The sequence below is a fragment of the Rhodococcus opacus genome (genome assembly GCF_012396235.1).
Lineage (GTDB): Bacteria > Actinomycetota > Actinomycetes > Mycobacteriales > Mycobacteriaceae > Rhodococcus_F > Rhodococcus_F opacus.
On the sequence record NZ_JAAXPA010000003.1, the window covers coordinates 224,907 to 340,249 of the forward strand.

Below are 115,343 nucleotides of genomic sequence, written 5' to 3' on the forward strand. Positions count from 1 at the left end.
TTGGTGAACTGGAAGAACGAACCGAACGCCGGCTTGTTCCCGTCCACTTCGTGCAATGCGCCCCGCACCAGAGCCGCATTGATCAGGTAGCCGACGATGGTCGTGACGATCGTGCCGATGATGCGCCACACCGAGAACGCCGCGCTCATGTCGGACGACGTGCTGAAGCCGCCGAAGACGAGGTTCAGCACGACCTGGATGATGGCGGCGATCAGCAGGATGCCGATCCAGATGAGCGCGTTGTCCTTGAACTTGTTCCAGCCGTAGCCGATCGCGTCGCCCACGGAGAACTGCCCCGGCGTCTGCCCAGGCGTGCCGTAATCCGACATCGGCGGGGGCGGCGGATATCCACCGGGCGGCGGTCCCTGGTGCGGCGGCGGGTAATTGCCCTGCGGCGGCGGGTAATTTCCGCCGGGCGGCGGCGGTGGGTAATTACCGGGCGGTGGATAGTTTCCGCCGGGCGGCGGCGGGTAGTTTCCGCCGGGCGGCGGTGGCGGATATCCGCCGGGCGGCGGTCCCTGCGGCGGCGGAGGGTAATTCCCCGGGGGCGGCGGATAACCACCGGGCGGCGGTGGAGGATTGCCCTGCGGGGGGTATCCGCCCTGGTCACCACCTTCAGGTTTGTCGTTAGGGTCGTATCCACCAGTCGTCATGTGATCCCCTCAGCAAGAGTTGAATGCTCGCGCGTGACAGTGCGAATAAACACTACGTGGACAATCCTTTACTCGCCTCCCTTTGGTCTGCTTCTTCTCCTGCGGTTTTGATGCTTTACGCTGGTTATCGTGACTAATTCTGGGGGATCGGACGATTCGAATCCGTACAACGGGCAAACACCACCCACTTACGGCGAGCCCGGCTTGCCGCGCGACGGATACGGGGTCGACGAATCCGGTTATCCCACCTATTCGGCGCCCACCGAGAAGTATCCCGACTATCAGCAGCCGGGCGCGTACGGGACGTCGCCGAATCCGTATGCCGCGCCGAATCGGAATCAGTACGGCGGCGACCAGTACGGGGCTCCGAACCAGCAGTACGGGACGCCCAACCCGTATGCCGCCCCGAATCAGTACAGCGCCCCCAACCAGTACGGCGGCGCACCCAATCAGTACGGGCCGCCGGGCCAGTACGGCGGTCCCGCCCCGCAGTACGGCGCACCGAACCCGTACGGCGCGCCCTACCCGCAGTCGCTGGGGACGAACGGTCTCGCGATCGCGGCGCTGATCACGTCGATCGTCGGTGGATGCTTCTACGGGGTCGGCTCCGTCGTCGGCATCATCCTCGGCATCATCGCGCTGGGCCAGATCAAGCAGTCCGGGCAGGAGGGCCGTGGGCTCGCGATCGCCGGAATCGCCATCGGCGGCGCCTACGTCGTCGGCTGGATCCTGTTCTTCGTGATCATGGTGATTGCGGCGGCGTCGGGAGCCTGACCACCCACGGTTCGCGGTGCAGGCGGGCCGGGTCGAACCGGTCGAGGAGTATCCCGAGATCCACGACCTCGCCCGGTTCCGCGAGCCCGAGCGACGTCGCCAGCACTCCGAGGACGTCGCTCGGGGTGCGTCCCAACGCTTTCTGGTCGGTGAGCGTGACGGCGCCGTCGCGTTTCGCGAGCCGTTTGCCGTCCTCGTTGAGTGCGAGGGCCACGTGCGCGTAGGTGGGGGTGGTCAACCCGAGCAGCCCGGCGAGGTATGCCTGACGGGGCGCGGACGAGAGCAGGTCGTCGCCGCGTACCACCTGATCGATTCCCTGGGCGGCGTCGTCGACGACCACCGCGAGGTTGTAGGCGGGTGTGCCGTCGCCGCGACGCAGCACGAGGTCGTCCACCATGCCGGAATAGCTGCCGTGCAGGACGTCGTCGATGGTGAACGAGGTGACGCCGGCGCGCAGGCGCAGCGCGGGTGGTCGTCCGCCGGCGAGCCGGTCTGCGCGTTCGTCCGGTGTCAGGTTGCGGCACGTCCCCGGGTAGGCGCCCTGCGGTGCGTGCGGCGCCGACGCCGCTTTCTGGATTTCTCTTCTCGTGCAGAAACACTCGTACGTGAGACCGGCGGCATGGAGTTCGGCGATGGCCGCGTCGTACCGCGACAGTCGGTGTGATTGCGAGACGACGTCGCCGTCCCAATCGAGGCCGAGTTCCGCGAGGTCGGCCAGTTGCCGGTCCCGGGCGCCCTCGCGGACGCGGTCGAGGTCTTCGACGCGCATGAGGAACCGTCGGCCGGTGGACCGGGCGAACAACCACGCCAGCACGGCCGTCCGGAGGTTGCCGAGGTGCAGGTCGCCGGACGGGCTGGGCGCGAACCGACCCGCGCCCGCCGCCCGATGTGACGGCGGTTCACTCTGACGAGACGGATGTGACATCGGCCGAGGGTCAGCTGGCCAGTTCGATCGACGACGACGGCACGACGTCGGCGCCCTGCAGAATCATGCCGAGCTGAATGTCGAGGGCGTGCTCGAGGTACTCGGGCGGGTACAGCGCCGGACTGCCGATCGCATCGAGGGCGAGACCGTCGACGGTGGCGAGGAGAAGCGCCGCACGGGTTTCCGCCTCCGGGGTGCCGATCCCGATGAGCACGGCGGACAGTCCCGTCCGGATGGTGAACAGGGTCTTGCGCCGGATCTCGGCGAGCGACGGGGAGGTGGCGGCCCGGACGGCGAATGCCGCCATGACGTGCGCCTCCCGCGACCGCGCCTCGTCGAGCGGGAGCAACTGGGACATCGCGGCGAACAGGGCCCGGGCGGGATCCCCGCCGCGGTCGACCTCCGACAGTCGGGTGAGTAGTTTGTCGACGAGGGTTCGCAGGGCGAACGCGAACATCTCGTCCTTCGTGGAGAAGTGGTGCTGGACGGCTCCGATGGACACGCCCGCCCTCTTGGCGACCTCGCGCACGCTGGCGCCCTCGAGACCCGACTCGGCCGCGACGTCGAACAGGGCTGCGGCCAGGCGTTCGGGGCTGGTGGACGAGTATCGGCGTTCGCGCATGCCTCGAACATTACTGACGTATTGAATTAATACCTGCGTCAGGTGCGCGTGTTGCCGCGAGTGGCGGGTGTGACTTCGGCTATCGGCGGACGTACGTCAGGAAGATCATCCCGCTCTCGAACGCGCGGGACGCGGCCAGCCGGAACCGCTGCGGGCCGAATTCGCCGTCGAACAGGGGAATGCCGGTGCCGATCGCGACGGGGTTGAGCTTGATCCGGAGCTCGTCGATCTCGGGCTCCACGGCGGCGGCGAGCTTCCCGCCGCCGCACAGCCAGATGTCCTTGCCGTCCTCTCGCTTGAGTTCGCGCACCTTCTCGATCGGATCGCCCGCGACGATCTCGACGTCCGGGTCGGGCGACTCGGTGATCGTGGTCGAGAAGACGTACTGCCGCAGATGCGCGTACGGGCTGGTCACGCCGAGGTCGAGGGCGGGCTGGTAGGTGGCGCGGCCCATGAGCAGTGTGTCGAAATGGTTGTTGGGGGCGTCGATTCCCAGCGGTGCCCGCATGTGAGTGGGGACCGTCTCGGGGTACTCGGCGATCATCACGGGCATGTGATCGCCGTCGATCTCGAAGATGGTGCCGGTGGGGTCCGAGCCGTCGGCGCCGGCGATGAATCCGTCGATGGTGGCGGCGGCGTAGTAGACGAGCTTTCGCATGTGAGTCCTCCCGAAGTCGATAACTACTCCATTTGTAGTACTATGTCCGAAGTGGTTGCAAGTCTTTTGTCGAGGAGTGCCGATGGTGCAGAATCCGGAACGACGTGCGGCTCTCGTGAACGCGGCGATCGAAGTGCTTGCGCGAGAGGGTGCACGCGGTCTCACCTTCCGCGCCGTCGACGTCGAGGCGAGCGTCCCCAAGGGGACGGCCACCAATTACTTCGCCAGCCGCGACGACCTGTTCGACCAGGTCGGCAAGCGGATTCACGAACGCATGGGCCCCGACCCCTCGGTGGTCGAGGAAAGCGGTCGCAAGCCGCAGAATCTCGAGCTCGCGATCGAGTACATGCAGGGGTTGTTCGGCAGGATCACCCGCGATCGGACGGGCTATCTCGCGTTGCAGGAATTGCGACTCGAAGCGGTCCGGCGGCCCGAGTTGCGGACCGCGCTGACGCGCACGATCTCCGAGAACCTGGAGCGCGACATCGGGTTTCACCTCGACTCGGGACTGCCCGGTGATCGCAGCACCGTGCTGATGCTGTACCTCGCGATGAATGCGCTCATCGTCGAGCACCTGACGCTGCCCGGCGTGCTCGACGGGGTCGACACGGAGCGGCTCGTCGCCGATCTCGTGACGCGTGCCGTCGCTACGCCGGACGCCTGAGCGCGTAGTCGTCCACGTACTCCTGGCCCGACAGTGTCATGAGGGCGTGCATCAGCTCGTCCGTCGCGGCCCGGACGACGTGCCGGTTGTCGCGTAGCTCGGCGAATCGGGAGAAGTCGAGTGGTTCGCCGACGGTCACTGATACCGTGCCGAATCGCCACATCCTCGATCCGACGGGGTTGACCTGTCGTGTGCCGTGCATGGCGACGGGCACGACCGGGGCGCCCGTCGCGAGCGCGACCCGGGCGATTCCGGTCTTGCCCTTGTGGAGTCGACCGTCGGGCGACCGGGTGCCCTCGGGGTAGATTCCCCAGACCTTGCCGTCGTCCAGGATCTTCTCCGCGGTGTTCAGTGCGGATTCCGCCGCGGAGGCCCCGGATCGGTCGATCGGCACCTGGCCGGCCGCGGTGAAGAACCAGCGTTTCGCGCGACCCTTCGCGCCGCCCTCGGTGAAGTACTCGCTCTTGGCCACGAACGTGATGCGCCTGCGCACCATCAGGACGAGGAAGAACGAGTCGACGACGGTGAGGTGATTGCTCGCCAGGATCACCGGGCCCGACACCGGGATGTGGTGCGCGCCGTCGATCGTGGGCCGCCCGACGATCCGCAGCACCGGTCCGATCAGCACGTACTTGAAGATCCAGTACCACACGGTGAACTCCTGACTCGGGGGCCAAAGTGAGTAGACATTGTCTACCCCCTGTCATGATAGACACTGGCTACATGAGTGGAGAAGTGCAACCCCTGCGCGCGCGGCTGATCGACTGCGGGCGCGAATTGCTGGACGACGGCGGCATCGACGCCGTCGGGCTACGCGCCGTCGCCCGGCACGCGGGTGTCTCACACGGCGCGCCGCGGCGGTACTTTCCCACCCACAAGGCGCTGCTCGCCGCGATCGCCGCGTCAGGATTCGCCGAGCTGTCCGAACGGCTCCGGTCGGCGATCGTGTCCGAGGCGGACCCCCTCGCACGCGTGCGGCGGACGGCACGGCAGTACCTCTCCTTCGCCGACACCCACCGCACCCTGTTCGAATTGATGTTCCGGCACGACCTGCTCGAGGGTTCGGGAGAGGACCTGCGGCACCACTCGAAACCCCTGTTCGAGACGGTCGTCGCACTCGTCGCGGACGCAGGCGCCGAGACCCCGCACGTGGTCGCGTTGAACCTGTGGACCCAGCTGCACGGGGTGGCGACCCTCCGCGCCACCCGCAGCATCGAGGTGATCGTCGGCGACTTCGACGTGGAGGCGTTCGTCGCGCAGCTGATCGACCTCCATCTCAGGGCGTAGGCAGGACGGCGCGCGGCAGGTCGGCCCGCAGTTCCACATCGGTGACGAAGTCCCCGTCGTCCGGCTGGTAGCGACGCTGCGGATCGAAGTCCTCCACCCGGAAGCTGTCCAGCGTGGGGGAGTGTGTCGTGACGGCGAGGGTTCCGCCGTCGAGATCGAACTGCAGGAGTCGCTGGAACCCGGTCTCGCGGCGGCTGTCGACCGTGAAGTACTGGTAGTCGGCGAGCAACTCCACGACCTTCCGGTCCGTGTCGCCCACCTTCCGGTCGGTGACCGTCGTCTGCCCGTCGACGTGTCCCGCGAGGACCAGGAAGACCGTCTCGAAGGGAACGACGAGCCGATTCCAGATCTGCTGTCCCGCACTGCTACCGATGTCGCCGAACCCGCTCATCCGCAGCGAGCCGTCCTCGTCCAGGTAGTAGTGGCTGCCGATCACCCCGTTGCGGTCCGGGTGGTCGGCGAGCACGTCCTCGGCCCACTGCAGCACGTGTTCGGGTGGGTTGTAGCCGATGTAGAGCATCAGGAATTTCGCGCCGGCGATGTCGAGCAGGTCGTAGTGCGCCGAATTGTCCGTGTCCGTGACGGATTCGCCCCAGTACGGCTGGTCACGGTACCGCCACGGCCCGAAGAACTCGTTGTAGAGGGCGTGGTTCTTCTCGTGCTCGCCGGGAATGAGTCGTCCGCCGACGTTCCACAGGTTGTCGTGGTTGCCGGGCAGGACACCGTAGGGAATGCCGGCCTCTTCGAGCGTCGCCATCGCCTTGTCCGCCACCTCGAACTCGGGCCGGGCGCGGGACTCGGGTGCTCCCGGACGAATCCAACTCTGGACGAGGTCGCCGGTGTGCATGGAATAGGCGATCTTGCGTTCGGCGGCATTCTCGGCGGTCCAGCGGGTCATGTCGAAGTACACCTCCGGCCGGTCCCGGGACACGTACTGGGTGTCGCTGATGTGCTGCAGCGCGAAGTCGTACGCGTTCGGGTCGGCGAACTGCTGATCGGCTGTCGCGTTGGCCTCGCGGAAACTCCGATCCCGTCGAGGGCCGTCGATGACGAGGATCTGAGCGGAGTCCTCGCTCTCGATCCGGGTGGTCAGGGTGACCGGACCGCCCGGACCGGACGGCTGCGCCGTCGCGACCGGCTCACCCCAGCTCTGCCCCTCCTCGTCCCACACGTGCATTGCGAGGTCGTCGAGATTCACCGAACGCCCGTGCCAGGTCACGTCCGTGCCGGCGGACTCCGGGCCGAACCGGACCTCGTACCGCATGTACGGGTACTCGTCGAAGCGGTGGCTGGTGGCCGACCTACCGTCCGACTCCTCACCCGGAACCCGCTGTGAGGGAGCGGCGTCGCCGGTGATCCCGGCGAACATGACCGCGGATGCGAGGGGCGCCGAGGTGACGAGGCCACGCGCCGGCAGACCGGACGCGCCCCGGGGTTCGGGATCGGCCGCCGCGACCACGTCACCGCCGAGCAGCGCCGCGGCGAGTGACACCGCCGTCAGCGCGGCGATCCTGCCCGGCACGCTCATGACCTGAGGTTACAAGCGCGACCGGGCAGGCGCTCGGGTCAGGCCTTGCGGCCGAGGAAGGCCAGGACCCTGGTCTGCTCGTCGGCGTCCGCCGGGACGTCCACGGCGGGGCCGCACACTCCGGCCGTGCGGATGCTTTCGCCCATCTGCTCGGCCACGCCGCCCACCCAGGTCAGGTCGCCTGCGGGGATGGTCTCGTCGAGGCCGGTGGCCCGGGCCAGGTCCCAGCCGTGGACCACCAGGTCGAAGCAGTAGAAGCTGTCGATGGTCTTGCCGAGGTCGGTGCGGCCGAAGTGCCCGTCGTACTCGCGGCTCACGAGAGCCGGGTCGTTCAGGATCTCCTGCATGCCATCGCGCGTGGCCGCCCACGCGGCCACCGGGTCGTCGTCGACGGACGGCGGCTCCGGCAGTTCCAGATCGACGACGGTGACGATGTAGCGCTGCGTGTCGATCACGTGCCGCACGACGTCGCGGGCCGTCCAGCCGTCACACGGGGACGCGTCGTCCCAGCGTGCGGCGGGTACGGATTCGACGCGCTTCGTGAACTTCGCGGCGAGGTCGCGGTAGTGGGCTGCGGGGGTTTCGGTTGTCGAGGTCATGCTGCCGATTCTTCTCCCGTCCCGCGTCCGAGGGCTTGAACATTTCCGACATCGACGACAGATTCCGTTCCGTGCCAGTCGGGGGCCTCACTGGTGAGGAGGTCGGACGGGGTGAGCGAGGAGATCCGCCGGCATTCCCGCGACAGGTGCGCTTGGTCGCTGTAGCCGGCGGTGGCGGCGAGTTCGGCGAGTCCGGTCCGCGTCCCCGATTGCGCCAGCGCCATGAACCGTTGCAGCCGCAGGATTCCGCGGAGGGTCGCGGGCCCGTATCCGAACGCGTCGTTGCATCGCCGCTGCAGTTGCCGCTCGGTGACCGAGGCGGCGTCGGCGAGCGCGCCCACGTTCCACGAATGCCGGGCGAGCGCCTTCCGGACGGTGCCGATCAGAGGGTCGGCTTCCGGTCCGCGGGTTCGCCACGCGCGCACGGCGTTCTCGAACAGGGCGATGCGTTCCGCGTAGCCGGGAGCGTTGTCGAGCCGGTCGGTCAGTTTCCGTTCCCACGTGGACCCGAGCACGTCCCCGAGACCGACCCGGATGTTGCGGACCTCGGCCGCCGACGTCCGCAGCAGATGCGAGGCGGCACCGGGACGGAAACGGACGCCGACGGATTCGGTGCCCGGCGGCAGCGCGAAAGACCAGGCCCTGGTTTCGGGACCGCACACGCGGATTCCCACACCCGGGATCCACAGGATGTCCATGCACGCGTCCGGCACCAGCAGATGCTCGCCCTGTGTCCGCGCGGACCACCCGCACACCAGGGTGCCGGTGAGGTCGGGCGACGGTGCGGTCGGCGTGTACCAGCCCATGCCCAGGAGCCTAATCACGGATACCGACACGTGCGGGCCGGTCACATCGCCCGAAGTGCCCGCACCGGCACGCAACTCGAGGTGAACTGTATGCACGGGTCCGCAGAGGTTCCCCGGAGGCCCGCCACTTCGCCGTCACAGAGAACGAGGACTCCATGAGACGAACATGGGCGCTGGCAGCGATCGCCGCCGTCAGCCTGACCTTCTCGAGTTGCGCCTACGACAGCACCGATTCCGGCGACACGGGCGGCAACGCCCCGGTGTCTCCGACGCCGACGTCCCCGCCCGCCGCGCCCGGCACACCCGTCCTGAAGATGGGACCGACGACGCTCGGCGAGGTGATGGTCGACGACGGTGGTATGACGGTCTACGTGTACGACAACGACGAGGTCGGCTCCGGCGCCAGTTCGTGCCGGGACACGTGCCTGCAGTCGTGGCCGCCGGTCACCACCGTCACCGAGAACCCGACCGTGCAGGGGTTGCAGGAAGTCGTCATCGACACCATCCCGGCGGCGGACGGCACCCATCAGCTGACCGTGAACGGCCGCCCCGTGTACCGCTACAAGGACGACAACGAACCCGGGGACGCATTCGGTCAGGCGGTCGGCAGCGTGTGGTGGACCCTCGACTCCGCAGGCAACCCGGTCACGACAACTGCGGGCGGCGAGTAGCGCGGTCGATCCTCAGGTGGACGGTGACGGTCAGCGCTGCCGACAGGACGGCAGCGAACCACAGGGCGTCCAGCCCGATCCAGTGGTGCGCGAGGGCGCCCGTCACCGCGCCCACCACCAGGCCGGCCCACAGTGCGAAATGTCGTAGCCACGCCCACCGCGGCCCACCGAACAGTGCCCCGGCCAGTCGATGTCCCATCTTCACGAGCGCGCCCGTCATGTAGGTGAGACCGATGGTCACCTCGCCGTCGCGCTGGAAGAAGGAGTTCTCGGCGCCCATCGCGAGCAGCATCGCGCCGACGGCTACCGTGCTCGCCCCGACGGTCGCGGCCACCGCGCCCGCGATCAGCAGTCCCGACACGACCGCGAGCACCGTCGTCCGGACGGGCAGGCGCCGTCGCTCGGACAGGTGCACGACCACGGCACCCAGGGCGCAGCCGAGGACGAACATGCCGATTACCGCGGCAGCAGTCGCCGCGTGCGCCCACTCGGCGTCCGCGAACCCGACACTGAACCGGGTGAGATTGCCGCTCATGAACGCGACGAAGAACCCACCGAGCGTGATGAATCCCAGCGCGTCGACGTAACCGGCCAGCGTGGACAGCACCACCGCCAGCGCGAGCGTCCGTTTGCTGTCGTCGATCGGCACACCCACATCAAACACCGCAGCCGACGACAGTGGCCCCCGATCCGGAGATCGGGGGCCACTGTGGCGTAGGTCAGGCGATCACGACGCCTGGCTCAGGACGTCCCGAGGGCGGGCGCCAGCGTGTTGGCCCAGGACTCGTGCAAGCGGTCCTGCCAGTAGTTCCACGTGTGGAGACCGTCGTCGGTGATGTGGGTCTGCAGCTTGGCGCCTGCGCGCTGCACCGCGGGCACGAAAACCTTGCTGCTCAGACCGGAGGCGGTCTCGAGGGGGACCGTCTGCGAGAACTTCACCGGGTCGAACGAGGCGCTGTCCGGGTCGACGGTCGGATCGCTCGCCGTCGAGCCTGCGCCGGACGAGATGTAGACGGACTTGCCGCGCAGCGCGCCGACGTTGAGCAGCGGGTCGTTGCGAAGCCACGCAGCCGACGGCCAGAAGCCCCACATGTTCAGCGCGTTGCCGCCCATCTGGGCGACCGAGACCTGGATGCCCTGCGCGAAGCCGGGCGAGCTGGCCGTCGGGTATCCGCTGTAGGACGCGACCGCCTTGTAGAAGTCGGGGCGGTGCGTGGCGAGGTTCAACGCGGAGGTGCCGCTCATCGACAGACCCGCGACCGCGTTGTTCACCCCGTCGCTGCCGAATTGGGAAGCCATCACCGGAGGCAGCTCATTGGTCAGGAACGTCTCCCACTTGACGCGGCCGAGCTTCGGGTCGTCGCGCTGCCAGTCGGAGTAGAAGGTGCCGCCGCCGCCGAACGGGATGACCACGTTGACGTGCTTGCCGGCGAAGAAACTCTCCACGTCGGTCTCGATCAGCCAGCCGTTGTTGTCGTCCGGTGCCCGCAGACCGTCGAGCAGGTACAGGGTCGGCGCGGGACCACCGCCCGCGGCCTTGAGCACCTTGACGGGAATGTCCTTGTCCATCGACGGTGAGTACACCGAGATCAGGGCCGAGTCGGCGTGGGCGACGCCCGTTCCGGCCAATACGGACACGAGGCCCGATGCCAACACTGCGACCAGGCCCACGATCAGTGCGCGGGTGCGACGAATCGCCATACGAATGTCCTTTTATCTCGAATCGACACACAGCACAGCGAACGCTGCACCGCCGACGATAACAGGAAGATAACGGGTTGCGCCTGCTGTGGCCAGGACTTTCGGATCCGACAGCCGGTCGGTCGTCGCTCGGAGACAGAAAAAAGAAACCCCTGCGAACCGCTTCTCAGCAGTTCACAGGGGTTCCTGTGGCGGAGGATAGGGGATTTGAACCCCTGAGGGCGTTAACCCAACCCGCGTTCCAGGCGAGCGCCATAGGCCACTAGGCGAATCCTCCGTGGAGGAGCATACCCAACGACGGCGGCTCACCGTTAAACGGCCAGGTAGCCGCCCGTTCTAGGCCCACTTCAGCTGGGTAAGGGCGTGCTCGGCGAGGGGGACGGACCGGTCGCAGGACGTGTCCGGGTTAGCGGTGGCGTCGAGACCGAATTTGGTCTCGATCGACAGGGTGCCCGCATCGGTCGTGATCTCGAGGATGCACTGGTATTTGCTCTCGGCGAGCGCGCGCCCCTCGAGTCCGCCGACGTCGATCGTGCGCAGCGGGTCGACCGGTTCCGGCGCGCTCGTCGTGGTGATCGTCACGGTGTTCAGCGCCTCGGGCTTACCCCACGTGCAGGCGCGACGTTCGGGACTGTCGGTGGCGGTGCCCTCGCCGGCGCCTGCCGTGAGAAGCGGTGCGAGCGTCGCATCGTCCGCGAGCGTGCACGGCTCGGCCGCGTCCCAGCTCACCGCGTCCGACGTGGCTGCGTCGTCGCTGCCTCCGCCGCATGCCGACAGTGCTGCCACGACGGCGGCGAGTGTCACCGCGTGTGCTGTCCTTCTGAGTTTCATCCCGATCCTTTGCCGACGGTGGCCGAATGCGGGGGCGACGGTAACACTGGCCGTGGTCAGAGGTGGCGCGTCGGGCGCGGGCCGGGGTGGATCCCGACCACGGCTCGGGGCCGTCTACACTCTGTGGTGGATCCCGCGCGGCGCGCATCCTGTGAACTCCCCCAGGGCCGGAAGGCAGCAAGGGTCAACGGGCTCTGCCGGGTGCGCGGGGTCCCCTATCTTTCGCATACCCGACCCACGACGTCGGTGAGAGGCCGCTCCTGATGACCAACCAGACCCAGATCGGGTTGATGAGCCATGAGGAACTACTTTCGGAGCACGAGCGCCAGACTGCGAGTTACGCGCAGCTGAAGACGGAGAAGCTCACGCTCGACCTCACTCGCGGCAAGCCCTCGCCCGAGCAGCTGGATCTGTCGGCGGCGCTGCTGACACTGCCCGGTGACGGCGACTTCCGCGACGGCAACGGCACCGACACCCGCAACTACGGCGGGCTCACCGGACTGCCGGAGCTGCGCGCCATCTTCGGTGAACTGCTCGGCATCCCCGTCGAGAACCTGCTCGCCGGCAACAACGCCAGCCTCGAGATCATGCACGACAACGTCGTGTTCGCCCTGCTGCACGGCACCCCCGACTCCCCGCGCCCGTGGTCGCAGGAGGAGAAGGTCAAGTTCCTGTGCCCGGCGCCCGGTTACGACCGCCACTTCGGGATCACCGAGACCTACGGCATCGAGATGATCCCGGTGCCGATGCGCCCGGACGGCCCCGACGTCGGCGTCATCTCCGAGCTGGTGGCGAACGATCCGCAGATCAAGGGTCTGTGGGCCGTTCCCAACTACTCCAACCCGACGGGCGCGGTGTACTCGGAAGAGGTCACGCGGACGCTGACGTCGATGCCGACCGCCGCCCCCGATTTCAGGCTGTTCTGGGACAACGCCTACGCCGTCCACCCGCTCGTCGGCGAGACGGCGCCGTCGCTGGACATCCTCGGGATGGCCGCGGAGGCGGGTAACCCCAACCGGCCGCTCGTGTTCGCGTCGACGTCGAAGATCACGTTCGCCGGTGCGGGCGTCAGCTTCTTCGGTTCCTCGACCGCGAACCTGGCCTGGTACCAGAAGTACCTCGGCAAGAAGAGCATCGGTCCCGACAAGCTGAACCAGCTGCGGCACCTGCGGTTCTTCGGTGACGCCGACGGTGTGCGCGCCCACATGGAGAAGCACCGCGAGATCCTGGCGCCGAAGTTCGCGCTCGTCCTGAAGATCCTCGAGGACCGTCTGGGGGCGTCGAAGGTGGCGTCGTGGACGGAGCCGAAGGGCGGCTACTTCATCAGCCTGGACGTCGTCGAGGGCACCGCGAAGCGCGTCATCGCCCTGGCGAAGGACGCGGGGATCGCGCTCACCGCCGCCGGATCGGCCTTCCCGTACGGCGTCGACCCCGAGGACAAGAACATCCGGCTCGCGCCGAGCTTCCCCTCGATGGAGGATCTGGACAAGTCGATGAACGGTGTCGCGACGTGCGTGCTGCTCGCGGCCACCGAATCGCGCCTGGACCTGCCGAAGTCCTAGCAGACGACGTCTGGCCGCTCACCCTTCCCGGGTGAGCGGCCGGACGTGTCTCTACATCCTGGCGTAGCGCGCCATCACGAAGCTGTACAGCCCGTACGCGGCGATGCCCAGTCCGGCGAGGACCAGGAGGAACTGCCCGAACGGCGCCGAGCCCAGGGTCTTCACCGCGCCGTCGAGGCCGGTGGCCTTGGACGGGTCGGCGTTGACGACCGCCACGATCACCAGCACGCCCGCGCCCGCGATGACGAGGCCCTTGGCCACGTAGCCGACCACTCCGAGGGGTTCGACGAGCTTCGACGGGGTGCCCTTCAGGTCGTCCAGGAAGTTCTTCGACGCCCCCTTGTAGATGTGGTAGCCGCCGATCGCGATGGCGACGAGACCCACCACCACGAGAAGAATCTTGCCTCCCCCGGACTCCATGAGGCGTGCACTCATTCCGGCGTTCTGCTGACCGCTCGACTTCCCGCCGCCGCTCGCGAACTGGTATGCCGAGAAGGCGAACGCGAAGTAGACGACGGCGAGGCCGAACGCCTTCGCGCGGTCCAGCAGGGACGTGTCGTCGCAGTCGCCCCCGGAATTCTCGGTGACGTGGGGGCCGAGGACGGTCTCGGCGAGCCGCCACAGCGCCATCGCGATGAACGCGACCATCGCCACCCACAGCACGAACCGGCCACCGGGTTTGGCGGCCAGGGCGCCGAGGGCCCCGGACTGATCGGCGTTGCCGCCGGTGCCGAACGCCAGCTGAATGATGATGTACGCGATCAGCAGGTGGACGAAACCGCTCATCACGTGGCCGGCGCGCGCGACCCGTTCGAAAGTGTTGCTGTCGGTTGCCCTGTCGACGGCGCGGCTCATCCCGTTGGCTCGATTCGTTTCGTTCTGGGCCATCGGGTGTCCTTCGGGTTGTGCGAACGGACCGGAGTCCCTGTGACGTAGAGGTACCCGATATGGGCCGCGCCGACACGGGATGAGCGTTATCGCACTGTGTTCGTGACCCGGTCGATCAGGTTGGACGCGCTGTAGTAGTCGAGGCGGAAGCTGTCCTTCCCGAGCCCGATCACCTGTTTCTTCTCCACGGACGGCGTCTCCCGCAGCGTCGGATCGGCGAGGAACCTGTCGGCGTCCGCTGCTTCACCGATCACGATGAACGTGGTGTTGCCGGGCACCGCTCGCGGCAGGTTCTCCTGCCCGGCCGGCACGACGTCCTTGCGGCCGGCCATGATGCCCTTGTCGGCGGCGGTGAGGTCGGCGGGCAGCTCGGCGAGCGAGAATCCGAGGCGTTCCAGCAGGATGCCCTGCGCCGATTCGGCGGTGAAGATCCGCGACTCCTCCGGCGAGTTGTACGCGAGCACATTCACCGGGTTCGCCGCAGCGACCTTGTCGCCCAGCGCCGACTTGGCGTCCTCGAGCTGCTGGTCGAACTTCGCGACGAGGGCGTCGGCCTGTGCCTCGGCCCCGATTGCCGCGGCGATCTGTCCGCTGAGGTCCTGCCACGACTGGTCGTCGTATCGCAGCACCACGACGGGCGCGATCTGCCTCAACGTGTCCACCTGATCGAGCGCCGAGTCGCCGCCGGTGGCGGACACGAAGATGAGGTCCGGATCGGCGGCGGTGATCTTCTCGACGTTGGGTTCTCCCTGGTACAGCGTGTCGACGCCGCGCTCGGCGGCGATGTCCGCCCACTGCGTGAACAGACCGTTCTCGTCGGTCACGTCGCTGGCTCTCTGCGCGCCGGTGCCGATCAGGGGAGCGTCGAGGGCGAGCAGTGAGCCGGTGAGGGTGACACTGGTGGACACGATCCGCTCGGGCTGCTGTTCGAGCGTGATGCTGCCGGTCTCGTCGCTGACGGTGCGCGGCCAGCTCTGGTCGGACGCGGCGGTGGTGCCGGTGGTCGCGGCGTCGGAATCGGGATCGGACGAGCACGCGGCAGCGCCGATCCCGACGGCGAGGACAGCGACGGCTGCCAGTGAGCGACGAAGTTTCACGGTAAGACTCTCTTTCGCACGGGTAAGCAACTAATTTAGGCTAGCGTTACCTACATTCGAATGGGGAAGTGGATGCTGCAACGAGTGCCGGGACCCGAGCGTCGCGTCGTACGCGTACGGTCGATCGACGACCTGACGCGTGACGGCGTCCCCGCGTCTGGGACCGTCTCGCCGCCGCGGGCAGTCCCCTGATCGAACCGGACGGGGCAGACCCCGGCTGTGTGATCGCGACGTTCTGCTGGCGGGATCCGGACGGCGAGGAGCGCACGTCGCGCACGCGGCACGTCTACCTCGACGCCAACGGAATCACCGACCGCTCCCGCCTGGAACAGGCCGCGCTGTCGCGGCTACCCGGCACCGACCTCTGGTCCCTGTCGATCGAGGTCCCCGAGAAGTGGCGCGGCGCTTACCGTTTCATCCCCCGCACGGAAACAGCGACGGTTCCCGGCGACACCCCGGGCTGGCAGTGGTGGCGGAGCGTGCTCGCCGACGCGCAGTCCGACCCGTTCAACCCACTGCCGACGCGGGTGGTGCAGATCGGCGACAGCTCCGAGGCCGTGATGCCGGCGGCGCCCGTGCAGCTCTGGTGGACGGACCGGCCGGGCCGCGGCGTGCTCCACGAGACGACGTTCACACTGTCGGGCACGCGCCGGTCGGTGTGGGTCTACGAACCGCCCGGACTCACCGCCCGGAACCGTCCGGTCGTGGTGGTGCTGGACGGCCGGACGTGGGCGGCCGACCTGCCGATCGCGGGCTCCGTCGACGCGCTCGCACGTACGGGGCACCGGGTTCCGCTCGTCGTGATGGTCGACAGTGTCGGACCCGAACTGCGTTCCGAGGAGCTGGGCTGCAGTGCCGCGTTCGCGTCCGGTCTCGCCGGCGAACTGCTTCCGTGGCTGCGGCGGGAATGGGGTGCCACCGACGATTCCGCGTCGACAATCGTGGCCGGCTGCAGCCTGTCCGGATCGTTCTGGTGGCCCGGCTCGGGGCCGGGAGTCCCGTTCCAGCACCGCGTCCGCGTCGCGGCCCCGTCGAACAGCCGGTTCAGCGTGGAGGTCGGGACACTCGAATGGATGCTCGTCGAACCCAACCGCGAGGTGCGCGACCTCTTGGTCGGCACCGGCCACGACGTGCGGTACCGCGAGTTCTGCGGGGGCCACGACGTCCTGCACTGGCGCGACGGTCTGATCGCCGGCGTGGCCTCGATGCTGGAGCGTACCGACCGGTAATGCAGTGATGTGGATAACTCTGTGAATAAACCGCGCGTCGAGGTGAAGGGCGCACCCGCCCGATCGTGGGATGGCAGGATCAGAGCATGGCACGCACGCTGAATCTGGTAGGGGATCCGGACGCCGACGCACTTCTGGCGAGTGATCCGCTGGCGTTGCTCATCGGGATGTTGCTCGATCAGCAGGTTCCGATGGAGACGGCGTTCGCGGGTCCGAAGAAGCTGGACGACCGGATCGGCGGCCTCGAGGTGCACCGCATCGCGGAGATGGATCCGGAAGAGTTCGCGGCCGTCTGCGCACAGACTCCGGCGGTCCACCGGTTTCCCGGATCGATGGCCACCCGCATCCAGTCGCTGTGCGCGTTCCTCGTCGAGAACTACGACGGCAGCGTCGAGGCGTTGTGGACCAGCGGCGATCCCGACGGCAAAGAGGTCCTGAAACGGCTGAAGGCGCTGCCGGGTTACGGCGATCAGAAGGCGCGCATCTTCCTGGCACTGCTCGGCAAACAGATCGGTGTGGAGCCGAAGGGCTGGCGGGAGGCCGCAGGCGACTACGGCACCGAGGGATCCCGGCGGTCGATCGCGGACGTCGTGGACGACAAGAGCCTCCACGAGGTCCGCGACTTCAAGAAGGCCGCGAAGGCCGAGGCGAAGAAGGCTGCGGCAGCGAAGAAGAAGTAGCCGCCGCTACTCGGGATCGGACGGCTTCTGCTTTCGCTCGGCGTCCAGGTGCCGCCGACGTTCGGCCTCGTGCATCCACGGGAAGACGCTGTTGCCCTGACCGCCGCCGCCCGGACCGTGCCCGAGCACACCGTGTTCGTACGCCGATTCGGCGTGCAACGCGAGGTCGATGCCGGACGACTCGTCCTCCGCGCTCACCCGGAACCCGAAGATTCGGTCGATCAGTTTGCCCAGCGCGTACGTCACGCCGAACGCGTACAGGGCGACGACCACCACGGCCAGCAACTGCTTGCCGAGTTGCGCGAACCCGCCCCCGTAGAAGAGGCCTTCCGGTCCGTCGGTCATGACCTCGGTGGCCAGCAGTCCGATCAGGAGGGTGCCGACGATGCCACCCATCAGGTGGACACCCACGACGTCGAGCGAGTCGTCGTACCCGAGGCGGAACTTCCAGCCGACGGCGAACGAGCAGACCACACCGGCGACGGCGCCGACGACCAGCGCCCCGACCATGCTGACGGTGCCGCAGGACGGGGTGATCGCGACCAGACCCGCGACGACGCCGGACGCCGCACCGAAGGTGGTGGGGTGGCCGTCCCGCTTCTGCTCGACGAGGAGCCACCCGAGCAGGCCCGTGCACCCGGCGACGAGGGTGTTGAGGAAGATCGCGGCGGCCGTGCCGTCGGCGGCGAGCGCCGAGCCGGCGTTGAAACCGAACCAGCCGAACCAGAGCAGGCCGACGCCCAGCAGCACCAGCGGAAGGTTGTGGGGGCGCATCGACTCGGACCGGAATCCGAGGCGCGGGCCCAGGACCAGCGCCAGCGCCAGGCCCGACGCGCCGGACACGATCTCGACGACCAGTCCGCCCGCGTAGTCGAGGGCGCCGAACTGCGCGATCCAGCCCTGCGGGTTCCACACCCAGTGTGCGACTGGTGCGTAGACGACGAGGGCCCAGACGGGCACGAAGATCATCCAGGCCGAGAACTTGGCCCGGTCGGCGATCGCGCCGCTGATCAGCGCGGCGGTGATGATCGCGAACGTCAGCTGGAACGTGGCGAACAGGATCTCGGGGACCTGCCCGTGGACGGTGGTCGGGTCGATGCCCACCATCCCCAGGTGCTCCAGCCCGCCGATCAGTCCACCGCCGATGTCGTCGCCGAAGATGAGGGAGTATCCGGCCACCAGCCACGCGACCGTGACCAGGGCGATCGACACGAAGCTCATCATGATCATGTTCAGTACGCCGGTGGAACGGACCATCCCGCCGTAGAACAGGGCGAGGCCCGGCGTCATCAGAAGGACCAGCGCGGTACTGATCAGAAGCCAGGCGGTTGCTCCGGCGTCGATTGCAGGCACGACATTCTCCTCACACACCGGGACGAAACCCGGCGCGGAAAGTCACGATGACCGCGAGCGGTTTCCACTGTGCTGCCGCTGCGTTGCGAACGTGTTACACAATGCGGTCAGGTTCGGACTTTTGCTTGTGAGTAGCGCCCCGAGCGGGTGCTGAGCGGGCGCTTCGACCACCCGGCCCGGACTGTCGGGGACCGCCGGTAGTCTTTCCGCGTGGCCCTGTACCGGAAGTACCGACCCGCATCCTTCGCCGAGGTGGTGGGGCAGGAGCACGTCACCGAACCACTGAGCACCGCTCTCGACGCCGGACGGATCAACCACGCGTATCTGTTCTCCGGTCCCCGCGGCTGTGGCAAGACGTCGTCTGCCCGCATCCTGGCCCGATCGCTGAACTGCGTCGAGGGTCCGACCTCGACGCCGTGCGGCCAGTGCCCCTCGTGCGTGGCGCTCGGCCCCGGCGGATCGGGCAACCTCGACGTCACCGAACTCGACGCGGCCAGCCACGGTGGCGTCGACGACACCCGTGAGCTGCGTGACCGCGCGTTCTACGCGCCCGCCGAGTCGCGGTACCGGGTGTTCATCGTTGACGAGGCCCACATGGTCACCACGGCCGGTTTCAACGCGCTCCTCAAGATCGTCGAGGAGCCGCCGGAGCACCTCATCTTCATCTTCGCCACCACCGAACCCGAGAAGGTGCTGCCGACCATCCGTTCGCGCACCCATCACTACCCGTTCCGGTTGCTCGCGCCGGCGACGATGCGCGGGTTGCTGGAGAAGATCTGCCACCAGGAGAGTGTGCCGGTCGCCGACCCGGTGTATCCGCTGGTCATCCGCGCGGGTGGCGGTTCGCCGCGTGACTCGCTGAGCATCCTCGATCAGCTGCTCGCCGGAGCCGGCGACGAGGGCGTCACCTACCCGCGCGCGCTCGCGCTGCTCGGCGTCACCGACGTCGCGCTCATCGACGACGCCGTGGACGCGCTCGCCACCGGTGACGGTGCAGCGCTGTTCGGGACGGTCGACCGGGTCATGGACGCAGGCCACGATCCGCGCCGGTTCGCCGTCGACCTGCTCGAGCGCCTGCGCGATCTCATCCTGATGCAGGCGGTGCCCGACGCCGCCGAACGTGGCCTGGTCGACGCGCCCGGCGACGTGCTCGAGCACATGCGCGCCCAGGTCCAGCGGATCGGTCCCGCCACGCTCACCCGCTACGCCGAGGTGATGCACGCGGGCCTCGGTGAGATGCGCGGCGCCACCGCCCCCCGCCTGCTGCTCGAAGTGATGTGCGCCCGGATGCTGCTGCCCTCGGCGTCCGATGTGGAGTCCGCGGTGCTGCAGCGACTCGAACGCGTCGAACGCGGACTTCCGCCCGCCGGGTCGGCGCCGGCCGTCGACGCGGCCGAGCGGCCCACGGCGGCTCCTGCGCGTGCGCCGCAACCGCCTGCCGAGCCGGAACCGGAACCGAAGTTCCAGCGACCGTCCCTGCGCCAGGCCGCGGCAGCCACCGTGCCCCCGCCGCCCGAGCCGGAACCCGAACCCATGCCGCGGCCGGTTCCGGAACCCGCGCCGACACCCGTTCCCGAACCGGAGCCGCAGCCCGAGCCGACGCCTGTCCCCGAACCGACGCCCGCGCCCGAACCGGCCCCTGTTCCCGCACCCGAGCCCGAGCCGGCCCCCGCGCCGGCGCCCGCTCCCGTCCCGGAACCCGAACCGACTCCTGCACCGGAACCGACTCCTGCGCCGGAACCGACTCCCGAACCGGAGCCGGAGCCACCGCTCGCCCCCGAAGTGGAGGCGGAGCCCGCCGCATCGACCGGCCCGGATGCCGCCGCGCTGCGCGAGTCCTGGAACTCGCTGCGCGAGAAGGTGAGTCAGCGGAACAAGATTCTGCCCGCCATGTTGTCGGCCGCGACGGTGCACGACGTTCAGGGCAACCGCCTGATCCTGGCGCACCCCGTCCCCAACCTGGGCGCTCGCATCGCGTCACCGCACAACGCCCAGGTGATCACCGAGGTGCTCACCGAGATGTTCGGCGGCACCTGGGAAGTGGAGTATCAGGCCGGTGCTCCGACGGCGCCGCCCCCACCGGTCGCGAAGGCCGCTGCAGCGCCGACGAAGCCGGCAGGCGCACCGCGATTCTCCCGGCCCAGCCAGGAGAAGACTGCGCAGCGTCCGCCGCAGCAGCCGTCCGACACGCAGCGCTCCGACTCGGGTCCGGGTGCGGGTCAGGCACGTCCGTCGTCCGAGCCGGACGACGACATTCCGCCGCCGGAGGCACCCGACTACCCGGACGATCCCGGGCCGATCGACTACGAGGCTTCGGCGACGACGCCGCCCGTCTCCACACCCGAGGACGAGGAAGAGATGTTCGCGGAGGCGGCGGAACCCGCCGACCCCGCGACCCGCCGCGACCCGGAAGACGTGGCGTTCGAACTGCTCAAGGACATGCTCGGGGCCAAGAAGCTCGAGGGCTGACCCGACGGGGCAGTCGTCGCCGTCCCGTCACGTCGGGACATCCGCCCCTGGTGCCCGGGACGCCGGGTGGCCGATTCTCGTCCCATGAGCACAGTGAATGTTCCAGACGGCGTGCAGAACGAGGTCCCGGCGACCGGGCGACCGCGAGGTGGCCGGTGGTGGGCCTACGTCGGGGTCCTCGCCGGCGTGGCCGGAATCGTCGGCATCCAGGCGAGCATGTCGATCGACGCGGTCTACGCGGAGGCGTCGGCCGGTGACCCGGTTGCCATCATGAACGGCCTCGCCGGACAGCGCACGGGGATCCTCGTCATGCACGTGTCGATCATGACCGCGGCGCTGCTGATCCTCGTGTTCGCCGCCGGGCTGTCCCAGCGGCTGCGAGCCGCATTGCCCGCCGAGAGCATCCTGCCGTCGGTCGCGGCGTTCGGTCTGGTCCTGACGTCGGCGGCGTGCCTGCTGGGGACCGGCCTGACCACCGAGCTGGTGTTCGGTCTCGGTGACAACGAACAGCTGGTGCCGGAGTTCGCGGTGGTCGGCGGCCACTGGATGGGCACCATCCCGTGGCTGTGGGCGGGCGCGGGTGTCAGCGCGGTGGCGGTGGCCGTCGCACTGCTGCGCGGACAGGCGGGCCCACGGTGGATCGGCTGGGTCAGCCTGGTCCTGGGCCTGGTGACGGCCGTCATCGGCGTCTCGCCGCTGCAGTACCTCGCCGGGTTCACGGGACCGCTGTGGGTGCTGGTGAGCGCGATCGGTTTCGCTTTCGCCGACACCGTGCGCGAGTAGGGGCGATACTCGTTCGCATCATGGTGAAGCAGAAGGACACTCGAATGACCGAGGGGTCGGCAGGTACGGGCGGTGCGCCCGTACCTGCTGCTGTCATGGCGGTGTCCGCCTGGATTCTGGTCGTCCTGTCGGTGGTGGCGTTCGTCCGGGCCGATCCGGGCATCGATTCGAACCAACTGTTCTTCCTGGTGGACGTCGTCGGGGCGGCGGTCTACGGAACCGTGGCGGGCGTCGTCCTCGCGCGGCGGGTGCACCCCGTGCCGATCATCATGGGGCTCACCGCGATCGGCGTGGGTCTCGCTGCGCTGAGCTACAGCTGTTCGCAACTCGCGGTCGTGCGTCCCGGGCTGCCGTGGGTCGACGTGCTGTCGCCGCTGCAGAACACGGCGTGGATTCCCGGAACGCTCAGCCTGTTCCTGATCGTGCCGTGGCTGATCCGCGACCACCCGCTGGGCGTCGGCGCGAGACTCGGCGTCCTCGCGGGTATCGCCGCGACGGCCTGGTACTTCTGGTCCCGCACGTTCACGGAGATCCCCGCGGTGTGGGTGATCGTGCCCGTTCTCGTCGTCGGCTCCGCGGCGGCAGCGGACTGCGGGTGGCGGTGGCGGCACGGCCCACCCGACGAGCGTGTCGGGCTCGGATGGATGTGCCTCGGCACGGCGCTGATGACCGCCGCGTACATTCCGTTGGCCCTGCCCGCGTCGCTGCCGGGACTGTGGGTGCTCAACCCGTTGGTGCACTTGGCTGTTCAGGCGTTCTATCCGGTCGCGATCCTGGTGTGCATCCTGCGCCAGCGCATGTGGGGGCTGAATCTGGCCGTCAGCCGCGCGACCGTGGCCGGTACGCTCACCGTCCTGCTGCTGGCGCTCTACGTGGTGGTGGCCACGGCCGTGACGGCGCTGCTGCCCGAGGGTGATTCGGTGGGGGCGCAGGTGGTCGCGGCGGGTGTCGTCGCCGTCGCGGTGCAGCCGGTCCGGCTGTGGCTGCAGCGGCGGGTGCACCGCCTCGTCTACGGCGAGGGCGCGGATCCGGCGCGGGCCGTCCGGACCCTGGGCCGGCAGTTCGGCAGTGCCGAGACCCCGGAACAACTCCTGGAGGGTCTCGCTGCCGGCGTGGGTGTCGCGTTGCGGCTCGAATCCGTGTCCGTGCGGCGCACCAGCGGGGTTGCCGCGGTGTGGGGTTCGGCGACGGGGCACGCCGAGTCGGTGGAGCTGGTCCACCGGGGTGCGGCGCTGGGGACGATGGTCGTGACGGCGCCGCCGGGGGAGTCGCTGGGGGCGCGCACCCGCCGGTCGCTCACCGAGCTGTCGGCGGTGGTGACGGCCGGTCTCGTGGTGCTGCAGTCGGCGGAGAACCTGCAGGAGGCGCGACGCCGGCTGGCGTCCGTGCGACTGGAGGAGCGGCAGATGATTCGCCGCGAACTGCACGACGGGCTGGGTCCGTCGCTGGCGGGTATCCGACTCGGCCTGCAGGGCGCCCGGAACCTGCTCGGCTCGGACCCGGCCGCCGCCGCGGAACTCATCGGCGCGTTGCAGGAGCAACTCGACCATCAGGTGGAGGGCGTCCGGCAGCTGTCCCGCAGCATGTTCCCGCCGGTGCTCGACGAGCTCGGACTGGTCCCGGCGCTGCACGAACTGGCAGCCAACCAGTCGCGCAGCGGATTCCAGCTGCGGGTGCAGGCCGATCCGCCGCCGAGGCTGGGTGCGGAGATCGGCGCCGCCGCGTACGGGATCGTCGTCGAGGCCGTCACCAACGCGCGCAGGCACAGCGGCGCCGACGGCTGCCGGGTCGACGCCACGTTCGCACGGGAGATGCTCACGGTCGTCATCCACGACGACGGGTGCGGGTTCGATCCGGCCGGGGGCGGCGGCGTCGGGACCCGGTCGATGCGCGAGCGGGCCCACGAACTCGGCGGCACGCTCCACATCGAATCCGGCCGTCCGACAGGCACGGTGGTCACGGCCCGGTTACCGTTGACCGCATCATGAGCGCAGGCACCACGAATTCCACCACGTCGTCCATCCGGGTCGCCGTCGTCGACGACCACCCGGTGTTCCGGCTGGGGATGGTCGCGTTGCTGTCGACGCTGGATGGCATGGAGGTGGCCGCGCAGGCCAGCTCCGTCGCGGAGGCGCTCGACGTCGTCGACGGCGACGTCGACGTGGTGCTGATGGACCTCGAACTCGGGGACGGTTCGGGGGTGGACGCCACCCGGCGGCTCCTTGAGCGGCACCCCGCACTGCGGGTGCTCGTGGTGACCATGCACGAGGACGACGAGTCGCTGGTCGCGTCGGTGCGTGCCGGGGCTCGCGGCTACCTGGTGAAGGGGGCCGATCCAGGGGAGGTCGAACGGGCGGTCCGGGCGGTCGCCAACGGGGAGGTGATCCTCGGCGCCGCGGTGGCGGCGCGCGCGATGAGCTTCATGGCCGCCTCACGCAGGGTGGGGCCCACGGTGTTTCCCGAGCTGACCGACCGGGAGCGTGAGGTCCTCGACCTCGTTGCCCGCGGCTACGACAACGCGAGCATTTCGCGGCGGCTCGTGCTGAGCCCGAAGACGGTGCGCAACCACGTGTCGAACGTGCTGGCCAAACTCGGTGTGCCCGACCGTCCCACCGCGATCGTCCGGGCGCGGGACGCGGGTCTCGGCCTCGACGCCTGACCGCGCGAGGTCACACTGCCGCGGTCGACGTCGTCGGCACGAACCGGATGCCCGGGCCCGTGTCGTTTGTGTTGGTTGCGGTCGGTCCGGCACCGGGGGCTGCCACCCGCACCTCGGGGATCCGCCGCGGCGACGGACCGATCGGCGGCGTGTCCCGCCACACCGGCTGCGCCTCCTGCAGTTCCAGGACGATGGAGATCAGCGACGCCTCGGACCACGGAACCCCGCCCAGTTGCACCCCGAACGGAATGCCGGTGGCCGCGGACCGGCCCACCGGGGTGCAGACGACCGGTGCTCCCGTGTAGTTGGCCCAGAAGTAGTTTTCCCGCGCACCGGCGAACACGCTCGAATCGGAGAGTGCGTCGCGCCGCACCCCGTTGGTGAGGGCGCCGGGACGCAGAATCGCATCCAGCCGGTGCTCGGCGAACATCCGGTTGTAGTCGTGCTGGAAGCGCAGGCGTGCGCGTTCGAGAGCGAAGTAGTCCGCGACAGGGAGGGCGAGGCTCGCCATCGCCGCGGTCGCGGCGATCGCCGACTCCGGACCGTACGCCGGGAGCCGGTCCGCGAACTGCCGGTGGTACGAGCCGAACTCGGCATAATCTCCGCTCAGCAGCCCCTTCGGGACGTCGGGCACGGTCACGTCGACGATCTCGCCGCCCAGCGCGCGGACGAGGTCGAGGAACGCGGAGAACAGGGACCCGATCGGGCCGGGCAGCTCGTCGGCGACACCTCGCGGCAACCCGAAGCGCGTGCCGGACAGTGGGCGTGACCCGCCCGCGGCGGTCAGCGGGTAACCCTCCGCGGGAACGTCCGGACCCACCGACGTGCTGGGATCGTCGACGTCGACACCCGCCATGTGGCTCAGGAGCAGCGACGCGTCGGCGACACTGCGTCCCATCGGGCCGGTGTGATCGCGCGTCCAGGTCAGCGGAATCACCCCGCTGGTGCTGCACCGGCCGAACGTCGGTTTGATCGACGTGATCCCGCACGCGCTCGCGGGAATGCGCAGCGACCCGCCGGTGTCGGTTCCCACCGCACAAGGCGCGAATCGTGCGGCGAGGGCGGCGGCGCTGCCACCGGACGAACCACCCGGCGAGTACTCGACGTCCCACGGGTTCCCCACCTGCGGTGTGGCGGTTCCGACGGCGAACTCATGGGTGTGCGCGTGGCCCATCAGCACCATGCCCGCGTCGCGCAGTTGCCGCCACACCCCGGAATCGCCGGCGGCGATGTTGCCCTCGAGGACGCCGCTCGACGCCGTCACGGGCAGCCCGACCACCGCGTACAGGTCTTTCAGTGCGATCGGCAATCCGCAGACCGGCGGCGCGGACCCTGCCGCCAGCCGATGCGCGGCCGACTCCGCGGCCTCGTACGCCTGCTCGGGATAGATGCGGATCCACGCCCCGATGCCGCCGTCGTGCGCGGCGCTGCGTGCCAGGCACGCGTCGAGCAGTTCGCGCGGATGCAGCGCCCGGGACTGCAACAGCGACGCGGCCTCGACCGCACTGAGGAGAGCCGGATCGGACGCGGTGATCGCGCCAGGGGACGGCAGTCGGAGAGCCGGGTTCCCGGACGCTGCGGCACGCCCCAGCCCGGCAACGGTCACCGCACCCGCGGTCGCGGCGCCGAACAGTTGCCGACGGGACAGTCGGGTGGTCACAGCGTGTTCTCCTCCGCTCGGATCGGGTCGAGCGCCGCGTCATTACAGCACGAAAGGTCGGGCCGGGCATGGTGGAGACCGGCCGATCGTGATCGCCTGGGTCACGATCCAGGATCGCTTCGGTCCTTCCTTCCGTTTTGCAACACGTTCTAAGGTGAACGTGCCGGGGTATGCCCCGTGCAGAGCGCCGTGTGCACGGTCGGCGTCGACGCAGATAAGGAAGGAACACTCCACAGTGACCACAGAGGCATTCATTTATGAAGCCATCCGCACCCCGCGTGGCCGCGGAAAGAAGACCGGTTCGCTGCACTCGGTCAAGCCGATCTCGCTGGTCACCGGCCTGATCGACGAGCTCCGCGCCCGCTTCCCCGACCTCGACGAGGATCGCATCTCGGACCTGATCCTCGGCGTCGTCACCCCGGTCGGCGACCAGGGCATGGACATCGCGCGCGTCGCGGTCAACGACGCCGGACTGCCCGACACCGTCGGTGGCGTCCAGCTGAACCGGTTCTGCGCATCCGGCCTCGAGGCCGTCAACACCGCCGCGCAGAAGGTGCGCTCCGGCTGGGACGAACTGGTCATCGCCGGTGGCGTCGAGTCGATGTCCCGCGTGCCGATGGGCTCCGACGGTGGACCGTGGGCGCTCGACCCGGCCACCAACTACGACAACTACTTCGTTCCCCAGGGTGTGGGCGCCGACCTGATCGCCACCATCGAGGGCTTCTCCCGCGAGGACGTCGACGCGTACGCCGTCCGCTCGCAGGACCTCGCCGCGAAGGCGTGGACGGGCGGTTACTTTGCCAAGTCCGTCGTCCCGGTCAAGGACATCAACGGCCTCACCGTCCTCGATCAGGACGAGCACATGCGTCCCGGCACCACACTCGAGAACCTCGCGGGCCTCAACCCGTCGTTCGCCGGCGTCGGCGAGATGGGCGGCTTCGATGCCGTGTCGCTGCAGAAGTACCACTGGGTCGAGAAGATCAACCACGTCCACCACGGCGGCAACAGCTCCGGCATCGTCGACGGCGCCGCACTGGTCCTCGTCGGATCCGAGCAGGCGGGCAAGGACATGAGCCTGACCCCGCGCGCCCGCGTCGTCGCGACGGCCACCAGCGGTGCCGACTCCACGATCATGCTCACCGGCCCGACCCCGGCCTCGAAGAAGGTGCTCGCCGCCGCCGGTCTGACCGTCGACGACATCGACCTGTTCGAGATCAACGAGGCATTCGCGTCCGTCGTGCTCAAGTTCCAGAAGGACCTGAACATCCCCGACGAGAAGCTCAACGTCAACGGCGGTGCCATCGCGATGGGTCACCCGCTCGGAGCCACCGGCGCCATGATCACCGGCACCATGATCGACGAGCTCGAACGCCGCAACGCCCGGTACGCCCTCATCACCTTGTGCATCGGCGGCGGTATGGGCGTCGCCACCATCATCGAGCGCGTCTGACCGCCCGGACCATCAGGAGACTTGAAGCAGTGAGCGAGCAGAACATCATCAACTGGGAGCAGGACGCCGACGGCATCGTCGTGCTCACCATCGACGATCCCAACCAGGGCGCGAACACCATGAACGACGCCTACATCTCCTCGATGAAGGCGACCGTCGACCGCCTCGTCGACGAGAAGGACTCCATCACCGGTGTCGTCATCACGTCCGGCAAGAAGACGTTCTTCGCCGGCGGCGACCTGAAGAACATGATCAAGGTCGGCCCGGAGAACGCCGACGAGATCTACAGCCACAGCGTCGCGATCAAGTCGGACCTGCGCCGACTCGAGACGCTCGGCAAGCCCGTCGTCGCCGCCATCAACGGTGCCGCGCTCGGTGGCGGACTCGAGATCGCCCTGGCCACGCATCACCGCGTCGCCGCGGACGTGAAGGGCGTCAAGATCGGCCTGCCCGAGGTCACCCTCGGCCTGCTGCCCGGTGGTGGTGGCGTCGTGCGCACCGTCCGCATGCTCGGCCTGCAGAACGCGCTCATGCAGGTGCTGCTCCAGGGGCAGCAGCGTGGACCGGTGCAGGCCAAGGAGGTCGGACTGATCGACGAGGTCGTGTCCTCGGTCGAGGAGCTGGTGCCCGCCGCGAAGGCGTGGATCCAGGCCAACCCTGAGGGCGGCGTCCAGCCGTGGGACAAGAAGGGCTACCGGATCCCCGGCGGCACCCCGTCCACCCCGGCGTTCGCAGCCAACCTGCCCGCGTTCCCCGCGAACCTGCGCAAGCAGCTCAAGGGTGCTCCCATGCCGGCACCGCGCGCCATCATGGCCGCCGCCGTCGAGGGCTCGCAGGTCGACATCGACAACGCGCTCCTCATCGAGGCCCGCTACTTCACGTCGCTGGTCACCGGCCAGGTTGCGAAGAACATGATCCAGGCGTTCTTCTTCGACCTGCAGGCCATCAACTCCGGCGCCTCCCGCCCCGAGGGCATCGAGAAGACCCCGATCACCAAGGTCGGTGTGCTCGGTGCCGGAATGATGGGCGCGGGCATCGCCTACGTGTCCGCGAAGGCCGGCTTCGACGTCGTCCTCAAGGACGTCACCATCGAGGCCGCCAACAAGGGCAAGGCGTACTCCGAGGGCATCGAGGCCAAGGCCCTCTCGCGTGGCAAGACCACCGAGGAGAAGTCGAAGACGCTGCTCGACCGCATCACCCCGACCGCCGACCCCGCCGACTTCGCCGGTGTCGACTTCGTCATCGAGGCCGTGTTCGAGTCGCAGGACCTGAAGCACAAGGTGTTCCAGGAGATCGAGGACATCGTCGAGCCGACGGCCCTGCTCGGCTCGAACACGTCGACCCTGCCGATCACCGGCCTCGCGACGGGTGTGAAGCGTCAAGAGGACTTCATCGGAATCCACTTCTTCTCCCCCGTCGACAAGATGCCGCTCGTCGAGATCATCCGCGGCGAGAAGACGTCCGACGAAGCCCTCGCGCGCGTCTTCGACTACGTGCAGGCCATCCGCAAGACGCCGATCGTCGTCAACGACTCGCGTGGCTTCTTCACCTCGCGCGTCATCGGCACGTTCATCAACGAGGCCATCGCCATGCTGGCGGAGGGCATCGAGCCCGCCACCATCGAGCAGGCAGGCATGCAGGCCGGCTACCCCGCGGCACCGCTGCAGCTGTCCGACGAGCTGAACCTCACGCTGATGCAGAAGATCCGCAAGGAAACCGCGGAAGCTGCGAAGGCCGAAGGCAAGGAACTGCCCGCCGATCCGGCAGGCGACGTCATCAACACGATGGTCGACAAGTTCGACCGCAAGGGCAAGCTCGGTGGCGCCGGCTTCTACGACTACGCCGACGGCAAGCGCACCGGCCTGTGGTCCGGTCTCCGGGAGAACTTCGGTTCCAAGGAACTCGAGGTGCCGTTCCAGGATCTCATCGAGCGCATGCTGTTCATCGAGGCCATCGAGACGCAGAAGTGCTTCGACGAAGGCGTGCTCCTCACCACCGCCGACGCCAACATCGGCTCCATCATGGGTATCGGCTTCCCCGCCTGGACCGGCGGTGTGTCGCAGTACATTCAGGGCTACGAAGGCGGCCAGGCCGGCTTCGTCAAGCGCGCTGAAGAACTCGCCGCCAAGTACGGTGAGCGCTTCACCCCGCCGGCCTCGCTGAAGTAGCAGGCGGCTCCGCCGCCCGTGCGCCTTTTTGGTAGCTGCAACAACCAAAAAGGCGCACGGGGCGGGTTATCCACAACTTCGCGGTTATCCACAGGCAGCGTGGATAACCGCGTTTTTGTCGGCATCGGAGTCGGACGAGCATCGCACGATGCGCCGTATGACCGACATCGACCTCCACGACTTTCAGCGCCTCGTCGACACCCAGTTCGGGATCGTCACGCAATCCCAACTCGAGCCGTTCGGCTTCTCCAGAGGGAGGGTTCGCCATCTCCTCGACTCGGGGCAGTGGCGCCGTGTCCTCCAAGGCGTCTATGCCGTCACCAACGGCCCGTTGACCCGAAACATGATCCTGTCCGCCGCTCTCCTCTACGGCGGCGGCCATTCGATGCTCAGCCACATCACCGCGGCGGAGGAATGGGGGATGGTCCCTCGCCGCGACGGCGAACCGATCCACATCACCGTGCCGTACGGGAAATCGTCGCGGTGCCAGAGCTCGACGGGCATGCGTCCGTCGCGTAAGCCCGGCAATCCGATCGCTCCGTCCTCGCCGTTGCATCCGGGAGTTGTCGTGCACAGGTCGAGGGCCCACGATTACATCGCCGTCGACACGGATCCGCCTCGTACGGCGCGAGCCGACACTGCACTCGACCTCGCGATTGCCGAGCCCACGGCCCGTGACGCATACACCAGGCTCATCGCCCTCGTGACCAATGCCCGGATCCCCCTGCGCGACATCCGGCGACGCATGGAGGAGCGACGACCACGTCGGTATGGCAAGGCGCTCGTGGATGCGGTACGACTGCTCGCCGACGGCGTCCAGTCGGTGCTCGAGTACCGCTACGCCACCGACGTCGAGGATGCGCACGGGCTTCCACGGGCGCGGCGCCAGTCACCCGTTGTCGTGGACGGGCGGACCCTCTTCGAGGACTGCGACTACTCCGACCACGGTGTGCCGCTCATCGTGCGACTCGACGGTCGCCGCGCGCATGCCATGGCGGAGGTCGCGTTCCGGGACCGCCGACGCGACAATGCCGCGGAACTGCAGGGACGGCCGCGACTCGTCTACGGATTCGACGAGGTGACGAAGAATCCGTGTGTGGTGGCCCGTGAAGTGGAGACCGTGCTCGTGCGGGAGGGGTGGATCAGGCCCGGCGAGAGGCCCTGCCCGGCCTGTGCGCCTTTCTGGTTGTCCTAGCTACCAAAAAGGCGCACGGGCGGCGGAGCCGCCTACTTCCACCACGGACGCAGCGGCACATGCGCCTCGCCCTTGGGGCCGAGCTTGACGGCGAGGACCTGGTGCAGCTGAACGACGTTGCGTTCGAAGCCCAGTCGCGACCCGGCCATGTAGAGACCCCACACACGTGCGGTGCCTTCGCCGACCTCGGCGACGCAGGCGTCCCAGTTGTCGACGAGGTTCTGGCACCAGCCGGCGAGGGTGAGTGCGTAGTGCTCGCGCAGATTCTCCTCGTGCCGCACCTCGAGTCCGACGTTCTGGATCTCGGAGATGATGCGTCCGGAGCCGGTGAGTTCGCCGTCGGGGAAGACGTACCGGTCGATGAAGCCGCCTGCGCGTGCCTGACTCTGGTTGTCGGGCCGGGTGATGCAGTGGTTCAGCAGCCGGCCGCCCTCGCGGAGCTTGCTCTGCAGCAGTCCGAAGTAGGCGGGGTAGTTGCCGACGCCGATGTGCTCGGTCAGGCCGATCGAGGAGATGGCGTCGAATCCGGTCTCGGGGACGTCACGGTAGTCGGAGAACCGGACCTCGGCGAGGTCGGACAGTCCTTCTTCGGCGATGGCCTTCTGTGCCCATTCGGCCTGTTCGCGGGACAGGGTGGCGCCGATGACCTTGACGCCGCGGCGGGCGGCGTACCGGACCATCGATCCCCAGCCGCAGCCGATGTCGAGCAGTCGGTCGCCGGGCTGGAGGCCGAGCTTCTCGAAGACGAGGCGGTACTTGTTGTCCTGTGCCTCTTCGAGGGTCTGCTCGACGTTCTCGTAGCAGGCGCACGTGTACGTCATGGACGGGCCGAGGACGTACTCGTAGAAGGTGTTCGAGACGTCGTAGTGGTGGTGGATGACCTCGGCGTCGCGGGACTTGGAGTGCCGCAACCCTTCCGCGACTCGACGCCACCGCGGGAGGTGCTCCTGCGGGGGAGGGGCGATGGGGCGCAGCAGATCCCAGCCGAGCGAGCGCGTGATGGCGGCGAGCGTGAGCGCGGACGGACGGCGGAAGTGCAGTTCGTCGCCCATCACGCGGAGGATCTCGTACGGGTCGCCGGGGTGGACGCCGCGGGCCTCGAGGTCGCCGGACACGTAGGCCCGGGCCATGCCGAGGTCGCCGGGGGCGGTCGCCAGGTAGGTGGTGCCCCGGGTGGTCTTGAGGTGGAGACCGTAGGGGGCGTCCTCCGGGCCGGCGGCGCTGCCGTCGTAGGCGGAGAACCGCAGGGGGAGCATGCCGTCGGACAGAGTTTCGAGAATCTCTGCGATGGTCAGCTTGTGGTCTTGGGAGCGTGAAGCTTTCAGAGTTGTCATCGACGTTGCACCGCCTTGGAGAAAAGGTCCAGTAATCGTGATTTCGGGTCGTAGCGTTTTTTCAGTTCCGTGTATCGATCGCCGCCGTAGTAGAGGCGTTCGAAATCTTCTCGTGAATAGTACGAATCGGAGTAGAGGGACTTGTGTCCGTCGAAGTCACTGACCTTGTCTTCGATCAGCCGATTCGCGGCGCCCTCGGGTCGGCCCGGAACGATGGGCACCGATGACCAGAATCCGATGTTCACGTACGTGCGTTTCGGTTCGAGGGGGTACAGGGGCCAGGGGCGTTGCGAGGACGCGCCGGCGGGGGCAGGTTCCCGCAACCGCAACGGGCACAGCCACAGCGGTTCGATCGGGATTTCGTCGAGGAACCAGCGGACGAAGTCCGCGGTCCGCTCGATGGGCACTTCGACGTCCTGCACGACGCGTTCGCGCGGCGGGTTGCCCTTGCGCTTCTCGAGGCGGTCGCCGATGTCGTACTTGTGGTCGAGGGCGATGAGCTTCCAGTAGAAGCTGCTGCGGAGGAGGTTCTTCGGCCACAGCCGGCGGATGGTGGGGTTCTGGGCGCCGAAGGCGCGTGAGCACCAGAACCAGTCGGTGTCCCAGCGCCACAGGTAGTCTCGAATGGTGAGTTTGTCCGTTTTGGGGTGGTTCACGGAGCTGTGCTGGATGGACCGGTAGAAGATGTTCAGCCCGGTGTAGTCGCTGACGGGGCCGCCCTCGTCGGTCTGATGGCCCAGCGTCAGGTAACTCTCGGACGCGGTGAACACGACGCCGTCCAGGTAGTCGACGGGGATGCCGTTGTGGACGCGCTCGGTGACGATGCGGTCCATCGCCGATTGCAGCTCGTCCAGGGAATCGAAACGCAGATGTCGCAGTGCCACATACCGTTTGACGGGCTCGAGCTGGATGCGCAGTCGTGTGGAGTAGCCGAGGGTTCCGTAGGAGTTGGGGAACCCCCAGAACAGGTCGGAGTTCTCGCCTTCTGGTGTCGCGGTGACGATGTCGCCGCTGCCGGTCAGGACGTCGATCTCGAGGACCGATTCGTGGGGGAGCCCGTTGCGGAACGACGTCGACTCGATGCCGAGGCCGGTGACCGCGCCGCCGAGTGTGATGGTCTTGAGTTGCGGAACCACCAGCGGCGCCAGCCCGTACGGCAGGGTGGCGTCCACCAGGTCTTCGTACGTGCACATTCCGGCGACATCCGCGGTCCGGGCCTGCTCGTCGACCGAGATGACTCCGCCGAGCCCGGAGACGTCGAGGCCGGGTGCGCTGGTCTGGGCCCGCGCCCGGAACAGGTTGGACGTCTTCTTCGCGAGTCGCACGGTGGCGTCCGTGGGAATCGCGCGGTAGGACGCGAGAAGCCGTTCGACGCCGGCGCGGTGAGCGTCGATCCCGGTGACGGGCAGAGTGCGATGCGCACGGAAGGGGCGTCCACCCTCCCGCATGCTTTTCAGTAGTTCAACCGAAGAGGCAGCCACACCCTGACGCTATCCCTCTCCGCGGGTTCAGGCCACGCATATCGGCGCGGTCGACCGAAGATTCACACAAATGTCTCATCAATGTGCGGGTCGTGACCACGTCGAAGTGAGCTACCTCACAATAGATTGCCACGTCATCGCCCGGACTCGCGGACGGAAGGCAGGATGAGAGGAGGAAGCAGTTTCGTACAAATCGTACAAGAGGAGTCAGAACAGTGGGCCAGGTCAGCGCGAGCAGTTCGATCACCGTCGCAGCCACACCGGAGAAGGTGCTCGCGGCCTTGACGGACTACGAGACGGTGCGTCCGCGCATCCTCTCGGAGCAGTACCTGGACTACCGCGTCCTCGAGGGAGGGCAGGGTGGCGGCACCGTCGCGCAGTGGACGTTGAAGGCCACCGAGAAGCGGTCCCGCGACATCAAGGCCACGGTCACCGTGGCGGGCAACACGATCACCGAGACGGACGCGAACTCGTCGCTCGTCACCACCTGGGTCGTCGCCCCGAGCGGCAGCGGTTCGACGGTCACCACGACCACCGGGTGGAAGGGCGCGGGCGGCATCGGGGGCTTCTTCGAGAAGACGTTCGCCCCGCTGGGTCTGAAGAAGATCCAGGGGCAGGTGCTGGCGAACCTCGAGCGCGAACTCGCCTGACGCGACGCCGGTTCGCTCCGGCGCCGTCGTGGTGAGTCCCACGACGGCGTCGGCGCCGGACCGCGCCGACGGTCACGGTCTACGCTGGCAGGGGAAACAGCAGAAAGGACCACGTCAGTGCAACCAGGTGGACAACCCGACATGTCGCAGCTCCTCGCGCAGGCACAGCAGATGCAGCAGCAGCTGATGGCCGCTCAGCAGGAGATGGCCGAGGCCGAGGTCACCGGGCAGGCCGGTGGCGGACTCGTGACCGCGACGGTCAAGGGGACAGGTGAAGTGGTCGGTCTGAAGATCGATCCGAAGGTCGTCGATCCCGACGACGTGGAGACTCTGCAGGACCTCGTGATCGGTGCGATCGAGGACGCGTCGAACAAGGCGCAGGAGATCGCGGCGCAGAAACTCGGTCCGCTCGCGGGTGGATTCGGTGGGGGAGGCCTGCCCGGTCTCCCCGGTTTCTAGAGGCGCGGCGTGTACGAAGGTCCGGTTCAGGATCTGATCGACGAGCTCGGCAAGCTGCCCGGCGTCGGGCCGAAGAGCGCACAGCGCATCGCGTTCCACCTGCTCAGCGTCGAGCCGCCGGAGATCGACCGGCTCAAGAATGCGCTGCAGCGGGTGCGCGACGGCGTCCAGTTCTGTGTGGTGTGCGGCACGGTCTCCGACAAGGAGCACTGTCGCATCTGCGCCGATCCGCGCCGTGACCGCACGGTGATCTGTGTGGTCGAGGAGCCGAAGGACGTCCAGGCCGTCGAGCGCACGCGCGAGTTCAAGGGCCGCTATCACGTTCTGGGCGGCGCGCTGGATCCGCTGTCCGGGGTGGGTCCCGATCAGCTCCGTATCCGGGAGTTGCTCGCGCGCATCGGCAATCAGGAGGACGGCGTCGACGTCTCCGAGGTGATCATCGCGACCGACCCCAACACCGAGGGGGAGGCCACCGCGACGTATCTGGTGCGGATGCTGCGGGACTTCCCCGGGCTGACGGTCAGCAGGCTCGCGTCGGGTCTGCCGATGGGCGGCGACCTCGAGTTCGCCGACGAGCTCACGCTGGGCAGGGCGTTGTCGGGGAGACGCACGCTGTGACGTCGGATCCGGGCACTGCCGCGCCGGTGAAGCGGACGGCCGAGCAGTCGCGGTCGCTGATCGTCGACGCGGCGGGGCGGGCGTTCGCGACACGTCCGTATCGGGAGATCACGCTCAAGGACATCGCCGAGGACGCCGGGGTCAGCGCACCGCTGATCATCAAGTACTTCGGGTCGAAGGAGCAGCTGTTCGACGCGCTCGTCGATTTCCGCGCCGCCGCGGAGATCGTGTTCAGCGGTCCGCTGGACGGTCTCGGTGAGCGGATGGTGTCGATGTTCGCGCGGCCGCTCGAACCGTACAAGCCCCTGTCGTTGAACATTCTGTTCATGAGCGGGCCGAGCGAGGAGAGCAGCCGCAAGCTCCGCGCCAACTATTCGGCGCAGATGATCGACGCGCTGGCCGAACGACTACCCGGGCCGAATGCCCGGCTGCGCGCCGAACTGGTGATGTCGATGCTGACGGGTCTCGCCGTCATGCGTCGCAAGATGATGCAGGAGCACGCGACAGGCACCCCGGAAGAGGTGGTGGCGCACTATGCCCCGCTGGTGCAGGAGTTGCTCGACGGCTGAGGGCGGATTGTCCGGCTTGCGGGGTAAATGGTTGTTCACCTAATCTGGTGAACAACCATTTACCAGCTGTGCAAGGGGTGACGCTTGACGATCTCGTTGCCGCGCCCACTGTCGGCGCTCGCGGATCAGCCGGTCGCACCGCCGGACTCTGCCGGCGGATCGCGTTACCTCTTCCCGATTCTCGCGTTCGCGGGCGTGTTCCAGGCCGTCCTGCAAACGGTCATGGTGCCCCTCCTGCCCAGCATGCCGACGTTCACCGGCGCGAGTCAGACGTCGGTGTCCTGGCTGATCACCACCACCCTCCTGGTCGGCGCGGTCGTCACCCCGATCTTCGGCAGGCTCGCCGACATGTTCGGCAAGAAGCGGATGCTTCTCGTCGCCTTCGTCTTCATGACGCTCGGCGCGTTGATCTGCGCCGTGACGTCCGACATCGCGTTCCTGATCTTCGCGCGAGGACTGCAGGGGGCAGGCGCCGCCGTCATCCCGGTCGGAATCTCGATCCTCCGCGACGAATTGCCGCGGGAGAAGGTCAACGGCGCCATCGCCATGATGAGCTCGACCCTCGGGATCGGCACGGCGCTCGGACTGCCGTTCGCGGCGTCCGTCGCCGAGTACTCCAACTGGCACGTCCTCTTCTGGGTCATCGCGGGAATCGGGCTCGCGGTCACCACAGCCGCGGTGCTGTTCATCCGCGAGTCCGAGGTGCGGTCGGGTGGGCGGTTCGACGGTGTCGGTGCCGTCGGTCTGACCGCCGCCCTCGTCTGCCTGCTCGTCCCGATCACCCAGGGCAGCTCGTGGGGCTGGGGAAGTCCCGCGGTGCTGGGCATGTTCGCGTCCGCGGTGTTCCTGTTCGCGTTGTGGGGACATCAGCAGCTGCGCAACCGGAACCCGCTCGTGGACCTGCGGGTGTCGGCGCGACGGTCGGTGCTGCTGCCGCACGTCACGGCGCTTCTCGTCGGGTTCGCGTTCTACGGAAACGCGCTCATCACCACACAGCTGCTGCAGGCGCCCCGCGGAGACGCCGGCTACGGCCTGACGATCCTCCAGGCCGCGGTGTGCCAGCTGCCGACGAGTCTGTCGATGATCGTCTTCGCGCAGGTCGGCGCCCGGGTGTCCGAGCGTTACGGGTCGAAGGTGACGATCCTGTCGGGCGCGATCTGTCTCGTCCTCGGCTACGCGCTGCACACCGTGCCGCACAAGGAGTTGTGGATGGTGATCGCGGCGCTCGGTGTCGCGGCCGTCGGCACCGCGCTGGTGTACAGCACGCTGCCGATGCTGATCGTCCGGGCTGTGCCGTCCACGCAGATGGCCGCGGCCAACGGCGTCAACGTCCTGCTGCGGACGATGGGTACCACCATGTGCAGCGCGGTGGTCGCGACGGTTTTGGCGGCGAGCATGGTGGGCGGTGTCGCCTCGGCCGCCGGTTTCTCGATCGCCTACGGGGTGTGCGCGGTGCTGGCGGTCCTGGTGTTCGTGGTGTCCCTGGCCCTGCCGGGGCACGATCGGATGAAGAAAAGTCCGGTAGAGCCACTTGTGACGTAGGTCACTCACGTGTATCGTCAGTGATGCGGATCGAGGAAATGTACCTGTGAGCAGAGAAAACTCGAGAAGCAGAGATCCGGCCGAGAATGCAGAAGCATTCCCGGCCGAACCCCTGTCTGGGGTCTTTACTCCTCCATCGATTCCGCGATCTGTTTGATGGCGGCCAGCCGGCGATCCCACTCGGCGCCGATTCGTTCCAGCGTCCGCGCCGTCTTGTTGAGCTCGGCGCCCAGCGCGCGGTAGCGGATCTCGCGGCCCACCTTCACCGACTCCACCAGTCCGCAGGCCTGCAGCGCATTCAGATGCTTCGCGATGGCCTGCCTCGACACCGGAAGCCGGGTGGCGAGCGACGACGCCGACTGGTCGGCCCGCCCGAGTTCGGTGAGGATCTCCCAGCGGGTCTCGTCGGACAGCGCCGCGAACACCGAGGCCAATTCGGCGTACGTGCCCACTGTCATGCCTTCACGCCGTGCAGGTACGCGACCAGTTCGTCGAGTTCGGCGTGCCAGCCCTGGACGTTGCCCTCGCGGGCCCGCTTCTGGTCGGCGACGTCGCGGTCGAGGGTGTCGAACCCGGTCTCGGCGACTGTCAGTTCGGTGCCGGCCGCGTGCTCGGACAGCGTGAACCGCACCAGGGTGGAGTTGCCGATCACCGGGTCTGCTTCCATGTCGGCTGCCCAGCGGAAGCCGAACGCGTTCGGTTCGTCGACCTCCGTGACGACGGCGCGGGCGGTGCCGTGCTCGTCCCAGGTGAAGGCGGCCTTGCCGCCGACGCTGAGGTCGAGCGACGTGCGCTGCCCGAACCACTGGCTGATCTTGTCGGGATCCGTGATCGCCGCCCACACCGCCGATCTCGGGGCGTTCACGACAACGGTCCGGGTGATGCTGCTCGATGCGTCCATGGTGGGCCACCTTTTCGACGACGGTTGATGTGCAACTCCATGGTTGCACTCTTTACGACGTTCTGCAACCCTTTGGTTGCGCTCGGCAGGTGAGTGCCGATGTGTACCCGGATGGACATCGGTACTCACAGGGTTTATCCACAGGCTGTGGAAAAATGGTGGGAAGGGGCGGTTCCTGTCGGGGCGGGCCGACACCGTTCCGGGCATGGAACACGACTCATGGCAGTCCATTCTCGACGCCCAGGACGGCGTCGTCACCACGGCACAGCTCCGGGCGCACGGCGTCAGTGCCACCGCACTCCGGCATCGTGTGGTGTCCGGTCAGTGGCTGCGGGTGCTGCCGCGCGTCATCGCGGTCACCAACGGTCCGCTCACCCGCCCGATGGCCCTCTCCGCCGCACTCCTGTACGGCGGCCGGGCGATCCTGAGTCACCGGACCGCGGCCGAGGAATGGGGACTGCTCCGCGTCGACGACCCGTCGGCACCGGTCCACATCACTGTCCCCTACAACTGCTCGGCGGTGAATCAGGGGCAGACGGTCCGCTCACCCGGCAGTCGGCGCCCGACCTCGGTCGGCAACGCACTCGTTCATGGTGGCGTCGTGGTCCATCGGTCTCGCGCGTTCGAGCACATCTCGGTCCCGTTCCGTCGGCCACGGACATCGTTGGCCGACACGGTGATCGACCTCGCGGTGTCCGAGGCCACCCCGCGGGAGGCGGCCCTCCGGTTCATCGAGGCCGCCACAAGTGGCAAGGTCCACGTCGAGGTGCTCCGGCGGAAACTCGAGGTCCGGCGTCCACACCGGTATGCGACCGACATCGCCGACGCCGTGATGCTGCTCGGCGACGGCGTTCAATCGGCCCTCGAACACCGCTACGCACTCGACGTCGAACGGGCGCACGGGCTGCCGAGCGGAAAACGTCAGATGCCGCACGTCGTGGACGGCCGGATTCTGTACGAGGACGTCGATTACAGCCCCATGGGTGTGCCGCTGATCGTCCGGCTCGACGGGCAGCAGTATCACAGCGCGCAACAGTCCCGTTTCCGTGACCGTCGGCGCGACAACGCGGCGGAGCTGGCCGACCGTCCACGGCTGGTCTACGGGTGGGATGAGACGACCCGCGACCCCTGCGGGGTATTCGAGGAAGTGCGCCGGGTGTTGGTCCGCGAAGGATGGGCCGATATGTCGCGCCGCTGTCCAGCCTGCCCACGTGAGTGAGAAAGAGTGCCCCGCCACTCTTTCTCACTCACCTGCGGAGGTGAGTGAGAAAGCGTGCGGGACGACGCTTTGCCACTCACGTGCTCAGACGCGCAGGCGCTCCCGGCGCAACTGCTCGACCTCGGGCAGGTCGAGGGGCGCGAGTTCGTCGACGCCCAGCGCCCGCTTCAGGAGCAGGTCGGCGAGTTCGGGGTTGCGGGCGAGCGCGGGTCCGTGCATGTACGTGCCGATCACGGAACCCTGGACGACGCCTTCGAGCCCGTCCCCGACGCCGTTGCCGACGCCGTGCGTGACCCGGGCCAGGCCGCGGGCGTCGGAGCCGAGTGTGGTTCCGCCGCGGTGGTTTTCGAACCCCGTGAGCGGCTGCGTCAGCCCGTCCATCCGTGGTGCCGTGATCACTTCACCGATGGAACGCGTCGCCTGCGGGGACGTGGTGACGTCGAGCATCGAGACGCCGTCGACGCGTTCGCCGCTCGACGTCTCGTACCAGTTGCCGAGCACCTGGATCGCGGCGCAGATCGCCAGGACGGGGGCGCCGCGTTCGGCGGCCTTCTGCAGTCCGGGGTACTTGGCGAGGTGCCGGGTGGCGAGGCGCTGCGCCGAGTCCTCGGCCCCACCGAGCGTGTAGACGTCGAGGGACTCCGGGACCGGATCGTTCAGCGTGATCTCGACGATCTCCGCGTCGTATCCGCGCATGCGCAGTCGCTGCCGGAGGATCAGGGCGTTGCCGCCGTCGCCGTAGGTGCCCATCACGTCGGGCAGCACCAGGCCGATGCGTACGGTCGAGTCAGGCATTGCGCGCCTCCTTCGCGATGGCGGTGTTCAGGTCGCGGAAGGCGGTGTAGTTGGCGAGCACCTCGACGCGTCCGGGCGGGCAGGACGCGATGGCCCGCAACGGGTTCGGGTCGAGCGTGTGCTCGACGCCGGCGTACGTGAGGCGGACGGCCAGGTCGGTGCCGCGTTCGCCGGCGGCCACCACCTTGACGCCCTCGAAGTGCTCGAACCGCACGTCCCACAGCCAGGACAGATCCTCGCCGTCGGGAACCTGCCCGTTGACGGCGATCACGAGTCCGTCGACGGTGGGGTCGATCATCGACAGCGCTTCCTGCCAGCCGGCGGGGTTCTTGGCGAGCAGCATGTGCACGGAGTGCGACCCGACCTCGACGGTGCTGTAGCGGCCCGCGACCTCCTGGACGGTGGCCGCGGCGGCGACGGCGTCCTCCGCCTTCGCGCCCATCGCAACGGCCGCAGCGACGGCCTGTGCGGCGTTGCCGCGGTTGGCGCGTCCGGGCAGGGCGAGGGTCATCGGGATCTTCAGGCCGTCGGGCCCGTACAGGTTTTCGTCGTCCAGCCACCAGTCGGGGGTCGGGCGCGCGAAGTCGGAACCCGTGCTGCGCCAGTGCGAGCCCTCCCACACGATGGGTTCGCCGGTGCGCGGACAGCTGGCGGCGTCGCTGGCCCATCCGCCCCCGGCAGCGACCCAGACGACGTTCTTCGCGTCGTAGGCCACCGAGGTGACGAGGACGTCGTCGCAGTTGGCGATCACGACGGCCTCCGGGTGCGCGGCGACGCAGGCGCGGAGTTTGCGTTCGATCATGTTGATCTCGCCGACCCGGTCGAGCTGGTCGCGGCTGAGGTTGAGCAGAACCAGGGCCTCGGGGTTGACGGCGTCGCTGACGTGCGGGACGTGGAGCTCGTCGACCTCGAGGGCGGCGAGGGGCGCGTGGACGCGGGTGCTGAGCGCCGCGACGATGCCGGCGTCCATGTTGGCGCCGTCGGCCTGCGTCGCGACCTCACCGAGGGTGGAGAGCGCCGCCGCGGTCATCCGGGTGGTGGTGGACTTGCCGTTGGTGCCGGTGATCACCGCGGTGCGTCGGCCGGCGCCGAGCTGCTCCATCAGGGTCGGGTCGATCTTCAGGGCGATCAGTCCGCCGATCATCGAGCCCTTGCCCCGGCCCGCCTTCTGCGACGCCCAGGAGGCCGCCGCCGCTGCGCGCAGGGCGAGCTTGCCGCGCGTCGTGATCCCAGTTCCAGTACTCACTCCGCGAGTTTTGCACAGGGTCCGGTCAGACGCCGACTCGCGCGGGGGCACGTGAGCGCGAAAGTGTGCTCGGACGCACCCTGCCACTCACCTGGGTGGCGGCGGCACCGGCGATGACGACGGCCCCGCCGATCAGCGACAGGATGCTCGGCTCCTCGTGCAGCACCAGCCAGGACGCCCCGATCCCGACGATGGGAACCAGCAGGGAGAACGGCGCGACCATTCCGGCGGGGTAGCGGCTGAGCAGCGCCGTCCACAGGCCCGAGCCCGCGACCGTGCCGAGGATCACGATGTAGGCGAGGCCTGCGAGCGCGAGCGGGCCGTTGCCGTCCAGTGACGACGTCAGGGAGTCCCAGCCCGCCGACGGACCCTCGACGCCGAACGACAGCGCCAGCATCGGCAGCGGCGGAATGACGCACATCCACAGCATCAGGCGCATCGGCTGATCCGACGCGGCCTTGCGGTTGCCGATGTTGCCCAGCGCCCACGACAGTCCCGCGAGCAGCGTCAGGGCCACCGGCAGCAGCGCGGCGTGCTGGGCGCGGTCCCAGCCGATGACTGTCATCCCGGCCATCGCCACCAACAGTCCGCATACCTGCGTCGGCCGCAGTCGCTCCCGCAGCAGGACCGCGCCGAGGACCACGGTGAACGGTGCGGACGACTGCAGGACCAGCGATGCCAGCCCGGTGGGCATGCCGACGTGCATGGCCCAGAACAGGAAGGCGAACTGGCCGACGCCGAACCCGAGGCCGTACACCAGCAGCCACTTCGGCGGGACCTGTGGCCGGGGAATGAACAGGATGACCGGGATCGCGATGACGAAGAATCGCAGCGCGGCGAAGAAGAACGGTGGGAAGTGGTCGAGGCCCGCGCGAATGGCGAGGAAGTTGAGCCCCCACAGGACGACGACGGTGAGTCCGAGCAGCCGGTCGCGGGAGGTCATGCCTTCCATCGTGAGGGCCGGAAACAATCAGGACAAGCGCATTAAAGTGCATCATCGATGTAGTTTTGCTACATGGATGCGACCCGGTTGCGCGTGCTGCGCGAGCTGGCGGACCGCGGGACGGTGGCGGCGACCGCGCAGGCGTTGTCGATGACGCCGTCGGCGGTGTCGCAGCAGCTCAAGATCCTGTCGCGGGAGGCCGGGGTGACCCTGCTCGAACCCGCCGGCCGCCGGTTGCGGCTCACCGATGCCGGTCAGGCGCTCGTCGTCCGCGCCGACGACGTCGTGGCGGCCCTGGACCGTGCGGCGGCGGAGATGAGCGCCTACCGCGGTTCGCCGCGCGGCCGCGTGCGGGTGGCGCTGTTCCCGTCCGGTGCCGCGCTGCTGCTGCCCGGACTGCTGGACGCGCTGGAAGGCAGTGGGGTGGACGTGCAGGCGCGCGACGAGGACCTGCCCGCCGCCGCGGTGCCCACCCTGCTCGCCGATTACGACGTGGTGCTGACGCATCGCGACGAGCGGGCCCCGGACTCGTCCTCGCCGCGGGTGACGGCCGAACCGCTGATGCGCGAACCCATCGACCTCATCCTGCCGCCCGGCCATCCGCTCGCCGGACAGGATGCGGTTCGCCCGGACCAGTTGGCGGACGAGAGGTGGATCAGTGTGCGCGGCGGTTTCCCCGTCGACGACGTGCTGATGTCGGTGGCCGCCGCGACCGGGGTGCAGCCGCATGTGGTGATGCGCATCAACGACTTCCGGGTCATCGAGGAACTCGTCGCCGGCGGTCACGGCGTGGCCCTGCTGGCCCGCCATGCGGTGACGAGCCGCACGGTGGTGCAGCTGCCGCTCGCCGGGGTGCGCGCGGCCCGGATCTACGAACTGGCCCGGCGGCCCGCAGCCGACGACGTTCCCGCGGTGGCCACGGTGCTGCAGGCGTTCCGGGACGTCGCGGCACGGGTGCGGGACTGACCCCCGACAGCACGAAGGCCCGCACCGGGGCGGGCCTTCGACGGTGACGGTGCGGGGTCAGGCCAGTGCCTTGGCTTTCAGCGTCTCGTACTCCTGCTGAGTGATGGTGCCTGCATCGAGCAGTGCCTTCGCGTCCGCGATCTGCTCGGCCGAGGACTTGCCCGCGACGGAACGGATGTAGCTGTCCTGCGCCTGCTTCACCTCCTGCGCGGCCGCCATCGAACGCTGGGCCATGCCGTCGCTCTTGACGATGAGATACACGAGCGCGGTCAGCAGCGGGATGAAGAACAGGAAGATGATCCAGATGGCCTTCGCCCAGCCCGACGTCTTATGGTCGCGGAACAGGTCGGTGATGATGGAGAACAACAGGATCAGGTAGGCCACGAAGCCGAAGGTGACGATGATCACCCAGAGAAAGTCCCAGAAAGAGTCCATTGCAGCGCTCCATTCACAGTCGAATTCACTCTGCGCCGACTATCGCACCGGGCCGGGGCGCCCGCGTCATCCGAAACAGGTGAAATGTGGCCGGTGCCGACCCCGCCCGCGGTCGCGAAACGCCGAACGGCCGCGACACCGGTAGGTGCCGCGGCCGTTCGGGTAGGGACTACTTGCCTGCGTCGACCGCCCGGCGCATGCCGCGCTCGACCGCACCGATGATGTACGGACGCAGCTCGACGGCCGGGATGACGGCGTCGACGGAGCCGACCCGCTGTGCCCGCTGGATGTTGTGCACAGCCTCGAACTCGGCCGCGACCTCACCGAGCTTCTCGTTGCGCACCGCAGCCTGCTGGGCCGCCAGCTCCACCCGCAGGTGAGCCTGCTGGGCGTCGTTCTGGGCGCCCGCCAGGTTGGCTTCGAGCTCCCGGATCGACGGGTCGGCGGCCACCCGAGAGTTGACCTCGCGGGTGAACACCACGGCCGCGGCGGGGGCACCACCGAGGACCGAGGCGAACGAACCCTCGACCGCCAGCACCTCCATGTTGTCGTTCAGTGCTCCGGAGAACACCACGAACGCGCCACCGTGGTAGCGGGAGACGACGCAGAACACGATCGGGCCGTCGAAATTGACTATGGCGCGGCCGATCTCGGCGCCGTACTCGAGCTGGATGTGCCGCAGCGAGTCCGGGGAACCGTCGAAGCCGGACAGGTTGGCCAGCACGACGAGCGGACGGCTGCCGCTGGCGGCGTTGATCGCCCGCGCCGTCTTCTTCGACGACTGCGGGAACAGCGTTCCCGCAGTCCACTGGTCGGGACCGTTGGCCGGCGACCATCCCTTACGGGCGATGGCCCGCGACTCGATGCCGATGACGCTCACCGGGTAACCGCCGAGGTGTGCGTCGAACACGACGGACGTGTCGGCGTCCGCCATGTCGGCCCACCGCTCCAGCACCGCGTGGTCCTGGTCGACGAGTGAACGCATCACCGTGCGAATGTCGAACGGCTTCTTGCGTTCCGGGTTCGTCTCCGCGGAGAAGATGTCGCCGACCGTGGTGAAGTCGCTGGACGGGTGGATGTGCGGGAAGGACCGCACGTCGCGCCCGATCGGGTCGCTGGTCTGCGCCCGGCGCGGGAAGCGTTCTCCGGCAACGACGTACGCGTGGTCGTAGTGTGCGAACAGGATCTCGCACGCGGCGGGCAGGTTCGGCGCCCAGTACTGCGCCTCACCGTTCGGGCCCATCACGCGGTCGTAACCGCCGATGCCGAAGTTGTCCTCGGCCGAGACGCCACCCGAGTAGTCGAGCGAGTTCTTACCGGTGAGCACCATGGCACTGTCCGGCGTCATGACGAGGATGCCCTTGGTGTGCATCAGCATCGTGGCTTCGGCGTTCCAGTACGGCTGCGCGCCGACGTTGATGCCGGCCACGATCACGTTGACCTCGCCACCGTTCTGCGTGAACGTGATGAGGCGACGCAGGCCGCGGGACACCCAGTCCATGTTCTCGGTGCCACTGTCCATGGAGATCGTCGCGCCGGACGACAGCGCGAACCACTCGACCGGGACACCCAGCTTCTCGGCCAGGTCGACACCGGCGACGAGGCGGGCGCACTCGGCTTCCGCGACGGTGCCCAGTGCCTTCGTCGGGTCACCGAAGAGCGCGACGCGGGTCATTCCCTCGGGATGCCGGTCGGTGCGGGCCGTGACCAGACCGACGACGAGGCCGGCCTTGTTCTGACCGTACGGACGCTCGACGGGAACCAGCTGGCCCGTCTCGTCCAGGTCGTGCTCGACGAAGCTGCCGTCGCGGCCGGTGAGCAGCGGGATCAGCTCGTACGGGTAGACGGTGCCGCGGGCACGTGAGCTGCGGACCTTCTGCGTGTACGCGTCGAGCGGCTGCAGCGGCTCGGTCGGCGGCTCGGTGACCTTGACGACCACGCCGGCACCGGTGCGGTAGGAGAAGCGCAGAGCCTTCTCCCGCGACTCCGTGCCGGGCTCGCCCTGGAGCCGGGCGATCACGGTGATCTCCTCGAGTCCGGCGCCCGCGGTGAGCGGTGCCGCGACCCGGGCGAACGCCTCGAGGTCCTCGACCGGGACGTCGATCTTCGGCCACACGTACAGCACGACGCGGTTGGCGTCGAGCTTGCGCTTGCTGCCGCGCGTGGCCTGCGCCCGGCGGATGCCGTCGAGGCACGACTGCAGCACGCGTTCCGCAGCGGGAACACCGATGACCTGGCCGTCCTCGTTGCGCACCGGCGTGATGTCGCGGATCTCGGCGAGCGCGATGAGGCGTTCGTCGGTGGGGTTGTCGCGCGAGACCAGGTTGAACAGGAACGTGTCGGCGACCGCGGGGAGGCGGGTGCCGTCGAAGTTCTTCAGGCGCCACAGGTCGAGTCGCTGGCCGGTGAGCGGGTGCATGTCCCGGATCAGCGTCTCTTCCGCCAGGACACCTGCGTCGTCCGGGCGGTACGTGAACTTGCGGACGTCCATGTCGGTTCCGCCGAAGACGGACACCGTGACCCGGCGGCAGGTCGCGGCCAGCGGCAGCGCCGACAGCGCCTTCCGCAGGTCCTCGGACATCGTGTTCGGGTCGGCGGGCGGTGCGGTCCACGACAGGTAGAGGTCGAGGACGAGGTTGTCGGGGTTCTCCGCGGCGACGGCACCGATCTCGTCGAGCGCACCGGGCAGTTCGGCGTACTCGGCGACGGCCGACACCAGGTTGAGGCGCTCGCCGAGCAGATCGAAGTTGCCGGTGACGAAACGCCGTCCGTTGCGGTCGAAGGACGTGACGTCCTCGAGCGTGCGGATGTCGTAGTAGCGACGGGTGACGACCTCGAGCAGCGGCCCGACGGTCGTGCTCTTGCGTGCGATCCGCTGCCCGAGGAGCTCGGTCAGCGACTGCGGGGTGGCGACCAGGGCCTCGAGGCGTTCCTGGTAGTCGGCGGCGTCGGGACGCTCGGCGAGGTACTCGAGGCTGCCACGGACACCGTCGTAGACCTGCTCGCGGGCCTTGCGGATCTGCGGCTCGTCGAAGAACCGGAACCGCACGTTGCGGGCGACGTTTCCGATCACCGGGTACCGGACCTGGGTGGCGATGATCAGCCGGTCCAGGACCTCACCGAGTCCGCTGGGTGCGCGGCCGGGAGCGTTGCCGTCGTTCAGCCACCGATCGAGCAGGGCGGCGATGACGGGAACCTGGTTGTCCATGCGCTGCTGCGCGAGGAACAGACGGTAGACCGCCTCCTCCAGCTCGGCGGTGCGCTCGAGGTCGGTGACGTCGTAGTGACGCAGCGCCCGCGACAGCCGGGTCGTGAACGACTCGGGCAGGCCTTCGAGCTCGACGTCGAGGGTGTGGAGGTAGGTGTGGAAGTGCTCGCGCGGGCTGTGGACGCGCTCGTCACCGTCCTCCTCGGCGGCGGTCGGACGGTTACGTCCGATCTCGCAGATATCCGCGAACGTGTTCAGTAGAGCGAGCTCTGCCTGCACGAGATCCGGGTCGCCCGCGATCTCGGCGCGCAGCTTCTCGTAATCGGCGAGGAGCACTCCGGCGCGCTTCGCGCTGACGTCGTAACCGGTGAGCAGTGCGGCGAGTGCGTCGATCTGCTCGAGGGCGTCGGCCCGGGTGTTCCCGTGCGAAGCGGGGGCACCGAGATCGAACTGGACGCGAGGCGACTTCGGAGCGGTGGACTCCTCCGAGCTCTCCTCGACACGCAGCAGTGCCGTTCCGGCGTCGACCTGGGAGTTGACCATGGCGAGAACTTCCCGCACCCGGCCTGCGACGGGAGCGCGGACCGCGGTCTCCATCTTCATGCTCTCGAGGACGACCAGCGTGGCGCCGACCTCGACCTCGTCGCCGACGGACACGGGCACCGCGACCACGACTGCGGGAGCCGGTGCGCGGACGACGCCGGCCTCGTCCTGGCTGATCTGGTGGCTGATGCCGTCGACCTCGACGAGGTACTGGGCGCGGCCTGCGACCGAGACGACGTGGTGGCGGCGGTCGCCGATCACCAGGCGGCTCTCGAACTCGCTGAGCCGGTCGACCTCGACCTCGGTCTCGGGGGCGTCCCCGTCGACGCGGTAGCTGTGGGCGCCGACCTGCGTGACGGTGAGTCCGTAGGCCTGGCCCTGGTAGCTGAGCTCCACCTTGCGGCCGATGGCGTGGCCGGCGCGGGGGCGTCCACCCCGAGCGGACGACAGGAACGCCTCACGCTCGAGCTTCTCCTCGGCGTCGTAGACGTCGATGGCGGCGGCGATCAGGGCGACATCCGCGGTCCGGGACGGGACGTTGGACGTGCCTGCGTCGGTGCGGTCCAGCCAGCCGGTGTCCGCGGACGCCGAGATGACCTCTTCGCGGTCCAGCAGGTCCAGCAGGAACGACTTGGTGGTGGTGCCGCCCTGCAGCACGACCGTGGTCTCGCGGAGAGCGGTGCGCAGACGCGCGAGCGCCTCGGAGCGGTCGCGACCCCAGGCGATGACCTTGGCGACCATCGAGTCGTAGTCGGGCGGGATGACGTCGCCCTGGGCGATGCCGGTGTCGACGCGGAGGCCGCTGCCGAGCGGGAACTTGAGCAGCTGCACGGCGCCGGGCGCGGGAGCGAAGCCGTTGGCGGCGTCCTCCGCGTTGAGGCGGGCCTCGACGGCGTGACCGAACTCGGGCGGGCAGTCGCCGACCAGCGGCTCACCGCTGGCGACGAGGATCTGCAGCTTCACCAGGTCGATGCCCGTGGTGGCCTCGGTGATGGGGTGCTCGACCTGGAGGCGGGTGTTGACCTCGAGGAACGTGAACGTCTTCTGCTCGGGCTGGTACAGGTACTCGACCGTGCCGGCGCCGCGGTAGCCGGCGGCGCGCACGAGCTCTGCGGAGACGGTGCGCAGGTGGTTGGACTGGTCGGCGGTGAGGAGCGGCGAGCTGGACTCCTCGATGACCTTCTGGTTCTTGCGCTGGATGGAGCAGTCGCGCACACCGGGAGCCCAGACGTTGCCGAAGTTGTCGGCAATCACCTGTACCTCGACGTGGCGTGCGTCGGTGACCAGTCGTTCGATGAACACGACGGGGTCGCCGAAGGACCGCTGGGCCTCACCCTGGGTGCGTTCGAGCGCGAGTTCGAGTTCGTCCTCGGACCACACCTTGCGGATACCGCGGCCACCACCACCGGAGCGGGCCTTGATGATGAGCGGGTAGCCGATGGCCTGGGCGTGACGGCGGGCGTCGGCGCGGGTGGCGACGGGGCCGCCGCTCCACGGCGCGACCGGGACCTCCACCTTCTCGGCGAGGAGCTTGGCCTCCACCTTGTCGCCCAGCAGGCGCATCGCTTCGGCGGGCGGGCCGATGAACGTGATGCCGAGCTGCTCGCAGACCTCGACGAACGCGGGATCCTCGGCGACGAAGCCCCAGCCGACCCACACGGCGTCGGCCTTGCTCTCGCGCAGCGCGCGGGCCAGCTCGGCGTGATCGAGGTAGGCGGTGCCGGTCTTGACTGTGCGCAAGCACACACCTTCGTCGGCCTGCCGAACGAACATCGCGCGGCGTTCTGCCTCCGTGTGGAGTGCGATCGTGCGGATGCCGTAGTTGTGCTCGGCGTTCAGTTCGCGCACCGCACGAATCAGGCGGACCGCCGCTTCGCCGCGGTTGACTATCGCTATTCGCTTGAACATCTGTTATCGCTCCGTTTCCGTAAAACTCATTGATCCGCAGAGTGTTTCGATGGCCAAGGCCATGTCCGCCGAGGACTGGGTGCCGCCTTCGCGGACACGTGCACCCCTGCACAACCCACTTGACTACCTCCAGGGGCGCCCCGAACGCGATCGTCGGACCTGCGCCATTGCGGGACCGATGCTCGGGGAATGCGAGCATAACGTCGAAAATTTGTACCCGCGCGTAACTTCTGCGAGGCCCCGATCTGCTTGTCAAGCGTTCAAGGACTTGCGTGTCGACGCTACGAGGGAGTAATGCGGCCGGAATTCCGCCGAACTGGGCGTCCTCCGGAGAGGTATCTGCAACCCATTGTCACAGAGTCGTTTTCGTCCGGTTCCTCGAGAAGCTCTCGGGGAAAGGAACTTTCACGCAGAAGTTACTGGCGGTTCACCTTCGGATCGGCACCCGCCGGTTCGGTCGCGTGCGCCACCGCGCCCCGCACACCGACGTGTGCCTCGCGGTGCATCCGGTCGACCATGTGCGGATAGTGCAGTTCGAACGCGGGCCGCTCGGAGCGGATGCGCGGCAGCTCGGTGAAGTTGTGCCGCGGCGGCGGGCACGTCGTTGCCCACTCCAGGGAGTTGCCGAACCCCCACGGATCGTCCACCGTGACCACCTCGCCGTAGCGGTAGCTCTTGAAGACGTTCCAGACGAACGGCACGGTCGACGCGCCCAGGACGAACGCGAACACCGTGGAGACCGAGTTGAGGACGGTGAAGCCGTCCGAGGGCAGGTAGTCGGCGTAGCGGCGCGGCATCCCCTCGGCGCCGAGCCAGTGCTGGACGAGGAACGTGCCGTGGAAACCGGTGAACGTGGTCCAGAAGTGCCATTTGCCGAGACGCTCGTCGAGCATGCGGCCCGTCATCTTCGGGAACCAGAAGTAGATGCCCGCGTACGTGGCGAAGACGATCGTCCCGAACAGCACGTAATGGAAGTGGGCGATCACGAAGTAGCTGTCGGTGACGTGGAAGTCCAGCGGCGGGCTCGCGAGGATGACACCGGTGAGGCCGCCGAAGATGAACGTGATGAGGAAGCCGAGCGAGAACAGCATGGGGGTCTCGAACGTCAGCTGCCCCTTCCACATGGTGCCGATCCAGTTGAAGATCTTCACCCCGGTGGGTACCGCGATCAGGAACGTCATGAAGGAGAAGAACGGCAGCAGCACCGCGCCCGTCGCGTACATGTGGTGCGCCCACACGGCGATCGAGAGGGCGGCGATGGCGATCGTCGCGTAGACGAGCCCGCTGTAGCCGAAGAGCGGCTTGCGGCTGAAGACCGGGAAGATCTCCGACACGATGCCGAAGAACGGCAACGCGACGATGTACACCTCCGGATGGCCGAAGAACCAGAACAGGTGCTGCCACAGCAGCACGCCGCCGGTGGCCGGGTCGTACAGATTGCCGCCCAGATGGCGGTCGACGAACAGCCCCATCAGCGCTGCGGTGAGGATCGGGAACGCCACCAGGATCAGGATGCTGGTGATGAAGATGTTCCACGTGAAGATCGGCATCCGGAACATGATCATGCCCGGGGCTCGCAGGCAGATGACGGTCGTGATCATGTTGACCCCGCCGAGGATGGTGCCGAGACCGGACAGCGCCAGCCCCATGATCCACAGATCGGCGCCGACGCCCGGCGCATGCAGCGCGCTCGTCAGCGGCGAGTACGCCGTCCAGCCGAAGTCCGCGGCGCCACCCGGGGTGATGAAACCCGCGATCGCGATGGTGCCGCCGAACAGGAACGCCCAGTAACTGAACGCGTTGAGACGGGGGAACGCGACGTCGGGGGCGCCGATCTGCAGTGGCAGGATGTAGTTGGCGAACCCGAACACGATCGGCGTCGCGTACAGCAGCAGCATGATCGTGCCGTGCATCGTGAACAGCTGGTTGTACTGCTCGTTCGACAGGAACTGCAGACCCGGAACGGCGAGCTCGCCGCGGATCAGCAGCGCCATCAGACCGCCGGCCATGAAGAAGACGAACGACGTGATCAGGTACAGAATCCCCAGATCCTTGGGATCCGTCGTCGTGATCATCTTGTAGAAGAAGCTGCCCTTGGGGCGGCGCCGGGCCGGATACGGACGGACCGGAAGATGCTGTTGAAATGCCAGATTCACGACGCCCCCCGAAGGGTCCGAGGCGGTTCGGGTCCGGTGTGGACTCCGTTACCAGGGTAGTCACCCGAAGCCCGGAGGGAGCCGCTTTCCGTGGCCGGAAACGACGCTGCCGCAGGTGCGCGTGGTGCGCGCCTGCGGCAGCGAGGGTCGGGAAGCGGTCAGTGCGCGCGGTTGACCGCCGAGACGACGGCGCGCAGCGACGCGGTGGTGATCGACGTCGCGATGCCGACGCCCCAGACCACGGTGTTCCGTCCGTCGGGAGCGGTCACCGCGCACTCGACGTACGCGGCCGCCTGGGCGTCGTCACCGGCCGACATGGCGTGCTCGGAGTAGTCGAGCACACGCACGTCGAAGTCGATGGTGGCGAGCGCGTCGACGAACGCGGCGAGCGGGCCGTTGCCCGAACCCGAGATCTCGTGCTCCTTGCCGTCGACCTTCACGGTCGCGGTGATGGAGTCGGTGCCGCCGTCCTCCTCGGACGCCGTGACCTTCTGCTTCATCCGCTCGAGCGGCGTGATCGGAGCCAGGTACTCCTCGTGGAAGACGTCCCACATCTCCTTGGGCGACACCTCGCCGCCCTCGCCGTCGGTAATCCGCTGGACGGCCTGCGAGAACTCGATCTGCAGGCGACGCGGCAGCACCAGCCCGTGATCGGCCTTCATGATGTACGCGACGCCGCCCTTGCCGGACTGCGAGTTGACGCGGATCACGGCCTCGTAGGTGCGGCCCACGTCCTTGGGGTCGATCGGCAGGTAGGGAACCGCCCACAGGATGTCGTCGACGTCCGCGTCCTGCGAGTCGGCGTCGAACTTCATGGCGTCGAGACCCTTGTTGATCGCGTCCTGGTGGCTGCCCGAGAACGCGGTGTACACGAGGTCGCCGCCGTACGGGTGACGCTCGTGGACGGGCAGCTGGTTGCAGTACTCGACGGTGCGGCGGATCTCGTCGATGTTCGAGAAGTCGATCTGCGGGTCGACGCCCCGGGTGAACATGTTGAGGCCGAGCGTGACCAGGCAGACGTTGCCGGTGCGCTCACCGTTGCCGAACAGGCAGCCCTCGATGCGGTCGGCACCTGCCTGGTAGCCCAGCTCCGCGGCGGCCACGCCGGTGCCGCGGTCGTTGTGGGGGTGCAGCGACAGGATGACCGAGTCGCGGCGGGCCAGGTTGCGGTGCATCCACTCGATGGAGTCGGCGTACACGTTGGGCGTCGCCATCTCGACGGTGGCGGGCAGGTTCAGGATCACCGGGTTCTCCGGCGTCGGCTGCAGCACCTCGGTGACGGCGTCGCACACCTCCTTGGCGTACTCGAGTTCCGTGCCGGTGTACGACTCGGGGGAGTACTCCCAGCGCCATTGCGTGTCGGGGTACTTCTTCGCCTCTTCGAGGGCCAGGGTCGCCGCGTCGGTCGCGATCTTCTTGATCACGTCGCGCTCGGCCTTGAACACCACCCGGCGCTGCAGGATGGACGTCGAGTTGTAGAAGTGGACGATCACCTTGTTCGCGCCCTCACAGGCCTCGAACGTGCGCTTGATCAGTTCCGGCCGGGACTGCGTGAGCACCTGGATGGTGACGTCGTCCGGAATCGCTCCGTCTTCGATGATCTCGCGGACGAAGTCGAAGTCCGTCTGGCTCGCCGACGGGAAGCCGACCTCGATCTCCTTGTAGCCCATCCGCACCAGCAGTTCGAACATGCGGCGCTTGCGGGCGGGGCTCATCGGGTCGATCAGCGCCTGGTTGCCGTCACGGAGGTCGACCGCGCACCACTGCGGCGCACGGTCGATGATCTTGTCGGGCCACGAGCGGTCCGGCAGCGACACCGGCTCCACTTCTTCGGAGAAGGAGCGGTAGCGGAACGTCGGCATCGACGAATTCTTCTGCGTGTTCCACTCCGGCTGATCGGAGGGAGCAGGCTTGGAAGGCGGCGTGATGGTGCGCGTTCCGGAGGTAAAGGCGTCAGCGGGGGACATGGGATTGATCTCCAGGTTCGATGTGGACTTTCTGAGTCCAACGGCTGTGTCGACCGGCGCACGAGAAACCCCGCGACGGGAAGCCAGTCTGGATCAGACCCCGTCGCGGCAACCAAGGAGGAGTGCGCGCTGCATACTCAGCACTGTACTCCGGGCACCATCGTTCGCGTGCCGGGGTTCGAAGTCCGAGTGAGGAGACAGCGGTGGGCCGCAGCGCGACGGTGGTAACACCGCTGGTGGCCGCACTTTTTGCGGCACTGCTCGCGTCGTGCGCCGGGGTGGTCGAGGGGGCGCCGAGCGTCGCCGGCGTCGGCGAGCCGATCTACGGCCTGCCCGTGAGCGACCACAGCCGCGTCGAGTTGGCCGTCGCCGCCGCGGCCCGCGACATCGCGCCGTGCGGACTGCTCGACCAAAATCTCGTCGCCTCGCTCGGGCAGGTCACTGCATTCGGGCCCGTCGGCGATCTGTCCACCTGCCACGCCGAGTTGGTGCCTCCCCGCGGCACACCCGCCAACCCCGTCTGGGTCGAGGTGACGGTGGGCGAACGCGAACCCACGGAAGACACCGGTGCCGGCGAGGTGACGTCGGGAATCGAGGTGCGTCCCGCGGTCGGCGCGCTCCCCGGCACGTGCACCCTCTACTTCTCGCTGCCGCCGGTTCCGGGAGTGCCGGACGACGACACCGCCCCGGGCCGGTGGGGGCACGTGTCGTATCTCGACGGGGCAGGCGGAACGGGTGACTCCGCCGGCGGCGACGACTGCGCGGAGGCCCGTACGGTCCTCGGATCGGTCGCCGGCAGGCTGCGCACCCCGGTGCCGGTGCGTTCGGATATTCCTCTCGCGCAGCAGGATCCGTGCCGGGTGGTCGAGAAGATGTCCGGACGGGGCGTCGAGACGTTCTCTCCGGGTAGCCGTCCCTACGAATGTCTCCTGACGCTCCGCGGCGGCGACGCGGCGTCCGTGCAACTGGCGCTGTCGCCCGAACCGTCGCAGACCGGCGGCCCCGAAGCGGTCGAACTCGACGGCAAGACGTTCACGTACTTCCGGGACGCACTCGAATGTCACTACTACTTCTACCCGGGGGCGGTGTTCGACACGAACCTGCCGTCGAGTCCGGTGAGCGAACGGGACAAACGCAGCAATCGGCTGACCGCGTCCGTGGCGGCGTCCGCGCCTAGCTGCGACGACGCGGAAACGCTGGTGCTCGCCGCAGCCGAAATGTTCGACTACTGACATGAACACACAGGTCGATGTCGCCCGGGCCTACCTGGACGCGTTGCTCAGCCACGACGGCAACACGGTGCCCATCGAGCCGCGGGCCGTGCGGTACGAGGTGGGGCTGAAGACGGCGTTCTCCGGAAATCACCTGCGCCGAAGCCTGTCCGGCGGCCCCCAGTACCGGGTGATCCGGGCGATCCGCGACTGTGTGTGGACGGTCGACGGCGACGACGTCACCGTCGACTACCTCCTCGACGCCGGACTGTTCGGCCGCACCCTCGTGACGGTCCGGGTGATCGAGACGTTCCGGATCCCGCAGGACGACCTACGGATCCACCGCATCGACGCGAAGATCCGGCGCCCCTGAGTGGGGCGCCGAATCGTCTGTCACGCATTGTCTTCCGCACGTGAGTGGCATTGTGTGCCCCGCCACGCTTTGCCACTCACATGGGGTCAGTCGAGCGTTTCGTGCGCCGCGGGAACGGAACCCAGGCGGCCGGCCTGGAAGTCCTCGAACGCCTGCAGTACCTCGGCCTTGGTGTTCATGACGAACGGTCCGGCCATCGCGACGGGCTCGCGGATCGGCTTGCCGCCGAGGAGGAACACCTCGAAGGACTTGGTCCGCGAATCCTGTGTGTCAGCCGCGGCGATCGTGAGGGTGTCACCGCGTCCGTAGACGGCCGTCTGGCCCATGCGGATCGGACGACGTTCCGAACCGACGAGCCCCTCGCCCGCGAGGACGTAGGCGAGCGCGTTGAACTCGGGGTTCCACGGCAGCGTCAGACTCGCACCCGGTGCGATCGTCGCGTGGACGAGGCTGATCGGCGTGTACGTGGACCCGGGGCCGTGGTGTCCGTCCACGTCACCGGCGATCACCCGAACGAGAGCGCCGCCGTCGGACGAGGACAGCAGGGCCACCTTCTGGCCGGTGATGTCCTGGTAGCGGGGCGCGGCCATCTTGTTGTCGCGCGGCAGGTTCACCCACAACTGGACGCCGTGGAACAGGCCACCGCTCATCACCAGGTGCTCGGGCGGGGTCTCGATGTGCAGGATGCCGCCGCCCGCGGTCATCCACTGGGTGTCGCCGCCACCGATGGTGCCGCCGCCGCCGTTGGAATCCTGGTGCTCCATGATGCCGTCGATCATGTAGGTGACGGTCTCGAAGCCGCGGTGCGGATGCCACGGGGTGCCCTTGGGTTCCCCGGGTGCGTAGTCGACCTCGCCCATCTGGTCCATGTGGATGAACGGGTCGAGGGCCGTCAGGTCGATGCCGGCGAACGCGCGGCGAACCGGGAAGCCTTCGCCCTCGTAGCCGACGGGTGCGGTGGTGAGCGAACGGACCGGGCGGTCGACGGCGCCGGGAGCGGGTGCGTCGATACGCGGCAGGGCAAGGATGTTGTCGACCGTCACGGCAGGCATGGGGTGTCTCCTCGTACTCAGGTAATTGATTGTTCAACTACTTCATGGTGTGTAACACCCGCTGCGTCCAGGTATTCCCACAGGGCGGCTCCGCCGCCCGTGCGCCTTTTTGGTAGCTGCAACAACCAGAAAGGCGCACGGGCGCGAAGCGCCTACTACTAGTTGAGGACGTTCTCGTGATCGGGGCAGTACCGCGTGATCGCGCCGATGATGTACGGGTAGACGCCGTCGTTGGTGAGCATCGGCGTCCACTCCTCACGCACCTGATCGAGGGGCTTGCCTGCGTCGAGGGCGGTGCAGATCTCACCGGCCTGATGGACCGCGAGGTCGTCGTCGGTGACGGTCTGGTTGTTCGCGCGCAGGTAGGCCAGGTAGTCGGCGGCCGTCTGCGGGTCGTCGGCGACCGAGAACACGCGGCTGCCGGGGGCGGTGGCGGCGGTCGTCCTCGCCGCCACGGAAGCCGAGGCGGACGTCGTCTCGGAGGCGGCGGTGTCGCTGTCGCCACCGCAGGCGGTGAGGATTGCCGCGGAGCAGACGGTGAGGGCGGTCAGAGCAAGGGTGCGGCGCATGGGGCGTGTGATTCCTTTCGAGGCCTGTGACGGCGACGATCGTATCGCCTGCGGGGCCGGTGTTCCCGGCGGCGATCACCCGCACTGTTTCGGGTCAGAGACCGCGATCGATGAGGTCGAGGATCTCCTCACTCGTCGCGGCGTGAATCTTGTCGACCGCGGCCGCATGCGCGTCGTCGGACGTGCCGACCTCGGCCAACAGGCTTCCGAGGCGCTGCGCGATGGCCGACCGTGCCTCGCTGTCCTCGCCGAGTTCGGCGATCGTCGCGCGCAGCCGGTCGACGTCGGCGAGAGCAACGGACATCGGATCCGGGACGAGTTCCGAGCGCAGGAACTCGGCGACCGCGCGCGGACTCGGGTGGTCGAACACCATGGTCGGCGGCAACCGCAGCCCCGTGGCGGCACCGAGATGGTTGCGGAGCGCAACCGCCGCCAGTGAATCGAAGCCGAGTTCCTTGAACGCCTGGTCGGGGTCCACCGAGTCCGACGCGTCGTAGCCGAGCACCGTGGCGGCTCCGCTCCGCACCAGATCGAGCATCAGGTGCCGCTGTTCGGGGATCGACCGGTCGGCGAGGCGCTGCGCCCAATCCGAGGGTCCGGACCCGCTCGCACCGGTCACGACCGCGTCCGACCCTGCGGCGTGCGGGCGCGATTCCCGGATCAGGCCACGCAGCGGGGCGGGAACGTACGGTGCGGCCGAACCGGAGTGGTCGAACCGTGCGGCCGCGACCGTGGGTGCACCGGCGGCCAGAGCGCTGTCGAAGAGGGCCAGGCCGTCGGCCGCGGGCATCGGAATCATTCCGCTGAGGCGGGCTCGGGCGAGGTCGATCGCGCCGAGGTTGTCGGTCATGGCGCTGGGTGCCGCCCACATGCCCCACGCGATCGAGAGCCCGGGCAGCCCGAGGGCGTGGCGGTGATGGGCGAGGGCGTCGAGGAACATGTTCGCGGCCGCGTAGTTCGCCTGCCCGGGGGCCCCGAGGATGCCGGCGAGCGACGAGAACATGACGAACGCCCGCACGTCGCTGTTCGCGGTCAGCCGGTGCAGGTTCCAGGCCGCATCGACCTTCGGTCGCAGGACCGCGCCGAGCCGCTCGGGGGTGAGCGACGCGAGGGTGCCGTCGTCGATCACGCCGGCGGCGTGGATCACCGCCGTGAGCGGGTGTTCGGGTGGTATCCCGGCCAGCAGCGCGGCGACCCCCGACTCGTCCGCGGTGTCGCAGGCAACGATGCTCACCTCGGCACCCAGACCGCGCAGTTCGCTGCGCAGTCGGTCGCTGCCCTCGGCGGCGGGTCCGTGCCGGCTGGTCAGCAGCACGTGCCGTGCCCCGTGCTCGGTCACCAGGTGCCGGGCTACGAGAGATCCCACCGTGCCGGTGCCGCCGGTGACCAGAACGGTGCCGTCGGGATCGAACGGGGTCGGTTCGTCGACGGCGGGCATGCGCCGCAACCGCGGTGCGCGCAAGGTGCCGTTCCGGGCCGCCAATTGCGGTTCCCCGCTCGCCAGTGCCGACGTGATCGCGGCCTCGGCGTCCGATGCGTCGTCGAGGTCGATCAGTACGAACCGGTCCGGGTTCTCGTTCTGTGCGGAGCCGACGAGACCCCACACCGCCGCGGCCGCGAGGTCGGGACGAGCGTCGTGGTCCTGCCCGTCGTCGGTCACCATGGCGTTGCGCGTCACGATCACGAGCGGGTTGTCGGCGACAGCCTCGTCGTCGAGCCACTCCTGGAGCAGTCGCAGTACCCGAGCGCACAGGTCGTGGGTCGCGTCCGGACCGTGGTCGCCCTCGGTCGCACACCCGACCAGCACCGTCCACGGACGCAGGTCGTCGTCGTCCGGCCTGGACTCCATCACGGTGCGCAGCGCCTCCAGGTCGGGATAGCGCGGGAACGTCGAACCGACACCCGGGTCGCCGAACCCCTCGGCGCCGAGGACCACCGCCGGACCGGGGGGCCGTTCGGACGTGGCCACCTCCACCGGGATCCAGGCGGCCCGGTGCAGTCGCAGAGCCGCCGACCGGCCTGCGTCCTGTCCGTCGCCCGTCCTCTGCGTCACCCGCAGCGCATCGACGGTCAGCACCGGCTCGCCCGCGGGGTCGACGGCGGCAACGCGGTACCGTCCGTCCTCGCCTGCAGTGAACCGGGCGGTCATCGCCTCTGCGCCGACGGTGTGCAGACGGATCCCCGACCAGGTCAGCGGCCAGCCGTCCCACCCGAGGAGGGGTTCGATCGCCGCCTGCAGCAGTTCCGGGTGAATACCGAAACCACTCGTGTCGGTGCCGTCGTCGAGGCGCACCTCGGTCTCGGTGTCGCCCGGGTCCTGCTGCGGCACACCGGCGGCAGGGCCGACGACGTCGTCGATCGTCGCCGAAGCGTTCCGGACCCAGCTGTCCGGGCCGTCGGTGTCACCCGACTTCGACGAGATCGTGACGGTGCGAGCGCCGTCGGTGCCGGGCGGCGACACCAGCACGCGAATCGAGGCCAGTCCCGACGGCGGGAGGACGAGCGGGTGGTGCAGGGTGAGTTCGTCGATGTGGTCGAGACCGACGTGGTGGGCCGCGTGCAGGGCGAGTTCGACCGGCACGGCAGGCAACAGCGTCTTCGCTTCGACGGTCGACGGCTGGTCGCCGTCGTCGATCGTCGGTGGCACGAGCCATGGATCCCGGTGCAGGGACAGCTGTCCGGTGAACAGGGTCGCGTCGTCGTCGAGGGTCACCGCGGCACCGAGCAGCGGATGATCGGCCGGGGTCAGACCCAGTTCGGTCGGGTCGCCGGTATGTCGGGTGGACGCCGTCGGCCAGTAGGAGCGGCGTTGGAATGCGTAGGTGGGCAGGGCCACCCGGCGGCGACCGGGCAGCACCCGATCCCAGTCGATGGTGGCGCCCTGCACGTAGGCGGCGGCGACCGCCTCGATGATCCCGTGTGCCTCGTCTCCGCGTCCGGGCAGCGTGGCGATCGTGTTCGGGACGACCTCGGCGGCGAGCGCCGCCAGAGCCGCGCCGGGACCGACTTCGACGAGGCGGGTGACGCCGAGTTCGTCGAGGGCGCAGACGCCGTCGTGGAAACGCACCGCGTGCCGGATGTGCCGGGTCCAATAGTCCGGGGACACGAGTTCCTCGGCGGTGGCGACGCGCCCGGTGACGTTGGAGACGACCGGAATCGTCGGCGGCTGCGCCGTCAGCCTCGACACGACGGCGGCGAACTGGTCGAGGATGGGGTCCATCAGGGTCGAATGGAAGGCCCGCTCGACCCGCAGGCTCGTGGTCTTCAGACCGGCGGCGGACAATTCGGAGGCGACGGCCTGCACGTCGCGTTCGGCGCCCGCGAGGACGACGGAGTCGGCGCCGTTGACGGCCGCGAGATCGACGCGGCCGTCGATCCGCGGGAGGATGTCCTCCTCGCGTGCCCGTACGGCGATCATCAGACCCGGTTTGGTCGACTGCATCAACCGCCCACGGTCACCCACCAGAGCGGCGGCATCGGGCAGGCTGAACACTCCCGCGACGTGTGCCGCGGTGATCTCGCCGATCGAATGGCCGATCAGGTAGTCGGGGGTGATGCCCCAGTCCCGCAGCAGCCGATAGAGCGCGACCTCGATGGCGAACAGTGCCGGTTGGGTGTATTCGGTGCTGTCGAGCTTCGCACCGCCGCCGTCGGACTCGTCCCAGATCACTTGCCGTACCGGGGTTTCCACGTGCTCGTCGAGTGCGGAGCAGACCTCGTCCAGTGCCCTCGCGAACACCGGGTACGCCTCGTAGAGGTCGCGGCCCATCCCGATGCGCTGCGCACCCTGGCCGGTGAACATGAAGGCCGTCTTGCCGCGGGCGCTCGTGCCGGTGACGACGTTGGCGCCGGGTCGCCCCGTGACGATGCGGGCGAGACCGTCGCGCAGGTCGGCCAGTGTTTCGCCGATCACCGCGGCGCGGTGGGTGAATCCGGATCGGGTGGTGGCCAGTGAGTAGGCGAGGTCGGCCGGATCCGGGAGTTCGGACTCGTCCGTGTCGAGAAACTCCGCCAGCCGGGTGGCCTGCGCCCGCAGCGCGTCCCCGGTTTTTCCGGAGATCACCCAGACCAGCGGCGACGTCGACGGAGAGACCTCCGGCGCCGTGTCCTCGGGCGGCTGTTCGAGGATCATGTGCGAGTTGGTGCCGCTGATACCGAACGACGAGACGGCCGCCCGCCGGGGTCGTCCGGTCTCCGGCCAGGCAACCGATTCGGCGAGCAGCGAGACCTCGCCCGCGGTCCAGTCGACGTGCCGGGTGGGGACGTCGCCGTGCAGGCTGGGTGGCAGCATCCCGTGCCGCATCGCCATCACCATCTTGATCACCCCGGCGACGCCCGCCGCCGCCTGGGAGTGGCCGATGTTCGACTTGACGGAACCGAGCCACAGCGGCCGGCCCTCCCGGCCCTGCCCGTACGCGGCCAGCAGTGCCTGCGCCTCGATCGGGTCGCCGAGCGTGGTGCCGGTGCCGTGCGCCTCCACGGCGTCGATGTCTGTGGGGCCGAGCGCGGCGTCCGCCAGCGCCTGGCGGATGACCCGTTCCTGGGACGGCCCGTTCGGGGCGGTCAATCCGTTGGACGCCCCGTCCTGGTTGACCGCCGATCCGCGGATGATCGCCAGCACCCGGTGGCCGTTGCGCCGGGCGTCGCTGAGCCGCTCCAGCACCACCATTCCCGCGCCCTCGCTGAGCCCGGTGCCGTCGGCCCGGTCGGAGAACGGTTTGCAGCGTCCGTCCGAGGCGAGCCCGCGCTGGCGGCTGAACTCGATCAGCACACCGGGTGTGGCCATCACCGTCGCCCCGCCGGCCAGCGCCAGCGCGCATTCCCCGTCGCGGAGGGCCCGCGCCGCCAGATGCATGGCCACCAGCGACGACGAGCAGGCGGTGTCCACGGTGACCGCGGGACCGGTGAAGCCGAGGGAGTAGGAGATCCGGCCGGACGCCACGCTGTTGCTCGTCCCGGTCATCAGATAGCCCTCGGCGTCGACGTTGCGCTGAGTCATCAGGTGGAAGCCGTAGTCGCCGCCCATCAGCCCGACGTACACGCCGGTGTCGGTGAGGCCGGGCGCGGTCGGCCGGATTCCGGCCTGCTCCAAGGCTTCCCAGGCGCTCTCGAGAAGCAGCCGGTGCTGCGGGTCCATCGCGATCGCCTCGCGCGGGCTGATCCCGAAGAACGCGGCGTCGAATTCGTCTGCGTCGTAGAGGAACCCGCCCTCCTTCATGTACGTGGTGCCGACCCGGTTCGGGTCGGGGTCGTACACCTCGTCGAGATTCCAGCCCCGGTTGTGGGGGTACGCGCCCACGGCGTTGCGGCCGTCGCGGACGAGTCGCCACAGGTCCTCCGGGCAGTACACCTTGCCCGGGTATCGGCAGGCCATTCCCACGATCACGATCGGGTCGTCGTCCCTGCGGGCACGTGTCGGCCCGGCCGGCTGCGGAGCCGCATCGTCGCCGAGCAGGCGCGCCACCAGCTCCTGGGTCAGCGCGTCCGCGGTGGGATGGTCGAACACCACAGTCGCGGCCAGTCGCACACCGGTGGCGGTCGCCAGCTGATTGCGCAGTTGCACCGCGGTCAGCGAGTCGAAACCGAGTTGTTTGAAAGCACGTTCCGGGTCGATCGCCTCCTTGCCTTCGTGACCCAGCACGGCCGCCACGTGGGTGGTGACGATGTCGAGCACACGGCTGTGCCGCTCACCGGGGTCCAGCGCCCGCAACTCCTCGGCCAGTCCGGTCGGGGAATCGGCGGCAGCGGCGCGGCGACGGCGGACGCCGAGCACCCGGCGCAGGATCGGCGGCAGCGACTCACCGTCGGATCGGGAGGCCCTCGTCGAGAGCCGTATCGGCACGATCAACGGACGGTTCACGGCAAGGGCAGCGTCGAACAGGGCCAGACCCGACTCCGGACTGATGGTGTCGATGCCACTGCGCTGCAACCGGTCGAGGTCGGCCGCATTCAGATGGGACGTCATGCCGCTGGGCCGGTCCCACAGTCCCCAGGCCATGGACGTCGCGGGCAGCCCGCGGGAGCGGCGGTGCTGCGCGAGTGCGTCGAGGAAGACATTCGCCGCCGCATAGTTCGCCTGGCCTGCGCCGCCGAGCACACCCGCCGCCGAGGAGAACAGCACGAACGCCGACAAGTCGCGGTCCCGGGTGAGTTCGTGCAGATGCCAGGCACCGTCCACCTTGGGACGAAGGACGGCGTGTAACTGGTCTTCGGTCAGGGTGGCGGCGGTGGCGTCCTCGAGCACCCCGGCGGCGTGGATCACGCCGGACAGGTCGGGAATGCCCGCAAGGAGAGCGGCCACCGCGGCGCGGTCGGCCACGTCGCAGGCGACAGCGTTGACCTCCGCCCCCGACTCGGCGAACTCGGCACGCAGTTCGGCCGCACCCTCGGGATCGAGCGCGTGCCGCCCGGTCAGCAGCAGCCGGCGCACCCCGTGCCGCGCGACGAGGTGGCGGGCGATCAGTCTGCCGATGGTTCCCGTGCCGCCGGTGATCAGGACCGTGCCGCCCGGGCCGAAGATCGCGGGTACCGGTTCGGGTGCCGCCGCAACGGGTGTCACCGCGGCGAGCATGGGAGCCAGCAGTACGCCGTCCCGGATGGCCAGCTGAGGCTCGTTGCAGGCCAGGGCCATGGAGATCAACGAAGGGTCACCGGCGTGTGCATCCAGGTCCACCAGGGTGATGCGGTCCGGGTGCTCGTTCTGCACCGCGCCGATCAGTCCCCATGCGGGGGCGGCGGACACGTCGTCGACGGGATCGTCGTCGCGGACCGCCACCGCGAGCCTCGTCGTGACCAGCAGGCGGGTCTCGGCCAGGCAATCGTCGCGGAGCCAGGACTGGACCGCCCGCAACGTCGCCTCCGCGGCGGCGTGCGCCCGAGCCGGCGTGTCCGGTTCGTCGCCCGGTTCGCGGTCGAGCCACAGCACGCGACCCTCCGGATCACCGCCGGCAAGCGCTTCCTCGAGCGGCATCAGGTCTGCCGGGGCGGTGCTGGACGCACCCACCGGCATCCACTCCACGCGGTAGAGGCTGTCTCGCACCCCGGCGGCAGGCACGCCCGCGTCCCCGAGCGGCCGCAGCGCTAGCGATTCGGCGGTCAGCACCGGTCTGCCGGCCGCGTCGTACGCGGAGATCCGGTAGCGCTCGGGTCCGGTCGTGTTGACGTGCACGCGCAAGGCGGTGGCGCCTACGGCGTGCAGTTGCACCTTGTCCCATGCGAACGGCAGCCGGACACCGGAGTCTGCGGCTCCCAGCGCAATCACGTGCAGGGCTGCGTCGAGCACCGCCGGATGGATCCCGTATCCCGCGACCGCCGCAGCCGGGTCCTCTCCGCTCAGCCGCACCTCGCCGTACAGGTCGTCGCCGCGCCGCCACGCCGCGCGGAGACCACGGAAGGCGGGGCCGTACTCGTAGCCGGCCTCGTCGAGCACGTCGTACAGGCCTCGAACGTCGATCGGCGTGGCATCGGCGGGCGGCCAGGGCTGTTCGGGGGAGTCGGCGGTGTCCACGGCCGCCGCGAGCGTGCCGGTGGCGTGCCGGGTCCACGGGGTGTCCTGCGCGGCATCGGCAGGCCGGGAGTGCACCGACACCGTGGTTCGGCCCGCTGCACCGTCGGCGAGCACGCTCACCTGCAATGCCACCTCACCCTCGGCGGGGATCACCAGGGGTGCCTCGATGGCGAGTTCCTCGAGCCGGCCGCACCCCACGCGGTTCCCCGCGTGGAGGGCGAGCTCTACGAAAGCCGTGCCCGGCAGAATGACGGTGCCCCTGACGCCGTGGTCGCTCAGCCATGGAAGGCGTTGTGGCGACAGCAGTCCCGTGAACACCGCGCCCCGGCCGTCGCCGAGCTCGACCGACGCGGCGAGCATCGGGTGTCCACCCGTTTCCATGCCCGTCGACGCGAAATCGCCCTGTGGAACCGGACTTTCCAGCCAGTAGCGGCGGTGCTGGAAGGCGTACGTGGGGAGGTCCACCCACTGCTGCCGATCGTCGTGTCGAGCCCAGCGCACCCGATCCCACTCGACGTGCAGCCCGTGCACCTGTGCCTCGGCGAGTGCGGCGGTGAACTGGCGGAGGCCCGCGCGGTCGCGCCGGATGGTGCCGATGGCGCGGCCGGCGACACCCGCCGCGTCGAGGGTTTCCTGCAACGGCACGGTGAGGACGGGGTGGCTGCACGACTCGACGAACAGTCGATACCCGTCCGCGGCCAGTGATCTCGTCGCTTGCTCGAACCGGACCGTCCGTCGCAGATTCCGGTACCAGTAGTCCGCGTCCAATGCGGTGCCGTCCAGCACACCACCGGTCACCGACGAGTAGAACGGAATTCGCGACCGGCGGGGCGTGATGGAGGCGAGGACGTCGAGAATGGGTTCCCGCAGAACGGAGACGTCCGCGCAATGCGACGCGTATTCCACCGCGATCCGCCTGGCCTGGACGCCGTCGCCCTGCAACTGCCCGACCAGGAGGTCGAGGGCGTCGACGGGTCCGGAGATCACCGTCGCGGACGGCCCGTTGATCGCCGCGACCTCGACGGCGCCGGCCCAGGGCTGAATCGTTTCCCGCACGATGTCCGCCGGCAGAGCCACCGAGGCCATTCCCCCGCCCCGCCGGGCCGACGCGCCGATCACCCTGCTGCGCGCGGCCACGACGAGTGCCGCGTCCGGAAGGCTCAGCGCACCCGCGACATACGCGGCCGCGATCTCGCCCTGTGAATGTCCGACGACGGCCGCCGGTTCGACGCCGTGGGAGCGCCACAGCTCCGCGAGACCGACCATCATCGCGAACAACGCCGGTTGCACCACGTCGACCCGGTCCAGCGCCGCGGGATCGCGGTCGCGCAGCACGTCCAGCAGCGAGAAGTTGGTGTACGGGGCCAGCGCGTCGGCGCACTCCCGCACGGTGTCGGCGAACACCGGCGACGTGTCCAGTAACTCGGTGGCCATGCCCACCCACTGCGAACCCTGGCCGGGGAAGACGAACACCGGCCGGTCGCCCGCTTCCAACGCCACACCGGTGACGACGTCGGCGCTGGGCGCACCTCGGCCGAGTGCGTCGAGGCCGCTCAGCAGACTCTGGGGCCGTGCGCCGATCACGGCGGCGCGGTGATCGAACGCGGCACGGGAACCCAGTAGTGCGCCTGCCACCGCGGCGGGCGTCAGCTCGGGGTGCTCGGTGACGTAGTCGCGCAGCCGCTCGGCCTGGGCGCGCAGCGCGAGCTCGGTGTGGCCCGAAAGGAACCAGGCCACGACTTCGTCCGGGGGAGTAGCTGATTCGGAAGTTGTCGGCTCGACCGGTGGGGACTCCTCCAGGACGACGTGCGCGTTGGTGCCGCTGATGCCGAATGACGAGACCGCCGCCCGCCGGGGCCGATCGGACCCCGGCCACTCCCGGTTCTCGGTGAGCAACGACACCGAACCGGCGGACCAGTCGACGTGCGGGGTCGGCCGGTCGACGTGCAGCGTCTTCGGCAGGACACCGTGCCGCATCGCCATGATCATCTTGATCACCCCGGCCACGCCGGCGGCCGCCTGGGTGTGCCCGAGGTTCGACTTCACCGAGCCGAGCCACAGCGGCCGGTCGGCGGGGCGGTCGCGGCCGTAGCCGGCCAGCAGGGCGGACGCCTCGATCGGATCGCCCAGTTTCGTGCCGGTGCCGTGCGCCTCGACCACGTCGACATCGCCCGGGCCGAGTCCCGCATTGGCCAGCGCCTGCGCGATCACCCGCTCCTGAGCCTGCCTGTTCGGGGCGGTCAGGCCGTTGCTGGCGCCGTCCTGATTCACCGCGCTGCCGCGGATGACGGCCAGTATCCGGCGACCCTTGCGCTCTGCGTCGGACAGCCGTTCCAACGCGACCATCCCCGCACCTTCACCCCACGCCGTTCCGTCCGCAGCGGCGGAGAATGCCTTGCACCGGCCGTCCCGGGCCAGTCCGCGCTGGCGGCTGAACTCCACGAACACCGCGGGGGTCGCCATGACGGTCGCCCCGCCCGCCAGCGCCAGTTCGCACTCGCCGCTGCGCAGCGCCTGCATGGCGAGGTGGATGGACACCAGCGACGACGAGCACGCGGTGTCCACCGTGATCGCGGGTCCGTTCAGGCCGAAGCTGTAGGCCACTCGGCCGGACGCGACGCTCATGGCGTTGCCGGTGATGAAGTACCCCTCGAGGTCCTCGGGCGGCATGCCGCCCGCCCGCGCCGCGTAGTCGATGCCGGACAGCCCCGTGAAGACGCCGACCTGGCGGCCGTGCACCGACCGCGGATCGATGCCGGCGTGTTCGAACGTCTCCCAGCTCGTCTCGAGGAGAAGTCGCTGCTGCGGGTCCATCGCCAGCGCCTCGCGCGGCGAGATGCCGAAGACCTCGGGGTCGAACCCCGCCGGGTCGTCGAGGAAGCTGCCCTGCACCGTGTATGTCTTGCCGGCCTGCTCGGCCGTCGGATCGTAGAGGTCCGCCAGGCCCCAGCCCCGGTCCTCGGGGAACCCGGCGACGGTGTCGGTGCCGGACTCCACCAGGCGCCACAGGTCCTGCGGCGATCGCACCCCGCCGGGGAACCGGCAGCCCATCCCGATGACGGCGATCGGTTCACGGCTCACACCCTCGACCTCGCGCAGCTTCTCCCGCGCTTGGTAGAGCTCCGCGGTGACTCGCTTCAGATAGTCGAGGAGCTTCGCCTGATCGGCCATATCGGGGTCCTATCCGAGATCCGCCTCTGGTAGCGCGGAAACCTCGATTGTATCCGCCACCACCATGCGGAGGCAGCGGTCCGAGCATCACCTTCGATCGATCTGCCTGGTCAATTCGGGCAGGTCACATGGGATACCCGCCACTGCTCCGGTCCACACCACTTCCAGTTATTCGGCTGCCCGGCGACCGCTGAGGGAGGTAGTGTGGCGACTCCGAGCAGGATCCGTATCGAGGAGGTGAGACCTGTGTCCGTTCGTTCAGTTCGGGTGCTCTCACTCCGCGACCGCGCGGTCGTACCGACATAAGGTGACCGGGAGAGCGCCCATCGGCATTCCGGAAGGCTCTCCCATGTCAATGTCTCTCTCACCGTCCCTCGAATTCGTTCTCGTCACGAGGCTTCGCGCCGCCGGCTGTGTGTTCGCCGAGGACGAGGCCCGCTTGATCGTCTCCGCGGCCAGGACGTCCGACGAACTCGCGTCGATGCTGGACCGCCGCGTCGCAGGCGTCCCCCTCGAACACGTCCTCGGCTGGGCCGAATTCTGCGGGCTCCGGATCGCGGTCGATCCGCGGGTGTTCGTTCCGCGCCGCCGCACCGCGTTCCTCGTCGAGCAGGCCGGCGCCCTCGCGTGCCCGCGCGCTGTCGTGGTCGACCTGTGTTGCGGTTCGGGCGCGGTGGGTGCCGCGCTCGCCGAGACGCTGGGGGACGGCATCGAGTTGTATGCGGTGGACATCGACCCCGCCGCGGTCCGGTGCGCGCGACGCAACGTCCCAGACCCCGGCCGGGTGTTCGAGGGCGACCTGTACGAACCGTTGCCCACCACGCTGAGGGGAAGCGTCGACGTCCTGGTCGCCAACGCACCGTACGTGCCCACCGACGCGATCCGGTTGATGCCGCCGGAGGCCCGGTTCCACGAACCACGGGTCTCGCTCGACGGCGGCGCGGACGGACTCGACACCCAGCGGCGGGTGACCCTCGGGGCGCGCGACTGGCTCGCGCCGGGTGGTCATCTACTGATCGAGACCAGTGCGAGCCAGGCCGCGCTCACCGCCGAAGCTTTCGCCGAGGCCGGGTTGATCACCCGGATCGAGATCTCGGACGACATGGACGCCACCGTCGTCGTGGGCGCCAACCCCAGGTGAGTGCCGAAGCGTCCCGGGGCACGCTTTGTCACTCACATGCGGGTGGCTGCTCACTTTCGATCCGCACGCAGCAGTACCCGTCGGCGGGTGCCAGTGTGGCGCGGCGATCCTCGCATCCCGCGCCGTCGAGCAGTCCGGAGAGCAGCGCGAGGTTCATTCCGCACACCATGTCGGTGTGCTGCCGGGCGAGCGTGTGGAACGGGCAGTTGACCAGGACGATGGTGCCGTCGCTGCGGCGCGGTTCGTAACCGCACGTCGCGAGCGCCGCGAGCAGATCGTCGTCCGTGCAGCCGGTGTCGGCGCCGAGGCCGCGCCCGAAGTCGTGGGCACGCGCGGAGAGGGCCGCCCGCGGCGATGCGCCGGTGGCGTCCGCGTCCTCGATCGCCCGGGCGAACAACTCGCCGGCGAGTGCGTACGCCCGCTCGGGCAGGTGTACGGAGAATTCACGGTCGGATCGTCGGTAGAGCTTGGCGGGCCGCCCCGCGCCCGGACCCGACCGCCCCCCGCGCCGCGCGAACTCGACCGCCAGTAGCCCCTCGTCGGCCAGCTTCTCGAGATGGAACGCGGACGTCGAGCGAGCGAGTCCCAGCGCCTCGGCGACGTCGTCGCGGCTGACCGGCGTCGTCTGCGTACGCACGTGGTCGTACACCCGCCTGCGCACCGGCTCGTCGAGGGAGGAGACGGCCGAGACGTCCGAGCGTGGAGTGTCACCCATGGACCCATTGTAAAACCGAGAACCGTTGACTTAATTGTGCGGGAAATTCTATAGTCAATACACATAGTTTTTAGAAGGAGTCGTCATGGCTACCAACACACCCCACGAGGTCAGCCACGGTTCGCACACCCTGGCCGACCCCGGCTATCAGGCCTTTCTCGTGCTGCGCACGGTCTTCACCGTGGCGCCGATCGTGTTCGGGCTGGACAAGTTCACGAACTGGCTCACCGACTGGCCGGCCTACCTCGCGCCGTGGATCGACGGCATCCTGCCGGGAACCGCGCAGCAGGGCATGTACGCCGTCGGCGTGATCGAAGTGATCGCAGGAATCCTCGTCGCCGTGGCGCCGCGGATCGGCGCCTGGGTCGTCGCGGCCTGGCTGGCCGGAATCATCGTCAACCTGGTCACGCTGTCCGGGTACTACGACGTCGCACTGCGCGACTTCGGGTTGCTCGCCGGTGCCGTCGCTCTCGGCCTGCTCGCCGCGGAGTACGGGCGCCCGCTCCACCGCCCCCACACCTGATCGGTACCGCGCACCGCACGTGAGATGCACCTCATCGACTGTTTCCAGTGACTCGACCGCTCGTAGTCTGTGTGGTCGTGTCGGTAGGAGCGCAGGACCAGGGGACCGGGTCTCGGGATCACGGTGTGCCGATCCCTGCGCCGGCGCCGGCACGCTCGTTGCTCCTGGGGGTACCCAAACAGGGTCGGCGCTGGCCGAGCGTGGTCCGCGCCGCGGTGGCCGTGTGCCTGCCCGCGCTGGTGGGCGTCGCGCTCGGACACTCTGCGGTCGCCGCGACGGCGACGCTGGGAGCCTTCGCCGTCGTCTACGGCGAGGGCAGGGCGTACCGGGTGCGGTGGCGGGTGGTCTCGATCGCCGCCGCCGTGATGGTGCTCCTCGCCGGTGTGGGCGCGGCGGTCGGTGCACTCGTGCACGACGCGACGTCGGCGGGCGGTTCCGCGCAGTGGGGGATGGCGCTCGTCCTCACGATGACCGTCGTCGTGGCCGTCTGCGCCTTCGTCGTCGACGGGCTGCGGCTGGGAGCGCCCGGTGCCTTCCTCCCGCTGCTGACGGTGGAGATCTCGTCCGCGCTGCCCGCCCTCGGTGTCTCCGTGGCCGAGGTGACGTCCTGGGCGGCGGCCGGCGCGGTGTCGGCGTTGCTCGTGTCGATGTCGGGGCTGCTCGCGCGTCCACGCACCCCCGAGCGTGCCGCAGTCGCGACCGCGGTCGCCGCAGTCGAGGCCGCACTCTCCGACACCCCCGCACCGAATTCCCGTCGGGACGCGGTGCGGTCGCTGCACGCCGCGTGGCAGTGCCTGCACGACGCCGCCCTCGTCGGGCGTGACCATCCACTGACCCGCACGTTGCGCGCGGCTCACCTGCGGTGCGCGGCCACGGTGCACGGTCTCGGCGCGGACCACGCCTCCGACGAAGACGACCTGCGGCCGCAGGTCCCGCTGCCCAGGCCGTCGATCCGCTACCGGCTCGCGCGGGCGGCTCACCTCCGGGGCCGGTCCTGGACGATCGTCGCCCGACTGCTGGTCGCGTGCCCCGCCGCCGGTCTCCTGGCGCTGGGTCTCGGTGTCGCCCGTCCCGACTGGGCCGTGATCACCGCGGCGATGATCCTGCATCAGGGCCCGGATCGGGTGCTGGGGACGTACCGCGGGCTGCACCGGTTCTTCGGAACGGTGCTCGGACTCGTTCTGCTCGCCACGCTCGCGACGCTCGACCTGTCGGCGGCGGCGCTGGTACTCGTCGTGGCGCTCCTGATGGCGGGGACGGAAGCGTTCCTCGTCCGCAACTACGGCCTGGCGATGGTGTTCATCACCCCGCTCGCGTTGGTTCTCGGCGGTCTCGGAACGCACGTCGACCTCGTCGCCGTCACCCGGGACCGGCTTCTCGAGACCGTCCTCGGTGTGGCGGTGGCGCTGCTCGTGTTGTGGACCGTGCTTCCGGGTTCGTATCGGCGGATCCTGCGCGACGCGGACGAGCAGGTGGCCGGGACGATCGGGCGGCTCGGCGATGCGCGGGAACCGGATGCCGTCGCGGAACTCGGCCGGGATCTCGAGTTCGATCTGCATGCGTCCACCACTGCCGCGATCACCGCCGCCCACACCGACCCGGCGTGGACCCGCGACCGGTGGCCCGAGCACCACCACCTCCACGAGCTCGGCTACCGAATCCTCACCCGGCACTTCGGACCTCGTCTTTAGCCGGTCGGCACCGGATCTCCGCTGTTAGGGTTCGGTGATGGGTCCTGTGACGGGAATCGGAACAGCTATTCGGGCCTCGTTGGCCGCGGCTCTCTGCGTCGGCATGCTGGCCGCGTGCGCGTCGGACGAGGAACCGCAGAGCGATCCGGCGGCCACCTGTGCGGACGTTCCCAACGGCACCCCGATCGCCAAGGCACCGCCGCCCCCCGGTCCGGCGCCGACCACCCAGAACCTCGCGACCAACCCCGAGATCGCCACCGTGTACCGCTCCGGGATGGTGCCGGTGAGCACCGCGTCGTATGCGGTCTCCACCGCCAATCCCGTGTCGACGCAAGCCGCGTGCGAGGTGTTGCGGGACGGGGGCACGGCCGCCGACGCGCTGATCGTGGCCCAGACCGTTCTCGGCCTCGTCGAACCGCAGTCGTCCGGAATCGGGGGCGGGGCGTTCCTGCTCTACTACGACGCCGGGCAGAAGAGTGTCGAGGCGTACGACGGGCGCGAGGTCGCGCCGATGGCGGCGACGGAGAACTACCTGCGCTGGATCAGCGACACCGACCGCACCGAGCCCAAGCCCGACGCCCGGGCGAGTGGCCGGTCCATCGGGGTTCCCGGGGTGGTGCGGATGCTCGAGCTGGCGCACCGCGAACACGGCCGGGACCAGTGGCGGGAACTGTTCGACCCGGCCATCTCGCTCGCGGACCAGGGACTCGAGGTCAGCCCCCGGATGGCCGGGCAGATCGCCGAGTCCGCTCCCGATCTGGCGCTCGACGAGCCGTCGAAGGCGTACTTCCTCAACCCGGACGGCAGCCCCAAGCCGGCAGGCACGAAGCTGACCAACCCGGCCATGGCCAAGACGCTCGGCGCGATCGCGGCGGGCGGTGCCGACGCCTTCTACACCGGGGCCATCGCCCAGGGCATCGTCGATGCGACGGCGACGGCGTCGGGTGGGCGCACTCCCGGACAGATGACTCTCGACGACCTCGCGAACTACCAGGCGAAGAAGCGGACGGCGCTGTGCACGCCGTATCGGGATCACGAGATCTGCGGCATGCCCAACCCGTCGTCCGGTGGCACGGCGGTCGCGGCGACGCTCGGCATCCTGGAGAACTTCGACCTGTCCGAATACGGGCCCACGAACCTCGACGACAACGGCGGCAAGCCGACGGCGGAGGCCGTGCATCTCATCTCCGAGGCGGAGCGACTGGCGTACGCCGACCGGGACAAGTACGTCGCGGACTCCGATTTCGTTCCGCTGCCGGGCAATTCCCTCGACACGCTGCTGAGCGAGGACTACCTGAAGCAGCGGGCCGGCCTCATCGACCCCGGCAAGAGCATGGGCACCGCGCAACCGGGCAACTTCGGGCCGGTCCCGCTCGGTGTGCAGCCGCAGGACAAGGAACACGGCACCAGCCACATCTCGATCGCCGACAAGTACGGCAACGTCGCGTCGATGACGACGACGGTGGAATCGGCGTTCGGCTCGTTCCACATGACGGACGGCTTCGTGCTCAACAATCAGCTCACCGACTTCTCGGCCCAGCCCGTCGGGCCGGACGGGACGCCGCTCGCCAACCGTGTCGAACCGGGTAAGCGGCCCCGCAGTTCGATGGCCCCGACGCTCGTCTTCGACCGCGGCAGCGACGGTTCGCTGGGGGACGTCCAGTACGTGACGGGGTCGCCGGGCGGTTCCGTGATCATCCAGTTCGTCGTGAAAACGCTCGTGGGAATGCTGGATTGGGGTCTGAACCCGCAGCAGGCGGTGTCGGCGGTCGACTTCGGAGCGGCCAACACCCCGGTCACCGGCGTCGGCGGGGAGCATCCGAACATCAATGCGGCCAACGACGGCGCCGACGACCCCCTGATCGTGCAGTTGCGGGCGATGGGTCACCAGGTGTCGGTCGCGCCGCAGTCCAGCGGGCTCAGCGCGCTGCAGCGCCAGGACGCGGGTTGGGTCGGCGGCGCGGACCCACGCCGGGAGGGCGCGGTGATGGGTGACGGTACGGGTTAGGCACCGCCACCGCAGGAATTATGCCTGCTCGACGAGCGGGGCCACCTTGGTGCCGAGCAGTTCGATCGCGCGCATCACCTGGTTGTGGGGCAGCGGCCCGACGCTGGGGTGCAGCATGAACCGCTCGATGCCCAGGGTGTCGCGCATGCCGGCGATCTTCTCCGCCACTTGCTCGGGGTTGCCGAGCACGAGCGAACCGCCGGGTCCGCGCAGACCGTCGAATGCCTGCGGGTTCATCGGCGCCCACCCGCGTTCGCGTCCGAGGCCGGTCATGGCCGCGGCGTACGACGGGTAGAACTCCGAAACCGCCCGGTCCTCGGTGTCCGCGACGTAACCGTGCGCGTGGACGGCGATGGGCTGCGGTTCGTGCCCACCCTCCGACACGGCACGGCGGTGCAGGTCGGCCAGCGGTGCGAAGCGGGCGGGTTGTCCGCCGATGATCGCGAGCGCCATCGGCAGGCCGAGGAGTCCGGCGCGGGCCACCGACTCGGGATTGCCGCCGACCCCGACCCAGATGGGAAGGGGACGTTCGGGCCGCGGGTAGACGGACTGGTCCGTCAGCGCCGACCGGTGCCGTCCCGACCAGTTCACGGTCTCGGAGTCGCGGAGGGCGAGCAGCAGGCCGAGTTTCTCGACGAACAGTTCGTCGTAATCGGCCAGGTCGTAACCGAACAGCGGGAACGACTCGGTGAACGAGCCGCGACCGGCCATCACCTCGGCGCGCCCGTCGGAGATCAGGTCGAGGGTCGCGAATTCCTCGAACACGCGTACCGGGTCGTCGGAGCTCAGGACGGTGACTGCGCTGGTCAATGCGATGCGGGACGTCCGCGCGGCGGCGGCCGACAGCACGACTGCGGGCGCCGACGCGGCGAAGTCCGCCCGGTGGTGCTCACCGACGCCGTACACGTCGAGGCCGACCTGCTCGGACAGGACGACCTCTTCGAGCAGATCCTTCAGGCGCTGCCGCGGCGACACCGCCCCGGCTCCGCCGGAACCGACCTCGGCGAACGTCGTCAACCCGAGTTCCATGCCACACCCCTCGCTAGTGATAGTTGAATCATCAATTAGATGGTGTAACTGCGCGGACGGACGGGATATTCCGTCCGATGATTCAGACCGGAGTCGGCGGGGAACCCGACGACCATGGCGAAATACCGAGTGATCGATCCCCGGGGCACTGTGGTCGAAACGAAGGAGATCCCGAGCGCCGACGACGCGCACGCATGGTTGGTCGACGTTCGCGCAGACAATTCCGAGCTCGGATGGCGGATGGAAGTCGACGAGGACGGCACCTGGGCGTTCTTCGACGACACCGAGGGTGCCACAGAGAAATAGAGGCACATCGTGCTCGCCAGCGACCCACGCAAAGTGGGGGTCGAGGAGGAATTCCACCTCATCGATCGCAAGACCCGGCGCCTGACCACCCGCGCGCCGGAGTTGCTTGCACGACTTCCCGACGGCGTGTTCGTCGACGAACTCCAGCAGTGCGTCGTCGAGGTCAACAGCGGTGTGTACGCCGACCTCGACGGCCTGCGGACCGACCTGGAGCGGCATCGGAGAGTGCTGATCGACGCGGCCGAGGGGCTCGGCATCGGCGTGGCGGCCGCGGGCTCGATGCCGCTGGCGCTGCCCGCCGAGATGCACGTGACGGGGACGCAGCGCTACCGGCGCATGCTCGCGGACTACCAGGTTCTCGCCCGCGAGCAGCTGATCTGCGGCACGCAGGTTCACGTCGACCTGCCCGACCGCGACGAGGCCGTGCAGGTCGCGCACCGCGTCGCTCCGCTGATGCCCGTCCTCCTGGCGCTCAGCGCGAGTTCCCCGTTCCGGTCCGACGGTGCGGACACCGGCTACGCCAGCGCGCGGACCCTTCTGTGGTTGCGCTGGCCGAGCACCGGTCCGGCCGCGCCCGTCTCCTCGGCCGCCGAATACGGCACCCTGATCGACGACCTGGTCGCCAGCGGGGTGATCAGTGACCCCGGTATGGCGTACTTCGACGTCCGGCCGTCGGTGAAACTTCCGACCCTGGAGTTGCGGGTGTGCGACAGCTGCCCGCGATTGGACACGGTCGTGCTCGTCGCCGCCCTGTTCCGTGCGCTCGTCGAACGCGAGGTGGAGGGTCTGCGCGCCGGGACGAAGGGCGTCGAGGTCGTCCCGACCCTGACCAGGGCGGCACTGTGGCGGGCGGCCCGGTCGGGGTTGGAGGAGGAACTCGTCGACGTGACGGTTCCGCAGGCACGTCCTGCGGCGGAACTCGTCGGCGACTTCGTGAATTCGCTGCGGCCGCAGCTCGAGGAGACCGGCGACTGGGACACCGTGGTGGAGCTGTCCGCCGAGGCCACCACCCACGGCAGCTCCGCCGCCCGGCAACGTCAGGCGCTCGGTCGCCGCGGCCGGCTCACCGACGTGGTCGATCTGCTGCTCGCGGAGACGGCGGGCCGCTCCGAGCACCTTCCCGAAGTGGAGACGCCACCCGCGCCGCGCGAGCTCGGCCCGAGGTCGACCGGTGCCGGCCGGACCCGGCGATACTGGAGCGCGAGGTTCTGGGACCGCGGCGAGACCGCCGACATGACGTGGACGGAGTCGACGGAGCTCGACGAGAAAAAGCTGATCGAGTGGCGCCGGGATCTGCACGCGCACCCGGAACTGTCGTTCGAGGAACGCAGGACAACCGGCGTCGTGCGGGCCCATCTCGTCGGTCTCGGGCTCGCACCCGTCCTGATGCCCGGCGGGACCGGCCTGTGGTGCGACCTCGGTCCGGACACGGGCGAGTGCATTGCGCTGCGCGCCGACCTCGACGCGCTGCCGATCGCCGAGACGACCGGTCTCCCGTTCGAGTCGAGGGTGCCCGGAGTGTCACACGCGTGCGGTCACGACGCCCACACCACCATGTTGATGGGGGCGGCATCCGTCCTCACGAAATACCCGCCGCCGTCCCGGGTCCGGCTCATCTTCCAGCCCGGGGAGGAGACCACCCCGGGCGGCTCGGTCGACACGATCGCCGCGGGCGCGCTCGACGGTGTGTCGAAAATCTTTGCACTGCACTGCGACCCGAATCTCGAGGTCGGAAAACTGGCCACCCGGACCGGGCCGATCACATCCTCCAACGACTCCGTCACCGTGCGGTTGTGGTCGGCGGGGGGACATACCGCGCGACCCCATCTGACCGGCGATCTGATCCATGCCGCGGCCGTCCTGGTGACCGGTCTGTCGTCCGTGCTCGACCGCCGAATCGACGCCCGCACCGCGACCGTCCTCACGTGGGGGAAGGTGGCCGCCGGGCAGGTCGCGAACTCCGTTCCCGAATCGGGTGAACTGGTCGGCACCCTGCGCAGCGCGTCCCGTGAGACGTGGGCCTCGCTCGAACCGCTGGTCACGGACACGATCTGTCACCTGCTCGCGCCGTACAACGTGCGGTACGAACTCTCCTACCTGCAGGGCGTCCCGCCCGTCGTCAACGATCCCGACTGCACCGCCGACCTCCGGGAGGCGATCGAATCGGTCGTCGGCTTCGACCACCTGGCCGAGGCACATCAGTCCAGCGGCGGCGAGGATTTCGCGTGGTACCTCGAGAAGGTTCCGGGCGCGATGGCCAGACTCGGCGTGTGGGACGGGATCGGCACCCGGCAAGAGCTTCACCAGCCGGCGTTCAACCTCGACGAACGCGCAATGATCCACGGGGTCCGGACGCTGGTCGCGCTCACCCGGCTCGAAGACCAGTCCGGGTGACCGCGGCGTCAGGCCGGTTTGGCGGCGGCATCCGCCAGTTTCGGCACCGTCGCCTCGACGGCGTACGGGAGGCTGAGGACATTCCAGACGAGGACGTCGATGTCGAACTGCTCCTTGCTGATGGTGAACGCGTCCTGGTCGGCTGCGAGTTGCGCGATCTGCTCCGGGACGACGAACCCGAGCGACGTCATCAGACGTGAGCGCGGGTCGTTCGGGGAGCGGACGTAGAACGTTCGCCTCGTACGCGAAACGGCCTCACCGGTGAACTGTCCGCGGTTGAAGACTTCGGGGTGCGTCCCACCGAGCGCGTCCTGGGCCCAGAGCCACGTGGCGTCGGCCAGGCCGACCCCGGCACTCACCGTCAGGAACTTGCGGCGGTCGAGCGTGCGCATCCACGTACCTCCCTGTAGGTGAGGCTGACCTACAGGGAGCGGTCCCGGCCGTGCATCTGCGGCGGAAACGGGGGAGTCGGCTCGGGAATCGGAGGCGTCGGCGGAGGTCCCGGAGGTCCCGGCGGTTCCGGCTGTGGTCCGGGTTCGGGAGGTGCAGGTTCGGGGCCCGGCTCGGGCGGAAACGGGTGAGGCGGCGTCGGCGTCGGCGGCACCGGAGGAGGGCCCGGATCCGGCGGCACCGGCTCCGGGTCCGGCACGGGATTGCCGAGCTCGTCGTGGGCACTCGTCATCAACTGACCACCTTCTGATCGGCTGATTGAGTGGTACCCGGAACGGGCATCCCGCAATCACGGGACGAGCTGTGGCCGCCCGGGAACAAAACGCGGGATCGGTGCGTTGTCTAGCAACCGTGCCCCGCAAGTGTGGAATTTCACGACACGGGGAACATGAGCCAAAGGGAGGAAGTCATGGCAACCGACTACGACGCACCACGGGTTACCGTCGACGACGAACTCGCCGCGGACTCGCTCGAAGAATTGAAGACACGGAGGAACGACTCGCAGTCGTCCGTCGTCGACGTCGAGGAGACCGACACGGCGGAGTCCTTCGAACTGCCCGGCGCCGACCTGTCCGGTGAGGAACTCACGGTCCGCGTCGTCCCGAAGAGGGCCGACGAATTCACTTGCAGCAGTTGCTTCCTGGTCCATCATCGGTCGCGTCTCGCGTCCGAAGAGGGCGGACAGCTGATTTGCCGCGATTGCGCATAGGAGGCCCGAGTGGCCGAGGTCAGTAGAACGTTCACCGTCGCCGCACCGCTCGAGAAAGTCGTCGCGTACCTGCGCGACTTCGCGAACACCACGGCCTGGGATCCCGGGACCGACAAGTGCGAGCAGACCACCCCCGGCCCGGTGGGGGTGGGCACGGAATGGCACAACGTGTCGTCGTTCTTCGGACGCACCACCGAACTCACCTACCGCATGACCCGCGACGACCCCGATCACGTCGTCTTCGAAGGCCGCAACAAGACCGCAGCCACGTCGGACGATCTGGCGTTCGAGAAGGTGGACGACGCCTCCACGTCGATCACCTACCGCGCGCAACTCCACTTCACCGGCCTGGCGCGATTCGCCGACCCCGTCGCCCGCCTCGCATTCGAGGTGCTCGCGGCCAAGACCGTCAAACAGATGACCGGGGTTCTCGAAGCGAGGTAAGCGGTACCACGATTCACCAGCGCCCTCACTCTCGACGAGTGAGGGCGCTTCGTCCCCTCGGATCAGGGTATGATCCGGTCCTCGTGATCCGAAAAGATCCGCCGCACACTGTGTTTGCGGGTGACCGGGTCGAAACTGCGCGTGGGTATCCAGACCGCGAAGTACATCGCCCGGACCAGCCACACACCGATCCACGAGACGCGTGCCTGCTTCGTCAACCCGTGGGCGCGCAGCGTGCGGGGGAGTGATGCCGTGTACTCGAAATACGACTTGCGAGACGACAGCATCCGCCGGCCGGACACCTGTACCTTCATCCCGGGCAGCATTGCGATCTTGATTCCCGCACCCTGGAGTGAGAGCGAGATGTCCGAGTCTTCCCAGATGCCCCGGCCCTCGTGCAGTGCGGGAAGGATGGTTTCCCACGCGCTCTTGCGCACCGCCATATTCGCCCCGTACACGCCGCGAGCTTCCTGAACCCCGGCGTCCTTCTTCGTGTCGGATGCCACGCGCACCATGAATCGCTGGACGCCCTGGAGTGGCATGTCGTACTGCTCGAACGGGCCGAGTGCGGCCCCGAACTCCGGGTCGGCGGCGGCGAAGAACTCGCGGATCGAGTGCGCCCAACCCGGCTGCACGACGGTGTCGGCGTCGATGCGCGCGACGATCGGCGTCTTCGCTGCTGCGATACCTGCGTTGCGGGCGGGGATCAGGCCGGGCTGTTCCTCGGTGATGATGCGAAGTCTGCCCGCGGCTTCGTGTGCCTGGGCCACGGCGACGGTGTCGTCGGTGCAGTTGTTGTCGACGACGATGATCTCGTCGATTTGGTCGCCCTGTGCAACGAGCGCGTCGAGCGCTCGACCGATGGTGGCCTCTTCGTTGTAGACCGGTATGACGACGGTCAGTGTTGGTGCAGGTCGAGGCTCGTTCTCCGGTGGGTTCTGCTGCTGCCCATCGGTGGGGGGCTGCGTCATCGCACGATCCTTTGGTGGAGGGTGGTCGAAGAGCACTCTACATACTCACGGGTTTGGTTGTGGTTGAGGTGGGAACACGACCGACGATACGACCGCCGAGGCACGAGTGCAGGATGGCGCCGATCTATCGGTGATGTTTCGGAGTGTGGAGCGCGTGCCGGCATCGTCCGCCCACCGGGGTCTACCGTGGGTAGACCGCGAAGATGTTTCGCGGTGTGCGCGCGGTCCCCGCCGGGATCGCCCGGTGGGTTCGTGACCCCCGACAATCCGCCAACTCTCTCCGAGACTGCTCGATTCTTCAATCACTTCCCACGGCGGATCGGCGAGGGATCCTTCGCGGGGGACTCGCGCTGCAGTCGGCTCCCGTGCTACTGCTCGAAGGGGCCGGATCCCCAGTCGATCGAACGTCGTCCACGCAGAAGGAGCGCTGAGAAAGTGAAGTTGGCACCACGCGACGCCGCATGGGTGTACCTGGAGCAGGAGAACACCCCGTTACTCAGCATCGCGATGTACGTCTTCGACACGTCGACGGATCCGCGAGGTTCGATGACCCCGGGCGAGGTCAGGGCGTTCGTTGCCGAGCGGGTGACCACGGTGGACGTGTTCACGCGTCGACTGCAGCGTGTGCCCCTCGATCTCGACCACCCGAGCTGGGTGGCGGACCACGACTTCGACATCGACAACCACCTCGAGGTCACCGATGCGCGAGGCGGAGGGTGGGGCGAGCTCCGCCGCATCGCCTCGGAGTTCGTTGGCCGCGGGTTGGATCTGCAGCGTCCGCCTTGGGAGATGCAAGTCGTTACCGGGTTGACGGACATCGATGGTGTCGCGGACGCGTCGGCGGTGCTGTTGAAGTTCCACCACTCGGTGGGCGATGGCACGGCCACCCTGGAGATGACCCGACGACTCTTCGCCGCTCAGGTTGACCGAGAGCAGGTGACGGGGCCGCAAACGCCAGTCGGGCCGAAATCGGTCAGGCAGGCGATACCGACGATCTCACGGCAGTTGCGCGCGTTCGTGCGAGGCATCCGGCACGTCTCGGCCGCGGGCAAGGAAGTGAAGGCCGCGGTCGACAGCGGAGACGTCCGGATGCCACCGAGGACGCGACCGGCCACGAGGTTCAACGGGAGCGTGGGCCCGGAGCGGACGTTCGACGCCGCTTCGTTCCTGCTCGACGACGTCCGGGCCATCCGAGCCGCAGGGGACGCGACGGTCAACGACGTGGCATTGACGGTGGTCTCGGGCGCCCTCCGCGACTACCTACGGGAAGTCGGCGAGGAAACCGAAGAATCGTTGGCGGCGAATGTTCCCATGTCGCTCCGGTCGCTCGGACACTTGGAGTCGGCAAACCAGATCACGGTCCTGCAGGTCGATCTTCACACCGACATCGACGACCCCCTCGAGCGGCTCCGCGCGATCCACACCTCCACAGCGGCGGAGCGGGACCGCAAACAGCGCGCCGAGGTTCTGCGTTCCGAGTCGCTGGTCGACGTGACTCCAGGTTTCGTCGTGCGGGCGATCAACTGGATCGCATCACGGTTGCCGTCCTCTACCTCGTCGGTTCCATACTTCAACGTCGTGACGACCAACGTCGCACGCGGTGGCGTTGATCTGTGGCTGCGGGACGCGCAGGCCGTGTCGACGTACGGTGCCGCGGCGCTGACGGACAGACAGGGTCTCACACATGCGATCCATTCGCTCGGCGACACACTGACCATCTCGGTTCTCACGACTCCGAACATGATGGACGACCCCGAGCGCTACGTGGCGCTGATCCACGCACAGTTCGACTCCCTGGCGGCGGCAGTGGGGGCATCGACCTCGACCATATGACCGGTGCGCGCCTGGGCGCCCCGCACCGGTGATGCGGGGCGCCGCTGCATGTCGGGGGCGATCAGCTGAGGTGATGCACCTCCTGCAGCCCGTAGACCGGTGTCGGGATCTCCTCGTGCCGGGCCTTGAGCTGCAGAGCGAGATACAGCGAGTAGTGCCGCGACTGGTGCAGGTTGCCGCCGTGGAACCACAGCGCTTCCTGCTGGGTCGGCTTCCACATGTTGCGCTGCTCGCCCTCCCACGGTCCGGGGTCCTTGGTGGTGTCGGAGCCGAGGCCCCAGCACTTTCCGACCTTGTCGGCCACTTCCTGACCCATGAGGTCGGCGGCCCAGCCGTTCATGGACCCGTAGCCGGTGGCGTAGACGACGAGGTCGGCCGGCAGTTCCGTCCCGTCGGTGAGAACCACGGCGTCCTCGATGAGATGGTCGACCTGTCCGGACACGAGGTGGATGCTGCCGTCGGCGACGAGGTCGGACGCGCCGACGTCGATGTAGTAGCCGGACCCACGGCGCAGGTACTTCATGAACAGACCGGACCCGTCGTCACCGAAATCGAGCTTGAATCCGGCCTTTTCCAGTCGGTCGTAGAAGTCCCTGTCCCGTTCGGCGATCTTCTGATAGATCGGGATCTGGAACTCGTGCATGATCTTGTACGGCAGCGACGCGAACGTGAGGTCGGCCTTCTCCGTCGTCATTCCCGCCGCGACAGCGCGCTCCGAGTAGAGGTCGCCGAGGCCGAGATCCATCAGGGACTCCGACTTCACGATGTGCGTGGACGACCGCTGCAGCATCGTCACGTCGGCGCCGTTCTCGAAGAGCGCCTTGCAGATGTCGTGAGCCGAGTTGTTGGCTCCCACGACGACGACGCGCTTCCCCACGTAGGCGTCCGGACCGGGGTGCTGACTCGAATGGTGCTGCTCGCCCCGGAAGACGTCCTGACCCGGGAACGACGGGATGTTCGGCTTGCCCGACATGCCGGTGGCGAGCACCAGCTGCTTCGGGTGGAGTACCACGTCCTCGCCGTCGCGGTCGAGGACGACGGTCCACTCCTCGGTCTCCTCGTCGAACGTCGCGGACGTGCAGGTGGTGGACGACCAGTACGGAATCTCCATCACCTTGGTGTACATCTCCAGCCAGTCGCCGATCTTGTCCTTCGGCGCGAAGACCGGCCAGTTGTCCGGGAACGGCATGTAGGGCAGGTGGTCGTACCAGACCGGGTCGTGCAGGCACAGCGACTTGTAGCGGTTGCGCCACTGGTCGCCGGGGCGTTCGTTCTTGTCCACGACGATGGCCGGGACCCCGAGTTGGCGCAGCCGCGCGCCGAGCGCGATGCCGCCCTGGCCACCGCCGATCACGAGAACGTACGGCTGGCGGGTGTAACCGAGTTCCCGCTCCTCGATCTCCCGTTTCTCCGCCCAGCTCAGGGTCTCGCCGCCGGAGCCGTGAACTGCACCCTTGACGCGGTTCCGTCCCCGGCGTTCCTCGTGGCCCTTCAACTCCTGCAGTGTGGTGAGGAAGGTCCACGCCTCGTCACCCTTCAGGCGCAGGTGTCCCTTGCCCCGGCCCGTCGCGGTCTCGAATTCGATCCACGCCGAGGTGACGCCGTCGGCCTCGTCCGGTGTCTCGGTGGTGCGGAAGTTGACGGGGTCGGTGTCGTCCAGGCGTGCGTGCAGCATCGCGGCGACGGCGTCGCGTCCCTCGACCGTCTTGAGGTTCCAGGTGAACGCCACCAGGTCGCGCCAGAAGCTGTCGACTGCGAACATGCCCGCGGCGCGGTCGACGTCGCGCGCGGCGAGAGCGGATTCGAAGCTCGCCAACCACAGGTCGACTCGTTCCTGAGGTGTCAGGGACGTCTGCACCGCAGTCGGCTGGACCGTCTGTGTCATGTACCTCTCCTTCGCTTGGTATGTGACATACAGCACACTCCGGAGTGGGGCGGGCGGCAAGCGTTGCATCGTGTTGCAATCCCGCCCGTGAGTACTTGTCAACGTCCCGCGGTTGATAAGTACTCACGGGGCGAATGTCGAAATCCGTGGTGGCCCGTTCGACGTACTGTGTGAGTCCACGGCAAGAAGGCCTGGACCGACCACAATCGAGGAGGAAATCATGCGGGTCATGGTGATGATCGAGGGTGCAGGTGCCGACGAAGACAAGATCGCCCCGACCGAGGAAATGCTGGCCGCGATGGGCGCGTACAACGAGGAATTGGTGAACGCGGGCATCATGCTCGACGGCCAGGGTCTGAAGCCGACCAGCGCAGGGGCGCGGGTGGTGTTCGAGGGCGGCACGACGTCGGTGGTCGACGGCCCGTTCACCGAGTCGAAGGAGATCATCGCGGGCTACTGGATCTGGGAGGTGCGATCCCTCGAAGAGGCGATCGAGTGGGTCAAGAAGTGCCCCGCCGACCCCGGCACCGGAATGCGCCAGCTGATCGAGGTGCGGCCGATCTTCGAGTCGGAGGACTTCGGGGACGAGTTCACTCCGGAGCTGCGGGAGAAGGAAGAGGCACTCGCGGCGCGGATCCGCGAGCAGCACCCGAACGGCTGAGTCCGGTGGACGTCCAGCGCACGGTCGAGGCGGTGTGGCGCATGGAGTCTCCGCGCCTCATTGCGTCGCTCACCCGCCTCGTCCGTGACGTCGGGATCGCCGAGGAGATCGCTCAGGACGCGTTCGTGCTCGCGCTCGAACAGTGGCCGGAGCAGGGCATCCCCGGCAAACCGGGTGCGTGGCTGACGGCCACGGCCAAGCACAAGGCGATCGATCGCATTCGCCGTGAACGATCGCGGCAGTCGAAATATACGGAGATCGCCGTCGATCCGTCCGCGCAACCGCCGAGCGCCCTGCCCGCGCCGGACGCCGTCGACGGCGTGGAGGACGACCTGCTGACCCTGGTTTTCGTGGCATGTCATCCGGTGCTTCCCCGGGAATCGCGTGTGGCACTGACCCTTCGACTGGTCGGGGGACCGACGAGATCGCGCGGGCGTTCCTCGTCCCCTCGGCGACGATGGGGCAGCGGATCAGCAGGGCCAAGCGGACGCTGTCGGAGGCGAAGGTCCCATTCGAAGTGCCCGCACGCGAGGAACTTCCGGCACGGTTGTCGGCGGTGCTCGAGGTGGTCTATCTGGTGTTCAACGAGGGGTACTCCGCCACGTCGGGTGAGGACTGGATTCGGCGTGACCTCGCGTCGGAGGCGATGCGGCTCGCCCGTGTCCTCGCCGGCCTGCTGCCCCGGGAACCGGAGGTGCACGGACTGGTGGCGCTCACCGAGTTGCAGGCGTCACGGTTCGCCGCCCGGGTGGGTCCCGACGGTGAGCCGGTCCTGCTGCAGGATCAGGACCGGTCGCGGTGGGACCGAACCCTTCTGACGCACGGCAATGCCGCGCTGGAACGGGCAGTCGGGCTCGGCCGCCCGCTCGGCCCCTACTCGCTGCAGGCCGCGATCGCCGGGTGTCATGCCCGGGCGCCACGTTTCGAGGACACCGACTGGGAGGCGATCGTCGCCCTGTACGACGCGCTGGCGCAGGTGGCGCCGTCGCCGGTGGTGGAACTCAATCGTGCGGTGGCGTTGCTGCATTCGGACGGACCCGAGGCGGCGCTCGCTGCTCTCGACGCCGTACGGGACGACCCTCGGCTGGCGCGCCACCACCTCTACGGCGCCGTGCGGGGCGAAGTCCTCGAACGCCTCGGTCGTTACGACGAGGCGGCCCGGACCCTCGAGGACGCCGCGGCGACCGCACCCACCCACCGTGAACGGAACCTCCTCATGGCCCGCGCCGCCGCCGCGTCGGAGCACGCCGAGCCGTGAGTCTCGACCGTTGATTCATGATTTCCTGAATACAGAAACCGATGTACAGTCAGGATCATGGAGACACTGGTCCACCGGGACGCCCTCGCGCGTTTCGGGTACGCGCTGTCGGACACCACCCGCACACAGATTCTGCTGAGCCTGCGGTCCGGGCCTGGGTATCCGTCGGAGTTGGCCGAGAAGATCGGGGTGTCCCGGCAGATCCTGTCGAATCATCTGTCGTGCCTGCGTGGCTGCGGTCTGGTCGCCGCGGTGCCGGAGGGAAGGCGGAGCCGGTACGAACTCGCCGACCCGCGGATCGGACGTGCCCTCGACGACCTGCTCGGCCTGGTGCTCGCGGTCGATCCGTCCTGCTGCCCGGACGCGGAGACCGAAGGCTGTTGCTGATGGCGTCCGAACTCGGCATGCCCACCAGGCCGTCCGGCGAACGCAGGCAGGTCCTGTCCCGCCGGATCAGGTTCTTCGTGGCCGCGACGATCACCTACAACGTGATCGAAGCGATCGTGGCACTCACCGAGGGTGCGCGGGTGTCGTCGACGGCGTTGATCGGGTTCGGCCTGGATTCGGTGATCGAGGTGTCGTCGGCGGCCGCGGTCGCGTGGCAGTTCGCGGGACGCGATCCCGAGTCGCGGGAGAAGGTCGCGCTGCGCGTCATCGCGTTCTCGTTCTTCGGGCTCGCCGCGTACGTGAGCGTCGACGCGGTGCGGTCACTGCTGGGGGTCGGCGAAGCGCAGCACTCGACGGTCGGAATCGTGCTGGCCGCAGCGAGTCTGGTCGTGATGCCGGTCCTGTCGTGGGCGCAGCGGCGGGCCGGTCGTGAACTCGGTTCCCTGTCTGCGGTGGCGGATTCCAAGCAGACCCTGTTGTGCACGTACCTGTCCGCGGTGCTGCTGGTCGGGTTGCTGCTCAACAGCACCCTCGGCTGGTCGTGGGCCGATCCGATCGCCGGCCTGGTGATCGCGGTCATCGCGGTGAAGGAAGGCGTCGACGCGTGGAAGGGCGACACCTGCTGCCCCGCGCGGGTCGGTGCTCGCGCCGCGGATCAGGATCCCGGCGGCGACTGCTGCGACTTGTGATCGCCGAACGGCTCGTCGCGTTCGCGGACGGCCTCACGGAATCCGGCTGTGGCCGAGCGTAATTGGAACGCGTATCCCTCGCGGGTGTGCCGGGACATGCCGTCGAAGACGGTGCTCACCATCGTCGAATTCGCGACGCCCTGCGCCAGCAGTGCGCTGTTCAGTGCGAGTTTCACCATCATCAGCTGATTGACGGGCATCCTCGCGATCCGCTCGACGAGGTCCTCGGTGCGCCGGTCGAGTTCCTCCGCGGGCGCCGACTCCACCGCGAGACCCCACTCGGCAGCCTGCCGTCCCGTGATGCAGTCGCCGGTGAGGAGGAGTCGCTTCGCCCGCTGGTCGCCGAGGCGGTGCGCCCACATGCCCGCGGCAGGCACACCCCACACCCGGGTCGGGGGATAGCCGATCTTCGTGTCGTCCGCGGCGACGATCTGGTCGCAGTACAGCGCGATGTCGGTGCCGCCGGCCACGCAGAATCCGTGGATCTTCGCGACCGTCGGCTTGTTCGCGTGGAGTAGGCTCGCGAAGGCGCGGTTGAACCGGCTCATCATCGCGTAGTCGGCCATCGGATCCCAGTTGCCGAACGGATTGTGGTTGCGCGCCTGCACGATCGGATCGAGCACGGTGCCCGTCGTGCGGTCCGGCCCCTCGCCGGTGTGGCCGCCGTGCTCGGCGAAGATGCCCAGGTCGTATCCGCCGCAGAATCCCTTTCCGCGCCCCGCCAGCAGGATCACGTGGACGCGGGGATCGAGGTCGGCGCGTTCCACGGTGGCGGCGAGCTCCAGAGGAGTGTCGGCGGTGATCGCGTTGCCGTGGTCGGGACGGTTGAACGTGATCCGGGCGATGCGTCCGGTCACCTCGTAGGTGAGGGTCCGATACTCCGCCGGGGCGTCCGGCCGATCCGGTTCCCGACCCGCGAACAGGGAGTCGTCGCCCTCGTCCCAGCCGTCGCGCCAGGCCGCCGGACGGGTGCCGGCGTGGTCGTCGTGGCCGGTCACGACCCCACCTTGGGTGTGGCGCGGTCGATGATGGCGGCGGTGTCGACGCCGGTCGGCAGCGTCCCGAACACGGTGCCCCAGTCGCCGGACAGCCGGCTGACGCAGAACGCGTCGGCCACCGCCGGATGCCCGTGGCGGATCAGCAGCGCACCCTGCAGGGCGAGCGCCATGTCGCCAACGACCCGCCGCGCCCGGTGCTCGAGTGAGCTGACGTCGCTGAAACTCGCCTTCAGATCCGCGACGGCGGCGTCGAGTCGCGCGTCGGCTCCGGCAGCGGAATCGAGTTCGTCGAAGAAGACCTGAAGCGTCTCCGGCTGTTTCGCCATCGCGCGCAGGGTGTCCAGGGCGGCGACGTTGCCGGAACCTTCCCACACCGACAGCAGGGGAGCCTCCCGGTACAGCCGCGGCATCCGTGATTCCTCCACGTACCCGTTGCCGCCCAGGCATTCCAGGGCCTCGGCGGCGTGGATCGGGCCGCGTTTGCAGACGAAGTACTTGCTGACCGCCAGCGAGATGCGACGCAGGGTGTTCGCGTGCTCGTCGCCCGCGGTCGCGCGGTCGGTGAGCGCGGCCAGCCACAGGGCGACGGTCGTGGCCGCCTCCGACTCGACGGCGAGGTCGGCGAGCACGTTCCGCATCAGCGGCTGATCCACCAGGTGAGCGCCGAATGCGCTGCGGTGCACGGCGTGGTGCGCGGCCTGCGCGGTGCCGACACGCATGCCGGTGGCCGTGCCGATGGTGCAGTCGAGGCGGGTCATGTTGACCATCTCGATGATCGTCCGCACGCCGCGGCCTTCCTCGCCGACCAGCCACGCCACGGCCTCGTCGTACTCGACCTCGCTGCTGGCGTTGGAATGGTTGCCGAGTTTGTCCTTGAGTCGCTGCAGGTGCATCCGGTTGCGGGTGCCGTCCGGCAACACCCTGGGCAGGAAGAAACACGACAGTCCGCCGGGGGCCTGCGCCAGCACGAGGAACACGTCGGACATCGGCGCCGACGTGAACCACTTGTGCCCGGTCAGGACGTAACTGCCGTCGGACTGCGGCACGGCGCGGGTGGTGCCCGCGCGGACGTCGGAGCCGCCCTGCTTCTCCGTCATCGACATCCCGGCGATCAGCCCGGCCTTCGTCAGTGGAGGGTGCAGCGCCGGATCGTAGACCCGGGCGGTGAGCAACGGTTCGTACTGTTCCGCCAGCTCACGGTTGTGGCGCAGGGCGGGGACGACGGCGTACGTCATGGAGATCGGGCAGCCGTGACCGGGGTCGACCTGGCCCCACACCGCCATCTTCGCGGCCCGGACCAGGTGGGCGCGCGGGTTGGGGTCGGCCCACGGCGCGCCGTGCAGGCCCATCTCGACGGCAGTAGTCATCAATTGGTGGTACGCGGGGTCGTACTCCACCTCGTCGATGCGGTTGCCGTAGCGGTCGTGGGTGCGCAGGACGGGAGGGTGCGCCTCGGCGAGATCGCCCCAGCGCTGCGCCTCCTCGCTTCCGGCGAGGCGGCCGACGTCGTGCAGTTCCTCGAGCGCGTCGTGGGCGCCCTCGCGTTGCAGCGCTTCGAGGATCGGTGCGTAATCGGCCGCGTCGAAACTGACCAGCGGCGGCACCTGGTTGAAGACCTCGTGTGTGGCACTCATGTCGGGCTCCCGAGGGATCGAAGGGTGAAGGTGAGCAGGGCGGGGATGATCGCGCCGTCGGCGGCACCGCGGGCCAGGGGCAGAATCAGGGCTTCGCCGATGGCGCCGACGATGCAGGCGGCGGTCACCGACGCGTCCTGTTCCGGGATCTCCCCGGCCTCGACGGCGGCGGCAATCGCGACCGCGAGGGCGTCGCGGAACGACTCGCGGAACAGGAGGCGTTCGGTGTCGACCTGCGGGTCGACGGGCTCGACGAGCAGCGCGTAGGCCAGGGTGGGTGCGCGCAGCGCGCGTTCGGCGAACGTGCTGACGGAGGCGGATACCGCGGCGACGCAGCGGCCCTCGGCGCCCCGGGCGGCGTTGCCGGATTCGACGGCGGCGCTCACCTCGCGACTGCAGACGATGCGGAAGACTTCCGCGAACAGTTCGCCCTTGTTCGCGAAGTGCCGGTAGACGGTGCCGGTGCCGACCCCCGCCTCGGCCGCGACCGCGGAGATCGAGCACCCGGCGTATCCGTGGCGGGCGATCAGCCCGATCGCGGAATCGATGAGGGTGGTGCGGAGCGCGTCCAGGCGTTCCTGGACGGCGGGTGTGCGCCGGTAGGCCATATTCAAGGAGTGAACACCAGTTCCGTTCTTCCGTCAAGGGTGCTAGCGTCGGCTGCACCAGCGAGGAAAGGCGCACTCGATGACTTCCGACGTGGTACTCGTCCGCAAGGACGGCCCGGTCACGACCATCAGCCTGAACCGGCCCGAAGTCCGCAATGCCGTCGACCGGCCCACCGCCGACGCGCTCGCCGACGCCTTCCGCGCATTCGACGCGGACGAGGACGCGTCCGTCGCGGTGCTCCACGGTGAGGGTGGAACATTCTGTGCGGGAGCGGATCTCAAGTCGATCAGTTCCGGGAACGGGAACCGGGTCGCACCCGACGGTGACGCTCCGATGGGGATCTCCCGGATGCGGTTGTCCAAACCGGTGATCGCCGCGATCGACGGGCACGCGGTGGCAGGCGGGCTCGAACTGGCGCTGTGGGCCGACCTGCGGGTCGCTGGTGCGGACGCCGTCCTCGGAGTGTTCTGCCGCCGCTGGGGCGTGCCGCTCATCGACGGCGGAACCGTCCGCCTGCCGAGGCTCATCGGGGAGAGTCGCGCGATGGACCTCGTCCTCACCGGCCGGCCCGTCGACGCCGACGAAGCCCTGAGCATCGGGCTGATCAACCGGAAGGTCGCGGCCGGGGAGGCCCTCACCGCGGCTCGGCAGCTGGCCGCCGAGATCGCCGGTCTGCCTCAGGTGTGCCTGCGGCAGGACCGGTTGTCGCTACTCGAGCAGTCGGGGCTCACCGAGGATCAGGCCCTGCTGAACGAATTCCGGCACGGTGCAATCTCTCTGGCCAACGGAACGGTCGAGGGTGCCGCACGCTTCGCCGCCGGGGCAGGCAGGCACGGTGATGCTGCGCCCGTGAGTGCTTATTAACCAAGGGCGGTTAATAAGCACTCACGGGCGATAGCATTGTGCGCGTGGACGACTGGTCGGACGAGCGGTCCTCACCCGCGAACACGCTGCCGCCGGGGACGCCGGGTGCCTCCTGGCGACGAGTGCGGTTCCGGCGCGCGGTGTGGTGTGCGTACCTGCTCGCGCTGGCCGTCACGATCTACACGCTGGGGCTCCCCACCGACCGCATCTACCAGGCGACGTGGATCGTCGCCGGCCTCGTCGCCTTCACGATAGATCGGCCGTGGCAGGACCATCTGCGCGTCGTGCGGGACTGGTTGCCGCTCATCGCCGCTCTCGTCGTGTACGACCTCAGCCGGGGCTTCGCCCACGAACTCGGGATGCCGGTGCGGGCGGAGGAACTGGTGTCCGTGGAGACCTGGCTGTTCGGCGGCACGATCCCCACGGTGTGGTTGCAGGAGAATCTGCTGTCCCCGACGGGTGAGCTGCCGTGGTGGACTCTGCTCACGGGAATCGTCTACACCAGCCACTTCATCGTTCCGTGGGTCGTCGCGGCCGTCTTCTACGTGTACTCGCGCGACCTGTGGTCGGGGTACATGCGGCGGGTGCTGTTGTTGTCGTATCTCGGCCTGGTCACCTACATCCTGCTTCCGTCCCTTCCGCCGTGGCTGGCCGCCGAGGGGGACGTGATCTCGGGCAGCGTGGGCCGCGTCGCCGGTTTCGGATTCGGTGTGGTCCCCACTGATGTCAGCACACGATGGCTGGAGGCGCAGAGCAACCCCGTCGCCGCGCTGCCGTCCCTGCACGCGGCGTTCGCCCTGCTCGTGGCCGTCGCTCTCTGGCCGTTCGCGAAGAACCTGTGGTCGCGGGCGCTGCTGGTCGCCTACCCGCTCGCCATGGCGTTCGTGTTGGTCTACGGCGGCGAGCACTACGTCGTGGACGTGCTGGCGGGATGGGCGTACCTGGGCCTGGCGGTCCTGCTGGCACGGGCGTGGGAGTCCCGCACGACGGTATGGCCCGGCCGGGCCGTCACCGCCGGCCGCCCGCGGCGTCGCTGGTGACCGACACCTCGTCGAACATGGGCTGGAGGAAAGGCAGGATGCGGCCTACGATCGCCTCGTTGTACGCGACCCGTTGCTGATTCGGATTCGCGTGACCGGTCCCGTCGAGCTTCGCCACCAGCAGCGCGCCGTCGGTCCCGCCGGACTGTTCGACGAGGATCTTCTGCGTGTAGTCGACGTCGACCACCTGGTCCTTCCACCCCGCGCGGGGACGCACGAAGACGATCCCGGGCCGCGGCTTGTCTTCCGTCTCCACCGCCAGCGACTTCAGGTTGTCGATCGCACCGGACGCGACGATGGTCTTGAACTGCGATTCGATCAGCCCGTTGCTCGCCACGTCCTCCGACAGGACCTTCTCGGTGAGGACCTCGTCGACGACGTCGCGGAACTCGTCGACGTCGACGTGCGGATACCAGTCCGACTTCGTGTCGAGGAACCTGCTCTGCCGGGCCGCGGTCTCCACCAGCAGGCGCATCGTCCGGCTCTCCCGCGCGCCGGGGAGCCAGCCGATCCACCGCAGCATGTCCTCGCCGCTGTCGCGGCTCCCGGCCCGGACGGCGTGCAGGTCCACCGGGGTGCAGTCGAGTACCACTCCGATGAGGTTGGCGTCCGTGTCCTCGTAGATGTGCTGCGCGACCTCCAGCGCGACGACGCCACCCATGCTGTGCCCGGACAGGACGATGTTGTCGATGCCCTCGTCGGCCGCGCGGGCGGCGATCAGTTCGCTGATCACCTTGGTGTCGATGCCGCCGTTGTCGTACTGGACCGCCCATACCCGCCCGATGCGGTCGTACGAGGACAGGGTGCGGGCCGTGTCGGTGGCATCCTTGTTGCCCAACCCGACCAGGTCGACGACGGCGGTGTCGTGGTCTGCGGGCGACTGCGCGTCGTACACCTCGTGGATCTGTGGCTGGGTGAGTGCGAGTCGCTCGCGTTCGGGTTGCACGTCGTGAACCCAGTACTGGCCGCCGGCCAGGAGCAGGGGGACGGTCCCGAGCGCGACCGCGGCGAGGAGGCGCCGGGTGCGACCGAATTTCTGCCACTGGTGACCGAGCCGTGTCGCGTGCAGACGCGCCTTGCGGCGATCGTTGCTCCAGTCGGCCACGGTGGACGGATGGCGTGTCATTCTCTCCGACATCCACTCCGATGGTACGCGCGGGAGCAGAGGGGCCCGGTGGCATGGAAGTTACGGTGCGTTACAGCAGTTGGACATTCGCCAGTTTCCAGCCGCTGCCCTCGTGGACCAGCGCCAGTTGCATGCGGTTCCGGTCGACACGAGGGTCCGGGGAGTTGGAGTCGGTGACCGTCTGGTCGAGGAACACCAGGACTTCGGCGGCGTCCTGATCGCCGCTCGCCAGCCCGGCCTGCACGATCTGGGCGGACGACGTGGCCTGGTACTGGACGATCATGTCCCGCAGGTTCGACGCCACTGCGAATACTGTCCGGCGAATGCGCCGACGGAGTTGCTCTTGACCAGCGACAGGTTGGTAAGACCATCGCCGACCGCACCACCCAGTCGCCGGTGCTGGCATGGTGCAGCGCCTTGTGCGGTGTGGTGAGCAGGAAGTTGAACTTGGGCGCCACCAGCTTGTAGACGTCGGCAGTCGCCGAGCACCCGAACGTCTTCCGCTTCCTGGCGGACGGCGAGCTGAAACAGGACGGCGCGGGATCAGCCCTGTCCCTCGACGTCGAGCGCGACCTCACCGACCGGCTGGCCGACGAAGTACCCGGTGTCCGGTTTTCCAGAGTCTTTCGACGACTCGAGCCACAGGTCGGTGGTCGAGACCATGATCCCGACCGCGGCGCGGGCGGTGAACCGGACGTCGGAGACTTCGGCGGACACGGACTCGAAGATCGTCGACGCGACCCCGGCCAGCCATGGGCTCGAACTCGATCCCACCGAACCTCGCTGCCTCGCACTTGCCCGCATCAACGCCCCGTGAGTACTTGTCAACCGCGGGCGGTTAATAAGTACTCACGGCGGAAGCGGCTGGACTCCGGACAGAGGGCGGCGACCGGGGCGACGTCGGCCGCGTAGTCGACGTCGCGGAGCGTCGGCAGCGACAGCACCTCGGCGCCCGCCGCGAGGAGCGCCTCCCGGGTGAGGCGTCCGGTGTCCGGACTCGACGTGGGAACCGGGCGGATCGCCTCCGCCGCCACGGCGTCGGGCACTCCGAGGATCCACCACCCGCCGTCCTCCGCGAGTCCGAGGACGCATCGGCCCTTCCTCTCGGTGAGCAGGTCCGCCGATTCCGCGAGCAGTCCCGCCGTCACCTGCGGTGTGTCCGTGCCGATCTGGAGGACCGGCAGGCCGAACGCGTCGAACGTGTCGGTGTGGGCGTTCACCAATCGCTCCGCGAAATCCTCACCCCGTTGCGGCAGCACCGTGAAACGGTCGAGCGCCGACGCGATGTCGGTGCCCCGGACCGCCCGGCCGAGGTCGCCGGTCATCGCCACCACCCGCCGCGCGGCACCCGCACCGGTGACGGCGTCCAGGGTGTCCAGCAGCGAGGCGGCGGCGAGGTCGGCGGCCCGGGCGTCGCCGACGTCCCGCGCGAGCCGGGTCTTCGCGAACCCGGGCACCGGCGCCTTCGCGACCACGAGCACCGCGACGTCGAGAGTCACCCGATCACCTTCCAGAAGTCGTGGACGGCGACGACGGTGCCTTTCAGCGAACCCGACACCTTCGACGCGCCGGCGGTGCGCGGGCGATACGTGATGTCACGCTCCACGACCCGCCAGTGGGCGCGGCCGGCGAGCACCAGTAGCTGCAGCGGGTAGCCCGACCTGCGGTCGTCGACGCCCAAGTCGAGGAGGTCCTGTCTGCGCACGGCTCTCATCGCCCCGAGGTCGTGGATCGGCAGGCCGTACCGGCGCCGGAGTCGTGCGGCGAGGACGGCGTTGCCGGTCCTGCTGTGCAGCGGCCACGTGCCGCGCCGATCAGCTCGCCGCCGTCCCACGGCGAGATCGGCGCCCGAGTCCAGCGCGGCGACCAGCCGGGGGAGTTCACCCGGGTCCATCGAGCCGTCGCCGTCCAGCACGCAGACCACCGGTGTTCGCGCCGCCAGCACGCCGGCGTGCACGGCCGAACCGTATCCCGGGACCTGCTCCCGCACCACCGACGCACCGTGCGCGCCGGCGACTGCGGCGGTGTCGTCGGTGGAGTTGTTGTCCACCACCACCGTCCGGTAGTCGGGTGGCACCGCGGCCAGCACTCCGGGCAGGGATCCGGCCTCGTTCATGCACGGGATCACGACGGTGACGTCCCGTGCACGGATCGGTGCGCGCTCAGACACGGGGAGGTCCCGCCGGCGCCGCGTTCCTCAGGGGTGCGTGCGCGAACGCCGCGATCCCCTCGGCGGGCATGATCTGCGCCCGGAACCCCAGCCGCTCCCGGGCCAGCCGGGGGTCGGCGACGATGTGCCGCACGTCGCCGGGACGGTACTCGCCGGTGACGACGGGTTCGGGGCCACCGTACGAACGCGCGAGCGTCGCGGCCACCTCGCCGATCGTGATCGGTTGTCCCGAGCACACATTGAACGCCGAGAATCCGGTCAGCGCCGCCTCGACCGCAGCCACGTTCGCCGCCGCGACGTCGTGGACGTGCACGAAATCCCGCGTCTGCCTGCCGTCCTCGAACACGTGCGGTGGGTCGCCGTTCTCGAGGGCGGAACGGAACATCGCGGCCACCCCGGAGTACGGGGTGTTGCGCGGCATGCGATCGCCGTACACGTTGTGATAGCGCAGAGCGGTCACGGAACCGCCGGTGGCCAGTGCCCAGGCGAGCGCATAGTTCTCCTGCGCGACCTTGCCTGCGGCGTAGAGACTCCGCGGCCGTAGTGGCGAGTTCTCCTCTACGAGTGCCCACTCCAGACGCTCTCCGGTATCGGGATCCGTCTCGTCGAAGATTCCGGCTGCCAGGTCCTTCTCCCGGCGGGCGGCCGGTTCCACGAACTCGCCCCGCCCGTTGCGGTACCGGCCTTCTCCGTAGACGACCATCGACGACGCGAGTATCAGCTTCTCGCAACCCGACTCGTGCATCGCGGCGAGCAGCGTCGCGGTGCCGAGATCGTTGTGGCTGGCGTAGGCCGGGGCATCGCTCACATCCACACCGGCACCGACGACGGCGGCCTGATGGCACACGACGTCCACACCCCGCAGCAGTTCGATCAGAGCGGGAAGGTCGCGGACGTCGGCGCGTCGCACACCGTCTGGCGGCTCGACGTCGGCACCGTGCGCGGAGCGGAGCAGCGCATCCACGGCCACGACGTCGTGGCCGGCTCCGGTCAGCGCGGCGCGGACGTGACTGCCGATGAATCCGGCCGCACCCGTGAGCAGTACGCGTGTTCCCGTCATGGCAGCTCGATCGGCAGTGTCACACCCTCGTGGACGCGGCAGGCTTCGCAGGCGCCCTCGGGCGCGGCGGCGATCGCGGACCGCACCAGCGTCTTCAGCGACCCGAGATTGCGCTGGAACTCGGCGAACACGTCCACGGCGCGTACACCGCCGCCGGCCTCGATCCCCGCATCGAGGTCGGTGACCAAAGCGATGGTGGCGTAGCACATCTCGAGTTCCCGGGCGAGGACCGCCTCGGGGTGGCCCGTCATGTTGACGAGGGTCCAGCCCTGCCGGGCGAACCACAGGCTCTCCGCCCTGGTCGAGAAGCGCGGTCCCTCGACCACCACCAGCACACCGCCCTCCACGGTGCCCGGCCGGGCGGCGGCCTTGCGCAGGTCCGAGCAGTACGGGTCGGCGAACTGCACGTGCACGCCGCCTCCGTCGAAGTACGTCTGGGTGCGCCCGCTGGTGCGATCGACCAACTGGTCGGGCACGACCATCGAGCCCGGTCCGAGGTCCGGGGTGAGGCTGCCGGCGGCGCAGGGTGCAAACACCTGCCGCACGCCCAGCGTGCGCAGCGCCCACAGGTTCGCGCGGTACGGGATGGTGTGCGGCGCGAATTCGTGCCGGGCGCCGTGGCGGGGGAGGAACGCCACCCGCCTGCCCTCCACGTCGCCGACCGTGATCGGGGCGCTGGGGCGGCCGTACGGAGTGTCGATCGTGACGTCCGCGGCGTCCTCGTCGAAGAACGAGTAGAAGCCGCTCCCGCCGATCACGGCGACGTCCGCGCGGGCCGGTTCGCGTGCACTCATTGCGGTCATGCAGTCAATCCTCCGTCGTTATGCTGGGCGCGAGTGCGACTTTCGCCGAAGGAGATGACGTCATCGGATCCCCGCAGCGCGCCGAGGAGCGGAATATTCCGTACCGCGACGTCGTGGGCGCCGCGCTCGCCCTGATCCTGGTGGTGGTCGCGTTCGTCGTCCCGCGCCTGGGAAACGAGACCATCACCCCGATCGTCAACCGCACCGCGGAGAGCGTGCGGGACTTCGCGGACGCCGCGCCGCTGTTCGGGTTCCGCGACGTGCACTTCGGGTGGGGGACGCCGGTCGCCGTCGCCGTCGCGGCGGCGGTCGTGGTGTGGGGGCCGGGCCTGGCACAGACGCTGGCGTGGCGTCGCCTCACGGTGGGAGTGTGGCTCGTTTCCGCCCTGTGGTCGATGGCGCTCGCGCTGGTCGACGGCTGGCAGCGTGGCTTCGCCGGGCGCCTGACCTCCACCGATGAGTATCTCCACGAGGTCCCTCGTGTCACGGACATCCCCGCGACGCTGCGCGGTTTCGCGGGGCGGATCCTGGACCTGCAGGCCGATTCGTGGACCACCCACGTGTCCGGGCATCCGCCCGGTGCGCTCCTGACGTTCGTCTGGCTCGACCGGATCGGACTCGACGGCGGTGCCTGGGCGTCCGCGCTGTGCGTCGCGGTCGGATCCAGCGCCGGGGCCGCGGTGATCGTCGCCATCCGTGCGCTCGGCGACGAGGCCATGGCCCGCCGCGCGGCCCCATTCCTCGTCCTCGCACCCGCCGCGATCTGGGTGGCGGTGTCGGCGGACGCACTGTTCGCCGGTGTGGTGGCGTGGGGGATCGCCCTGCTGGCCCTGTCGGCGACTCGGGCCGTCCCGGTCCCCGCCCTCGTCGCGGTGGCGGCGGGCGTGCTGCTCGGGTTCGGTGTCTACCTCAGTTACGGGCTCACGCTGATGGCGATTCCGGCGGTCGCCGTCCTGGTGATCGCGCGCACGGCCCGCCCGCTGGTCGGCGCGCTGGTCGGTGCGCTCGCGGTGGCGGCTGTGTTCACGCTGTACGGATTCTGGTGGTTCGACGGCTACCAACTGGTGCAGGAACGGTATTACCAGGGCATCGCGTCGGATCGTCCCTTCGCCTACTGGGGCTGGGCCAACTTCGCGTCGCTCGTCTGCGCGGTGGGGTTGGCGGTGCCCGCCGCGCTGCCCCGGGCGTTCGCCTGGTCGCGGGTGCGGGCGCTGTCGCCGGTTCCCCTCCTCGTACTCTCCGCGCTGCTGGCGGTGGTGATCGCCGACCTGAGCGCGTTGAGCAAGGCGGAGACCGAGCGGATCTGGTTGCCGTTCGCAGTGTGGCTTCTCGCCGCCCCCGCACTCCTGCCGCGCGGAAGCCATCGGTTCTGGCTCGCGGTGCAGGCCGCCGGTGCGCTGGCCGTCAACCATCTTCTGTTCACGAACTGGTGACGGCCGGCGCATCCGAGGTGCCGTTCGGGGGCAGACGGTCACTTGGTCGCGATCGTGATGGTGGCGATTCCGACCAGCAGCCCCGGCTTCACGGCGTCGGTCTTGAACGTCTCGTTCAGCAGTCCGGCCGCGTCCTCCGAGATCTTGACCTCGGTACCCTGCAGGATCGCGGTGTCGTTCGGTCCTGTCTGCAGCGGCTTCAACGTGCGGCCGTTGAGATCGAACAACACCGCATCGGCCGCCGCGGGCGCACCGTTGACGCTCACGTCCCCGGTGAGCAGCGACGTGCCCGGGTCGATCACGAAATCGGTGAGTTCGACGACGGTGCCGGGTGCCGCCAGCGACAATCCACTGCCGTCGTGCATGATCTCGCCCTGTACGTAGGGATCGACCGTGCCCGGCTCCCAGTACTTGACGTTGCCGCCGGTGATCGGAAAGCTGACCGATCCGTCGGCGAGGGCCGCCGTACCCACCACTCCGGGAGTGAGGCCGAGCGTCGTCAGGGCTCCGGTGAAGCCGGAATCCAGTGCGACAGCGGTACTCACCCCGGTCAGGTTGTCGACCTGGGCGACGGGTGCGGGTTGCGTGGCTGCTGCTGCGCTGACATTCGACGATGCATTCGAATCGTTGCTCGAGCACGCCGCGAGCGGGGTCAGGGCGAGGGTGCCGATGGCCGCTGCTACGAGTGCTTTTCGATAGTTCGACATGATGATCAAACAACCTTTCCGGAGGAAGGGGTGGTGGGTGGATGTTCACTAGGTATTCGGTGCGACTTCGCCGTCGGATGGGAGAGCTCTTACGCCCATTCCATCCGCACGAAGTACCGATTGGCGTGCTGCAGAACATCGATCACGCTCAGTCCGGCGGCGCGTGCGACCCCGGGCATCGCGGCGACACTCACACTCGCCCAGGCGAACCACTCGCCGGCGAGATGCTCCGTCTCCCAGCGCAGTAGTTCGTGACGAACTCCTGTCGTGGTCGGCGGATCCACCTCGGCGATCACAATTCCGTGTGGTTGCAACAATTCTCGCGCGCGACGCAGTATCCGCACCGGCTCTCCGCCGATGCCGATGTTGCCGTCGGCGAGCAGCACCCGGTCCCAGTGCCCGGACCGTGGAAGCGGCGCGAAGATGTCCCGGTGCAGCGCGAGTCCACCGCGGCGGATCGTGAGTTGCACTGCCGTGAACGACGAATCGACGCCCAGCGCCGCGACGCCGGCCGACACGAGCGCCGCGGTGAGGCGCCCCGGTCCGCATCCGAGATCCACGGTGGCGCCGTGACAGCCGGTGAGCATCACCCGGTCCGCGATCCGATCGGAGAGTGAGGATGCATCCCCGCCCATCCACCGGCCCACCGGCAGGGGGCGACGCGTTCCCCGTGCGTCGCGCACCCAGCACGGGAGTCCCGCCGACGCGCGCCGCATCAGAAGGTCCGTGGACACGTCGACTCTCCTCACGAGCCGCTCACCGTGTCACCGTCCTTGCGGGACAGCGCGAGTCGGGTGGCGTACGCGACGGCGGACACCGCGAAGAACGTTGCGGTGAGCAGCAGCCAGCGGTCGAGGAACGGTTCCTGCGTCAGCCCCGTCGCAGCGAGATACGCGTCGGCACCCTGCTCGATGATTCCCGGTAGGAACAGCAGCAGCGTCAGCCCGGACGCGAGCGCCGGTACGCGAATATAGTTGAGCGCCGAAACCGGCTGCGGTCGTGGCGGTCTCCTGCCCCGCAACGCGTTCAGCCCGGACGTCAGGGACCGGTCCGCGAGCGCGTACAGCGGGAACAGCACGAGGTCGTGGGCGATCACCGCGCCGAGGAACCACACGGCGATCGACTTCCACCACACGTCCTGATTCCACAGATTCTGCGGACCGACCACCGCCACCGCATATCCGGCGAGGGCGAACGTGAACAGCATCGCCAGCAGATGCAGCGGGTTGGCGCCGTAGAAGCGGGCGAATCGGCGCATCTCACGCCTCCCGGAATTCGATGGCCCGCACCCATTTGGTGTTGTGGACGCCGGGCAGGGCGGGAACGATGATCCGGGCGGGGTAGCCGTGGTCGAGGGACAGGTCCGCGCCGTTGACCTCGAGGGCGAGCAGGGCGTCGGCGTCGCGCACCTGATCGGACGTCAGCACCGCCTGGTTGAACGCCCCGGACCGTTCCAGCGACGTCACCTTCGCCGACGTGAACGCCGTCACCCCGGCGGCGTCCGCGAGGTCACGCAGTCGCACGCCCGTCCACGTCTCGGTGGTGGACCATCCTTCGACGCACGCGATCGGAAGGGACGCGGTGTGCGGCGGCATCGCGCGCAGTTGACTTCGGCTCAGCTGCACGGGTTCCGCGCCACCCGTCACCGAGAGCCGCCAGGTGTCGCCGATCTGCTCCGGGGTGATCTGCGCGGCCGCGGCGGTGCGGTTGATCTGAAAGTCGTTGGGACCGTCGCCATACGAGCGGCCGCGGGGGAGGAGTAGCGCGGCGCTGCGCAGGAACCCGCCGGTGGTCTGCCCGACCGACAGGACGGCGACCAGGGCGGCGCCGCCACCGACCAGGGCGAGGGCGCCGCGGCGGCTGATCGTGGGCGGGGTGGGGTCTTCGGCCACGAGGCCGTTCTCGTCCGGCGGTTCGGGGCGCGTGTCCGCGCGGGACGTGCGCAGCACTTCCCGGAACGACCGGGAACGCAGCGACCTCACCATCAACGGCACCTTGAGGATCGTGTGCGTCACGAACCCGGCAATGAAGACCCACGCGCCCCAGTAGTGCGCCGTGTAGAAGTCGAAGCCGAAGATGTAGTCGTACTGAATGTTCAGGACCCCGGTGATGATCTCGAACAGCGCACCGCCCACCAGGGCGATCAGCGACAGACGTTCGAGCGCCTGCGCCGGCGACCGCACCGGCGGAAACACGAACAGTTTGGGGATCACCGACCACAGCTTGGCGAGCACGATCGGCACCAGGATCAGTCCGAGCCCGACGTGCAGCCCCTGGGTGAGCCGGTACAACCACGACGGCCGGGTGGGCCACGCGAAGTACGGAAGGTGCAACCACCCGACGTCGCCGGGTCGGGCCTGCCCGAACTGCGGACCGTACGCGATGTACGAGAGCAGTCCCGTGACGATGACGACCGGAAGTCCGATGAGCAGGACGAGGCCGAATACCGAGGTCAGCCACGGTCCGCGCAGTGGACTGCGTAATCGTGGGCCGCGAGAGTTGTCGGTCATGGTGTGTCAATCCCTCCGGCTCGATCATCTCGGGCCTCAGAGGTAATTCGGTGCCGCCACCGTGCAGGACTGCTTCGCCCGTAAGTACTTGTCAACCGCCGGACGTTAACAAGTACTCACGGGTGCGAAGCACCTCCGTGGCGGATCTCGTCGCGGGGCTGGTCGTACCGGACCATCTCGTATCCGATCATCGCGACCAGGACCGCGGTGAGCACGCCCAGGGTGGCGAGGGCCGGGATGTGCCAGACGACGGGGAGCAGCGCGATCAGCACGACCGCTGTCACGACGCGCGGCACGGTGACCGACCTCGTCGCGTACGCCTTGAACGAGACCAGCGCGAGGAGGTACAGCGCCGCGCCGCCGAACAGTGCGATCAGCGGCCAGCCGTACAGCGGGTCGGTGAGCCGGTGATGGTTGCCGTCGCCGACGTACGACAGGATCTTCTTCAGGCCGAGCGACAGCATCACGATCCCGATCACCATCGGCAGGTGCAGGAAGCTGTAGCAGTTCCGGGCGATCCTGATCTGACGCGCACCGGTCGCCTCCTCGAAGGCGTGCTCGACGGCCAGCGACGTCACGTCGAAGTACGACCACCACAGCAGCCCCGACACTGCCAGTCCCAGCAGCGAGGCGACGATGATCGCCCAGGAGATCGGCAGGCTCGCCACACCGATGCCGATCGACACGATCGACTCGCCGAGCGCGACGATGATGATGAGGCCGTGCCGTTCGGCGAAGTGGCTCACCGACCGCAACCGCCAGTCGGTGCCGCCGATCAGTGTGCCGAGGTAGTCGCCGGCGAGGGCGAGGATCCACATCACCGTCTGCGCGGTGCCGGTGAGTTGCGACGCGATGAGCAGGAACACGGTGCCGGTGATCATGCTCGGTGCGAAGCGCAGCACCTGACCGCGCAGCTGGGGGTCGGTGCGGCTGATCACCCAGAACATCACCAGGTGCAGCAGGCGGACGACGAAGTACCCGAGGGCGAAGATGACGGGGCCGTCGAGTCCGCCGGCCAGGTCGTCGAACGCCTCGGGGATCGTCAGGGCCGTGATGAACATGGCGCCCATCGCGCCGAACATCACCACCCGCACGATGCCCTCGTCGGCGCGCACGAGGTTGCAGAGCCAGGCGTACCCCACCCAGCTCCACCACAGGACGGCCATCACCAGTGCGCCGCGCAGCAGGTTCACCCCGGTGGGGTCCTCGGCCATCAGGTCGGTGACGCGGGTGAGCGCGAAGACGAAGACGAGGTCGAAGAACAGCTCGAGCGGCGATACCGACGCTCGCTCTTCGACGAGACGGGGACGCAAACGATGAGCAAAAGTCACGGGGAGAATGCTGCCACCGGACAGCGACGCGGGAAAGTCCTACGAACGGCGGCGACCCGTGGGGGCGGCCGCAGCCTTTCGTTCGGGCGTACCGACGGGGTGCGGGGGATCCGCGCGGTTGAGAACAACGCCGTGGTGGCGAGCAGTGCGGTGACGGCGTACGCCCCTGGAGCGCCTCGAGTCGCGCGCCGGAATTGATGTCGAGGATGCCCTGGGCGGTGGTGTCGGGGACCGACGCCTCCTCCAGGGCCGCGGCCAATTGTGTGTCGGGTGAACCCACCACGGTGGGATCACGGAAAGCCCGTGAGAGGGCCTCGAACCGGTTTATGCTCGGACGATGGCCGGAATTCTCGTGGGAGATCCCGGACTACCGTGACCGAGCCCGGATCCGGGGTGGCATCTGCGGATCCGGTTGGCATGCACGAAGAGAGGTTTCCGGTGAACGATATCGATCCGGAGGATAGCGGACCCATCGATTATCTCGTGGTGGAGTTCCCTGCCGACCGACGACCGGACGGATCAGCGTTGGCGATCCTCCGCGAACTCGTCGAGCAGGGCACCGTGCGAGTGCTCGACCTGGTCTTCCTTCGCAAGGAAACGGACGGCTCCGTCGTGGCGATCGACGTCGTCGACGTCGGACTCGTGGGCGATATAGATGTGTCGCTCTTCGCCGAGGCCTCGACCGGCCTACTCGACCTGACGGACATCGCCGACGCCGGATCCGTGCTCGAGCCAGGTGCTTCGGCTGCGGTACTGGTCTACGAGAACACTTGGGCCGCACCGCTCGCAACCGCCCTGCGTCGCACCGGAGCGCAACTCGTGGCGTCGGGCCGCATCCCTGTACAGGGCATCCTGGCGTCACTCGACGCTCTCGAAGCCAGAAACTGATACCGAGGACAACACCATGCCTGGACTTCTCCGCGGGATCGCCCGCACCGCTGTCATCGCCGGAACCGCGACGTCCGTGTCGAATCGAGTGTCTCGACGTCAGGGCCAGCGGTGGGCGGCGAAAGAGCAACCGCAGCAGCAACCGCAGCAGCAACCGCAAGCACCGCAGAACGAGGCCCCGGCCTACGCCGAGGCACCCCCGCCGCAGGCCGCCCCCACCCCCTCCTCGGGAGGAGGGAGCGTCGACCGGATCGCCGCTCTGAAGGATCTCGGAGAACTCAGAGCGCAAGGTGTGCTCACCGAAGCCGAATTCAACGCCGAGAAGGCGAAGATCCTGGCGTCCTAGGACGACCGCGGCAGTCTCCTACTTCATCCACGGCATGGAAGGTACTCCGTCGAGAATCGTCGTCGCGGCCATCTCCGGGGTGTGGAGGGCGAGCCGCTTGTCGAAGAACTCCGCGAAGGTCTGCGCGTCCTCGTCCTCGGCGACAGTGGCGTTCCGGGCGACGGCGGTCTTGATGCCACCGGGATGCACGCACGTCACCTGGACGGGGTGCTTGGCGATCAGCATCTCCTGACGCAGCGACTCGGTGAAGCCGCGGACGGCGAACTTCGCGGCGTTGTAGGCGCTCTGGCCGGGCACTGCGATCAGCCCGCACAGGCTCGAGATGTTGACGACGTGTCCGTCGCCGGACGCGATCAGATGCGGCAGAAAGGCTTTGGTCCCGTTGACGACGCCCCAGAAGTCGATGTCCATGATCCGCTCGATGTCCTTGAACTCGGACTTCTCGACGCTGCCGTTGTAGGCGATGCCGGCGTTGTTGTAGATCTGGTGGACCGTGCCGAAGTGTGCGACGACGTCGTCCGCGTAGGCAAGCACTGCTTCCCGTTCGGCGACGTCGAGCTTGGCGCCGTAGTTCGCGAGATCGAGGGCGAGGGCCCGGCCGATGCCGGATCTGCTCCGGTGATGACGGCGACTTTGCCGTCGAACGTACTCATGTGGATGCAACCTGTGCTGTGTCGGGGTGAATCTTCAGGACGTGCCGGCGCAGGGCTGCGCCGAGGTCGGTGACCGCCTCGCGTGCCTCGGCGAGGATGCTGACCTGGAGGTGGAAGTCGTGCCAGAGGTCGTCGAACCGGAGATGGTCGAGGACGCCCCCCGCGGCGGCGACGGCTGCTTCGATCTTCTCCGCGTCGACGGAGATCGGATCGTCGCCGGCGGTGTGCACGACGATCGGCGGCAGACCCGCCATGTCGCCGTACACCGGGGAGATCCCCGGCGATCGCGGATCGTGCTGTCCGGCATAGCGCGGGGCCCATTCCGCCGTCATGGACGGCAGGATGAGGGGATCGCGCAGCACCGGGCGCGTCCTGTCGACGTCGATCGCGAGGTCGGCCCACGGGCAGATCAGGCCGAGCGCGGCCGGGGCCGGGAGGCCACGGTCACGCAATGTCATCGCGAGCGCCAGCGTCAGTCCGCCGCCGGCGGAATCACCCGCGACGACGGTGGTGTTCGGGTCGAGTCCGTCGTCGAGTAGCCGGGAGTAGACCGCGACCATTTCCTCGAGCGCAATCGGGTAGCGGGATTCCGGTGAGCGTGAGTAGGCGGGGATCACCGCGGCCGTCCCGGCGGCCGCGGCGAGGTGCGCGACCAGGCCGCGGTACCCCTTCGCGCTCCCGAGGGCGTATCCGCCGCCGTGGAGGTAGATCAGCGTCCCGCCGGTGGCGTGCGCCGGCCGCACCCGGACGACGGGGACACCGGCGACCGTGTCGCGCTCGAACCGGGTGCCGCGAGGCGGGCGCGCGGCGGCCGTCACCGTCTCGACCATGAGGCGCTTCGTCCCGACGGGCACGCGGTGGGACGCAAACAGCGGTCGTGCGCTGCGCAGACAGGTCCGGATGACACCTCGGTCGATGTTCCTCATGCCGGCGCCCCGAACTGCAGGAGCCCGTCGTGAACCGGGTCTTCGAGGAGCATCGTGGAGTCCTTCTCGTAGTGCATGAGAACCTTCCACGGCTCCTTGGACCCCTGGCGGGGCATGACATCCTTGCCGCGCTGCACGTACCCGGACTGCAACTGGTCGAGCATGCCGATGTCCATCGCGGAGTTCTCCACGTCGCGGGGCGTCGCGACGGTGTGACCGCTCTCGTCCATGTACCGGAGCAGCCGGCACAGGTAGGCGCCTGCGATGTCGGACTTCAGGGTCCACGGCGCGTTGGTGTAGCCGAAAACCCAGGCCAGGTTCGGGATTCCCTCGACGAGCACCCCTTTGTAGGTCATCTGCCCGTGCAGCGGGCGGGGCTGCCCGTCCACGGACAGTTCCATTCCGCCGAGCATCTGGATCTTCAGGCCGGTGGCGGTGACGACGACGTCCGCCTCCAGTTCCCGTCCCGACTTCAGCAGGATGCCCTTCTCGGTGAACGTGTCGATGTGGTCGGTGACGATCGACGCGTCGCCGGACGACAGCGCGGTGAAGAGGTCCGCGTCCGGCACCGCGCAGAGGCGCTCGTCCCACGGCATGTAGTTCGGCGTGAAGTGGCTCATGTCGAATCCTGGGCCGAGGCGTCGTCGAACCTGCCAGAGCAGGAATCGCCGCATCTGCCGGGGCCACCGCCGGCATGCCAGGTAGAGCCCGCGCTGGAGGGCGATGTTGCGCTTGCGTCCGAACGCGTACACCCACTTGGCGGGGAGGAATCGGCCCAGTACCTCGGAGATCTTGTCGAGTGCGGGTATCGAGAAGATGTACGACGGTGAGCGTTGCAGCATGGTCACGTGCTCTGCATCGCCGGCCATCGACGGGACCAGGGTAACGGCGGTGGCGCCGCTTCCGATCACGACGACCTTCTTACCGGTGTAGTCGAGGTCCTCCGGCCACTGCTGTGGGTGGACGCACCGGCCCTGGAACCGGTCCGTACCCGGGAAGTCCGGCAGGTGGCCGGCGTCGTAGTCGTAGTAGCCGGTGCAGCTGACCAGGTACCCGCAGGTGAAGGTGCGAATGTCGCCGGTTGCCTCGTGCAGGGCCGTCACGGTCCAGCGTTCCTCGGCCGTCGACCAGTCGGCCTCGACGATCTTCAGGCCGTAACGAATCTTGTCCTCGACGCCGAACTCCCGCGCGGTATCGGCGATGTACTGGCGGATCGACGCACCATCCGCGAGCACCTTCGAGTCGTGCCACGGCCGGAACTTGTAGCCGAACGTGAACATGTCGGAGTCGGACCGAATACCGGGGTAGCGGAACAGATCCCACGTCCCGCCCAGCCGCTCGCGGCGCTCCAGCACGGCGATGGTCTTGTGGGGGAACTCGGCTGCCACCTGGCAGGCCGTTCCGATGCCGGACAGTCCGGCACCGATGATCAGAACGTCGAAATGTGTCGTGCTCATGGCTTCCTCGCGCTTCTGCCTGCTGGGTTTGCAGGATGGGGTACAAACAGAATGACTGTGGGCCACGTCACAGGTCTTGACACTTCCGGACATGCTTTTAGCATTTCCCGACACCGCTTCCGGCGAGAGGGGAGTTGATCCCGTGGGAAGTCTGATCCGGGCCACGAACCTCTGGGGATGCGGCGACCTGATCCGGGAGCTGGGCGCCGACCCGGAATCGTTCCTCGCGCGCTTCCACATCCCACCGGGAGTCGAGCGCGAGGAGGACGCGTTCGTGTCGTTCGAGGCGGTCGTGCACGTGCTGGAGGCCGGCGCCGCCGACCTGGGCTGCCCGGACTTCGGGCTTCGGCTCTCACATTGGCAGGGCTTGGACATCCTCGGGCCCGTCGCCGTGATCGCGCGGAACGCGCAGACCGTGCACGGCGCGTTCGAGGCGATTGCCCGCTACTTCTACGTGCATTCGCCCGCCCTGAAGCTGACCGTCCGGCCGCGCACCGCAAGGGGTGACGTCCGGTTCGTCTACGAGATGACGGAACCGTCCATGCCCTATCTGCCTCAGGGGTACGAGCTGGCCATGGCCAACGGCGTCCGCATCCTGCGGCTGCTGGGCGGACCGGACGCGCGTCCCTCGATGATCTCGTTCGTGCACGACCAACTCGGGTCGGACGCCGCCTACCGGGATGCGCTGGACTGCCCCGTCCTGTTCGGACAGTCGTGGTGCGGGTTCGAACTGCCCCGCGCCCTGGCGGACCGGCGGATCGACAGCGCAGATCCGGAGACCCGGCGCATTGCCACGAAATACCTGGAATCCCACTACCTGCCGAGCACCGCGGCGCTGTCCGAACGGGTGTCGGAGCTGGCCCGGCGCCTGCTGCCCACCGGTCATTGCAGCGCCGAGGCCATCGCCGACCAACTGTCGATGCATCCGCGCACGCTGCAACGACGTCTGGCCGAGGAGGGTGTGCGATGCCAGGACCTCATCGAACGGGAGCGTCGCGACCAGGCGGCGAGATACCTCGCCGAACCGGGATTTCATCTCGGCCAGATCGCCGGACTGCTCGGCTACACCGAACAGAGCACCCTCAACCGTTCCTGCAGGCGGTGGTTCGGGAAGACGCCGAGGCAGTACCGGGCCGACCTGCACCCGTGAGTACTTGTTAACGTCGGGCGGTTAACAAGTACTCACGGGCGGCGGAGCCGCTACTTGACGCCGCCGGCGGTGAGGCCGGACACGATGCGCCGCTGCAACAGCAGCACGATGATGACGAGCGGGATGGTCACGACCGTTCCCGCTGCCATCACGGACGTGAACGGCTCCTCGTGCGGCTTGCTGCCCGCGAATTGTGCGATGGCGACGGTGGCCGGCTGGGTCACGTCGTTGGACAGCTGACTGGAGATCAGGTATTCGTTCCACGACGCGATGAACGCGAGGATCGCGGTGGTGAACAGTCCCGGCGCGGCCAAGGGCAGCAACACCATTCGGAAGGCCTGCCGCCTGCTGGCCCCGTCGATTCGGGCGGCCTCCTCGAGTTCCCACGGCAGTTCCTTGAAGAACGCGGTGAGGGTGTAGATGGTGAGGGGCAGCACGAACGAGATGTTCGGAATGATCAGCGCCTGGTAGGTGCCGAACCAGCCCATCGACGTGAACAGCTGGAACAGCGGTGTCAGGACGGCGACGCCCGGGAACATCGACGCCGCCAGGATGATTCCGAGGACGACGTGCTTTCCCCGGAACTGCAGTCGCGCCAGCGCGTACGCGGTGCCGACTCCGACGACCAGACCGATCGCGGTGGTGACGGCGCCGATGATCGTGCTGTTGACGAGTGCCCTGGCGAAGTGGTTGCCCGCCTCCGTCGAGAACACGCTCGCGAAATTCTCCAGCGTGACGTGGGTGGGCCACGGGGTGGTGTCGAACGTGTAGTCGGAGTGGCGGAAGGCGGTGACCACCATCCAGTAGACCGGGGCCAGACCCCAGACGACGATCACCGCCAGGCCCAGGTAGGTGCGGATGGAGGCGAGCGACGGTGCCCGGCGCCGGCGTGCCACCGCGGCACGGGGGATCCCCGGTGTGACGACTGCTGTGGACATGGATCAGGCCTTTCGCTGCTGCTCTTGGGTGTCGATCACGTTGACGCCCATCACCTTCACCAGTACGTAGGCGACGGCGAAGATGAACAGGAACGTGATCGTGGAGAGGGCGGACGCGCTGTTGAAACCCTGGCGCATCTGGTCGATCACCAGGATCGACAGCGTGGTGGTGGCGGTGCCGTCGCCGCCACCGCCGCCGGTGAGGATCGCCGGGAGGTCGTAGATCCGCAGGACGTCGAGCACCCGGAAGAGGACCGCCACCAGGATGGCCGGCTTGATGAGGGGCAATGTGATCGACCGGAACCGTTGCCACGCATTGGCGCCGTCCATCCGCGCCGCCTCGTACACCTCGGCGGGCACCATCTGCAGTCCGGCGAGGATCAGCAACGCCACGAACGGTGTGGTCTTCCAGGCGTCGGCGATCACGACGGCGAACCGGGCGGGCCACGTGTCACCGGTCCACAGGATTTCCGTGCCGAGCAGTTTGTTGGCGATGCCGTCGTAGGCGAAGACGAAGTACCACAGCTTCGCGGTGACGGCGGTCGGGATGGCCCACGCCACGAGAATGCTGGTGCGCAGCAGTGCCCGACCGCGGAACGCCCGGTTCATGATGGTGGCGAACCACAGTCCCAGCGCGACCTCGATGGCGACGGTGACGACGGTGAAGAACACGGTGACCCACATCGACTGCCAGAACAGCGACCCCAGCGTGCCGCCGGGGCAGGACACCGACGCTCCGGTGGTGTCGGTGCACCGCTGGAACAGCCAGTGCGTGTAATTCGACAGACCCGCGAAGCCCTGGTCGACGAACTTCCCGGTGGCGGGATCGATCGTCGGGTCCTTGAACAGCGACATCACCATGGCGCTGACCACCGGGTACAGAACGACGATGCCCAGCAGGATCATGGTCGGCAGGATCAGGAACATCGCCGCCTTGCTGCGGCCCTTCCGCGGTCGCGCGCCCTGCGGTCCGCCGGATCTCGCGCCGTCCCGACGTGGGGGAGCGGGCGTCTTCTCGAGTGAGAGTTCGTGAACGGTCATCGGCTGTCTCCTCTAGGACCCGGCCGCGGCGATCGCGGACTGGATGTCGGCGGCGGCCTGGTCCACCGTCTTCTCGCCTTTGATCGCGGCGTAGGCGTTGTTCTGCACGGCCCGGGTGACCGCGGGATAGAACGGGGTGACCGGCCGGGTCACGGCGTTCTCGATCGACGTCTTCAACGTGGGGAGGTACGGGTACTGCTCGATCAGTTCCGGGTCGTCGTAGACGTCCGCGCGGACGGGGGCGAGCGATCCCTGCGACAGGAAGAATGCCTGTGACTTCTTCTCCAGGAAGAACTTCAGGAAGTCCGAGGCGGTCGCCTTGTGCTCGGAGTACACGTTGATCGCGGCGCTGTGCCCGCCGAGTGTCGAGTGACCGGGTCCGCTCTTCCCCGGCAGCGGCGCCACCGCGAACTTGCCCGACACTGCGGAACTGCCCTGACCGTCCATCAGGCTGTACGCGTACGGCCAGTTGCGCATGAACAGCAGGTCGCCGCTCTGGAACGCCTGCCGTGCCTGCTCCTCCTGGAACGTGACGGACTCGCGGGGGATGGCACCCGAACGGTAGGCGTCGACGAGCGATTGGAGGCCCGCCTTGGCTTCCGGGGTGTTCATCGTCGGGGTCACGCCGTCCGGTCCGAGGATCGACCCGCCCGCGGTGTTGATGGCCTCGGACGCGTTGACGGTCAGCCCCTCGTACTTGGCGTACTGCCCGGCGTAGCAGCCGATTCCGGCGTGCTGCGCCGTCCCGCACGCGCCGAGGAGTTCGTCCCAGGTGGCAGGCGGATGATCCACCAGGTCGGTGCGGTAGTAGAGCAGGGCGCCGTCACTGGTCTGCGGGGCCGCGTACAGGACGTCCCCGTACGTGGCCCCCGCGACCGTCGCGGGAAGCAGGCCGGACGTGTCAATCGCCATCGGGCCCTCGAGCGGTTGCAGCCATCCGCGGGCCGCGAATTCGGCGGTCCACACGACGTCGACGACGGCGACGTCGTACCCGGAGTCGCGAGACTGGAAGTGCTGCACCAGGTCCTCGTGCTGCTGGTCTGCCTGGTCGGACTGTTCCTTGAACGTCACCTCCTCCCCGGGATGGGTGGCGTTCCACTCGTCGATCAGCGGCCGGATGACGTTCGAGTTGTCCTTGCCCTGCACGTAGGTGATGGGCCCGCGGCCGTCGAGGTTCTCCTTCTCCGCCTGCGCGGCGGCGTCGATGCCCTGATCGGCGCAGGACGTCGCCGCGAACAGGACGCCGACGGCCACCGCGCAGGCGGCGACGCGCTTCATCGTGATTCACCCGCGCCCGGTTCCGACAGCCACACCGCGGCGTCGGACGGGAGAACTCCGCCGGTGATGTCGGCGACCGAACCGAGTACGACGGTCAGTCCTTCGGGCAGTGTGATCGGTTCGGCGCCGGTGTTCACCCAGCACTGCACTGCGCCGCGGGCGAACGCCAGCACGTCCCGGGGAGTGTCGAGCCACTCGACGGCATGCGGGGTGTCGAAGAATTCTCGTCGCAGTTCCAGCGCCTCGCGGTACAGCGTGAGGAACGACTCGGGGTGGCCGGCCTGCGCTTCCGCGGTGTGCGGGGCCCAGTGCCCCGGCTGCGGAAGCCATGTGTCCTCCTCCGCATCGAACGGGGAGAAGCCGTACGGCACTGCGTCGTTCGACCACGGGATCGGAACTCGGCAGCCGTCCCGGCCGCGGTCGGTGAAACCGGTCTGGAACCACGTCGGATCCTGCCGGACCTCGTCGGGAAGGTCCTCGACCTCTTCCAGTCCGAGTTCCTCGCCCTGGTAGATGTATGCGGTGCCCGGCAACGCCAGCTGCAGCAGCGCGGCCGCGCGGGCACGACGCCGACCCAGTTCGTGGTTCGGTTCCTCGAGCGCCCAACGGGCCCGCTCCCAATCGGTTTCGACCAGGTGGTCGGGCTGTGAGCGCGAGTAGCGGGTGACGGTGCGGGGAACGTCGTGGTTGGAGAGCACCCACGTGGCGGGTGCGCCGACGGTGGCCGCCTGCTCGAGCGCGTCGTCGATCACGGCGCGGATGCTCACAGAACGCCAAGGGGCGCGCAGGAAGTCGAACTGGAACGCGGTGTGCAGCTCGTCGGGCCGCAGGTACCGGGCCAGGCGGTCGTTGCCGGGCACCCAGGCCTCGGCGACGAAGACGCGGTCGGCGTAGGTGTTGGCGACGGCCCGCCAGCCCCGGTACACCTCGTGGACGGCATCCTGATCCCACGCGGGGTGGGGGTTGGTGTGCTGCGAACCGGGAAGGCGCTCACCGGCATCGGGGAGTGCGGGATCCTTGGCCAGGCCGTGGGCGACGTCGATCCGGAAACCGTCGACGCCCTTGTCGAACCAGAAGCGCAGGATGTCCTCGAACTCCGCCCGGACCTCGGGGTGCTCCCAGTTGAGGTCGGGCTGGGCGGGAGCGAACAGGTGCAGGTACCACTCGCCGGTGTCCAGGCGGCTCCATGCGGGACCGCCGAACGCGCTCTGCCAGTCGTTGGGCGGCTCGGCGCCCGCCGGACCGCGGCCCGGGCGAAAGATGTACCGGTCGCGTGCCCCGGGCTCGTCGTGGAGGGCGGCCTCGAACCAGCGGTGCTCGCTGGAGGTGTGGTTGGGCACGATGTCGAGGATCACGCGGATCCCCAGCTCGTGGGCCTCGGCGATGAACGCCTCCCCCTCCGCGAGCGTGCCGTACGACGGCTCGATGTCACGGAAATCGGCCACGTCGTAGCCGGCGTCCGCCATCGGCGACGGGTACCAGGGATTGATCCACACGGCGTCGACGCCGAGGTCGGCGAGGTAGGGCAGCTTGGAACGCAAGCCGGTGAGGTCGCCGATGCCGTCGCCGTTCCCGTCGGCGAAGCTGCGGATATAGACCTGGTAGACGACGGCCGCCTTCCACCAGGCTTCTGGGTTCCGGCTCGCGACGGTGGTTGCGGTCGACTCCACGGACTGGGTCATCGAATCTCCTCGGTGGGGGATGGGATGGGGGAATGTGATGCGTAAACGTTTGCGTAAAGATCGTGAGGCACGTCACAGGGGCCTGTCAACTTGAGCAGCGAGATTTCTTTTGCGCACTTCAGCGCCACGGATTCTGTGAGGATTCAACGCAAATATTTGCGTTGCTCGCTTACTGTGGGAACGTGATCCCCAAGCAGTCCGTCAACATGGCCGACGTCGCGCGCCGCACCGGCGTCTCGATCGCCACCGTCTCGCGCGCATTGCGCGGCGAACGCGGCGTCTCCGAGGCGACCCGATTGCGAATTCAGAGGGCCGCCGACGAGTTGGCGTACGTCATCTCACCCGAGGCGTCGAAGCTGTCAGGTGGCGCGACGGGCCGGGTGGCCGTCGTGGTGCCGTGGATCGACGCCTGGTTCTACTCGCGGATTCTCGCCGGCATCGAACACGAACTCCGCGCCGCGGACCTGGACGTGTTGCTGTACTGCCTCGAGGAGTCGTCCCAGCGCGAATCGTTCTTCGAACGGCTTCCCTTGCGCCGCAAGGTCGATGCCGTCATCGCCGTGGCGTTTCCTCTCACCGGACCGGAGCGGGCGCGGCTCGAGGAGATGGATGTGACCGTGGTCGTCATCGGCGCGCACGCCGGCGAGTTCCCGTCCGTCCGGATCGACGACGAGCTGGCCGCGCGTCAGGCCGTCGGGCACCTGATCAGGATCGGCCACACCCGGATCGGAATGATCCGCACCGTGGACCCGGAGGGTCAGTACTGGGAGGGCGACATCGCCCGGGTGGCGGGGTTCCATGCCGCTCTCGCCGACGCCGGACTCGACGACGACTGCACGGCGACAGTTCCCTGGGGAATCGAGGGCGGTGAGCGCGGCATGGAACTGCTGCTCAGCCGTGCCGAGGTGCCCACCGCAGTGTTCTGCCATTCCGACGAGGTCGCCGTCGGAGCGTTGCGCACGCTGCGACGTGCGGGAATTCCCGTTCCGGCCGGGATGTCGGTGATCGGGATCGACGATCACCCGACGGCCGAGCTGGCCGACCTGACCACGGTGCGGCAGCCGGTCGGGGAACAGGGTGCGGCGGCCGGCCGGGTGGTCGTGGAACTGCTCAGCGGACAGGAACCGGCGGAACGGGCGGTCGTGCTCCCGACCCACCTGGTGGTTCGGGGCTCGACCGCCCGCCCTCCGGAACTCTGACGTCAGCGCACGAGACGCTCGCCCGCCGCGTCGGTGGCGAAGAGGTGCGCGTGTGCCTCGTCGACGCGGACGTGCACGACCTGGCCCTTCTCTGGTGGGTTGCGCCAGTCGACCCGTGCGACCAGGCTCTCGACCCGGCCGTTGACCGTGGTGCGGCCGAACACGAATGCCTCGGAGCCGAGTTCCTCGACGACGTCGATCTCGAGTTTCAGTCCGCCGGAGTCGGCGATCTCGACGTGCTCGGGCCGGATCCCGAAAATCACCTCACGCCCGCCCGCCGCGGTGAGGGCGTCACGGGGAACGGGAACCAGCTGGTCACCGATCTGCACCCCGCCGTCGGTGACGGGCACGGTGAACAGGTTCATCGACGGTGAACCCATGAATCCCGCGACGAAGACGTTCGCTGGCCGGCGGTAGAGCTCGCGGGGGGACGCGCACTGCTGCAGCACGCCGCCCTTGAGGACGGCGACCCGGTCGCCCATCGTCATGGCCTCGACCTGGTCGTGGGTGACGTAGACGGTGGTGGTGCCGAGTCGGCGCTGGAGCTGGGCGATCTGGGTGCGGGTCTGCACCCGGAGTTTCGCGTCGAGGTTCGACAGCGGCTCGTCCATCAGGAACACCTGGGGTTGCCGGACGATGGCACGGCCCATCGCCACCCGCTGTCGCTGGCC

General features: G+C 68.6%; 98 protein-coding genes, 1 tRNA gene, 1 other RNA gene and 2 pseudogenes (2 of these 102 cut by a window edge). 44 read left to right on the forward strand and 58 right to left on the reverse strand.

The window, feature by feature from the left end:
- Positions 1-329, reverse strand: the 5' end (the start) of a protein-coding gene (locus HGB39_RS05135) for a DUF2189 domain-containing protein (RefSeq protein ID WP_005253341.1). The gene continues 340 nt to the left of window position 1, outside the view; the window shows 329 of its 669 coding nt (coding positions 1-329); the start codon lies at positions 327-329; its stop codon lies off the left edge, out of view.
- A gap of 528 nt (positions 330-857) precedes the next feature.
- On the opposite strand from HGB39_RS05135, the gene HGB39_RS05140 reads away from it, so the two are divergent.
- Positions 858-1,427 carry a DUF4190 domain-containing protein gene (locus HGB39_RS05140; protein ID WP_005572850.1) on the forward strand — a complete coding sequence of 190 codons (570 nt, stop codon included), beginning with the start codon at positions 858-860 and terminating at the stop codon, positions 1,425-1,427.
- Here HGB39_RS05140 and gluQRS read toward each other — a convergent pair.
- The 3 genes from gluQRS to HGB39_RS05155 all read right to left on the reverse strand — a co-directional run bounded on the left by gluQRS (position 1,396) and on the right by HGB39_RS05155 (position 3,632).
- The gene (gene gluQRS / locus HGB39_RS05145) at positions 1,396-2,352 is read right to left on the reverse strand and encodes a tRNA glutamyl-Q(34) synthetase GluQRS (RefSeq protein WP_064079900.1); all 957 of its coding nucleotides are present in this window, start codon (positions 2,350-2,352) and stop codon (positions 1,396-1,398) included. The genes HGB39_RS05140 and gluQRS overlap by 32 nt on opposite strands.
- A gap of 10 nt (positions 2,353-2,362) precedes the next feature.
- Positions 2,363-2,974, reverse strand: coding sequence for a TetR/AcrR family transcriptional regulator (locus HGB39_RS05150; protein ID WP_005567432.1), 612 nt, complete (start codon positions 2,972-2,974; stop codon positions 2,363-2,365).
- Between the two features lie 79 nt (positions 2,975-3,053).
- Positions 3,054-3,632, reverse strand: coding sequence for a dihydrofolate reductase family protein (locus HGB39_RS05155; RefSeq protein ID WP_005567434.1), 579 nt, complete (start codon positions 3,630-3,632; stop codon positions 3,054-3,056).
- Positions 3,633-3,714: 82 nt separating this feature from the next.
- On the opposite strand from HGB39_RS05155, the gene HGB39_RS05160 reads away from it, so the two are divergent.
- Positions 3,715-4,296: a TetR/AcrR family transcriptional regulator gene (locus tag HGB39_RS05160; RefSeq protein ID WP_005567436.1), complete on the forward strand. Its 582-nt coding sequence runs from the start codon at positions 3,715-3,717 to the stop codon at positions 4,294-4,296.
- Here HGB39_RS05160 and HGB39_RS05165 read toward each other — a convergent pair.
- Entirely contained in the window at positions 4,280-4,948 is a 669-nt protein-coding gene (locus HGB39_RS05165) for a lysophospholipid acyltransferase family protein (RefSeq protein WP_005567438.1), read from the reverse strand. The genes HGB39_RS05160 and HGB39_RS05165 overlap by 17 nt on opposite strands.
- A 53-nt stretch (positions 4,949-5,001) precedes the next feature.
- On the opposite strand from HGB39_RS05165, the gene HGB39_RS05170 reads away from it, so the two are divergent.
- Positions 5,002-5,583, forward strand: coding sequence for a TetR/AcrR family transcriptional regulator (locus HGB39_RS05170; RefSeq protein ID WP_043790165.1), 582 nt, complete (start codon positions 5,002-5,004; stop codon positions 5,581-5,583).
- On the opposite strand, the gene HGB39_RS05175 is transcribed toward HGB39_RS05170, so the two are convergent.
- The 3 genes from HGB39_RS05175 to HGB39_RS05185 are packed head-to-tail and all read right to left on the reverse strand — an operon-like array spanning position 5,573 to position 8,516.
- Positions 5,573-7,111 carry a metallophosphoesterase gene (locus HGB39_RS05175; protein ID WP_054246860.1) on the reverse strand — a complete coding sequence of 513 codons (1,539 nt, stop codon included), beginning with the start codon at positions 7,109-7,111 and terminating at the stop codon, positions 5,573-5,575. The two genes, HGB39_RS05170 and HGB39_RS05175, sit on opposite strands and share 11 nt — an antisense overlap.
- Positions 7,112-7,149: 38 nt before the next feature.
- Positions 7,150-7,710 (reverse strand): TIGR03086 family metal-binding protein, encoded by a 561-nt coding sequence (locus HGB39_RS05180; RefSeq protein ID WP_005567004.1) that lies wholly within the window; start codon positions 7,708-7,710, stop codon positions 7,150-7,152.
- Complete coding sequence (locus HGB39_RS05185; protein ID WP_005567003.1) at positions 7,707-8,516, reverse strand: AraC family transcriptional regulator; 810 nt, start codon at positions 8,514-8,516, stop codon at positions 7,707-7,709. The genes HGB39_RS05180 and HGB39_RS05185 overlap by 4 nt, the downstream gene beginning before the upstream one ends.
- Positions 8,517-8,671: 155 nt before the next feature.
- Between HGB39_RS05185 and HGB39_RS05190 the strand changes: the two genes are divergently transcribed.
- Complete coding sequence (locus HGB39_RS05190; RefSeq protein ID WP_005567002.1) at positions 8,672-9,187, forward strand: COG4315 family predicted lipoprotein; 516 nt, start codon at positions 8,672-8,674, stop codon at positions 9,185-9,187.
- Here HGB39_RS05190 and HGB39_RS05195 read toward each other — a convergent pair.
- From HGB39_RS05195 to HGB39_RS05210, 4 genes are all read right to left on the reverse strand, one after another.
- Complete coding sequence (locus HGB39_RS05195) at positions 9,162-9,842, reverse strand: YoaK family protein (protein WP_005567001.1); 681 nt, start codon at positions 9,840-9,842, stop codon at positions 9,162-9,164. The genes HGB39_RS05190 and HGB39_RS05195 overlap by 26 nt on opposite strands.
- 86 nt (positions 9,843-9,928) lie before the next feature.
- On the reverse strand, positions 9,929-10,888 hold the full coding sequence (locus HGB39_RS05200) for an alpha/beta hydrolase (protein ID WP_005253354.1): 960 nt from the start codon (positions 10,886-10,888) through the stop codon (positions 9,929-9,931).
- A gap of 189 nt (positions 10,889-11,077) precedes the next feature.
- Positions 11,078-11,165, reverse strand: a tRNA-Ser gene (locus tag HGB39_RS05205).
- Between the two features lie 59 nt (positions 11,166-11,224).
- Positions 11,225-11,719 (reverse strand): DUF3558 family protein, encoded by a 495-nt coding sequence (locus HGB39_RS05210; protein ID WP_039951754.1) that lies wholly within the window; start codon positions 11,717-11,719, stop codon positions 11,225-11,227.
- 125 nt (positions 11,720-11,844) lie between these two features.
- Between HGB39_RS05210 and ffs the strand changes: the two genes are divergently transcribed.
- Positions 11,845-11,939: signal recognition particle sRNA small type (gene ffs / locus HGB39_RS05215), an RNA gene on the forward strand.
- A 43-nt stretch (positions 11,940-11,982) separates the two neighbouring features.
- Entirely contained in the window at positions 11,983-13,281 is a 1,299-nt protein-coding gene (locus tag HGB39_RS05220; protein ID WP_005566998.1) for an aspartate aminotransferase type Ic, read from the forward strand.
- 51 nt (positions 13,282-13,332) lie between these two features.
- Here HGB39_RS05220 and HGB39_RS05225 read toward each other — a convergent pair whose 3' ends face one another.
- Entirely contained in the window at positions 13,333-14,169 is an 837-nt protein-coding gene (locus tag HGB39_RS05225; RefSeq protein WP_005566997.1) for a DUF1206 domain-containing protein, read from the reverse strand.
- 86 nt (positions 14,170-14,255) lie between these two features.
- Positions 14,256-15,266, reverse strand: coding sequence for a Fe2+-enterobactin ABC transporter substrate-binding protein (gene fepB, locus HGB39_RS05230; RefSeq protein ID WP_005566995.1), 1,011 nt, complete (start codon positions 15,264-15,266; stop codon positions 14,256-14,258).
- Between the two features lie 188 nt (positions 15,267-15,454).
- On the opposite strand from fepB, the gene fes reads away from it, so the two are divergent.
- Together fes and HGB39_RS05240 are read left to right on the forward strand one after the other, a co-directional pair.
- Entirely contained in the window at positions 15,455-16,495 is a 1,041-nt protein-coding gene (gene fes / locus HGB39_RS05235) for an enterochelin esterase (protein ID WP_247607368.1), read from the forward strand.
- Positions 16,496-16,581: 86 nt separating this feature from the next.
- Positions 16,582-17,175: an HhH-GPD-type base excision DNA repair protein gene (locus HGB39_RS05240; protein WP_043789991.1), complete on the forward strand. Its 594-nt coding sequence runs from the start codon at positions 16,582-16,584 to the stop codon at positions 17,173-17,175.
- Between the two features lie 6 nt (positions 17,176-17,181).
- Here the strand turns inward: HGB39_RS05240 and HGB39_RS05245 are convergent, their stop codons facing one another.
- A complete protein-coding gene (locus HGB39_RS05245; RefSeq protein WP_005566991.1) occupies positions 17,182-18,528 on the reverse strand; it encodes an ammonium transporter in 1,347 nt (448 codons plus the stop codon).
- 210 nt (positions 18,529-18,738) lie between these two features.
- On the opposite strand from HGB39_RS05245, the gene HGB39_RS05250 reads away from it, so the two are divergent.
- The 4 genes from HGB39_RS05250 to HGB39_RS05265 all read left to right on the forward strand — a co-directional run bounded on the left by HGB39_RS05250 (position 18,739) and on the right by HGB39_RS05265 (position 24,439).
- On the forward strand, positions 18,739-20,997 hold the full coding sequence (locus HGB39_RS05250; RefSeq protein ID WP_064079899.1) for a DNA polymerase III subunit gamma and tau: 2,259 nt from the start codon (positions 18,739-18,741) through the stop codon (positions 20,995-20,997).
- Positions 20,998-21,081: 84 nt separating this feature from the next.
- A complete protein-coding gene (locus HGB39_RS05255) occupies positions 21,082-21,780 on the forward strand; it encodes a hypothetical protein (RefSeq protein WP_169692759.1) in 699 nt (232 codons plus the stop codon).
- A gap of 44 nt (positions 21,781-21,824) precedes the next feature.
- On the forward strand, positions 21,825-23,768 hold the full coding sequence (locus HGB39_RS05260; protein ID WP_064079904.1) for a sensor histidine kinase: 1,944 nt from the start codon (positions 21,825-21,827) through the stop codon (positions 23,766-23,768).
- A complete protein-coding gene (locus HGB39_RS05265; RefSeq protein WP_005562778.1) occupies positions 23,765-24,439 on the forward strand; it encodes a response regulator in 675 nt (224 codons plus the stop codon). The genes HGB39_RS05260 and HGB39_RS05265 overlap by 4 nt, the downstream gene beginning before the upstream one ends.
- 10 nt (positions 24,440-24,449) lie before the next feature.
- Here the strand turns inward: HGB39_RS05265 and HGB39_RS05270 are convergent, their stop codons facing one another.
- The gene (locus HGB39_RS05270) at positions 24,450-26,099 is read right to left on the reverse strand and encodes an amidase (protein ID WP_005562780.1); all 1,650 of its coding nucleotides are present in this window, start codon (positions 26,097-26,099) and stop codon (positions 24,450-24,452) included.
- A 235-nt stretch (positions 26,100-26,334) separates the two neighbouring features.
- Between HGB39_RS05270 and HGB39_RS05275 the strand changes: the two genes are divergently transcribed.
- From HGB39_RS05275 to HGB39_RS05285, 3 genes are all read left to right on the forward strand, one after another.
- Positions 26,335-27,549, forward strand: a complete 1,215-nt coding sequence (locus HGB39_RS05275) for an acetyl-CoA C-acetyltransferase (protein WP_005253367.1) — start codon at positions 26,335-26,337, stop codon at positions 27,547-27,549.
- Between the two features lie 29 nt (positions 27,550-27,578).
- Entirely contained in the window at positions 27,579-29,717 is a 2,139-nt protein-coding gene (locus HGB39_RS05280) for a 3-hydroxyacyl-CoA dehydrogenase NAD-binding domain-containing protein (RefSeq protein WP_005562785.1), read from the forward strand.
- Positions 29,718-29,874: 157 nt separating this feature from the next.
- Positions 29,875-30,912, forward strand: a complete 1,038-nt coding sequence (locus tag HGB39_RS05285) for a type IV toxin-antitoxin system AbiEi family antitoxin domain-containing protein (RefSeq protein ID WP_005562787.1) — start codon at positions 29,875-29,877, stop codon at positions 30,910-30,912.
- Positions 30,913-30,944: 32 nt separating this feature from the next.
- Here the strand turns inward: HGB39_RS05285 and HGB39_RS05290 are convergent, their stop codons facing one another.
- Complete coding sequence (locus tag HGB39_RS05290) at positions 30,945-32,246, reverse strand: class I SAM-dependent methyltransferase (RefSeq protein ID WP_005562789.1); 1,302 nt, start codon at positions 32,244-32,246, stop codon at positions 30,945-30,947.
- Positions 32,243-33,694 carry an FAD-binding oxidoreductase gene (locus HGB39_RS05295; RefSeq protein ID WP_005562791.1) on the reverse strand — a complete coding sequence of 484 codons (1,452 nt, stop codon included), beginning with the start codon at positions 33,692-33,694 and terminating at the stop codon, positions 32,243-32,245. The genes HGB39_RS05290 and HGB39_RS05295 overlap by 4 nt, the downstream gene beginning before the upstream one ends.
- Before the next feature lie 248 nt (positions 33,695-33,942).
- Between HGB39_RS05295 and HGB39_RS05300 the strand changes: the two genes are divergently transcribed.
- From HGB39_RS05300 to HGB39_RS05320, 5 genes are all read left to right on the forward strand, one after another.
- Positions 33,943-34,377: an SRPBCC family protein gene (locus HGB39_RS05300; RefSeq protein WP_005562793.1), complete on the forward strand. Its 435-nt coding sequence runs from the start codon at positions 33,943-33,945 to the stop codon at positions 34,375-34,377.
- A 117-nt stretch (positions 34,378-34,494) separates the two neighbouring features.
- Positions 34,495-34,836, forward strand: coding sequence for a YbaB/EbfC family nucleoid-associated protein (locus HGB39_RS05305; RefSeq protein WP_005248645.1), 342 nt, complete (start codon positions 34,495-34,497; stop codon positions 34,834-34,836).
- A gap of 9 nt (positions 34,837-34,845) precedes the next feature.
- A complete protein-coding gene (recR, locus tag HGB39_RS05310; protein ID WP_005248644.1) occupies positions 34,846-35,454 on the forward strand; it encodes a recombination mediator RecR in 609 nt (202 codons plus the stop codon).
- On the forward strand, positions 35,451-36,023 hold the full coding sequence (locus tag HGB39_RS05315) for a TetR/AcrR family transcriptional regulator (RefSeq protein ID WP_005253374.1): 573 nt from the start codon (positions 35,451-35,453) through the stop codon (positions 36,021-36,023). Before recR ends, HGB39_RS05315 begins: the two co-directional genes overlap by 4 nt.
- Before the next feature lie 84 nt (positions 36,024-36,107).
- Positions 36,108-37,565 (forward strand): MFS transporter, encoded by a 1,458-nt coding sequence (locus tag HGB39_RS05320; protein WP_005562795.1) that lies wholly within the window; start codon positions 36,108-36,110, stop codon positions 37,563-37,565.
- 125 nt (positions 37,566-37,690) lie between these two features.
- On the opposite strand, the gene HGB39_RS05325 is transcribed toward HGB39_RS05320, so the two are convergent.
- On the reverse strand, positions 37,691-38,023 hold the full coding sequence (locus HGB39_RS05325) for an ArsR/SmtB family transcription factor (RefSeq protein WP_005248640.1): 333 nt from the start codon (positions 38,021-38,023) through the stop codon (positions 37,691-37,693).
- Positions 38,020-38,466 carry an SRPBCC family protein gene (locus HGB39_RS05330; protein ID WP_005562797.1) on the reverse strand — a complete coding sequence of 149 codons (447 nt, stop codon included), beginning with the start codon at positions 38,464-38,466 and terminating at the stop codon, positions 38,020-38,022. Before HGB39_RS05330 ends, HGB39_RS05325 begins: the two co-directional genes overlap by 4 nt.
- 205 nt (positions 38,467-38,671) lie before the next feature.
- Here HGB39_RS05330 and HGB39_RS05335 point away from each other — a divergent pair, with 205 nt between their 5' ends.
- On the forward strand, positions 38,672-39,685 hold the full coding sequence (locus tag HGB39_RS05335) for a type IV toxin-antitoxin system AbiEi family antitoxin domain-containing protein (RefSeq protein WP_005562799.1): 1,014 nt from the start codon (positions 38,672-38,674) through the stop codon (positions 39,683-39,685).
- An 84-nt stretch (positions 39,686-39,769) separates the two neighbouring features.
- On the opposite strand, the gene HGB39_RS05340 is transcribed toward HGB39_RS05335, so the two are convergent.
- The 3 genes from HGB39_RS05340 to HGB39_RS05350 are packed head-to-tail and all read right to left on the reverse strand — an operon-like array spanning position 39,770 to position 42,669.
- Positions 39,770-40,480 (reverse strand): type 1 glutamine amidotransferase, encoded by a 711-nt coding sequence (locus HGB39_RS05340; RefSeq protein ID WP_005562801.1) that lies wholly within the window; start codon positions 40,478-40,480, stop codon positions 39,770-39,772.
- Positions 40,473-41,726: a Mur ligase family protein gene (locus HGB39_RS05345; RefSeq protein ID WP_005253380.1), complete on the reverse strand. Its 1,254-nt coding sequence runs from the start codon at positions 41,724-41,726 to the stop codon at positions 40,473-40,475. The genes HGB39_RS05340 and HGB39_RS05345 overlap by 8 nt, the downstream gene beginning before the upstream one ends.
- A 25-nt stretch (positions 41,727-41,751) precedes the next feature.
- On the reverse strand, positions 41,752-42,669 hold the full coding sequence (locus tag HGB39_RS05350; RefSeq protein WP_005562804.1) for an EamA family transporter: 918 nt from the start codon (positions 42,667-42,669) through the stop codon (positions 41,752-41,754).
- Between the two features lie 72 nt (positions 42,670-42,741).
- On the opposite strand from HGB39_RS05350, the gene HGB39_RS05355 reads away from it, so the two are divergent.
- Positions 42,742-43,635, forward strand: coding sequence for a LysR family transcriptional regulator (locus tag HGB39_RS05355; protein WP_005253382.1), 894 nt, complete (start codon positions 42,742-42,744; stop codon positions 43,633-43,635).
- Positions 43,636-43,692: 57 nt separating this feature from the next.
- Here the strand turns inward: HGB39_RS05355 and HGB39_RS05360 are convergent, their stop codons facing one another.
- The 4 genes from HGB39_RS05360 to leuA all read right to left on the reverse strand — a co-directional run bounded on the left by HGB39_RS05360 (position 43,693) and on the right by leuA (position 53,852).
- Positions 43,693-44,070 carry an SHOCT domain-containing protein gene (locus tag HGB39_RS05360; protein WP_005253383.1) on the reverse strand — a complete coding sequence of 126 codons (378 nt, stop codon included), beginning with the start codon at positions 44,068-44,070 and terminating at the stop codon, positions 43,693-43,695.
- 169 nt (positions 44,071-44,239) lie between these two features.
- A complete protein-coding gene (locus tag HGB39_RS05365; RefSeq protein ID WP_064079897.1) occupies positions 44,240-49,729 on the reverse strand; it encodes an ATP-binding protein in 5,490 nt (1,829 codons plus the stop codon).
- A gap of 416 nt (positions 49,730-50,145) precedes the next feature.
- Positions 50,146-51,885: an aa3-type cytochrome oxidase subunit I gene (gene ctaD, locus HGB39_RS05370; RefSeq protein WP_005248628.1), complete on the reverse strand. Its 1,740-nt coding sequence runs from the start codon at positions 51,883-51,885 to the stop codon at positions 50,146-50,148.
- Positions 51,886-52,043: 158 nt separating this feature from the next.
- Positions 52,044-53,852: a 2-isopropylmalate synthase gene (gene leuA / locus HGB39_RS05375; protein ID WP_005569596.1), complete on the reverse strand. Its 1,809-nt coding sequence runs from the start codon at positions 53,850-53,852 to the stop codon at positions 52,044-52,046.
- 203 nt (positions 53,853-54,055) lie between these two features.
- Between leuA and HGB39_RS05380 the strand changes: the two genes are divergently transcribed.
- The gene (locus tag HGB39_RS05380) at positions 54,056-55,084 is read left to right on the forward strand and encodes a hypothetical protein (protein ID WP_005569597.1); all 1,029 of its coding nucleotides are present in this window, start codon (positions 54,056-54,058) and stop codon (positions 55,082-55,084) included.
- A 1-nt stretch (position 55,085) separates the two neighbouring features.
- Positions 55,086-55,436, forward strand: a complete 351-nt coding sequence (locus HGB39_RS05385; RefSeq protein ID WP_005569598.1) for a DUF8021 domain-containing protein — start codon at positions 55,086-55,088, stop codon at positions 55,434-55,436.
- An 86-nt stretch (positions 55,437-55,522) separates the two neighbouring features.
- Here the strand turns inward: HGB39_RS05385 and HGB39_RS05390 are convergent, their stop codons facing one another.
- The 3 genes from HGB39_RS05390 to HGB39_RS05400 form a co-directional block, all read right to left on the reverse strand.
- Positions 55,523-56,488: a pirin family protein gene (locus HGB39_RS05390; RefSeq protein ID WP_005569602.1), complete on the reverse strand. Its 966-nt coding sequence runs from the start codon at positions 56,486-56,488 to the stop codon at positions 55,523-55,525.
- Positions 56,489-56,646: 158 nt separating this feature from the next.
- Entirely contained in the window at positions 56,647-57,057 is a 411-nt protein-coding gene (locus tag HGB39_RS05395) for a DUF732 domain-containing protein (protein WP_005248623.1), read from the reverse strand.
- Positions 57,058-57,151: 94 nt separating this feature from the next.
- Positions 57,152-67,735 (reverse strand): type I polyketide synthase, encoded by a 10,584-nt coding sequence (locus HGB39_RS05400; RefSeq protein ID WP_064079896.1) that lies wholly within the window; start codon positions 67,733-67,735, stop codon positions 57,152-57,154.
- Between the two features lie 349 nt (positions 67,736-68,084).
- Between HGB39_RS05400 and HGB39_RS05405 the strand changes: the two genes are divergently transcribed.
- Positions 68,085-68,876, forward strand: a complete 792-nt coding sequence (locus HGB39_RS05405) for a putative protein N(5)-glutamine methyltransferase (RefSeq protein WP_043793935.1) — start codon at positions 68,085-68,087, stop codon at positions 68,874-68,876.
- Between the two features lie 28 nt (positions 68,877-68,904).
- Here the strand turns inward: HGB39_RS05405 and HGB39_RS05410 are convergent, their stop codons facing one another.
- Positions 68,905-69,591 carry a helix-turn-helix transcriptional regulator gene (locus HGB39_RS05410; RefSeq protein ID WP_005574586.1) on the reverse strand — a complete coding sequence of 229 codons (687 nt, stop codon included), beginning with the start codon at positions 69,589-69,591 and terminating at the stop codon, positions 68,905-68,907.
- An 85-nt stretch (positions 69,592-69,676) separates the two neighbouring features.
- Here HGB39_RS05410 and HGB39_RS05415 point away from each other — a divergent pair, with 85 nt between their 5' ends.
- From HGB39_RS05415 to ggt, 3 genes are all read left to right on the forward strand, one after another.
- On the forward strand, positions 69,677-70,114 hold the full coding sequence (locus tag HGB39_RS05415; RefSeq protein WP_005253393.1) for a DoxX family membrane protein: 438 nt from the start codon (positions 69,677-69,679) through the stop codon (positions 70,112-70,114).
- A 125-nt stretch (positions 70,115-70,239) separates the two neighbouring features.
- Positions 70,240-71,805 (forward strand): FUSC family protein, encoded by a 1,566-nt coding sequence (locus HGB39_RS05420; RefSeq protein ID WP_166680661.1) that lies wholly within the window; start codon positions 70,240-70,242, stop codon positions 71,803-71,805.
- 37 nt (positions 71,806-71,842) lie between these two features.
- Positions 71,843-73,813 (forward strand): gamma-glutamyltransferase, encoded by a 1,971-nt coding sequence (ggt, locus tag HGB39_RS05425; protein ID WP_043790318.1) that lies wholly within the window; start codon positions 71,843-71,845, stop codon positions 73,811-73,813.
- Positions 73,814-73,831: 18 nt separating this feature from the next.
- Here the strand turns inward: ggt and HGB39_RS05430 are convergent, their stop codons facing one another.
- Positions 73,832-74,842 carry an LLM class flavin-dependent oxidoreductase gene (locus HGB39_RS05430; RefSeq protein ID WP_005567824.1) on the reverse strand — a complete coding sequence of 337 codons (1,011 nt, stop codon included), beginning with the start codon at positions 74,840-74,842 and terminating at the stop codon, positions 73,832-73,834.
- A gap of 114 nt (positions 74,843-74,956) precedes the next feature.
- Between HGB39_RS05430 and HGB39_RS05435 the strand changes: the two genes are divergently transcribed.
- Positions 74,957-75,148, forward strand: a complete 192-nt coding sequence (locus HGB39_RS05435) for a hypothetical protein (RefSeq protein ID WP_005567826.1) — start codon at positions 74,957-74,959, stop codon at positions 75,146-75,148.
- Between the two features lie 9 nt (positions 75,149-75,157).
- Positions 75,158-77,542, forward strand: a complete 2,385-nt coding sequence (locus HGB39_RS05440; protein WP_005567828.1) for a glutamate--cysteine ligase — start codon at positions 75,158-75,160, stop codon at positions 77,540-77,542.
- A gap of 8 nt (positions 77,543-77,550) precedes the next feature.
- Here the strand turns inward: HGB39_RS05440 and HGB39_RS05445 are convergent, their stop codons facing one another.
- On the reverse strand, positions 77,551-77,934 hold the full coding sequence (locus HGB39_RS05445; RefSeq protein ID WP_005567830.1) for a hypothetical protein: 384 nt from the start codon (positions 77,932-77,934) through the stop codon (positions 77,551-77,553).
- A 467-nt stretch (positions 77,935-78,401) separates the two neighbouring features.
- On the opposite strand from HGB39_RS05445, the gene HGB39_RS05450 reads away from it, so the two are divergent.
- Complete coding sequence (locus HGB39_RS05450) at positions 78,402-78,701, forward strand: DUF4193 domain-containing protein (protein ID WP_005248611.1); 300 nt, start codon at positions 78,402-78,404, stop codon at positions 78,699-78,701.
- A gap of 9 nt (positions 78,702-78,710) precedes the next feature.
- On the forward strand, positions 78,711-79,145 hold the full coding sequence (locus HGB39_RS05455) for an SRPBCC family protein (protein ID WP_005567831.1): 435 nt from the start codon (positions 78,711-78,713) through the stop codon (positions 79,143-79,145).
- A gap of 62 nt (positions 79,146-79,207) precedes the next feature.
- On the opposite strand, the gene HGB39_RS05460 is transcribed toward HGB39_RS05455, so the two are convergent.
- Positions 79,208-80,116, reverse strand: coding sequence for a glycosyltransferase family 2 protein (locus tag HGB39_RS05460; RefSeq protein WP_005567833.1), 909 nt, complete (start codon positions 80,114-80,116; stop codon positions 79,208-79,210).
- 435 nt (positions 80,117-80,551) lie between these two features.
- Between HGB39_RS05460 and HGB39_RS05465 the strand changes: the two genes are divergently transcribed.
- Complete coding sequence (locus HGB39_RS05465; RefSeq protein WP_005567835.1) at positions 80,552-81,949, forward strand: wax ester/triacylglycerol synthase family O-acyltransferase; 1,398 nt, start codon at positions 80,552-80,554, stop codon at positions 81,947-81,949.
- A 61-nt stretch (positions 81,950-82,010) separates the two neighbouring features.
- On the opposite strand, the gene HGB39_RS05470 is transcribed toward HGB39_RS05465, so the two are convergent.
- On the reverse strand, positions 82,011-83,834 hold the full coding sequence (locus HGB39_RS05470; protein ID WP_005567837.1) for an NAD(P)/FAD-dependent oxidoreductase: 1,824 nt from the start codon (positions 83,832-83,834) through the stop codon (positions 82,011-82,013).
- Positions 83,835-84,054: 220 nt separating this feature from the next.
- On the opposite strand from HGB39_RS05470, the gene HGB39_RS05475 reads away from it, so the two are divergent.
- The 4 genes and pseudogenes from HGB39_RS05475 to HGB39_RS05490 all read left to right on the forward strand — a co-directional run bounded on the left by HGB39_RS05475 (position 84,055) and on the right by HGB39_RS05490 (position 86,829).
- On the forward strand, positions 84,055-84,495 hold the full coding sequence (locus HGB39_RS05475) for a YciI family protein (RefSeq protein ID WP_005253402.1): 441 nt from the start codon (positions 84,055-84,057) through the stop codon (positions 84,493-84,495).
- Positions 84,496-84,500: 5 nt separating this feature from the next.
- Positions 84,501-85,753, forward strand: a pseudogene (locus HGB39_RS05480) (RNA polymerase sigma factor).
- Positions 85,754-85,810: 57 nt separating this feature from the next.
- A complete protein-coding gene (locus HGB39_RS05485) occupies positions 85,811-86,140 on the forward strand; it encodes an ArsR/SmtB family transcription factor (RefSeq protein ID WP_005253404.1) in 330 nt (109 codons plus the stop codon).
- Positions 86,140-86,829, forward strand: coding sequence for a cation diffusion facilitator family transporter (locus HGB39_RS05490; RefSeq protein ID WP_064079895.1), 690 nt, complete (start codon positions 86,140-86,142; stop codon positions 86,827-86,829). The genes HGB39_RS05485 and HGB39_RS05490 overlap by 1 nt, the downstream gene beginning before the upstream one ends.
- Here the strand turns inward: HGB39_RS05490 and HGB39_RS05495 are convergent.
- The 3 genes from HGB39_RS05495 to HGB39_RS05505 are packed head-to-tail and all read right to left on the reverse strand — an operon-like array spanning position 86,796 to position 90,069.
- Positions 86,796-87,827 carry a crotonase/enoyl-CoA hydratase family protein gene (locus HGB39_RS05495; protein WP_005567841.1) on the reverse strand — a complete coding sequence of 344 codons (1,032 nt, stop codon included), beginning with the start codon at positions 87,825-87,827 and terminating at the stop codon, positions 86,796-86,798. The two genes, HGB39_RS05490 and HGB39_RS05495, sit on opposite strands and share 34 nt — an antisense overlap.
- Complete coding sequence (locus tag HGB39_RS05500) at positions 87,824-89,461, reverse strand: acyl-CoA dehydrogenase family protein (protein ID WP_005567843.1); 1,638 nt, start codon at positions 89,459-89,461, stop codon at positions 87,824-87,826. Before HGB39_RS05500 ends, HGB39_RS05495 begins: the two co-directional genes overlap by 4 nt.
- Positions 89,458-90,069, reverse strand: a complete 612-nt coding sequence (locus tag HGB39_RS05505; protein ID WP_005567845.1) for a TetR/AcrR family transcriptional regulator — start codon at positions 90,067-90,069, stop codon at positions 89,458-89,460. Before HGB39_RS05505 ends, HGB39_RS05500 begins: the two co-directional genes overlap by 4 nt.
- 79 nt (positions 90,070-90,148) lie before the next feature.
- Here HGB39_RS05505 and HGB39_RS05510 point away from each other — a divergent pair, with 79 nt between their 5' ends.
- Both HGB39_RS05510 and HGB39_RS05515 read left to right on the forward strand, forming a co-directional pair.
- Positions 90,149-90,934: a crotonase/enoyl-CoA hydratase family protein gene (locus HGB39_RS05510; protein ID WP_043790319.1), complete on the forward strand. Its 786-nt coding sequence runs from the start codon at positions 90,149-90,151 to the stop codon at positions 90,932-90,934.
- A gap of 140 nt (positions 90,935-91,074) precedes the next feature.
- Positions 91,075-91,974: a phosphatase PAP2 family protein gene (locus HGB39_RS05515; RefSeq protein ID WP_100229373.1), complete on the forward strand. Its 900-nt coding sequence runs from the start codon at positions 91,075-91,077 to the stop codon at positions 91,972-91,974.
- Here HGB39_RS05515 and HGB39_RS05520 read toward each other — a convergent pair.
- The 7 genes from HGB39_RS05520 to HGB39_RS05550 form a co-directional block, all read right to left on the reverse strand.
- The gene (locus HGB39_RS05520) at positions 91,943-93,100 is read right to left on the reverse strand and encodes an alpha/beta hydrolase (RefSeq protein WP_005567850.1); all 1,158 of its coding nucleotides are present in this window, start codon (positions 93,098-93,100) and stop codon (positions 91,943-91,945) included. The two genes, HGB39_RS05515 and HGB39_RS05520, sit on opposite strands and share 32 nt — an antisense overlap.
- Before the next feature lie 70 nt (positions 93,101-93,170).
- The gene (locus HGB39_RS05525) at positions 93,171-93,404 is read right to left on the reverse strand and encodes a hypothetical protein (RefSeq protein WP_005567852.1); all 234 of its coding nucleotides are present in this window, start codon (positions 93,402-93,404) and stop codon (positions 93,171-93,173) included.
- Between the two features lie 239 nt (positions 93,405-93,643).
- Positions 93,644-93,874, reverse strand: a complete 231-nt coding sequence (locus HGB39_RS05530; protein WP_005567853.1) for a hypothetical protein — start codon at positions 93,872-93,874, stop codon at positions 93,644-93,646.
- Positions 93,875-93,924: 50 nt separating this feature from the next.
- Positions 93,925-94,599, reverse strand: coding sequence for a TIGR04282 family arsenosugar biosynthesis glycosyltransferase (locus HGB39_RS05535; protein WP_005567855.1), 675 nt, complete (start codon positions 94,597-94,599; stop codon positions 93,925-93,927).
- The gene (locus HGB39_RS05540) at positions 94,596-95,270 is read right to left on the reverse strand and encodes a glycosyltransferase family 2 protein (protein WP_043790326.1); all 675 of its coding nucleotides are present in this window, start codon (positions 95,268-95,270) and stop codon (positions 94,596-94,598) included. The genes HGB39_RS05535 and HGB39_RS05540 overlap by 4 nt, the downstream gene beginning before the upstream one ends.
- Positions 95,263-96,330, reverse strand: a complete 1,068-nt coding sequence (locus HGB39_RS05545; RefSeq protein WP_005567858.1) for an NAD-dependent epimerase/dehydratase family protein — start codon at positions 96,328-96,330, stop codon at positions 95,263-95,265. Before HGB39_RS05545 ends, HGB39_RS05540 begins: the two co-directional genes overlap by 8 nt.
- Positions 96,327-97,133 (reverse strand): S-methyl-5'-thioadenosine phosphorylase, encoded by an 807-nt coding sequence (locus HGB39_RS05550; protein WP_005567860.1) that lies wholly within the window; start codon positions 97,131-97,133, stop codon positions 96,327-96,329. Before HGB39_RS05550 ends, HGB39_RS05545 begins: the two co-directional genes overlap by 4 nt.
- A gap of 20 nt (positions 97,134-97,153) precedes the next feature.
- Here HGB39_RS05550 and HGB39_RS05555 point away from each other — a divergent pair, with 20 nt between their 5' ends.
- A complete protein-coding gene (locus HGB39_RS05555) occupies positions 97,154-98,566 on the forward strand; it encodes a hypothetical protein (protein WP_005567862.1) in 1,413 nt (470 codons plus the stop codon).
- Between the two features lie 38 nt (positions 98,567-98,604).
- Here the strand turns inward: HGB39_RS05555 and HGB39_RS05560 are convergent, their stop codons facing one another.
- The 5 genes from HGB39_RS05560 to HGB39_RS05580 all read right to left on the reverse strand — a co-directional run bounded on the left by HGB39_RS05560 (position 98,605) and on the right by HGB39_RS05580 (position 103,114).
- Complete coding sequence (locus HGB39_RS05560; protein WP_043790333.1) at positions 98,605-99,273, reverse strand: hypothetical protein; 669 nt, start codon at positions 99,271-99,273, stop codon at positions 98,605-98,607.
- Between the two features lie 89 nt (positions 99,274-99,362).
- A complete protein-coding gene (locus HGB39_RS05565; protein ID WP_005567866.1) occupies positions 99,363-99,989 on the reverse strand; it encodes a methyltransferase domain-containing protein in 627 nt (208 codons plus the stop codon).
- A 29-nt stretch (positions 99,990-100,018) separates the two neighbouring features.
- Positions 100,019-100,531 carry a hypothetical protein gene (locus HGB39_RS05570; RefSeq protein WP_064081038.1) on the reverse strand — a complete coding sequence of 171 codons (513 nt, stop codon included), beginning with the start codon at positions 100,529-100,531 and terminating at the stop codon, positions 100,019-100,021.
- Between the two features lies 1 nt (position 100,532).
- On the reverse strand, positions 100,533-101,783 hold the full coding sequence (locus HGB39_RS05575) for a molybdopterin-dependent oxidoreductase (RefSeq protein WP_064081039.1): 1,251 nt from the start codon (positions 101,781-101,783) through the stop codon (positions 100,533-100,535).
- Between the two features lie 116 nt (positions 101,784-101,899).
- Positions 101,900-103,114 carry a low temperature requirement protein A gene (locus tag HGB39_RS05580; protein WP_043789114.1) on the reverse strand — a complete coding sequence of 405 codons (1,215 nt, stop codon included), beginning with the start codon at positions 103,112-103,114 and terminating at the stop codon, positions 101,900-101,902.
- Between the two features lie 438 nt (positions 103,115-103,552).
- On the opposite strand from HGB39_RS05580, the gene HGB39_RS05585 reads away from it, so the two are divergent.
- Together HGB39_RS05585 and HGB39_RS05590 are read left to right on the forward strand one after the other, a co-directional pair.
- Positions 103,553-104,002, forward strand: coding sequence for a DUF6325 family protein (locus HGB39_RS05585; protein ID WP_005565516.1), 450 nt, complete (start codon positions 103,553-103,555; stop codon positions 104,000-104,002).
- 16 nt (positions 104,003-104,018) lie between these two features.
- Positions 104,019-104,348 carry an SHOCT domain-containing protein gene (locus tag HGB39_RS05590; RefSeq protein ID WP_005565517.1) on the forward strand — a complete coding sequence of 110 codons (330 nt, stop codon included), beginning with the start codon at positions 104,019-104,021 and terminating at the stop codon, positions 104,346-104,348.
- 42 nt (positions 104,349-104,390) lie between these two features.
- On the opposite strand, the pseudogene HGB39_RS05595 reads toward HGB39_RS05590, so the two are convergent.
- The 3 genes and pseudogenes from HGB39_RS05595 to HGB39_RS05605 form a co-directional block, all read right to left on the reverse strand.
- A pseudogene (locus HGB39_RS05595) lies at positions 104,391-105,001 on the reverse strand (SDR family oxidoreductase); the annotation flags it as partial.
- Complete coding sequence (locus HGB39_RS05600) at positions 104,998-105,927, reverse strand: alpha/beta hydrolase fold domain-containing protein (RefSeq protein ID WP_210752526.1); 930 nt, start codon at positions 105,925-105,927, stop codon at positions 104,998-105,000. The pseudogene HGB39_RS05595 and the gene HGB39_RS05600, both read right to left, overlap by 4 nt.
- Complete coding sequence (locus HGB39_RS05605; RefSeq protein ID WP_005562111.1) at positions 105,924-107,384, reverse strand: flavin-containing monooxygenase; 1,461 nt, start codon at positions 107,382-107,384, stop codon at positions 105,924-105,926. Before HGB39_RS05605 ends, HGB39_RS05600 begins: the two co-directional genes overlap by 4 nt.
- 91 nt (positions 107,385-107,475) lie before the next feature.
- Between HGB39_RS05605 and HGB39_RS05610 the strand changes: the two genes are divergently transcribed.
- Positions 107,476-108,534 (forward strand): AraC family transcriptional regulator, encoded by a 1,059-nt coding sequence (locus tag HGB39_RS05610; RefSeq protein ID WP_210752527.1) that lies wholly within the window; start codon positions 107,476-107,478, stop codon positions 108,532-108,534.
- A gap of 50 nt (positions 108,535-108,584) precedes the next feature.
- Here HGB39_RS05610 and HGB39_RS05615 read toward each other — a convergent pair whose 3' ends face one another.
- Genes HGB39_RS05615 through HGB39_RS05630 form a run of 4 tightly spaced genes read right to left on the reverse strand, consistent with a single transcriptional unit; the run spans position 108,585 to position 113,473 of the window.
- Positions 108,585-109,472, reverse strand: coding sequence for a carbohydrate ABC transporter permease (locus HGB39_RS05615; RefSeq protein WP_005562109.1), 888 nt, complete (start codon positions 109,470-109,472; stop codon positions 108,585-108,587).
- 3 nt (positions 109,473-109,475) lie between these two features.
- Positions 109,476-110,513, reverse strand: coding sequence for a carbohydrate ABC transporter permease (locus HGB39_RS05620; RefSeq protein WP_005562108.1), 1,038 nt, complete (start codon positions 110,511-110,513; stop codon positions 109,476-109,478).
- A gap of 12 nt (positions 110,514-110,525) precedes the next feature.
- Positions 110,526-111,791 carry an ABC transporter substrate-binding protein gene (locus tag HGB39_RS05625; protein ID WP_005562107.1) on the reverse strand — a complete coding sequence of 422 codons (1,266 nt, stop codon included), beginning with the start codon at positions 111,789-111,791 and terminating at the stop codon, positions 110,526-110,528.
- Entirely contained in the window at positions 111,788-113,473 is a 1,686-nt protein-coding gene (locus HGB39_RS05630; RefSeq protein ID WP_005562106.1) for a glycoside hydrolase family 13 protein, read from the reverse strand. Before HGB39_RS05630 ends, HGB39_RS05625 begins: the two co-directional genes overlap by 4 nt.
- A 182-nt stretch (positions 113,474-113,655) precedes the next feature.
- On the opposite strand from HGB39_RS05630, the gene HGB39_RS05635 reads away from it, so the two are divergent.
- Complete coding sequence (locus tag HGB39_RS05635; RefSeq protein ID WP_005562105.1) at positions 113,656-114,672, forward strand: LacI family DNA-binding transcriptional regulator; 1,017 nt, start codon at positions 113,656-113,658, stop codon at positions 114,670-114,672.
- 2 nt (positions 114,673-114,674) lie between these two features.
- Here the strand turns inward: HGB39_RS05635 and HGB39_RS05640 are convergent, their stop codons facing one another.
- Positions 114,675-115,343, reverse strand: the 3' portion of a protein-coding gene (locus HGB39_RS05640) for an ABC transporter ATP-binding protein (RefSeq protein WP_064080909.1). It continues 414 nt past the right edge of the window; only the last 669 of its 1,083 coding nucleotides appear in the window; the start codon falls outside the window, past its right edge; the stop codon is at positions 114,675-114,677.

What these genes read in the sequence shown, in the direction of transcription:
- HGB39_RS05175 (WP_054246860.1), bottom strand. Translation starts at nt 7,111, where the DNA reads ATGAGCGTGCCGGGCAGGATCGCCGCGCTGACGGCGGTGTCACTCGCC.
- HGB39_RS05600 (WP_210752526.1), bottom strand. Translation starts at nt 105,927, where the DNA reads ATGAGGAACATCGACCGAGGTGTCATCCGGACCTGTCTGCGCAGCGCA.
- HGB39_RS05410 (WP_005574586.1), bottom strand. Translation starts at nt 69,591, where the DNA reads ATGGGTGACACTCCACGCTCGGACGTCTCGGCCGTCTCCTCCCTCGAC.
- ggt (WP_043790318.1), top strand. Translation starts at nt 71,843, where the DNA reads ATGGGTCCTGTGACGGGAATCGGAACAGCTATTCGGGCCTCGTTGGCC.
- HGB39_RS05430 (WP_005567824.1), bottom strand. Translation starts at nt 74,842, where the DNA reads ATGGAACTCGGGTTGACGACGTTCGCCGAGGTCGGTTCCGGCGGAGCC.
- HGB39_RS05360 (WP_005253383.1), bottom strand. Translation starts at nt 44,070, where the DNA reads ATGGACTCTTTCTGGGACTTTCTCTGGGTGATCATCGTCACCTTCGGC.
- HGB39_RS05625 (WP_005562107.1), bottom strand. Translation starts at nt 111,791, where the DNA reads ATGAAGCGCGTCGCCGCCTGCGCGGTGGCCGTCGGCGTCCTGTTCGCG.
- HGB39_RS05155 (WP_005567434.1), bottom strand. Translation starts at nt 3,632, where the DNA reads ATGCGAAAGCTCGTCTACTACGCCGCCGCCACCATCGACGGATTCATC.
- HGB39_RS05265 (WP_005562778.1), top strand. Translation starts at nt 23,765, where the DNA reads ATGAGCGCAGGCACCACGAATTCCACCACGTCGTCCATCCGGGTCGCC.
- HGB39_RS05435 (WP_005567826.1), top strand. Translation starts at nt 74,957, where the DNA reads ATGGCGAAATACCGAGTGATCGATCCCCGGGGCACTGTGGTCGAAACG.
- HGB39_RS05520 (WP_005567850.1), bottom strand. Translation starts at nt 93,100, where the DNA reads ATGACACGCCATCCGTCCACCGTGGCCGACTGGAGCAACGATCGCCGC.
- HGB39_RS05290 (WP_005562789.1), bottom strand. Translation starts at nt 32,246, where the DNA reads ATGACAACTCTGAAAGCTTCACGCTCCCAAGACCACAAGCTGACCATC.
- HGB39_RS05555 (WP_005567862.1), top strand. Translation starts at nt 97,154, where the DNA reads ATGCTGGGCGCGAGTGCGACTTTCGCCGAAGGAGATGACGTCATCGGA.
- HGB39_RS05605 (WP_005562111.1), bottom strand. Translation starts at nt 107,384, where the DNA reads ATGAGCACGACACATTTCGACGTTCTGATCATCGGTGCCGGACTGTCC.
- HGB39_RS05620 (WP_005562108.1), bottom strand. Translation starts at nt 110,513, where the DNA reads ATGACCGTTCACGAACTCTCACTCGAGAAGACGCCCGCTCCCCCACGT.
- HGB39_RS05615 (WP_005562109.1), bottom strand. Translation starts at nt 109,472, where the DNA reads ATGTCCACAGCAGTCGTCACACCGGGGATCCCCCGTGCCGCGGTGGCA.
- HGB39_RS05570 (WP_064081038.1), bottom strand. Translation starts at nt 100,531, where the DNA reads ATGCGCCGATTCGCCCGCTTCTACGGCGCCAACCCGCTGCATCTGCTG.
- HGB39_RS05575 (WP_064081039.1), bottom strand. Translation starts at nt 101,783, where the DNA reads ATGACCGACAACTCTCGCGGCCCACGATTACGCAGTCCACTGCGCGGA.
- HGB39_RS05335 (WP_005562799.1), top strand. Translation starts at nt 38,672, where the DNA reads ATGGAACACGACTCATGGCAGTCCATTCTCGACGCCCAGGACGGCGTC.
- leuA (WP_005569596.1), bottom strand. Translation starts at nt 53,852, where the DNA reads ATGTCCCCCGCTGACGCCTTTACCTCCGGAACGCGCACCATCACGCCG.
- HGB39_RS05365 (WP_064079897.1), bottom strand. Translation starts at nt 49,729, where the DNA reads ATGTTCAAGCGAATAGCGATAGTCAACCGCGGCGAAGCGGCGGTCCGC.
- HGB39_RS05510 (WP_043790319.1), top strand. Translation starts at nt 90,149, where the DNA reads ATGACTTCCGACGTGGTACTCGTCCGCAAGGACGGCCCGGTCACGACC.
- HGB39_RS05400 (WP_064079896.1), bottom strand. Translation starts at nt 67,735, where the DNA reads ATGGCCGATCAGGCGAAGCTCCTCGACTATCTGAAGCGAGTCACCGCG.
- HGB39_RS05225 (WP_005566997.1), bottom strand. Translation starts at nt 14,169, where the DNA reads ATGGCCCAGAACGAAACGAATCGAGCCAACGGGATGAGCCGCGCCGTC.
- HGB39_RS05220 (WP_005566998.1), top strand. Translation starts at nt 11,983, where the DNA reads ATGACCAACCAGACCCAGATCGGGTTGATGAGCCATGAGGAACTACTT.
- HGB39_RS05505 (WP_005567845.1), bottom strand. Translation starts at nt 90,069, where the DNA reads ATGGCCTACCGGCGCACACCCGCCGTCCAGGAACGCCTGGACGCGCTC.
- HGB39_RS05590 (WP_005565517.1), top strand. Translation starts at nt 104,019, where the DNA reads ATGCCTGGACTTCTCCGCGGGATCGCCCGCACCGCTGTCATCGCCGGA.
- HGB39_RS05190 (WP_005567002.1), top strand. Translation starts at nt 8,672, where the DNA reads ATGAGACGAACATGGGCGCTGGCAGCGATCGCCGCCGTCAGCCTGACC.
- HGB39_RS05445 (WP_005567830.1), bottom strand. Translation starts at nt 77,934, where the DNA reads ATGCGCACGCTCGACCGCCGCAAGTTCCTGACGGTGAGTGCCGGGGTC.
- HGB39_RS05385 (WP_005569598.1), top strand. Translation starts at nt 55,086, where the DNA reads ATGAACACACAGGTCGATGTCGCCCGGGCCTACCTGGACGCGTTGCTC.
- HGB39_RS05395 (WP_005248623.1), bottom strand. Translation starts at nt 57,057, where the DNA reads ATGCGCCGCACCCTTGCTCTGACCGCCCTCACCGTCTGCTCCGCGGCA.
- HGB39_RS05185 (WP_005567003.1), bottom strand. Translation starts at nt 8,516, where the DNA reads ATGGGCTGGTACACGCCGACCGCACCGTCGCCCGACCTCACCGGCACC.
- HGB39_RS05610 (WP_210752527.1), top strand. Translation starts at nt 107,476, where the DNA reads ATGCTTTTAGCATTTCCCGACACCGCTTCCGGCGAGAGGGGAGTTGAT.
- gluQRS (WP_064079900.1), bottom strand. Translation starts at nt 2,352, where the DNA reads ATGTCACATCCGTCTCGTCAGAGTGAACCGCCGTCACATCGGGCGGCG.
- HGB39_RS05460 (WP_005567833.1), bottom strand. Translation starts at nt 80,116, where the DNA reads ATGACGCAGCCCCCCACCGATGGGCAGCAGCAGAACCCACCGGAGAAC.
- HGB39_RS05180 (WP_005567004.1), bottom strand. Translation starts at nt 7,710, where the DNA reads ATGACCTCGACAACCGAAACCCCCGCAGCCCACTACCGCGACCTCGCC.
- HGB39_RS05355 (WP_005253382.1), top strand. Translation starts at nt 42,742, where the DNA reads ATGGATGCGACCCGGTTGCGCGTGCTGCGCGAGCTGGCGGACCGCGGG.
- HGB39_RS05210 (WP_039951754.1), bottom strand. Translation starts at nt 11,719, where the DNA reads ATGAAACTCAGAAGGACAGCACACGCGGTGACACTCGCCGCCGTCGTG.
- HGB39_RS05170 (WP_043790165.1), top strand. Translation starts at nt 5,002, where the DNA reads ATGATAGACACTGGCTACATGAGTGGAGAAGTGCAACCCCTGCGCGCG.
- HGB39_RS05160 (WP_005567436.1), top strand. Translation starts at nt 3,715, where the DNA reads ATGGTGCAGAATCCGGAACGACGTGCGGCTCTCGTGAACGCGGCGATC.
- HGB39_RS05560 (WP_043790333.1), bottom strand. Translation starts at nt 99,273, where the DNA reads ATGTCGAACTATCGAAAAGCACTCGTAGCAGCGGCCATCGGCACCCTC.
- HGB39_RS05325 (WP_005248640.1), bottom strand. Translation starts at nt 38,023, where the DNA reads ATGACAGTGGGCACGTACGCCGAATTGGCCTCGGTGTTCGCGGCGCTG.
- HGB39_RS05550 (WP_005567860.1), bottom strand. Translation starts at nt 97,133, where the DNA reads ATGACCGCAATGAGTGCACGCGAACCGGCCCGCGCGGACGTCGCCGTG.
- HGB39_RS05350 (WP_005562804.1), bottom strand. Translation starts at nt 42,669, where the DNA reads ATGACCTCCCGCGACCGGCTGCTCGGACTCACCGTCGTCGTCCTGTGG.
- HGB39_RS05295 (WP_005562791.1), bottom strand. Translation starts at nt 33,694, where the DNA reads ATGCGGGAGGGTGGACGCCCCTTCCGTGCGCATCGCACTCTGCCCGTC.
- HGB39_RS05450 (WP_005248611.1), top strand. Translation starts at nt 78,402, where the DNA reads ATGGCAACCGACTACGACGCACCACGGGTTACCGTCGACGACGAACTC.
- HGB39_RS05405 (WP_043793935.1), top strand. Translation starts at nt 68,085, where the DNA reads ATGTCAATGTCTCTCTCACCGTCCCTCGAATTCGTTCTCGTCACGAGG.
- HGB39_RS05340 (WP_005562801.1), bottom strand. Translation starts at nt 40,480, where the DNA reads ATGCCTGACTCGACCGTACGCATCGGCCTGGTGCTGCCCGACGTGATG.
- HGB39_RS05415 (WP_005253393.1), top strand. Translation starts at nt 69,677, where the DNA reads ATGGCTACCAACACACCCCACGAGGTCAGCCACGGTTCGCACACCCTG.
- HGB39_RS05260 (WP_064079904.1), top strand. Translation starts at nt 21,825, where the DNA reads ATGACCGAGGGGTCGGCAGGTACGGGCGGTGCGCCCGTACCTGCTGCT.
- HGB39_RS05200 (WP_005253354.1), bottom strand. Translation starts at nt 10,888, where the DNA reads ATGGCGATTCGTCGCACCCGCGCACTGATCGTGGGCCTGGTCGCAGTG.
- HGB39_RS05565 (WP_005567866.1), bottom strand. Translation starts at nt 99,989, where the DNA reads ATGCGGCGCGCGTCGGCGGGACTCCCGTGCTGGGTGCGCGACGCACGG.
- HGB39_RS05500 (WP_005567843.1), bottom strand. Translation starts at nt 89,461, where the DNA reads ATGAGTGCCACACACGAGGTCTTCAACCAGGTGCCGCCGCTGGTCAGT.
- HGB39_RS05285 (WP_005562787.1), top strand. Translation starts at nt 29,875, where the DNA reads ATGACCGACATCGACCTCCACGACTTTCAGCGCCTCGTCGACACCCAG.
- HGB39_RS05485 (WP_005253404.1), top strand. Translation starts at nt 85,811, where the DNA reads ATGGAGACACTGGTCCACCGGGACGCCCTCGCGCGTTTCGGGTACGCG.
- HGB39_RS05630 (WP_005562106.1), bottom strand. Translation starts at nt 113,473, where the DNA reads ATGACCCAGTCCGTGGAGTCGACCGCAACCACCGTCGCGAGCCGGAAC.
- HGB39_RS05240 (WP_043789991.1), top strand. Translation starts at nt 16,582, where the DNA reads ATGGCACGCACGCTGAATCTGGTAGGGGATCCGGACGCCGACGCACTT.
- HGB39_RS05390 (WP_005569602.1), bottom strand. Translation starts at nt 56,488, where the DNA reads ATGCCTGCCGTGACGGTCGACAACATCCTTGCCCTGCCGCGTATCGAC.
- HGB39_RS05255 (WP_169692759.1), top strand. Translation starts at nt 21,082, where the DNA reads ATGAGCACAGTGAATGTTCCAGACGGCGTGCAGAACGAGGTCCCGGCG.
- HGB39_RS05470 (WP_005567837.1), bottom strand. Translation starts at nt 83,834, where the DNA reads ATGACACAGACGGTCCAGCCGACTGCGGTGCAGACGTCCCTGACACCT.
- HGB39_RS05475 (WP_005253402.1), top strand. Translation starts at nt 84,055, where the DNA reads ATGCGGGTCATGGTGATGATCGAGGGTGCAGGTGCCGACGAAGACAAG.
- HGB39_RS05150 (WP_005567432.1), bottom strand. Translation starts at nt 2,974, where the DNA reads ATGCGCGAACGCCGATACTCGTCCACCAGCCCCGAACGCCTGGCCGCA.
- HGB39_RS05545 (WP_005567858.1), bottom strand. Translation starts at nt 96,330, where the DNA reads ATGACGGGAACACGCGTACTGCTCACGGGTGCGGCCGGATTCATCGGC.
- HGB39_RS05490 (WP_064079895.1), top strand. Translation starts at nt 86,140, where the DNA reads ATGGCGTCCGAACTCGGCATGCCCACCAGGCCGTCCGGCGAACGCAGG.
- HGB39_RS05330 (WP_005562797.1), bottom strand. Translation starts at nt 38,466, where the DNA reads ATGGACGCATCGAGCAGCATCACCCGGACCGTTGTCGTGAACGCCCCG.